Origin of the sequence: Sporosarcina limicola, from assembly GCF_014873855.1 — a bacterium.
Taxonomy (GTDB): domain Bacteria; phylum Bacillota; class Bacilli; order Bacillales_A; family Planococcaceae; genus Sporosarcina; species Sporosarcina limicola.
In genome coordinates this window covers 1-115,343 of the sequence record NZ_JADBEL010000004.1, presented here as the reverse complement: position 1 = coordinate 115,343, position 115,343 = coordinate 1, and the positions used below count along the sequence as shown (strand labels likewise).

The following is a 115,343-nucleotide window of genomic DNA, read 5'->3' as shown; positions in this document are numbered from 1 at the left end:
CATAAGCCACTTCTCCCCTTGATTCATTAATAGGTTTACCCATTTCGCTGGTCATTACTTGAGCCAATTCTTCCAGGTTTTCTACTATAAGTTGGTGTAAGCGCTTTAAATACCCCGCTCTTTCATAAGCAGTCGTTTGTGACCATGTTTGGAAAGCAATATATGCAGCATTGATAGCCTCATGTGCTTCTGCTTCTCCACCAATGGGAACAGTCCCAACAATTTGGCCATTCGCCGGATTCACAACCTCCAACTTATCGAGGTCTTGCCCAACCCATTCACCATTTATATACATTAAATATTCAGTCATTTTTATTTTCCTCCTACTTCAATTGTCGTTCGAAATCACTACATTATTCATCCTTAAGAATGCGATCAATTTCTCTTTGCATATGGTTATCTGAATTGCTCTTTCCGTACTTACCAATCGAATATTTATATAATACAACACCCAGAATCGACCAAACGATTATAATAGCCCATTCATGAGGCCAAATAAGCGCGGACGGCATACCCGGTAAATACAAAATACAAATTCCGATAGACATAATAATTGCGAGCCAGCCTATTAATGTGCCACCTTTAAGATGAAATGGCCTCTTCATATCAGGACTCTTTTTACGCAGTATAACAAATGAGATTGCTACCATTAACCAAGCAACAACCAACGCAAGTCCACCCGCGTCAACTAACCATACAAGTGCCGGCCTGCCAAATAACGGTGCCAATGTAGTCAACACTGCGATTAACAGAATCGCTTTATGGGGTGTCTTGTACTTTGGATGTAACTCTCCCAAAGATTTAGGAAGCATACCTGCTTTAGCAAGTGCGTAAATTGCACGACTTCCTCCGACATAAAAACCAATCCAACTTGACAATATGCCACCTATTCCACCTAAGACAAGGATATTCGCCATCATACGACTGCCACCGAAAGCTTTGCCCATCGCATCAGCTGTTACTAAGTTAGATCCGGCTATTTCCGATGGCGTCAAGACGAGCGACACACCGATGATAATGGCAACATACCATGAAATCGCCAAAACGACAGAAAATATTAATAATTGTCCTATTCTTTTCCGTGGAAGATTAATCTCTTCCGCTGCTTGTGGAATCACGTTAAATCCTACAAACATAAATGGCGTCATGATTAACACAATCATTACTCCCGCTGCTCCTTTTTCAAATAGCGGCTTCATATTTTCGACATTTCCTGTTATAGAACTGCCCGTCACCAGTAAAACACCTGCGATGACAATTATTAATGTAAGAATTGTCATAATGACACTCGTGAACTTAATGCCATGGTAATTTATCCAAGCAATCAGAATAGAACCCACTACACCGACAGCTACCCAAGTTAAGTTAACATCCCAACCTGCAATCGTATATAAATACCCTACACTATAATTCGGTATTAAATATTCAAAAACGGTTGGAAGTGCAACGGCTTCAAAAGCTACTACAGATACGTACCCAAGAACAATTGCCCAAGTGGTTATAAATGATGGCACTCTTCCCATTGCCTTATAAGAATAAAACATTTCTCCCCCTGCTAGCGGAAGAGCTGCAGCTAATTCCGAGTAAGTAAGTCCTACAAGGATAACGAGAATACCACCAATTGCAAACGCTAAAATCGCTCCAAGTGAACCTGCTTCTGTTATCCAAAAGCCAGCTGTAACCACCCATCCCCACCCAATCATTGCTCCAAAAGCAAGAGCGAGGACATCCTTATTCCCTAAAACTTTCAGTAATTTTTGATCTTCCACTTTTCACCCTCCATTAAAAGTTCTTTAGACAGATCTTTGACTAGGAATCATCCAATAATTTTCTTCCTAGTCAAATCTCTGCCCTACCTATTTAATCTATTTTTTATCGATTTAGTTCCTTCTGAACAGCTGCTACCGAATCATGCAATTTTTCAATAACCGTGTTGATTTGTTCCTGATTAATAATCAACGGCGGTGCAAAACAAATAATATCCGTACTTTCATACGTAACAGCACGGCAGATAACCCCCCGCTCATGCAACGCTGCGATAACCCTTGGCGCTACTTTTAGGTCAGATGCAAATCGTTTGTTTGTATCAGGATCGGCAACGAGTTCAAATGCGCCAAGAAGACCGACAGCACGGACATTTCCAACAATATTCAGCTCATTTTTAATCTGTTTGAAACCTTTTAATAGTTCTTCACCCATCTTGCAAGCGTTTTCAACTAACCCCTGCTTTTCAATAATCTCAATATTTTTCAATGCCACAGCGGCTGCCACTGGATGCCCACTATATGTAAAGCCATGAAACAATGTCCCCATTGACTTATCCTTCATCACATCATGGATTTTATCCGAAACGAGAACGCCACCGAGTGGAATATAACCGCTTGTCACACCTTTCGCAAAGCTCATCATATCGGGCTGAACATCCCAGTTTTCCATACCAAACATTTTCCCTGTTCGCCCAAAGCCCGTAATGACTTCATCCGCTATAAAAACAATTCCATATTCATCACAGAGTTTTCGTACTTCTTTAAAGTAGTCATTTGGTGGAATTAAAACCCCACCTGCTCCTTGAATAGGTTCTGCTATAAACGCTGCTATTGTCTCGGGTCCTTCTGCTTCTATCACTTCCCGAATTGAATCGATTGATGTCTTTGTTCCTTCCCAGTAAGGCGTTTCAGCATGAACAAATCCCGACTCCATATGACCGGCCATATCCCAAAACTCTGGAATTCCAGTTGCGCTCGTTGAAGCTGCGGCTACACCATGATAACCACGTTTAAGGGATACAATTTTATTGCGCTCAGGTTTCCCCTGGATTTTCCAGTAATGACGTACTAATTTAAACGCCGAATCATTTGACTCCGAACCGCCAGATGTGAAAAATACCGCATTTAACTTTGATGGCGCGAGATCAGCAATCTTTTTTGCTAGGAGAATGGCCGGTTCATGGCTAAATGTTGAGAACGTTGAACTGAAGGCCAACTTCTCCATTTGTTCTTTTGCTACTTCCGCCAACTCCTTATTCCCGTGCCCGATATTCACATTCCATAAAGAGGACATTGCGTCAATGTAGACATCCCCTTTTTTATCTGTTAAATAGATGCCTTCACCCTTTTCAATAATTAATTTTGCACCGTTTGCTTGTTGATCTTTAATAGATGATGTCGGGTGAATAAAGTGCTTTTTGTCCAATTCGATTAGTTTTTCCACATCGTTTCCTCCTCGTTTGATTAGTACGTAGAATCAAAATATGTATGAAATACCTTTTGAAAACTCGTACATTACTTAATTACGAACTAGCTAAAGTTTCATAATAACTCTAGTATCCGACAAATAAAGCTGAACGATTGACTATCTTTCAAATGATAAAATAGTTTCTTTATACACTAAAAAAGAGCCCATTATATCGACAAAAGGATTAATAAATAAACCTTGTCTATATAACTGGCTCTTATCTAATGTTAGCTCTATCTTATCAATAAAGTCTGCTAGATTTGGCAGTTAATTCAGTAACTATATTTATAAATATACCCATATCTTTTGTTATTGTCAATGGGTTTCTGAAATTTCTTAATATGCATACTATAGTCGCTCAAACAAATCGAAATTGTATGAGGGACTATCCCAATCAAATACGGCTCGGCGTATTTGCGCCCGGATTTTGAATTGAGCTTGCTCAGTTCACTCCTTTCAAAATCCGTGGCATCCGCCGGAGGCTTTAACTTTATTCAGCAGGGGTTTGAACCCCCCACTGAATTGTCTACACTCTTTGCAAACTCTCACCACTTATTGAAGTGGTAAAATTCTGCCGAATGAAGTTAAAAAACCTTAACTCCAGTGAGGAACCATTCTTTCTTCAAGCATTTCCCGATATTGTCCCGTAGAAATCGGTAAAATTTCATTCTTTTCATAATCGAAGACGACACCATATTTTCTAATCAAATCAAGTTTGTCAATCTCTCCCGATGAATACATACTTGCAACTTTTTCAATATCTTCCCGTAGCCACGCCTTACGATTAGACCGGATATACTCTCGTGCTAATACTGTCGCTTGTTCATCAAGTTCAAAAAGATCTAAATCCCGATCAATTTCAGAAATCACAACACCATAGTCTTTTTTCGCTCGTTCAATTGAAACGTATTCGTCAATAACATCCTCCAACACCGCATTCGGGTTTCGTTTTAGTGGATCACCAAGGCCACCACCACCCGCCGAAGGTCTCATAAATGAGTCACCACTCTTAACTTTGACATTAGAGAAAATGGCTCCTAAAAACTCTCTACTATCTTTTTCTGGATTTAACCAAGCACCATGTGGGGAGGAGGGCAACCCACCAGAAATTCCCCAAGTAATAGATCTTGAACGATCACAGCAATAAGACATAACCGTATCGGCAACTGCCGTTAAAACTCCACCTTTTTCAACACCACATCCGCCACGGAATTCACCAGGACCGCCAGAATCCATCATAATTTCGTGTTTGGTAGTTACAACAGGAGATAACCTTTCTTGCCCCTCACAAGATTGAATACTCAAACCGACACCAAACACCGGTGATAAAGCGTTTGCACCGTCTCGATTATTTCTACCTCCATGACCGCCCGCCATCCAGTCATACCACATAAAATACTTTTGTTCTTCCTTTCTTGTATCCCAACCGCCTACTAGTAAGTACTCCAAGTTAAATGAACAGGCTAGTGCTCGTTCTGGGAGAATCGAAGACCATAATTCAAAACAAGCATTCATGATTTTCTCATAGGCTCCCGAACAGAAGCCTGTAACAGCAATTGGACAAGGAGCATTGACAACTGAATTCTCCGGTAATTCGACATGGACAACCCGGTAAAACCCTGAGTTTAGTGGGATTTCCGGAAAAAATGTCTTTGTACCGGCATAGGCGGCGGATAACGAAGCACCATATCCCGCATTTAAAAAGCACCCTATATAGGAGTGTGAACCGCTTAAATCATAAAATACCTCATCATCTTTAATTGTCATTTTCACATTGATTGGGATCAATCCATCCCCAACTTCTGGATCCATATCAATGTAGTCTGTCGATTCCCATGTTCCATCGGGTAAATTTTTCACATTAGCCCTTGTTACACGTTCTACATAATCTTGCACTTCATCAAAAGCGATTAAAACTGTTTCAACCCCATATTTTTTAATCAAAGCAAGAAGTTGTCGTTCCCCTACTTTCGTTGCCTCCACTTGCGACCGTAGATCTCCTAATCGTTCTTCAGGTACACGCATATTGGATACAAGGAGATTTGCTACATCTTTTAAGTAAACGCCTTTGCTATAAATTCGTACTGGAGGAATTCTCATTCCTTCTCCATAATGGTCCTTCGCTTTTATATCAAAAGATCCTGGTACTGAACCACCCATATCTGCCCAATGACCATTTACTTGCATATAGGCAATTATTTCACCCCTGTGAAATACAGGAAGAACAACTCTTGTATCACTAAAATGAGTCCCTCCCCTATAAGGGTCATTGACTAAAAACACATCTCCAGGATGGATATCTCCTTCAAAATCTTCAATGACTGCCTTTGCTGTTAAATGAAGGGTTCCGACATGAACGGAAATATCCTGCGTTCCTTGGGCAATTGTATTTCCTTGTGCATCACAAAGTGCGGAACTGAAATCACGATTATAAATTACAAAAGAATAACAGGTTCTTAACACTTGTTCCGACATTTGGTCAACTAAGTTCACATATGCGTTTCTTAACACTTCAAAAGTTACTGGATCTAATTTACTCTGAAATAATTCTTGTGTAGTAGTCATCTCTATTCTCCTTTTTACTTACTATAATGAATAATGATATTTCTGTAGTCGTCCGCTTTTGCTGTGAAATGAGGAGGTATTACAATCGTTGAATCCAACTGAGAAATAATTGCGGGTCCCTCTATCTCCACCTCCGTAGGGATATCCTCTCTTTGGTAGACAGGTGTATTTACAAAACCACCTGACTCTTCAAAGTAAACAGGCCGCGCTTCCTTAAATGCCAAGTCTACTGTTCCAGGTATAATTTTCTTTGGAAGTTGAGGTTTCTCTACCGTACCGATTGCAGCAACTCGTAATCCGTATATCTCTACACTTTGATCTTTATTAGAAAAAGCGAATTCACGTTCATGTTCCTGATGGAATTGTTCAAGCGCACCTTCAATTGAATCGAGTGTTCGCCCAAGTGTAATAGCCAACGAACGCCATTGACCCGCATATCTCATATCAATATAACGAATAAAGTTCATAGCACTTTCATCAATTTTTTCTTCTTCTAACAGTGCTTTCGCTTCTTTCTCCATTTCAGCAAACTCGGCCTCTAATGCATCAATTGAAACACTCTTTGCATCTACCAAATATGTTTTTGTGATATCATGTTGAACGTCAACCATCAAGCAGCCCATCGCAGCTGCTACCCCGGAATGCGGTGGAATAATAACTGTTGGAATGTCCATTTCTTTTGCCAAATAAGCCCCATGAAGACCACCAGCACCGCCAAATGCAACAAGCGCAAAATCACGTGGATCATAGCCCCGACGCACTGATATTAAGCGAAGCGCATCACACATATTTGCATTTGCAACTTTTAAAATTGAGTTCGCTGCTTCTGCTACATCTAGATTAAATGGATCTCCTATGTAGTCATACACCGCTTTTAATGAAGCTTCCTTATCTAATATCATTTGACCGCCAAGCAACTTTGTATCCAATCTTCCAAGAACTATATTTGCATCGGTATTCGTTGGTTCTACACCACCGAGTCCATAACAAGCTGGACCTGGCTCAGCCCCAGCACTATGTGGCCCATTCCGTAGAGACCCTCCCTCGTCAATCCAAGAGATGCTCCCTCCTCCGGCTCCAATTGTTAGTATTTCTATACTTGGAAATCCGATTGGATAGCCATATTCAATATACCAATCTTTCGTTATCCTTAATTCATTCTCATACATTAATGAGATATCAGTACTCGTTCCACCCATATCAAAACCAATTGCATTTTCATGTCCACATAAATTTGCAATGTATTTACTTGCAATTGCACCTGCTGCAATCCCAGAACTGGCCATGCGAGCAGAATAACGTGGAACTGTTTCCGAAGTCATTACTCCTCCTCCAGAATGAAGAACTAAAATATCCCCCTCATAACCTAAACCTTTCATCTCCACCTCAAGCTTTTGAATATAATGACTTACCGTTGGACCGAGGACGGCATTTACAATTGTTGTACTCATTCTTTCATGTTCAAAAATTTCAGGTAAAATATCACTTGATGCACAAATAAAAACGTCTCCCAATTCTTCTTGAAGAATTTCTTTTACCCTTGCTTCGTTTTCCCCGTTGTTATAAGCATTTATAAAACAAATCGCAACAGATTCAACACCGCGCCTCTTTAACTTAGCACCTAAAGCTCGTACTTCTTCCTCATTGATTTCCTCTAATATATTTCCTGCATAGTCCATTCTTTCTGTTACTTCGAATCGGTTACGTCGCTTAATATAAGGTGGTGCCACGTCATTATACGCATCCCATAAGTCTAATCTTGTTCCATCACGAATCTCAGTTACATCTCGAAATCCTTTTGTTGTTACAAGCGCAGTGTTAGGTAACTTCCGCTCAATCAATGCATTCGTTCCAACTGTAGTACCATGTGAAAACTGTAGAATATCCTTTCCTGATAACCCTGTACTTTTAACTGCTGCTAGTATTCCTTTTTCGGGTTCTGATGGTGTAGATGATACTTTTGTAATAAACATTTTTTTATTCTTTTCATCGAAAACAAACACATCTGTAAATGTTCCTCCAACATCAACTGCGAAACGATAATCTGTCAATCCATTCCTCTCCCTTTATCTCTTTTTTGCAAACGCTTTCAAACCAACCGAAAAATAGCCAGTTAAGCCCCTCAATAATACATTGAGTAACTTAACTGGCCCCGATCTACTTTTTTATTCAGCAGATTCAACAGTTAATTAACAACTTGCCCTTGAATGCTTCGCGGTGTACAAGTAGTGTCTAACTACCTTTTTAACGAAGTCATTATTGATAATAATTACTATATAACAAGTTTTATTGTAAGTCAATTCTTTAATTTCTAATTATTGAACTTAATGGAAATAGTAAATGTTTTGATGGTTCCTTTAGCATTTACGCAATATACTCATCATGCGTAATATCACTAGCTTCCTTCTTAATGTAATACTTACCTTTCGTCATTATCGCGAGAATAATCGCTAAGACAAAAGCAATTCCGGCCGCCATAAATGCAGCAAAAGCTTGTAAGAATTCACCCATATAACCGAATGCGGCAATAGATCCTATTAAACTAGCTACAATTAACGAAATAGTTCCAACTGGATTCCACGCATACAAGTATTCCTTCCTATGTTCAAAATATCGAGGACCAATCTTAAGTAACTTCTTTATTACGCATGCATCTGTAACTAAGATTGCCGCCCATGACAGAAGGAAAACACCTTGGAATGTTAGCAAACTACTAAGATGATCTAATACCCCGCCTAGCATTAAGAAAATTGCAGCAATTGAAGTAAAGGCAACCCAAAATTTTCGTCCAGGTTTAAACGTAAAGACGTTTTCAAAGAATGTTGCAAGTGATAAAGAACCACTATACAAATTAGTGATATTGATCCTTAGTTGGGTTAGGATTGTGAATGCAGCTCCACCTATCCCTAAAAGCTGCACATAGTAGATTCCCGGGTTTTGTTCACCTATGCGGACACCAAACCATATACCTATAGCACCCATTAGAAGGAAAGCTACAAATTGCGGGAGGAATCCTACAGCAAACACACCTATTTTAAACTCTTCTTTTTTAATAAATCTTGCGTAGTCTGATACAAGAAGTGCCAAAATCCCAACTAGTCCATTCATGATTCCGATACATGCAATCAAGCCTACTCCGCCCACTTTAGTTCCTTCTGGTAGGTATGTCCACACATTTCCAGTAAAGAATGGCGTTATTTTCAGTGCTGCTATAACTCCAGAAATAAATAATATAACAAAAATTGGCATTGACCATTTTTGCAGTTTGTCCAATTGCTTTATTCCAAACCAATTAAGCGGAATAACGATTAATCCAAAGAAGACCATTAAAGCCCAAACTGGTATGACTTTAATATATTCATGGACTGCAAATGCCATAATCGCACCCTCAATCGCAGAATACATAATAAAGTTTAACGCATAGATTAATGATGTAATGGAAGCTCCAATATAGCCAAACCCTCCACCCCGTGCCATTAAGTTTACATTCATACCTGTTTTCGCTGCGAAATAGGCAATTCCTATTCCTAGAGCGCCTCCTAAGATTGTCGCATAGATAACGGCAAGTAATGCATTCATCGCACCAAAGTTAAGTGCCATTAGGCTTCCCATTTGCATAAATAACATTGCCGTTGCGACGCCTAGTGCGACATTGGTAAGGCTAACCCAACTCATACTTCTTCCTTTTAACGGAACCTTTTCTAATGCAAAATCATCTTTCGTTTCCTCTTCTTTAATAGGCTGATTTACTATTTTTGTCATATCATCATCTCCTATTCCCCTTTTCCTGAAAGAGTATTCTAAATTGCGAGTCTACTGTTTTTAAAAAAATATGAAATTACATGACTACTAACTTCAAACTAGAATTATATCCCTCCCCTATGATTTCTAATTATGAAAGCGTCTTCATTTAACGTAAAAATAACCAGCTAAGTCATCCAATTGTACATAAGTACAATGAATAGCTTAACTGGTCATGATCCACTTTTATTTCGCAGATTCTACAGTTATTTATTAGTCGACACATTCAATGCTTCGCGGTAAATAAGCAGTGCTTAACTACTTTTAATGCGGAGTCATTATTCACATTTCCTATTCTATAACAATTATAGTTATAAGTCAATTCTTTATTTTCTAACTATAGCCACACTTTTGTACTTTTATGTGGTTAGTATATGCACTTATATAAGTTGAATTTAAGTTTTACACTTTTGTTGATTCTACATATGCTTGTTTGACGCGTTTGTTTCAACTATTCAAGTATAAATGGGCCGTTGATATTTCGTTCAACTTATATAGTCAAATAACGATTTGATATATCCAGTTGATCCTTCGTCAATTCAGATTTTATTAATCAGATCAACGAGCGTCTTTGTACTTTCATGAATGCTCTCTGTTGAACGCTGAATCGTTTCAGCTTGGTCAGTTTGGTCGCCAATCATCTTATTGACCGTACCAATTTGAGTGAGCATTAAGTCAATTGCATTAGTCACTTTGTCAATTGTTGCTTCAATTTCATCCACTGCTTTTGAACTACTGATAGCGAGTGAACGCACCTCTTCAGCGACTACATTAAACCCCTTTCCAAGATCTCCTGCTCGAGCAGCCTCGATGGCAGCGTTTAACCCCAGCAAATTAGTCTGGTTTGCGATGTCTTTTATGAGACTGGTCACGTTTTTTGTATCTTGCGCATGAGTGTTCATTTTATCAGCAATCGCAACGGTTTCTTTGTATGTATCTGCCATGTCCTGAATCCGTTCAGTGAAAGAGCGAACGGATGTCGTTAATTGCTCAGCTGAATGTGAAAATTCGGTCGTATATTCAGAAATATCTGCCTCCAATTCTTTTTTAGCTTTTTGTTTCGTAATATCACGAATAGTACCTGCGACCCGGATTGGCTTCCCTAAAGAATCTCTTAACGTTTCCCCATTCGAATGATACCAGCAATAGTGTCCGTCTCTATGCTTTAAACGATATTGAATGTCGTACGGTGTCTGACCTAAACGATCGATGACATGATTTTTCAAAACACTAAAAACAATGCTCTTATCATCAGGATGAATAAGATCGCTCCAACTACTTAACAGGTTCGGAAAGTCTCTCTCGTTTTGGAAACCCAGCATTTTACGAACTTGTGGTGACCACCAGAACTGGTTTTGTTCATTCAGTGGTTCATCAGTTAAAATAATCATTTCCCATGGAGCTTCCACCGTTTCAATATTTTTGCTAAGAGCGGCATTAATGAGTTCAAATCGCGTTAAAACATCATCAAGGGCTAGGCGCTCCAGTTTCGCTTTATGAATATCGATATTAGCGCCAACAACTCGGATTGGTGTACCATCTGCCTCTCGAACTGTTAAAGCAATTGCACGATGCCAGCGATATTCCCCATTTTTGTTTTTCAACCGATGCTCCACGTCATAAGGTGTTCGGTCAGTTTTGTCCAACATATGTTGTTCAAATGATTTAATAGCGAGATCCTTATCTTCTGGATGCAAAAGTACAACCCAGCTGTCGAGTGTATTCGGAAAGTCATGAACACCTTCAAAACCAAGGATACTTCTAAACTGATTGGACCAGATAAACGTATTATGTGGATTCACAGGATCCCTTGAGTCAATAAACATATCCCATAATCCAATCCTTGCCTCTTTATTTAATAATTCAATACTAATTGCAACGTTCATTGATTTTACACTCACCAAATCTAATAGCTTGTTCATTTGTCGGGCAATTGGCTGCAACTCAGATTCGATTGAATCGACAGAAAAACGAGCAGATAAATCCCCGTTTTCCACTTTCCCTTCTACCTGCTCCCCCATATAAAGGAACTTTTCTGTGTCTAACCTTTGCGATTGTTGTTTAAATAACGATTTCATCTCATAATCCTCCTTTGATTCGTCAGGTCTTAAGTACTCTACCTTCTGGTCGGAAGTGCAAAAAACGGAGATTTCTTAATAATACAGCACAACATTATTTCTTGGCAGACACTCAAAACCGCATAAAGTTTATCTGTCTAACGCCATACAGTCACTCCTTCAAACCTTATAGAAGATTTGAAGAAGTGACTGATGTTTTAACCAATAAACCTGTCGTTAGCAGTTTTTACAACCTGATTTACAGGTTTTCACAGGTTTCTGTTCTTCCCAACTAGGAAGCATTTTATTCAATAATCTATCTTCTCGGTAACCTAATACATACTCAGCCTGCATAATTGTATGAATTTCACGTGTTCCTTCATATATAACAGGTGCTTTGGAATTTCGTAAATAACGCTCAACAGGGTAATCATTGGAATAACCGTATGCACCATGGATTTGAACAGCGTCATCTGCTGCCTTATTGGCAAAATCACAGGCCTGCCATTTTGCAAGTGATGTTTCACGCGTATTACGTTTTCCTTTATTTTTCAATTCTCCTGCACGATAGACGAGTAAGCTACTCATCTGCAAGCCTGCTTCCATATTCGCTATCATTTGTTGAACAAGTTGATGATTGCCTATGGATTTTCCAAATGTTTCTCGTTCATTACAATAACTAACACTCGCTTCAATACACGCCATAATTTGCCCCACTGCTCCTGCCGCCACAGTGAAACGGCCATTGTCTAGCGCAGCCATTGCAATTTTGAATCCTTCGCCTTCTTCACCAAGTAAGTTTTCTTTAGGAACCTTTACGTTTTCGAAGAATAGTTCTCCCGTATTTCCTGCGCGAATTCCCATTTTTCCTGTTATCGCTTTTGAAGAAAAACCTTCCCAAGATCGTTCTACAATGAATGCAGAAATCCCTTTATGCTTTTTTGACTTATCATCTGTGTAGGCAAATACTAAGAAATTATCTGCAACATCACATAAGGAAATCCATGTCTTTTGACCATTTAAAATATAATGATCACCCTCTTTTACTGCTGTAGATTGCATCGCAGCAACATCCGACCCTGCTCCAGGCTCAGTTAAACCAAAAGCACCAATTTTTTCACCCTTTGCTTGCGGAACTAAATACTTTTGTTTCTGTTCCTCTGTTCCCCATTGCAACAACGTCATGCTATTTAAACCGATGTGTACGGAGACCGCTGTTCGGAAAGCTGTGTCTCCACGCTCTAATTCTTCACAAACAATCGCTAACGAATTATAATCCATGCCACTTCCACCGTAATCTTCCGGAATACAAACTCCCATTATTCCGAGCTCAGCAAGCTTTGGCATAATCGCTGGATCATATTTCCCTTCACGATCCCACGCTCCGATATGAGGCATGATTTCTTTATCCACAAATCCTCTTACTGTGCTACGCAACATATCTTGCTCCTCTGAAAATGAAAAATTCATTATTCTATCTCCCTTTTAAACTACTTATTTTTATACAGACCCAGTCGATCCATTATTTCATCATGATGCTCCCCAGGATCAGGTGGATGGTAGTTAATTTTTATCGGCGTCCGTGATAGCTTCAAAGGACTACCAATCATCCGAATAGTCCCTGCTGTCGGGTGCTCCCGTGTAATGAACATGTCACGTGATTGCAGCTGCACATCTTTTATAACTTCTTCCAAATTTTGAATAGGGCCACTAGGGATATTATTATTTCGGCACATTCCTTGCCAATAGGCTGTAGATTTAGTTAGGAAAACCAGTTGAAGCAAAGGAATCAATTCTTCTCGATGTTGCACACGTTTCGGATTTGTCTTAAAACGTTCATCCATTGCCAAATTGGGCGTACTAAGTACATGACATAATGCTTTAAACTGATTATCATTTCCAACGGCAATAACCATTTCGCCATCCTTTGTTTGGAATGTTTGGTAGGGAACAATGTTTGCATGTGCGTTTCCAAGAGCTGTCGGAATTTCTTCGGACATCAAATAGTTACTACCAACATTTACTAATGAACTCACAGCAGAATCATAGAGTGAAATATCCAGCTTCTGACCTACTCCCGACCGCACTCTTTCAAGCAAAGCAGCTTGAATTCCAATGCATGCGTATAAACCTGTCAAAACATCTACAATTGCAACTCCAAATTTTTGTGGGCCCGATTCTTTGGTTCCTGTGATGCTCATGAGTCCGCTCATCGCTTGGATCACAAAGTCATAACCCGGCATATAACGATTTGGGCCCGTTTCTCCAAATCCCGTAATCGAACAATAAACAATTCGGGGATTTAGCTCGAAAAGAGTGTCATACCCTAAACCAAAACGCTCCATTGTTCCCGTTTTGAAGTTATGAACAATAACATCACTCTCACTTACCAGCGTCTTTATGATTCCAATACCTTCATCGGTTTTTAAATCTGCAAAAATCGCTTTTTTATTACGGTTTGCACTCAAATAATAAGCGCTTACATCGTTATGAAATGGCGGACCCCATTTACGGGTTTCATCACTTCCGCCAGGTGCTTCAACTTTAATCACTTCCGCACCCAGGTCACCTAAAATCATCGTACAATATGGACCTGCAAGAACTCGTGATAAGTCAAGGATCTTTATCGTATCCAGTGCCCCACTCACACGCTCACTCCTTTCACTGAAATTAAAAAGCCAATTCAAAAAGACTACAGTTTTGCTGTAAGTCAAATTGAACTGGCTTTTTATCTGCGATTAGAAATCTCGGAAAAGATTTTCTACAGATTAGGCAGTGTCGGCTTTAATGCCAATCATGTGAAACTAATGTTTCGTCATGATTCATTATTCAAAATGTTATCACATTATGACGAACTTGTAAACATAGAAAGATAACCTTTGAAACCATTTGATGGCGTTTCATATTCAATTCGAAGGGATTAATGTAAATCAGAGCATTCTGTTTACTGTTCTATTCATTTCTAAAATCATAGGATTGGATTCAAGTTTACTTTAAAAAGCTGTTGAAACTACTCAAAAGCTGTGATAAGGTGGAAATTGTATCCAATATGGATTGAGGTGAATATTTTGACTCTTGAAAAAAAACGCATTAAGCAAGCTAAATCTACAATTGTTCATTATGTAACTGAAAATCTTAGACGTGCCATTCTTGATGGAACGCTACAAAAAGGGGAGCGACTCATCCAAGAAGAATGGGCGGATCGCCTTGAAGTGAGTCGGATGCCAATACGCGAAGCGCTCACCCAGCTTGAACTTGAGGGCTTGGTCGAAATGGTGCCGAATAGAGGAGCGATTGTAACCCCCATTACACGTGATGACATTGAGGAGATTTTCCATGTACGAGCCCTTTTAGAAGGTTTGGTCGTGGAAAAATCACTTCCGTTTTTAACAGAAGAAGATAAAGAGCAGCTTAAAGAAATTTTAGTTCAAATGGAGAATCTTGAAATATCAGATGAAACAAACGAAGTGTACATCGCTTTGAACGCAGCATTTCATGAGCTACTTGGGCAAGGTTGTCAATGGCCACGTGCACATAAAATGGTTAACACACTGGGCATTTCTCCAATCGCACCTAACCTACTAAAGCCTTATTACCGTGAAACACAAGAAGAACACAGGCGGATTTATGAAGCCGTTCTACGCGGAGATCCTGCCGAACTACGTTCAATCGTTGAATACCATATTTTACACACGAAAAATAACTTGATTTACATCATGGAGCAATTGAACACAGAACGCTCAAAATAAAAAGGAGGTAATGCACATATGTATGATTTTGTAATCGTCGGAGGAGGAATTGTAGGTTTATCAACAGGGATGGCACTTTATAACCGCTATCCCGATGCCAAAATAGTCGTGATTGAAAAAGAAGACACACTTGCTTCTCACCAAACAGGCCATAACAGCGGTGTCATTCATTCTGGGATTTACTATAAACCCGGTAGTTATAAAGCACGTTTTGCAAAACAAGGAAGTCAATCGATGGTCCGATTTTGTGAAGAACATGCTATCGAGCATGATATTTGTGGAAAAGTTATTGTTGCAACGAAGCAGGAGGAACTCCCACTTCTTGATGATCTATATGAGAGAGGGCTTCAAAATGAATTGGCCATCGAAAGGATTTCTGCTGACGAATTAAAAGAAATCGAGCCTCACGTAAATGGGCTTGGAGCAATTCGCGTAGCCGCAGCTGGAATTGTGAATTATCGGCAAGTGAGTGAGAAGTTTGCTGATATTATCCGTGAAAATGGTGGTGAAATTAGACTAGGTACAAAAGTTAATAAGATGGACGAACGTCAAGATGGCGTAACAATCGAAACAAGTAAAGGTTCAATTGAAGCACAAGTCGTTATTAACTGCGCCGGCCTCCATAGTGATCGTGTTGCTTTCTCTGCTGGCTATAAAACGGATATGAAAATTGTTCCGTTTCGCGGGGAGTACTTTAAGTTGAAACCGGAAAAAAGACATCTTGTTAAACACCTGATTTATCCGGTGCCGAATCCTGATTTTCCATTTCTAGGTGTTCATTTCACACGAATGATTGACGGAGAAGTGGATGCAGGCCCAAATGCTGTTCTAAGTTTTAAGCGTGAAGGTTATAAAAAAACTGATTTTAGTGCAAGGGATTTGGCAGAAGTCTTGACTTATAAAGGATTTTGGAAGCTCGCTGGGAAGTTCGCAAAAGAAGGAATGAGCGAGTATTCACGCTCATTTAGTAAAAGACTTTTTACGAAGAGTCTACAAGAGCTAATCCCGGAGATTCAACAAGATGATCTTATTCCAGCACCTGCTGGTGTACGTGCACAAGCGATTCGAGATGATGGCAATATGGTCGATGATTTCCAAATTATCGTTGGAAAAAGGACCATTCATGTTTGCAATGCCCCATCTCCTGCCGCCACTGCTTCTATTGAAATTGGAAAAGAAATAGTTCGTCGGGTTCCAGTACAATCTCACTTAATTGAAGTAACACCTTAAAAACTTAATTGGAGGGAAAAACCATGATGTTCAATGGCAAAACAATTTTTCTAGCTGGACATGCTCGTCTTCCACAAGGAATGGCAGCAAAAAGTGTTTTTAATACACTTTCTATTACAGCAGTTGTCGATACAAAATACGGTGTCATCATAGATGCTTCCTGTACACTTGTGACAGATCACGGTCGTGAATTTATCAAACAAGTATTAACAGGCTATAGTTTAAAAGATGGAATAGACGAACCAACTGCCGCAATTAAAAAATATTACCAAGGTAAAGCAACAAATGCACTTGTTGCCGCATTGAAAGATTTAAGCCTTCATTATAATCAAATTAATGAAGATGACCAAAAGAAAAAAGATTAATCTAATTAGTTGACGTATTCAGTTCACCGTGATATCTTTGAAATTAGTAAAATAGATATTCACCTTTGGAAAACACCTTTTCAAAATCGTGAATAATGCATATAACAGTACAATTAGGAAATGAATAGATGACTGCATAATTTGCTGAGACTTTATACCCGTAAAGCCAGAATGCGAATACACGCCAGTTGCACTTGTACACCTCGTTTTTAAGGAGGTTACTTTGCAATTGGCTTTTTGTATTTATCTTCATTCCCTAAACCACAAACTATAGGAGGATTTTTTTATGAGTATCGCAGAAAAGACAGCACAACAATTGGTTCAAAAAAATGAATTGTATGAGGTAACTGTACACCCACAGTCGGATCGCCTGTACCATGTAAAAATTTCAAAAACAGCGATTCAAGGGTTCTTGAACACAGTGAAAGAAAAAAATGTTTCTGTCGAAAGTTTGGAATACACTCCTTATCATCGTCTTATCGTTTCATCACTTCTTTTAGATCAACTTGGTGAGGATTTTAGTGAACTCATTAGAAGCATCATTCATAATCGTGAAACGGGTGGATTTACACTTGGCTTAGAAGGCGTAACGAAGGATACTGATGATTATGTGATTTTTGCAACGGCAATTACTCATCTTCTTGGTATGCCAAACCACGACTCTATGTCAGGTAAATACTACGCTCGCTTCTCGGTAAAAGACACGGATTCAAGCGATTCTTATCTTCGTCAAGCGTACCGACTATTTACACTCCACACGGACGGTACATTTGTAGATGAGCCAACAGATTGGCTTCTTATGATGAAAATGATTGAAGAAAATGCAGTGGGTGGCGAATCACGTTTGTTACATCTAGACGACTGGAATGAGTTAGATAAGTTTGCTAATACGCCACTCGCTGACCATAAATTCACGTATAAAGCACCCCAAAGTAAAAATGTTTCTCAAGAAGTTGCACGTAAAACATTCTTCAAAGTCAATGACAAACCATGTATCTGTTATATTGATCAATTCGCTTATCCGGATACAATTGAACAGGCACATTATTTAAGTGACTTATCAACATCGATGGAGAATGATTCAAGCGTGATTGAATTGGGACTCCCTGTAGGAGATCTCGTTGTTCTAAACAATTTGTTCTGGTTACATGGCCGAGCAGCTTTTGAAAAAAATCCTAACTTGAATCGTGAATTAATGCGTCAACGTGGTCACTTTGTTGAATAATATGTGACAATCAAAAAACAGATTGGACAGCCCAAGTAGGTTGTCTAATCTGTTTTTTTAAAGGAAAAAAATTTTAGCGTGCAGTAGGAAACACATTCCGCATGGCTTCGGAAAACTCTTCAAAAAACCCTTCTACTGGTTTCCCTTCATTAATTTTCGTGCCATATTCCGTCATCCTTTTCACGAATTCAGGATTCACCGACACATAGACGTTCTTGATAACCGCGTTCGTAGATCTTACTTTTTCTGCAATCTTGTCCTCTAAGTCCTTCGCTACTTTTTCATTTTTATTATCCTTTAAAACGGCTGCAACATATGCGTTTTCATCTGTAACGATAACGGTTGCACTGTCTACTTCTTTTAATTCAGTAATACGGGTCGCAGCCTCATCAGCTACTTCCAGCTTAGACTGATTGGTAGTCGTTAAATCAGACTTATTACTTTCATTCGGGACTGTGCTCTTGTCCACAACTTCAGGTGTTGTTGTTGTACCCACATTTGTCTCTGGGGTCGTCGTTGCGTTATCAACTTTCTTCGCTCCCATTCCACATCCCATTAATAACACTGCAACAAGAAAGATCATTGTAAACATCTGTATTTTTTTCATTGCTATTCCTCCTTCATTTGCATTCAAATATAGACTTGCCAAAAAAAGTTTTTTTATGTATCACATTTTTACTTAATCAAAATAAAAATGCTTTAGTTGGAATTCAACTTTGGAAAATACTACTTGCATTCATAGTATTGACATGATAATATTGGATAAATTAATCTTTTCAAACAATTGAATAGTTTTATTCTTATCGTGAGAGACGGAGGGATTGGCCCTATGATGTCTCAGCAACCAGCCTATATTTTAGGTATGGTGCTAATTCCAATAGACGGGGACGTCTTGAAGATAAGAAGATTGACTTCAAAACTTATTGAGGGCCCTCTTCTTATAGCGGGTCCTCTTTTTATTTCATAACGAAAGGATGATAACGATGACAAAGAGGCGTTTAGCAACAATGTTAGTGCAATTAGGAAATCGTGGTGATTCAAGTACAGGTGCTGTCAATCCACCCATTTATTTATCGACGGCCTTTAAACACGATGGAATTGGCAAGTCCACCGGCTATGATTATATACGAACAAAAAATCCAACTCGATCCATTTTGGAAGAAGGAATTATGAATTTGGAAAGTGGAGATGCAGGGTACGCATGTAGTTCCGGGATGGCCGCCATTCAGTTGGTCCTCTCTCTGTTCCGCTCAGGGGATGCGTTAATCGTTCCGGAGGACATTTACGGCGGAACATACCGGTTACTTGACTATTATTCCGATTTTTATTCCATTCATACAACGTACACAGATTTCACGAATGTCAATGGCGTTGAGAAGTTGATAACCGAGAAAACACGTGCGATTTTCATTGAAACGCCAACGAATCCGTTGATGCAGCTGATTGACATCGGACAGTATGCAGAACTGGCACGCAAGCATAATTTGCTACTCGTCGTAGATAACACCTTTTTAACGCCGTTTTTCCAAAGGCCAATCGAACAGGGTGCAAACATCGTTCTTCATAGTGCGACGAAATATATTGGAGGCCATAATGATGTGCTTGCTGGACTCGTCGTTGCGAAAGGCAAAGAACTTTGCGAACAATTGGAGAAAAACCATAACGCAATTGGTGCGGTCCTCTCCCCTTCTGATTCGTGGTTAGTGATTAGAGGATTGAAGACACTTCACTTGCGGATGCAACAACATGATGCAAATGCAAAAATAATCGCAGCGTATTTGGAAGAGGAATCTATGGTGACGGACGTTCTTTATGCAGGACAAGGCGGTATGCTATCGTTTCGACTTAAGGAAAGTGAGTGGGTTGGACCATTTCTAGAAAATCTTCAACTCATTACGTTTGCTGAAAGTCTCGGAGGGGTTGAAAGTTTCATAACCTATCCTGCGACACAGACACATGCGGATATTCCATTGGAAGCACGGATACGACGCGGTGTTTGCGACCGACTTTTGCGATTTTCCGTCGGGGTGGAACAGGTAGAAGATTTGATTGCAGACTTGGATCAAGTATTTGCAGCATTGGAAAGTGAGGTCTACCAGCCATGAGCTTGTACAAAGATCGATTGGAAACAAAAATCATCCATGCATCAACCCTTGAAAATTTCGAACAGAAAACAGGTGCAGTTAATGTCCCAATCTATTTATCCTCAACATTTCACCAGGAAAGCTTCGATCAGTTCGGACCGTATGATTATAGTCGTTCAGGAAATCCGACAAGGCATGCATTGGAACTAACGATTGCCGAATTAGAAGGTGGCGCAAGGGGGCTAGCGTTCGCTTCTGGAATTGCGGCCATCTCTTCTGCTTTCATGCTCCTTTCAGCCGGTGATCATATTGTTGTGACCGAAGATGTATACGGCGGGACATACCGATTCATCACACAAGTCTTGACGAAATTCGGTATCGAGCATACATTTGTCAACCTTGCGAATTTAGAGGAAACAGTCCGAGCAATCCAACCGAATACGAAAGTGATTTACATCGAAACACCATCGAATCCACGTTTAGGCATTGCGGATATTAGAGAAATCGTCAAAATTGCACAAGCCAATGATTGCTTAACATTTCTTGATAACACGTTCATGACACCCCTTTATCAGCGCCCAATTGAACTAGGTGTCGACATTGTCCTTCATAGTGCGACTAAATTTTTATCGGGACATAGCGACATCATCGCTGGAATCGCGGTAACGAAAGATGAAGAACTTGGTAATCGATTGGCTTTCATCCAGAATTCATTCGGAGCCATTTTAGGCGCGCAGGATTCCTATTCGCTCATCCAAGGCATCAAAACGTTAGGCGTCCGTTTAACACAATCATCCGAATCCGCACAGAAAATCGCCTCCTATTTGGATGTCCATCCGTTAGTTGAACAGGTGTTTTATCCTGGATTAGTCAGTCATCCTGGCCATTCGATTCATGCTGCGCAGTCAACAGGAGCTGGGGCTGTCCTTTCGTTCCGATTGCCGAATAGGGAAACAGCAAAAACTTTTGTCGAAAACCTACGAATACCCGTTTTTGCTGTAAGTCTCGGAGGCGTGGAATCCATCCTTTCACACCCTGCACAAATGTCCCATGCGGCTATGCCAAAGGTTGAACGCGAAAAGCGCGGAATCACAGACGGACTGTTGCGGTTTTCGGTTGGGCTTGAGCATGTCGATGATCTGCTAGCAGATTTTGCCCAAGCTTTACGGGTGTGTGAATTAGGGGTTATACGAGCCGAAAGGAGGTAAATGAAAACCTCCAAAATACCGATAACCCCTTATGTACCAAATTTTTTAGCGAACGGAAATTGCGAGTTAGAATGGTGTGAATAACCCGTTGTCTCCACTATTCCTCCACGATGTCGCTGTAGAAGATTGGGCTGTCATGGAAAAATAATTTCGCCTTCACTACCGCTCACATCGAAAAATCCAACCTTGTGTTTCTGGGCTACTGTTCGCATCGTTGTGTAGGCTTCCTCGGCAACCGACCAGGCAAAAGCAGCATAAATAACCGCCGTACCCAGCCCATAATCCGTTAAGCGGTTATCGGTTCCCGCCTCCTCCATGGCATCTATCGTGTCATCATCGATATTACCATTCATATTGGGAAACGACTCTGTCAACTCGTTATAAAAGTTCTGCAAAGCTGGGGAACAAACCCTAGCATCGTTGTAGCCATGCCCTTCCTTCCACTCCACTTGCTTCTCGTACCATGTCATAAATGCCTCTTTTTCCTGTGGCGCCTGGCTCGTCTCAAAAGTCATCAAATCATAACTCATGTTAACTCCTCCCATTTTTTCAACTCGTTCGCTATTTCTTGCGCGGCTTGCCCGAGCTCCAGCATATCTTCCACAGGCACAAACTCTGCCAAATCATAGGCAAACGGGTCTTCGGCAAATTGTTCAAGTACCCTGCAAAGAAGAGCCAGATCTTGCTTCGTCGCCTGGATGACAATCCGCTTCTCGCTCCTCACATCATCCAAGTCTTGCAAATCAACAAAACCGCAGTTTAGGCTCTCAAGTACAATCGCTGCTAAGTCAATGACAGCTGCACTTGCAATATCCATCTCTGCATGAACAAGACTTCCATTAATAGTCATCTCAAATCCCATAGCAGCATCTTGTTTCAAATTACCTTCTTGAAAAATGGTATCCAGACCAAGATCTCGATAAACTTCATCCAAAGAGATTATAGACTTCGGCAGTTCTTCAAAGTAATCTACCAATAATAACGAATCGTCTGTCCCGCCAACCAAATTTCCCCACCACTTCTCAATGTGCACGGTGCTGCCACCTCACGCGATTAAGCGTTGTTCTATTTTCATAATCAGCTGCTCCAGATGCACCCTCCATGCCTCCCAGCTCGGAGAATCGCGCCACAGCTCCACGATTTCTCTTCCACCATCCTCATCCGGCACTTCATCCCGAATATCCGTCAGATAACGCAAGATCAAGCGCAAGGACGCTTCATCGGCTGCGAATGAACGGATAGTTAGAAGAGATTTTTTCTCATCTTCATGACCGTAATCCAGCTTCCCCGTTTCCTGAAATCAGCTAGTTGCCAAATTCACATAGGTATTGTCAAACTGTTTCTGGAGCAAATCGTTAAGGTCGATTAGAAATTCAAGAAAGACGGATGCCTTTTCAAAAATGCATCAACATCCTCAACACTTCCATGGAATAGAAATTCCCAATCTTGCTGTTCCACTTGTTTCATCGCGCTCACCTCGTCGATGTTCTCGTTTAGCATTTTGCCCTATCAAATCCGATTCATTTCTACTCTTCAAAATGGTTGAACCGTGCTGATCTGTTCCAAAATCAACTTATCAAAACTACCCGCCAATTCCTCAAAAGGATCATCCCCGGCACAGTCATGGAGCAAAATCAACAACTGTCCTGTCCCCAAATCTTCCACAACCGTGCTGCCATCTCCCATGCCGCCAACAGGGAAAAGGCGGCGGGGAGCTAGCTCGTACGCCCGCTCATACTCCTTGTAGTTTTCCACAAAAGAGGGATAGGCCCAGTCCAAATCACGGATCGAATCAATCCATGGATCGAGAAAATGGCAGGAGCCAAAATGGAGGAGGAGCCAACGATAGCTTGGGGGCAGCCGGCAATCGTATTTTTCCTCAAAAGCAAGGATGGCTTCCTCCGATTCCGGTGTTCGGTCTGTCTGGGCATAGGCTTCTGTCAACAGCTCCAGATTGTCTAGTAATTTATTGTCCACCATTTCGCCCCTTCCGATTTTACCCAAGTCTCCTTATGTCTGTTGATGGAACAGGCACAGTGTACGGCAATCCGTACAAATCTCGATATATAACGTACCTTCAGAGCCATCCATCAATGCGTTCCATGGAAGCGCTGCGAGAAATTTCATGGTTTTATCGCAGTCCGGGCATGTCGCGAATTCCGCGTCCTGCACCCAATCCGGCAAGCCGCCGATTGTGATGACCTCATCACCACCGCTGGCATAATGCAATGGGACTACTTCGGCACTAAGTGTGAGCTGATTCCTGCTCATCTCCAAGAGTTCTGCCTCCGAACAATAATTTTCCGTTAAGGGTGGCTCATAAGGAATGATCTTACTACGGCCATTTTCGTGATAGCACACGAACGTCTCTTCAGTGAATTTGATGCAATTCGGGCAGATGGGAATGGCCAGCACTCCATCAACCTTCAGAAAAGAAAATCGCTCATCAAGACCGTCCAGCCGCAGGACATCGACCAACTGACAACCGCAATGTGGACAGTGTTGCTCCAATAATTGACCCGCTTTCACTGCCTGATCGACGCTATCTCCTGACAACATTGTGTAGCATCTCTCGAAGCTCAATGATCTGCGATTTCCCCGCTCATCGAAATGCCAGCCACCATAATGGGCATAGACAGACGGATTCACATACAGCTTGCTGCGCCAAGGTAACGGATTTTTCTCCAGCTTCAGGAATGCTTCCTGAACAACTTCATCGCCTTGCAGGGCGAGGCAGAGTAGCAAATGACCTGCTTCTTCACATGTAGGATCAAAAAGACGCGCGAGCAGCTGATCCCGTACCTCGTGCGAAGCATTCCGATAGAGCGTGGCTGGATAGAAGATCCCCTTGTCGAACGCCGCTTGTGCAATTCGCGCAGTGTTGATATCGTGATAGCCGAGCAACGCATTGAAGTCTTGATAGACTTGATCCCACTCACCGATCGTTTCAATATTCGAGATGATCGATTCGACCATTTTCTCCACTTCTTCTCTGCTCATAGCCTGGTAGGCTTCCCGTTGATTCTTAATTCGACAGCGATAACAGATTCCGTTTAAACCAACAGATTTCCCGCATTCTAGGCATTGCTTCAGCATCTTTTTTCTCAACTTACTTACCTCCATTCTAAATAGTTGATATATGCATTTTTTCTATTGCATCTTTATTGTATTAGACATGATTAATTGAAAAAAATCTTCAAGACTATTTGCTATTTTTTCTACCTCTTCGAATTCAGGCTCAGATCCTTGTACAATAGCACCTATATCATTCGTTAAATCTATTGCATAGAATGAATATCCATCATCAACTGACATAACTATGGGTAGATATTTATCCCACCATGAAGTTATTTCTGATTTCCAATCCTCATCATTCTCTGCTGCTTCTAAGCTTAGCACTTCAAATTCATTCCATTTAAATGCAGTATCCGAGTTATTATTATACTCATCCTCACATATAAACCATGTTTTCTCACTAGGCGTTATGCATTCTTTAACCCTTTTTATAAATTCTAGATAACCTTCTGGAATTTCTTTATACCTTGATGCTATACTATCATTTAAATTTAATCCATATTCGAATTTATCAGCTATATACCATCCATTATCTTTAGTCCAACTAATGAATTCGCTACATTTATTATTCATACTTCCTCCTACCGGTTGAACACCCTTATGCTGGACACTGCACCTCTTAACCAAATGTTCTCATAGAATTTCCCGAAGCTACTTGAGTAGCTTGTTCTTCAGATCCTCGGCCGTGTCCGTCTTCCAATAGCTTATATTTAATTTCTTGTCCTGAACCAAATGTCCAACCTGCTCAAAAAGTGTTGCTCTTTTCTGGGCTGGCCAATGGGTAAATGACTGCAAATCACTGGACACATTCCAAATAGAGGTTGCATTTTCCTTTTGGGACCATTTTTTCATAAGAATCGATTCAACGTCCTCATAACCTATCCGATACAAAATACCAACATATGTCGCGCCAATTCCATCATCTAGAATCGCTCTTTTCAGAAAATACGATTGAACCTTTTGGCAGCAAATTTTATTATTTAGCGGAAGCAGGTCACCTAGCACATCATCAAATTCTCCAGTTACTTGTCCAACATAATAGCTCGTTTTAATAAGACCGCTTAGCTTTTTCTTCTCCGGATCAGCTGCCAAAAGTTCTATCCAGCGCACATCCAAATCCTCAAATAGCAGCGGGGTAAGTGAAAAATATGTATCATCCCTAATCATATGACCCCAGCCAAACCTAAACGTATGCCGGCTTGGCTTAGTATCAAACTTCACCGTACCTAGCACGTTCAAAATAAAACACTGCGCCACCGGGTCTTTGTAATACGGTGAAAAGGCCTCGAAAACATCGCCAGCAGGCTTGGTTAGAAGCGCAGAGGCAAAGACAGGAGACAGCCAGGCTCCCCCATATTGTTCAAATAGCTTGCAAGCAAGCGCTTGAAGCCTAATATCTCCATCCATCAAAATAGAGCCAGCCAAAATCATAGGAAAGGCTTGCTCTAAAGTCACACCATTCAACGTATCGCTTATATTAAATGAAGCAGTATCTCTGTGAGTTAACTCTAGTACCTCGCTGTCGCGCTTAAATGTTGAAACCTTCTGGATATGCTCTGCTGCAAGCTCATACACCTCGCGCATCTTCTCACTCGCTTTTCCCGGCATCATGCCAAGTAAGGCAAGCAGTGTTTCATGCTCTTCCCAGCTGATCTTGCTGCCAGGCTTCTTTTCCATAAACGTATGCAAAAAAGCTCGCAATCGATCAGCAAGCAGATCCGACACTGTATTCGAGAATGTGTGGTTTAATATTTTTTCACATTTTTGAGGTGACTTTAATAGCTTTTCCCAATAAGCTGTAGCCGGTTCATAATCAATCTTAGCCAGTGCCTTCTGGGCGGCAAGCTTACTCTTCCCGCGCTCTGTACTAGCCAGATGCAACAGCTCAGGCGCCTCGGTAGCTCCGAGCTCCGAGATAGCCTTCTCTCTGCTACTCCCTTTGGGCGGCAATGCATCGAAAACTAGCTGATTATAATCTGTCATGACTGCGTTCCTCCTCATCCTGACTATTTCTATTATAGTAACATGACAAATTTTGCGAATATATAGTTCTGACTTCCTTTAAAACAAACCCTACATGCCCGACTTCTTCTACCAAATGCTGATCATGTCGGCAACTACGATGTGAGTTCTGTCGTCAAGGAGGCCACTCTTGGCATGGACCAATGTCTGCACTTGCCGAGATGACTTGATAGGGTATAGAAGAAAGGATGTTAGAAATGCAAAATGATACTCAAACTCGTCCTCCTGCTGGTTCTGTTAGAGATGCTGGTCGATATCCCATCGACCGGACAGGTCCTCACAGTCACACTCTTTTCATTCAGCCTGGTGTTGGCAGTCTCCATTGGACCGTCGCATCAGATTGCTTAGGATCATTCCGGCGATGTTTAATCGGGATACGAATTTGTTCAAATCCAGATCAAGCGTATTTGTACTTATGATGAAGAGAGCAACAAGCAGAACGGTAATAACAACCGATTTGAGCTTATCAGTGGTCCGTGAGTTGGCACTTCACAAGTTCTTGTTGTAATTTGCAAACTCTTTCTCAATTAAATCTTCGAAACTTTTTGTAAGAAGTTTTATTTTGTTTTGTTCATGGGCATAATAATATATTTTTGTTAGATCATTAGATTCAGAAGTATCCCATAAAACCAAGTCCCCATCAGCTTCTTTCCAAAACTCACCAAGAACATAATATTTTTTATCCAAAAACTCAAGAGGATATATATTTTCAAATTCGATTCTAATACCTTCTATAGAGATTGCTGACACTGTTTGAAAAAATTCCGCAATATCTTTTGGCATTTTTATACCAGAGGTGGTTTCAAATTCTTCGACTTTATCATTGTTTAATCCAACGTGAATGAAATCACTTTCATCAAAATTGCATTTCAATGAATTTGAAAACTTGGGATATCGATTAAAAATTTCAGGAAATTCAGCTTTTATTTTTTTTAACTGCCGTTTCTCCATTTCTCTGTTTACTTTAATGGATTCTTTCAGTTCTTTCTCATAGTTTTCCTGATAAATATTTTCTTTCACATAAAGGATGTTGCTGTCATTCAAATATTTAATTGCTCCTTTTTGACTGCCCAAAATAGGTACCCATCGGAACCCATGCATACGAGGTTTAAGCCTCAGATATTCACCTTGATTTAAATATGACTCCAACTGCTTGTTATGATTATTCCACCAATCGCTCCATTCTTCTGGAGAAGTCCTACAAGACACCAAGTTTATCATTTGTTCAATTAATTCTTCTTTTATCATTGACATTCGTCCTCTCCTACATAACTTGAAATAGTTATTACCGATTATGAGGTTTTCTAAGTTGATTTCAATTTGTAATTCGGTATGCTCATTAATAGCGATTAGGATTTTATCTTTAATTTCTAAGTTTTTTATAGGGTTACTTCATTCATTCAGTAATCGCGCACTGCATCGAACCAGCGTTGAGCCATCTCCTCTGTTATAGGCTGGCCAATCAGGTGATCAGACTGGCTGAGTTGCCATACCGCTTCATCAAGGTCTTCTCGTTCGGTGGTTTCGATACCTTTGAGGGTATTGAAGCGCACCTTGAAAGCGATAATGGCTGCCTCGGCATCGGCAAAGCTGCGGGCCAGGGCCAATGTTGCCTGTGCAATGTTGTAAGCTTCGTTAGCCAGCTTGGCCAGACACGTTTAGGCCAGGACGAGAACGGGCGGCCAAACTCGGTCGTCCACCACTCAGGCTTTCGCAATTGGTTCACTGAAGCATGGCCGGTCCACGCTCGTGTTTTAGCGCGTGTTTTCATTTGCTGCTTTAGGCGCTTGCCCGAGAACTCTTCCACATTGTAGGCGATAAATCTGTCAAGCAACGGCCATGAGTTCAAGGGCGGCAAGTCCCCCAGATCAGGCATGAAGCGCAGCTCCAGATTCGTTAACCGGGCATGACGAGCCAGCAAGTCCAAGTCGCAGAAGTTCCCCCGCAAACTCAGCGAGTTAAGGTTTGGGAACCGGTTCAGACACTCCAGCGAGATGGGCTGTCCTAGCGGCGCGTTCTGTAGCGTCAGGCTCGTCACTTGGTACAATTCACCCAAGTCGGGCAGCAAGAAAGAAGGTTCATTCTTGCGTTTGCTAGTGCGCGGCGCTAGTGTCAGAGAAGATGGTAGATCGCCAGTGGCCGAGAAGCGTGATACATCGCCGGAGTGGCAAAGGCATCGAATACGGTCCAATCGATGAACGCATCAAGCGCAACATGAAGGTCTGCCTTCTTCCCCAATTGCGACGGGCCAATGGAGAGACTGCCCACACCGGGCTGAATGATAAGAGTGTGACTGCGAGGACCTGTCAGGTCGATGAGATAACGACCAGCTTCTCTAACAGAACCAGCAAGAGGAGATGCTTGATTATTATTTGGCATTTCTATCATCCTTTCTTCTAAACCATATCAAGTCATTTCGGTAAGTGCAGACATTGCTACGCCCAATTGCTCGCACCGTTCCTTTGGTAAACCACCGAGAGGCGGTCTATCTAAGATCAAGATTGCTAAACCAAAATGTTACGGCTTCATCATCCAAGCCATATTTACCTTCCCACCACGCCAACGGATAACCCATTTCTTTCTTATAAAAGTGACTTGGCAGCTCTTGATCCAATTCATAGGTTTCGCGAATTCGTTTGTTAACGCTTGAATTCAAAATGTCGCTGATGCCTAGAATGCGCAATACAATTTGTCTATACGCCTTATTTCCCATTAAAAACGACTTTGTTACTTTTTCCAATTCCGATGGTTGCGTTTCGTCAGGTACATTTTGAATCGCTTTCAGCGTATTCGCCAGTATGGCGGTTTCGGTTTCAGAAATAGATATCCTTTCAGTATTGGAGAAGTCGAGTAAATCAACATAAGCGTACACCGGGTCTTGATGAGACATAATGCCTGACCGGAACAACCTGTCGAAAACCCTTTTATTATAGTTAATGACTACTTGGCTCGGGTTCAAATGTTTGTTCTTTTCTTCATGGCTCAAATAAGTATCGACAGAATTGTCATCGATTGATAAATAATAGGAATAGCTCCCAAGGACTGAGATATAGGCCGGATTCTGCGTGGCGATCCCTTTTATAAAAGCGTTACTCACTTGTTCCTTTTCCAGTCCGTTTATGAGGGCCACGATCCTATCAAAAAGTTTTTGCGCGGTTATTTCCTCATTCGGCCTTAATAATCCTTTTGCTCTGCCATATTCGAATTCGGCATCCGGGATTTTATTGTCACCGCCGCTGGAAGCAACCCAGCCAAATAATTCGTCATCATAATCCCAAATCGAATTAAAAAGAATATTCAAAGCTTTAAAATCCAAGCTTAAACCATCGGCCAGTTTTTTGATTTTGTTTTGTGCTCGTTTAGACGCGTTTCTTTCCCAGAATGTTTTCATCGCTTTATGAATTCCACCTTTTTTTGTCCGTCTCATTTTTTCTCCAATACGGACAGCACTCTTTGTTCGGATCAAAAATCACAGTTACTTTATTTTAGCTAATTCAGTAATGTATTCAGTAATCGTTTGCTCAATTTCATTTTTACGTTCATTTAAATTTGGATACAGTCCGGTTTCGGTATTGCCAATCATGCCAAGAAGTGCATTAAATCTCCACTCATTTGCGCTTTTAATATCATTGTCTTGTGAATTTCTTTCGATATTTTCTTTTCTAATTACACTTTCATAAGTAAACCTTTCACGGCGGTTTGCTTCTCTAGTTTTTGTATCCTCTGGTGTACCAATTTTAGTGGGCGTTAGCAAATGGTTATTAATTATTTCAATTATTTTCTGTGCCTCGTCAAGTTTATTCTGTTCTTTTAAAAGTCGAATTTCCAGTCCCAACATAGCATGAATGAAGTCCTAAACATTGTAATTTTGGTCAAAAACTAAATCATGAGTAAATGAAATGCATTTTAAAGATAGCTCAGGCTCACCATGCACATAAAGCCAATAAGCAAGATGACTAAGATTTTGGATATCTGCACCGCTTTTAAAAGAGCATTTTTTCATCAATTTTTTACATAAGCTTACAACCTTTTTCTTAGGGCATTGATCCATTATTTGTTCAAAAATTTGCGTATCCATCTTTATTTTCCTTCCAGTAAATAAAATTTCTTCATCACCGTTATACGTCTTTTTATCCGTTTTTGAGAAATATTTAAATCACTTTCTCAATTAATTTTTCACATTTCTCATAAAATTCACTTGTATTATCTTCGAACTCTTTTCCCATTCGAAATTGATTAGCAGTATAGTTGCCCCGTATGAATATATTTGCTTATCTAAAAGCATTAAGCCATCTTACTTAGTTCAGCTTCATATTGCTTCCTGTCGAACACAATAGGTTTTATTTTATCATAATTCCAATATCCACCTGCTGAATCAACACTTCTAAGAGGTTGCTCAAACTCACTCCAGATGACTTTATCATCCTCAATAGTTATCTTGACATTAAAATCCCAACAACCTGGACTTCCACAAACACATTCTAATATAGAGACTTTATCATCATGGAGATACCATTTGTCTGGTTCGTCAAGGAAATGTCTAGATGGAAAAAACACTACACTTTGTGGAAGCCCTCTATATTCTCCTGCTATTTTAGGTTCATATTGCAGTTCAATTTCCCTAAGCATTTCAACTAATCGTTTCTCATTTATGTAAATATCAACAAACTCTGCTTCGTCGTCTTTTTTTATTACTAACTTGATTTTGTCCAAGCAAGATGACCTCCTATAATGCATAAAATCGCAATATCTTAGTAAACCAAATTGATATACATATACATCAAAGTCCTAGTGTAGTTTGTTTAAGCTTAGCTCATTGTAATTTTTACATATCCGCTTGAGTTCATCTCGCACTTCCATTAAGGCAAAGCCTAACAAGTTTTGACCCTTCCATTCAAAAGGGTTATTAACTGCCTTATCATCAGAAGACATGCCAATACCCCATATCTGATCATGTGGACTTGCTTCTACTAAAATTAAATTCTCTGTTTGTAATAGAAATTGCATAAGTATTGGGTTCTGTAGAAACTTGGCATAGTTGCCATTTAAAACAGTGGAATATCGTTTTTCCTCCCAAACAGCCTCATTAAAGTTGTTTACTTTCCTGCCTAACTCCTTGATTTCTTTAGGATTATCGCTTTTCAAAATCCTCTCGAGCATTTCTTCATCATCAAAAATCATTGCTTTTTCTGCCATCATATATTGCTCCATACAGCAATAACTATTGATCTCAACTTCGAATCCTTCTTTCCACCACTGACTTAAGCAAGATTCTGTAATACGACCGTTATTACTCGGTTGGTGTCCCCAAAAGAATACATATTCTAATTTTTCACCATGATTGACTTTTTCACGTAGCCAATTAATTGAATAAGCGGGCTTTCCTTCAACATTCCAAAGGAGGCCTCCTTCATTATCATAAATATCTTCATCAAGATGGTCTTCTTCGTACCAACCAAGCCAACCTTTAGGGGGAGGAAACATTTGGCGAAAGTTATTCTGTTCTCCAATGTTTAGTTCAGAAAACCAATTTCCAAATTCAATTATATAACTCTCGCCATATCCCATTCTCCAACCAATGCTGTACCTTCCTATGTTTGGATACATAAGCCATGGTGGTGCTATCCGTTTATGAATATCAAGTGATTTGTTCAAGTCTCTCACACACCTTATATACTAATTATTAAAATACGTAAACAGTTACTTGTTGAGGACTAATAAGTTATTTAATTCAGTAAGGCTTCTACTTCTAATCGGTACATTTTGACAAATTGCTTTAACGGTAAAGTGGTCATTCCCGGCAAGCTCGTGCTCCTAACTAACTATCCTGAATGACTAGCTTTCCGGTCGTTAGATCCTCATTAACAAATGCAAAAATCGTCGGCGAGGCTCCCACCAACAAGCAGAAAGGCTTGAAATTGGCATGCAATTGTAGCAGCAAACCCCAGTTGCTGTCATCTGGCCAACCATCGCCTTGGAAAAAGTAGGGCACACCGCCAATTTTATCGCCGTCAACTTCAGCGTTATATGCTTTCCGCTCATCCTCAGTGAGAAGGAGGTAGGCTTCGGAATCGAGAAATGCAGGGTCTTGGGCTTCTTGCAACTGAGGGATGCCTTCATAAGATTCGCCATTGTTATCCCACAGCGTTGGTCCGTTAACCAATGGGGCTGTATCTATCAGAAGCTCACCTCCGGGCTGGATAATGATCGCATTTTCACCGCCATCGGGATCGATGATATCAGGATCAAAGAAGCCTTCCTCCATATTTTTCGCATGCGTAACAAAGAGATAGGCCATCAGAGGAACAGGAACGTTTGGAGTGGGGAATAATTGCTGATCTAGCTCAATCTGACCGATAAACATCATCGGGCGCTTGTCCCACCCGCTGCTAAGCGGCCATTGCGGTTCTGTTAGCCATACTGGCTGTCCTCCGATTTTCGTTATGGGAGTCCGAATCGGTTCACTGACGCGGGTAAAACTATCGATCTTGTATTTCTTCATTATTATCGCATCCTTTCGTTCTGGCACAACATTATTATAATGGATCCACACTATTATTGATGTGTTGTACCTTGATATTTCCAGTCAATCTAATACAGCTCGTGAAAATAGTTCTTTCATTAATGAGTCATCTTCACATGCTTCCTTAAAGGCGATTGCAAAACTAAGTATGGCTTCTTTATTGTCTGTATAAGTAACGAACGTATCGGCTTCCGGGTCAAATCGTATGATATCAACTAAGTGAGGCATTTTTTCTTCAAGAAACACGGCTGCTAATGAACCCCAATCATAGCCATTGCCTTCACATCCTTCTTCGGCTCGGGTTTGAAAAATTTCATGCTTATATTTGCCAACACCTAAAATCATTGATATGCTTCCATTATTATGCGCAACTAGCCCAAATGGGTTTATTTTTTCTTCAATTTCTAACAAATGGGGGTCATTCCCAATCCTCATCGCCTTTTCAACGTTCACTATATGGATGGTTTTATTTCCTGCTCTAGCAGCGGCGTTGCGGCTCATTTCTAAAAACATCCTACCATCTGAATCTTCAGGATCTAGTGCTACAGCTTGTTCAAAAGCAACTATCGCTTCCTTATACTGTTCAAGGTAATAATAAGCATATCCTATTCGGAAATGCCAAAGAGGGTCGTGCTCGCCTTGCTCTTGCACAGATAAAAAATATTGGATAGCTTCATTATAGTTTTCTTGATTATTCAATGCTCTTGCCAAAAGGCAAACTAAGTCATAGTCCCTTTCTGCCTCGGGTATTTCCATAATTTTGTTAATGATTTTCGCATGCTGGCTCTTGTTATGCCAAAGAGTGAGCTGTTTCAATAAATCCTTATCCATCTTTGTATCATCTCCTCTTACTTTAATCAAAAAATGATTGCCATATATTAGAATAACCCATATGATTTAAAAGGTTCAATCAATTGCGATTATATGAGAAATGAAACGAGGGATAAACTTATGAGTGAAGAGTGGATACATGCTATGCATGGTGTGCCTTGGACGCCTAAAAAAATGAAAGCAGCTGTTGAAAAACTAAGGCGACGAGCTACGATCAGTTTTGCTTTTGATTCAGATAAATTGGCGGATTTAGTAAAATTAGATGAAATGGTCCTATCCCATCGTCCTGATCTTATTTTGCACATATGGAGTTACAGAAATAAAGGGGATTATTCAGTTGAAATGCTAGACATCTTAGCTGGATTGAAAAACGTAACTGCCTTGCATCTAAGCATGAAAAAAAAGCAAGATTTAAATAAACTTCAGGCCCTAAAAAACATGGAGTTTTTGAAAATTGATTCTGACCAAACACTTTCTATCGATTTTATAAGTAGTTTTCAAAAACTTCAGCACTTGCAATTAAGTGGAAAATTCGATAATTTGTCTCCCATAGCAAACTGTAAAAATCTTAGCAGCATAATCCTTCAGTGTACAGTTGAGCAATTGAACTTTGTCAAAGAGATCCCCATAGAATATCTCCTTATCGATAACTGTAACGTGAATTGTGATCTGGATGTACTCAACGTTCGAACCTTGAAGATGTTAGAGCTATCATCCATTGCAAAGCTAGAGGATGTTTCCTTCTTGAGTAGATTCGAGAATTTGGAGTTTTTGAGTTTGTCTTTATCCAGAGTGGAGAAGCTATGTGATTTTTCTGCTATGGATAACTTGAAACAATTAGAACTGGAAAACATGAAATCACTGATAGAGATAGATGTCTTAAAAACTGCAACAAAACTGGAAATTTTAGAGTTGAAGGAAATAAATACGAAGATCAAGGCGGAAGCGTTTGACTTTTTATCAGACATGCCTAAGCTGAAACAGTTGGATTTTCAATTTATTGATTTTAATAAGAAACGCATTGAAACCATACGAAAAAAACTGGTTGATTCAGGTAAACAGGACATTTTAATTGATTGTATTCCTAAGGAAAAAAGACAAAGAAAGATGAATTCGATTCATCTTTCTCGTATATTGATGTAGTTTGTATTATAATTCCCCATAGCTTTCGAACTGTGAAACCAAGAACTTCTCTAGGACCTCTTCATGCAGAAACTGTCCTTTGCGCTTCGTATATTTCTTTATCTGATTTCATGTATTTGAGCATCGGTATGGTCAATTGCTCTCGAATCGGGTAAGTTGTTTCTTGTAACTCATTCGGCGATCTTATCCTTTCGTTATGAGAGACCTAGGATACCATACAATCGTCTGATTGGGTTATTTTTCTGTGCAAATATTTTTCGACAAAAACTTTTCACTGTCCAGTGTTATTCAAAATCTTTTACAATCATGGAAAATTAGTTATTCCTCGTCATGCAAGCTTGTCGTTTGCACAATTCGCTCGCTTATTATTACTGGATGAGCTTCTGCGTTTTTGATCTGGCAGCTTCCGGAAAATCAACAGGCGTACCACCAAACCAAAGTTTAGCGCTTTCGGTTGCCCAATCCATATATTAAGTAGACTCTAATTACTTAAATATTTTATAAATTTAGAGAGTTCTTGTTCTTGATTGGCACCAAAACAATCTTTGTTTTGATACTTAAACGATTTTACTATATCACCTAAATGCAATATGATTTTCTTCTTGTCTTGTGCTACCAACTTATTAGTAATCGCTGAAAAAGGTATATAATCGACTTTTCCTTCCTCATATCTCTTAATTGATCGTGTGAAAGGATTCGATGTAGAAGGGATAAAAAACATTCCGCTGTCATTGTAAGCAACTACCCAAATATGCTCTGGGTCAATTGTGTCCTCAAGCAAGTTAATGACATCCAAATTAGCACTTTGCATATTTGGAAGCTGTTCACGCACATAATTTTTCATAACATCCTGAGCCACACTGGCAGAACGCCCCCCCTTTTTGTTCAGAAACACCATCACAATCACTCCAACTATTATTACTACTGCTGGTATAGCCAATAATTTAATATCCATAGTAAATTTCCCCTTTTTTATAATTTTTGTCGCAATGAGTATTTTAACCAAGGACTGTCAGCATCCTTTAGCAACTCTTTTGCAATTTCCATAATACCGTGCAGCGTCGTATGAGACCCGCTCCACATAGATCTCCCAATAATATAACCATCTGCAAACTCTTTCCAGTTCAAATAGGTATTCTGACATTCTCTATGGGCTTTATTAATATAACTCCAAGCTTCTTCTTCTGAAACATATGCCAAATCATAGCAGCAACGTGTAATCAAAACCAGTCGTCCCATATCCCAGCCAACAATAGATTTTGTGCTCAAGTCTTCTCTTTTGTTAATATGCTTATTTTTAACTAGATCTTCGATTGTATGATTTAGATGATTCATATATTTGTATGTATTTACCTTTTCGTCTTCTTCCAAAATCGCCTCATCAACGGCTATGGATAGACCTGAAACAAGTTGTTTGATGGCCTCAAAGTAGATTCTATGCCCCCTGCTACTCAGCCAATTCAAAGTCATTAATGCAGTATCTCTGTCAACAATGCCGTAGTAATCTTTCACACTTCGACTAATTTCATTTTTGTCAGACCCAGTTTGCAAACTATCACAAAAATACATCGTCTGTTCTGAATTGATTGCTCCAACATACAAAGCAGCATACTGTTCTACGGTTAAAATAGCGGCATTGGGGTTCTTTCGATACTTTTTCTTGCTCAGTGCACCTGCTAATTTTTTAAAAAAACCCAAGTTTTCATCCTCATTTCGTTCATAAAATATAAATACTCTCACATAAATTATATACTGGTCAGTGAAAAGTTTTTGTCGAAAAATCTTTGCACAGAAAAACAACCCAATCAGACGATTGTATGGTTCCTAGGTCTCTCATAACGAAAGGATAAGATCGCCAGTGGCTCCAGGTGATCCGCCGGACGGCCCCTCTACTGCTTGTGCAGGATTGCGTCGTGCTGGTCGGTGATGGGATGAAGTAAGCCAAGGAAGGACGTCGGATGCCGGGAGTCAAGAAGCTCCATCAGGAGTGCGAAAACGTCTCTAAGGGTGAATACATTTTCGACCATTTGTTTGGCGCCATCGGCATTTTGGCCGGCCCCCCACAAAAGTGGTTCTGCTTGCCCTTGTTCCTGAATCTGCAGGATAACGTCAAAACCATCTTGGGGTGGAAATTCGGTATGCTCCTTCTTCGAATCCCTCGGCTTCCCGACTTTGAAAAATTTCTTTTTTATAAGTACCAACATTCAACTCTTCGATCATTTGAAAATATGAATGCATCTGATCCAAGTTATACTTAAATTCATTTTTCAGCAATGTACTCATTAGCATAATATTTCCCCAACAAACTACCAATCACGTTCACGAATGGCTTCTTCTGTATCTATTTCGATACCAAAAAAAGCTAAAATATCTTCAACAGTTTGTGCAATTGATTCTCTCGCAACTGTTTCAATTTCGCTGTCATTTTCGTCAAACTCTACTGCAAGATCATTGATTGCATGGATGGCGAAATCAAGCTTTGATTGAATTTCTTCGACATCTTGATTTCCTTGTTCCAAAAATTCAACAACTTTAACTAGTTCAGCTTTGACTTTATCCACAAGAAAATTAGGGTAGTATCCATCAATGTACATATCTTTTAAATATTCAAATGACGCACTATCATTATCTCGCACGCTTAGCACAAAGGGAACTTCACTTGCTTCGTTATCCGTAGTTTGTTCGTTCAAAACTTTCAATGCGGCAGATTGCTTAAGTTTCTTATTATTTCGTTCGACTTTACCTCGGCTCCAATCTAATAATGTCAAAGTATCTCTATCTTCTGGATCTAGCTTATCTGTAATTTCAAATTCTCTTAATGCTTCCTCATATTGTTCAAGATAATAGTAGGAGTAGCCCACGCGAAAATGCCAAAGTGGGTCATTCTCACCTAGTTTTGAAATAGCCAAAAGCTGTTGAAGTGCTTCATCGTAACGTTCCAAATTATTCAAAGCTCTTGCCAATAAACTGACCGTATCATAATCTCTGTCTAATTGGGGAATTTCCATAATTCTATCTACTATTTTTTCATGTTCATCTTCTTGATGCCAAATAATAAGTTGCGCGAAAGTGTCTTTTTCCATCACTCTGCCTCTTTTCGTTTGTAAGATTTACCACCTATTATCTAAATTTATCTTAAATCAACTATCATCATTATAATATCATCATTTTGCATATTAAGGATAAATTTTACGATATTCCTCATCGTCTTTCGTTTTAGTCCAGATACCATATTTCCATCTAATTTCACCATTTTTCAATTTTGTTACTACATCTTCTTCATATTTTTCATAGTTGAAGGATTCATCCATATCGATACGAATATCTAAAGTGTGATGTTCATCACACAACAAATCACTAAGGTCGTCTACTCTATCTACAAGTATGACTTTATAAGTAACCGTGTCACCTTCAGCAATAAAACGACCTTTTTTGTTTTCGTAAGGTAAACGAATGCCAAAAACATTTTCCATCTTACAAACAAGTTTTTCGAATAAATCATCTTCCAACAAAACTATGCTTAATATTTTTATCACAACGCTAAACCTACTTCCATTACTCTTAGATTCTTGATCTTAACTTTCATGGCTTATAGTCAGTATGTTATAGTTCGCATCCAAATAGACAACAACCAACTGATCCGTATACTCTGGGTCAAAAGTAAAATCCATAATGAATATCTGTTTTTTTAGCTCTTTTTCAAAGTTACTTCCCAACCAACCTTCGCCCAAGCTGCTTCCCAAGCTTTTTAGCATAAGTAGGTCAACCATCTCCAGTTCACTTAATGTTCCAGGTTGCTCCATCCCAAACATTACTTTTAAGCTTTCATCATCCATTTCTAAAAGATGAAAAGCAAAGAAATCATGAAGCAACTTATGACTAGGGTCTTTTGTATTTTGAATAATATCTCTTAGATGCGCCCGAGCCTTGTTTACCAACTCATCCATGTGATCTAGTGCATGGGAAACACGAGCGATAGCGCTCTCATTTTGTGTAATTTTTTCCGACACATTAAAATAAAATGGAATCTGGTTACCAGGCATTAGGTTATCTATCCAAATAGATTCGCCGGGTGTGTACTCTAGACTAGGAAATTTCCTGCTTGGTATTTGTTTCATCATTTAGTTGGCTCCTTTAATCTTTCTGTTCAATTAGGGGTCCCACCAGCAAAACGCGGATTAATAACGTTAAGGGGGAATATGGAGAAAGTAAAACGATAAAACATTATCAGGACTTTATGGAAGTCATTTTAATTTGGGTGAGGTTTTCTAAGTTGATTTCAATTTGTAATTCGGTATGCTCATTAATAGCGATTAGGATATTATCTTTGATTTCTAAGTCTTTTATAGGGTTTGAATTCTCAAAAAATATTCCCCATACCAAACGGTTTTCAGCATCCGTACAAGCAATAAATCCTTCATTTCCCATTTGACCATCACCGCCATGGATTTTCCCATCTTGATATTCAATACTGACCCATTCATCAACGATCGTCCAATATTCAACATTATACTTTGCTATGCTTTCAATGGTTGTGTCACACAAGGGAGAGCAAAAAGATTTACTTTCTTTTGTGTTGGGGTTATATGTGCTGTAACAATTTAAAATTGTTACAGTGCCGTTTGGAAAGATGATGCAATTAATGCCGGGCAGTTCATGCTTTTCAAGATTCCAATGTTCTGCAATACTATTATTCACAATAAATCCTCCTTTATATCCTATCTGGTTACTATGAAAGTCTCATCTATTTCTTTCGTTCTTCCACGTGGTCTCTGGAGTCCCTTCGATTAACGTGGCTTCAGGTTGTGATGCGAACGGCCCCACTCCTTTACGTCAATGGGATGGCAGTACTCTATAGGCGATGGATAACCCTTGACATTTTTTAGCCCACTCGTTTTGTATAGGATGGTGAGAGTGTACTAGTGTATCAATCGATGGTTTATTATGGGCAGGTTCACGATTGACTTGTGGTCTTAATTAGGCATGTTCGTCAATATCTTCTGTTTTATATCCTACTGGCCTTTTCGGCTTTCCGTATTTCTTAGATAGACCAAATACATCAATCCAAATATTCGGATCATGCACATACCCATATAACGCTATTCCACCGTCTATTCCTAAAGGACCCTTCTGTGTGTTTATCCCCTCATAAGGTGCATAGTAGTGGAAACGGTTGTAATTGTTTCTATTTTCTTAAGCTATTACATTATTTAAAAACAAGCTGACATTGATAATTTCCACGACAGCTTGTTTTCCTATTATAATCTTATTAAATTATGCTTCGTCATCATCTTCATCTTCGTCAAGTTTATTCAAAAATTCATTAAAATCCTCAGCTAAAAAAACTATGCAGTCTTTCGTAACTTCACCAAGATCTAACCACACTATATAAATTTGGCCAGTTTCTATATCGATACAAAATTTATTTCCTCCTGCATCACTAGCAAATGGAAGAAGCTTCTCCGGCATTATTTTTCTATTTCTGTAATCTACGTATCGATCTTCGATTGTAATGCCTATTTCGTTTACATACCTAAATGGTAAAAATGTTTGAACATTGGTCTCAATATCCGCCTCTTCTGAATAAAAATAGGTTCGATTAGGGACCCCTCCATTATATTGCAAATAATGCTCGACAAGTTGCAACGGTAACTTCAAACCTAGTTGAACTTCAATTTTACGAATGTCTTCTATTGTTAATTTTTTTGACGTCATTGAAAACATAAATAATCTCCTCCGAAAAGAAATACTCGCCCTTTTTTAACACAAATTCACATTGATGAAAACGAAAAATAAAACAAGTTAAATGTTACTAAAAGAGCTTGTTCAATACGGTAAATGTTCTCATAGAATTGCTCGAAATTTGCCAATTTCCTAGTACCCGTTCATTTCCTCATTTCAATCAGTAATCACGCACTGCATCGAACCACCGTTGCGCCATCTCCTCTGTTATAGGCTGGCCAATCAGGTGATCAGACTGGCTGAGTTGCCCCTTTGGAAGCTTCAGGCTCAGACGCTCGGACTGGTCCAACTTGATATGCAAGCCTTGCAAATTGGACTGTCTGGCGTCCGCCACCGTGTCTTCAGACAGGATCGGAGCCCACGTCATCTCTTCTATGGGACGTTTCTGCGCCCAGTCAAAAAAGCCTGCGTCACTGCCTGCATAGTGCAGAAATCGCGGCCAGGGCGAGCCCGCTGGAGTGGCAAAGGCATCGAATACGGTCCAATCGATGATCGCATCAGTCGCAACGTGAAGGTCTGCTTTCTTCCCCAATTGCGACGGTCCAATGGATAGACTGCCCACACCGGGCTGAATGACAAGAGTGTGACTGCGAGGACCTATCAGGTCGATAGGATAACGACCAAATTCTCTAACAGAACCAGCAGGAGGACGAGCTTGAGTATCATTTGGCATTTCTATCATCCTTTCTTCTATACCCTATCAAGTCATTTCGGCAAGTGCAGACATTGGTCCATGCTATGTCGCCAATCTCTGCAATAAAGCCAGCTACTATGTCGCTGCCGATTTCAGGTTCTGTATTCTACCCATACCCCAAATAATCGTCAACCTTTGAGAAATACGTGCTAGTCTGTGCCCATAATTAAAATAGCGACAATCATGTTCGAGAAAATAAAATCTTAGACTGTCGCTGTTTTATTGCAGTATAGTTCTCTGTTCGTTCAATGATCATTTTAAATATATACCTACAGGTCAAATATAGGCGGATTAATTCGATCAAAGTCTCTATGTACAAGTGCAAATTTATCGTCTGAACCCCACAACGGTTTAGAAAATGAAATAACCTCATTCTCTCCTCGAGGGGTAGACTCGACGGAAACTTCCACTTTAATTTCATGAAGTATCACATCGGAATTTTTGTCGAAATAACTATCTTTTGCTAACTCGTGATCCTCATCTACATCATAATAAAGGGATGAAGTAGTTCCTCTAATATGTAGCAAATTAAATTGATCAATATTCCAAATAAATTTTTCAACAATATTTTCACATGGGTGGATAAAGTATAACCAGCCTTCACCACTTGGTAGGAAAACAACTAATATGTCTTCCATGGCACCTGGAGCATATAAATCATCAACTGACCACAATCCGGTTATTCTTTTTTCTAGAGTCATTTTAATCCCTCACTTATCGGTTCGCTATTCATAATATCCCGTTGAAAATACATTCCTAGACTGAGACTGCCGCAACTTTATTGAACAATCGTTTCCCGTTAGCTTAGTTTTCGTTAATAAGTGATCATACTTTTATTTTGTTAATATCCATTTTTCTGGGTTCGGAGGTTTTGGTATCTGAACAATAGCTCGGTCAGCGCGAAACCAAGCAGTATGTTGAGTTCCATTTAATTCATACGTTATCTGATAATGATCACCGAAATCTTTAGCCCTTGAAGGCTTATTAAAAGGAGTCTGATTTGAACGGACTTTTTGAATAGTAACTATCGTCCCTTCAATTGATTGGATTTTATCTTTTATTTCACTTTTATTCATCTTCCCCTGATGTTTTCGGATTTGTATAGCAAATCTAACTCCAATAAAAATAATTATTATAAATAGAAAAATGGCGATTTTTCCGTATGTAGGAACCATCTAAAAACTCCTTATCTCAACTTACTTTATAATACAAACGTAAATCCATTTTGTAAGTTCCATATAATGTCTCTAATTATTAGCGATTGAGCAATAACTGCACTATGGAGCGACAAGAAGAACTTCAGGAGCTACCGATAAATCTATACGTTAGGAGAGGTCGAATGAATCCAGTTATCTGTCTAGATATTTCTAAAGAAGAAATCCATGGCCAGCTTTTTTAGATCGTGGAAAATCATTCAAAGGGACATTTCAATTCGAACATACGCGAGAAGGACTCTTGAAGTTGCTTCAAGTTATTCAAGACGTCGAGCATACTTTTGGACATCTTCCTGCTCTTATTCTCGAAATTACTTTGCTAGAAATGTTCACAAGCTATTAGCTGGTATATCTCAATAGGCCGCCGTTTTGAACACTTATAGAAAGAATAATATACTTTGAGTTTGATCGATTCCCAACTCATTTAACAAATACTATTTGCGTTTCTTGCGAAGCTGGCGCAGCGCTTGCCTGGCATTGTAGGAAACGAGATCGTCTTCGTGATCGAGCAGTTGTTCGATCCGTTCTTCCGTTTCGGGGACTCCAAATCGCGCCAGACTATAGAGCATGTTGATGAGCTGAAAAGGGCTCTCCTCCGTACGGCTTGCGTTAAGTGCGATGTCCACGAGTTCTTCATCACGGCCGATGCGCCATAACGCAAGCGCAATGTCAACCTTCATTTCCCCTTCGGCTCCGGGAAGAAGCTCGTACAAAATGTCTTTCGCCTTGTGCGATCGCAAATAGCCGAGCGCTATGACCGGCCAGTTGTCACGCAGGCTTACGATGCGGAGAAGCTCTTCTTCCGCTGCCTGACGTTCTTCCGCCGTCATGCGGTCGAACAATTCGAGCGGCGGCCCGTCTTTTCGCTTCTCCCATGTCGGGTCATCCAAGAAATAAATGACAAACTTCTGATATGCTTTCATCGCTATCCTCCTTGCTACGGATTTCTCCTCCCAAATTTGCGTGATAAAGATCAATTTCAGCGCTAGTGGTATTAATCGAGAAAATTGTAGTTAATAATCGGTTCAATATTTTCTACAGGCTCTTCACTTCTACGGAGTGTATACAAAGGAATTATTTCATTTCCAAGATTGCCAGAATAAGTACATAGCGATAAAACAATTTTTTCACCGTCACCCTCTATACAAATTGTAGGCCATTCTTTTTCAAGACACTCCGGCCATGTAAGCAATTCATTCCCTGGAATTACAGATAATTTTTTGGTCTTATTTTTAATTTTGTAAGTTCCACTGACAATACATTCATCGAATATAATTGAATTATTCATTGCATGAATATAATAGTGCCATGGCTTTATCCCCCAAGTGATTATCAATAACCCCTCTTCAAAACATTTATCAACCAGATCAGTTGTTGTAAATAAATCCACAAGATTGACTGCCCCGTCACCAACCTCACTTCTTATAAATTCACTAAATAAATCAAGATCAACCATAAAAAAGCCTAGGTTTCCCAAACTACCGTAAACAGAGGTGCTACTAAGTTTACTGTTTTTTTTCAAATCAATAGAGTCTTTGAAAATCAGTATATACACAGTAATTGTTTCAATTTTTTGTTCGTAGTCTGTTAAAATGGGTGGTGCTTCCACTGATAAAAAATCTGGCTGAGATATCTCTTTTCGAAAAACTTGAATATTTACATGATACTCCCCAGACAATTCTATGTTTTCTCTTTGGTAAAGATTTTTTTCGCGTAATACACCATCGATAATAGCTGTTTGAATGGTTTTATTCTCACTATCCGTAAAATTATTCTTATGTGAATAATATATAATATCATTTTCTGAAAATGATACGCTCTTATACTCCGCTTCTGCTATTTTTTCACCTAACACAGCAGAATCCAACAATAGTTGTTTATCACCCCTTACTTCTTCAACAATAAGTTTAAATCTACAAATTTCATACTCACTCTGTTGTTCACTAAAAGGTATTCTAAGTTTGAAATATCTAGTTTTCAAATATGCATTTTTTATTTGGTTGGAACAATAATCTTGTTCCAACCAAATAGCTGTATTTAACATTAGTCTCACCTCATACAATTAATTGAGTGCCCTTGTTGAGACGCCCATTTCTTCGTTTCTTCACAAGCTTGAGCAGGTGTAACATTTTTCTTTATCAATTCCCCTTTTGTACCATTTGAATTAATGATATGCAGATCCTCAGTGAATTTCTGGATAGCAGGGTTATTATAGTGATTTTGTAAACCATCCAACCATTGCTGATTCGTCAAACCTGATTTGTATCAGTAAGTCAACTAATTTTGTTCGGATCAAAAATCGCGGAGTTGGTCGGTATACTCCCACAGCGAATGTTCATCAATTTCGATCTGAATCGCCTGAAGTTCCTTAACAAGCCCGGATATAAGCGGAGTTACGGCACCCAAAATCTCCTCTCGTTCCTCGGTATAAATAAACACCTTGCGCTTGTCTAGTTTGTTGAACCCTTCGAAGCGTGATACCACGCCCTTCCCGCTCGTGCTTGATATAAACATCATGCTGCAAACTTCCTTCAAACGTCATTCGATCCATGTCCTTAGGAACAATCAGCTCATGGATGTTTTGCGGCTTCATTGTGAATTCTGTGATGAGTGTGTGCTGCAAATCAATCCGTTCCACGGCTGTCTGGAGTTCCAGCTCCAGCTTGTAGATAAAATCATGCGTTCTTACATAGTTCTCTAGTGCAGAGCTCCAATCGAAAACAGTCAAGGTTGTCAGACAAGGCAGACGGTCCAATTCCGTGTAGTTGGTTAGGTTCGGGATTCGGTCCAGAGAAAGCGATTGGGTGCCCCATCGCACCATGACTCCGGCAATTTCCACCTGTTGGCTGCTATCTGCCTTGCCGGCAGCTTTGAAGTTATGTCGTTTGTCCTCCGGAATGCGCTCCCACTGCAGCTGACGATACATCTTGGGATTCCAGTCTCCGTAGCTTCTCGGCTGCTCTTCCACAAGGACCTCAAAATTTCCAATATAGGTATACTCCGGAGGAATCGGACCCGCACTAATTTTATGATCCAGATGATCACTCCAAAAATAAAAATTGATCACAAGCGGATTTGCCTGTTTCAGCTGATCAATGGAAGGAAGCTCCCTCCCGGTCCAATGCAGCATCAATGCAGCATAGCTGTCTTTTCCGTCCGGTTTGTCTGCTGGCACAATATGTGTAATCTGACATGCGATATAAGCGTTCAATTGCGGATTCCAGAATCCGAATACGTCACCTGGTTGTATCGACATATGTTACTCCTTTCAGTGTTCGAATGCGGTCAATGGCAAGCTGAAGCCACCGTGCAGCGGTTTCGTTCTATTTATTTTGAACAGTTACTTTATTTTAGTTAATTCAGTAATGTATTCCGTAATCTTTTGCTCAATTTCATCTTTACGTTCATTTAAATTTGGATACAGTCCGGTTTCGGTATTGCCAATCATGCCAAGCAGTGCAATAAATCTCCACTCATTTGCTCTTTTAATATCATTGTCTTGTAAATCTCTTTCGATATTTTCATTTCTAATTACACTTTCATAAGTAAACCGTTCACGACGTTTTGCTTCTCTTGTTTTTGTACCCTCTGGTGTATCGATTTTAGTGGGCGTTAGCAAATATTTATTAATTATTTCAATTATTTTCTGTGCCTCGTCAAGTTTATTCTGTTCTTTTAAAAGTCGAATTTCCAGTCCCCACATAGCATGAATAAAGTCCCAAACATTATACATTATAATTTTGTTCAAAAACTACATCATGTGTAAATGAAATGCATTTTAAAGATAGCTGTTGCTCACCATGCACATAAAGCCAATAAGCAAAATGACTAAGATTTTGGATATCTGCACCGCTTTTAAAAGAGCATTTTTTTAAATAAGCTTACAACCTTTTTCTTAGGGCATTGCTCCATTATTTGTTCAAAAATTTGCGTGTCTATTTTTATTTTCCTCCCAGTATATATAATTTCTTCATCACCACTGTACATCATTTTATGAGATTATTAGGGGAATACCAGCGTCGTTGTATAAGCTTCAAACAGGCCCCTATTCAAAGGATAAGACCAACTTATAACAGCTCATCTGCGATCATTTTCGCCTTTTCCGCAAGCTCCCTCATATCATCGGTCGGAACAAGTTCGGCTAAATCGTAGGACAACGGATTACGGGAAAACTTGTTCAATTCATCCCGAAGCAGGTTTCTTTTTTCTTCAGAGGCATCAATATAAAGTTTGCACGGCTGCCTAGCCTCATCCAAATCATGCAAATCGACATAGCCTGATTTAAGGCACTCCAACACAATGGCTGAAAGATCGATTAAAACACCGCAGGCAATATCAAGTTCTACCCGAAACATGCCGTTAGCACTTCTCCTATCAAATCCAATATTTCCTCCGTTTTTCAAGTCTCCCTCGGAAAGTAGAACATCGAAACCCAAGTCTTTTAAAATCTGATTGAGCGTCACATCCGTTAAGTCCAATCGTTCCAAATAGTCTATTAATGCTAACGAATCATCGGAACCGCCAATTAAATCTCCCCACCATTTGCTTATGTACATGTTCTTCCCCACTTTCTTTTAGGATTTCGTTTAGATGATATTTAGCTTGGCCGTAAGCATCCGAGCTGTTACTCTTTTTATTGTATTTTGTTTTTCCATAAAGGATTATCAGTTACTACAAACTTATTAAATAATGAATCGAATTTCTCACCTTCGAGAGACGAAACATGAACATATGGCTTGGACTCCATTGATTCATATAATGTTTCCACTGGTTTTGAAATTCCGCACATGGATAACATTGAAAAAACTTTATTTTTAACAGACTCAATTTCAGGGATATCCTTTAAAATTTCATCTTCTAAAAACGGTTGAGATTTTAGCATCTCAGATAATTGTCCGTTTCCTGAAAACTTCAATAAGTCTCTCCAATAAGGACAAGTAATCATTATACCAAGAAATTTCTCGATGTTTTTCCCAACTTTCCCTGCCTGTCCCTCGGAACTGATAAAGATAACTGGTAAATCTTCTACATCACCATCTCCGTACAAAGCGAATACACCACCAGAAGCATCTTGTGCTATGATAGTCACTTTGACATCGACTTCAAAAAAATTATCATTTGTATTTGAATTAGCTTCAACAATTTCAAAATCATAGTATTGTGAAAGAATACCTATTAGTTCAGTGTTTGAAACCATTTTATGATACATACTTTTACTTCCCAAAATATGAAACCTCCAATGTATAATACTTATAAAATCCCATTTTTTTAAACCCTTCAAACAAAATAACAATAAATTCTTCGAAAGACACTTCTTGTTTATTGTTAATTGACAAATCATCATCATGCCATATTTCAACAATAGACCAGTTATATGTTGTCAAAATGAACATAAATCTTCAATCATTTTAGTGCTTATTTCTGAATCCGTTCCCCAGTTCAAAATTTTTGCTGTTTGTTGAATTCTTTTCAAGGAATCGATAGCGCAATGCTTTAGCCCAGGATCAATTACCCCAGTTATTTTTATCTGACCAAAAGCGACAGCATAAGTGACCATATCACTTTGGATCATATTCATCTCGTCAGTCTCTACTACTCTTTTTACATCATCTTCTAACAAGCTGCTTACGGGAACATATTTCATTCCCCATACCTTTTCAATTATAAATTTAGGAAACTCAACAAAATTCAATTGACTTTTCTTTCGCAGATTTTCAGTTAATTCCGCCAATGTATCCGAGCCTTCATCACTGCCGAAAGGCGCTTCTTCCTCGCCGCAGTCATAATAAAAATCGTCTGCAAAATGTTTAACAAAATTAGGATGGGATGTCTTGGTATGGAGCCCTATTTCCTCATCATCAAAGTATAAATGGTTGATAAAATCAAAATTACTATCAGCCTGATAGCCTTTCTTTAACTTTTGTTTCATTAGTTTTTCAGCTTGTTTGGTACATTCTTCTTCAGAGTCAAATTCTTTGATCTCATATTTTCCGGCGGCGCCTGTCTTTCCATAATTCACAACAAAGTCACAGCCACTATAATCTATCCACCAAAATTTACTGGATTTTTCGTCATGAAAGGTGAATGATTGTTTCACTCTAACTCCCCCTAAATAATACGTTTCAGATCCCAAGACAGCTCTGCCTAACCGTATATTGATCCACACGGTAAGAATCTGTTATTTTTTCAAGAGCTTTGTTGAATGTAAAGTAATCTAGTGAATTGCTTCTTAAGTATGTTCTAGTAAGCATGGGAAATTTCACATAACAGACGACAATTGTTAAAAGAAAATAAACCATTAGACTAAGAAAATATAGTATTAGTCTAGGAAAATAAAGTTATAGAATGAGAAAATATAGTATTATACTGGGAATGGGCATTAATCTATCAGGCAGGATAATACAAATGATGAATAGAATAGTTACTATTTAAAAGGTCAATCTTACAGATACCTTTGAAAGAGACCCGATTCTCGTAATAAGTTAATTGGGTTTCTTTCATCTATGTGGTTTTTTTTGTTTGAGAAACTTTACTGCATTTTCTAATCTTAATACAGATACATCAATTTCAAAACACATTCGTAAGGTAGTATTAATTGAAGAATATGAGATGTGCTTTGGGTTGTTATGCTCTTTGATTTTTATATGGAAGAAGAGTACATAACTTAGGTTCTACAACTATTGGACGATATCAAACATGAAGGATATTATGTTCAAATGGCTGTAATATAGGAAATTGTTGTAAGAAGAAAATAAAGTTTTAGACTGCCGCTTATTATTGAGCTATAGTTCTTCGTTAGAGCTTAATGTTGTCTAATAAAGATCAATTTCCCAGTCTTCAAATTCTGGTTCAACCTTATAACTATTGTCAACATAACTTCTAATATACTGTGCTGCTCTCATTTCTGCATATTTGGCATTACAAACTATCCCTACTTCATCCATCTCGATTACATTTGCAAATATGGCATATGCTTGTTCTAGTGCACTTGGTTCTTCAAAAATACAAGAATAATCAATACCCTCAAGAAGTGGTAATCCCACTGTACCGTTTGCTATCCAATATGAAAATGTTCTAAGTGCTCCACTAAAGGAATTACTTAACTTTTGTATAGTCGCCGCCTCCAAATAGTAAAAGCTTCATGATCAATATCGTATTATATAAATGCATGAAGAGTTACAAATTCCATTTGATAAAGAAAGTTCTGAATCAATCTATAGACCTACGGGAAAATGCTAAGACTTGTACATGTTCGTCAAACCGGGCCAGATCTGACACGAAGCACCACAGGAAGGGCATCTCACTTGCCCGGCCAAATACGGAATGTGGCGCATGAGCCTGCTTTCGCCAATGTTGGAGCTAAGTTGCTGCAATACGGCCAATTCATTGTCCTTGATCGCCTGGGACGGCGTAATCGAGATAGATTCCTGCTCAGCATGAAATACAGGATCGCTCCGATAAGCCAGTAGCTTGTCGTCTTCAGGGGAAGGCCAAATATAGATATCTTCGCCGCAGGACAGACAAGAGGCCACATATTCGTCACCTTCACTGAACGTGATTAGAACTTCAGCCGCTTCCCTCCAGCCTCGGTACGCTGCATCGGCCGCGATGACGTACCTTTTCTCTCCGTTGTCTTTGCCGACTTCAGCCGCAAAACGCATCATATCTGAGCTATAACCGGCCAGTTCTGCGATAGCGGTCATATAGCTGTTGTAGATATCCATACACACAACCATACCGGCTCGATCCATTAGTGGCTGTAGTTCAACTGGCAACTCATAACCGGCCCCGCTGCTTTCACTCCGATTGGCTTCGAACAGGCCACAAGTCACGAAAATATCCAGCTTGACCTCCAGACTCTGCGATCGACGGGCAATCTCGGCCAGGTAAGGGACTGCGGCCAGTGTGCTTGAATAAATGGTATTTTGATGAAACAACTGCTCCCAATACAATTCAACTGTTACAGCTTCCTCATACTGCTTCTGCAACTGTTTGATCAGCTGCGGTACATTCTCAGCAGAGCCGTAGGGACCATCCATTTTGCCCCATACAAGACTGGCCAAATCCAGCATGTATCCACCTCGTTTTATGTTTATGTAGAAAATGTTGGTACTTACGTAAAGTTCAATTTTGAAAATTTGGTATGTAATGCTTATTTTGTCTGATGAACATTATCCTTTAATTGTACTTTCAACTATTCTAATGTTTTTAAATTTCATAGCTTCAAGTTTTTCTTTTGCTAGCTGTGTACACATCAACCAGTTGTGTTCATAGTCTTTTTCCGCCCTTATTGCTGTAGAGAAATCGGTATTAACAGGTTGAGGGTTACAAACATCAACATACGTGTCAGAATAAATATAAACAATGTCAACTTCTTTTTCTGGCAACCATTTTGCTCTCTTAATACGGGGTTTACCGTTATTTAATGTATGTTCCAACGGATTCTCTATCCATTGTATCTCATTCACTTTAAGTCCTGAAAAAGTTTTAACCAGTTGCTCCGCAATGGAGCGGTGCGTGAACATTCCTTCTTGTAGAGATGCGTTTACACCATGTGTTTCTATGAAATCTCCAACTTTTGAACCTATGACACCATATAAGCTTTCGTTAGACCACATAGCTTCAATTGGTTCATTTTCTTTAGGTTTGGATGGCATATCCTTACCTTTCCATGTTGTCGCAATATTAACATACCCATAATCATCATCTATAAATGACTCCGCATTAATTACCCAACCAGTGACCGACATTTTTCCACCTCATATCATGATCAATTTCGTATTATATAAATGCATTAAGAGTTACAAATTCCAGTCGATAAAGAAAGCTCTGAATCAATCTATAGACCTACGGGAAAAAGCTAAGACTTGTACATCGTACTTCTCAGTTTTCGGCTATGGGCTGCCGCCTCATCGATGAGTTCATTACTTTGATAGAACTCTGCCAAATTTCTCCTGATATTGCTCTTGCTTCAACAAAAATCTCTCCACGGCATGATGCAATTCCTTCATCCTGCTTCCCCTCTTCCTCCACCATCAACCAACCGCAGCAAGGTCGCATGCAACGCGTCAAATCGCTGTTCATCTTCCGCTGAGAACATCAGCAGATATCCGTCACGGTTGTTCATGACCACAATCACCTCGCCCGCTTGACCATAAAACTGCACGCCCGTATACAAGCCCGAATCCGCTTGCTTGGATGAAAACATCATCTTAATCCCTTCTACAACCTGTTCATCGATTTGCCAGTATTCCTCATTGCAAAACTCCATCGAAATCACTGCTTGAAAATAGGCCATGGCATGTAGGAACTCCGTAAGAGACTCGCTTGTCTGATACCACTTCTCCTTCCTGTAGTTCTCATACACAGGGGGATTGGACGCTGCCAAGTCCTCCCGGCGTATGCCCCAAACGCAAGTACCCTGATTTTCCAAATAGAAAATCAAATAGTCGTCATTCTCATATTGATGAAAATCTTTCGGCTTAATCAAGAAATCCTGGGAACCATTCAATTGCGGATGTGCACCCAATTCCAGATAGTAATCCTTCAACACTTCGGGTATACTCCCATATCGACTGATCCACGATTGCAATTCCTTCACGTCGAAACCACAGGATTCCGTGATGTGAAACAAGTTGCGGATTGCTGCAAAATCGGTCATTGGCTCCACTTCTCCTTGTAAGCGCCCAATATCGGCGTTCATGATCTATATTCATAAACCGCTCTCTCAAACGCTGATCGTTATCAAACAAAAGAGAAAGGATAATGCTCAGGCAAATCCGGATGCAACATCCTAAGACATGATCCCAACTGTCCGGGCAGGTCGCTTTCTTCAAAATCTTTTATCTGATCGATCCACTCTTCGTATTGATGAATCAAGTCAGCTAACTGCAAAAACTGCCAAAAATCGATGAATAGCGCTGTCACTTTCGGCTGAGTCAGGCTATGGTCAAAAAAAGAAAGGCTCCCATCCATTCTGTTCATCAGCCAAGCATCACCTTGGCCGTTAGCAGCAATCTGTACATAGTTGTTTTTCAAATGCTCATCTTCGCAATACAGATTGTCGCCTTTATCATCTTCAAACACCATTTCAGCAGCAAGCTCTTGACCTGCCAGCATCTGCAGCACATCCACAAGCCGGATAATATCCAGCGGTACTGTGGACAGTTTATTGCACATATGGCGAGACAGCGGTACCTGCACATTGGCAAAGGGCGCCAGAATTTCTTGTACGTTGCGAATTTGAAGCACTGGCTTATCGGTATCCATATAATTCCTCCATGACCATGATCAAACCCTCATCTAATACTCGTAAAGTTTGTAGCGATGGTTCTGTCACACATATTCCCTCCCACTCGTACCCTATTGAATAAATCCCACCAATAATACCACATCTTATTATTTTTCAGATAATTGACATATTGTCCCGCTGAATCAATGGATTCCAGTACATAGTGACAGAACATAAAATGCTACTTGGCCAGATAGCTCAGGAAATATTTTTCCCATCCATAGCCATTCGGTTCATGGCCCATCGCTTCAAGCTTAGTCTTCAACTTGCTACATGCAAATTACGAAAATAATCACCCATTGGTCTTTTCCTCCTTAGTCCAACTCCGCACGGGAAAACAAATCACGTATCAAGGTATCATCCTCACAAGCGGCCTTAAAACCTAGAGCAAACCTTTCCAGCGCTTCGCCGTCCGTTGAGTAAGCACAGAACATACTCGCCTCGGGATCAAATTGGATCTGAACTGCCAACTCCGGCATGATTTCCTCGATGAAAACAGCGGCCAAAGAACCCCAGTCATAGCCGTTTCCTTCAAATCCCTCGTCAGCACGTTCCGCAAAAATCTTATTTTTATAGCTCCCCACATTCAATATCAGCGACACCGAATCCGCATGATCCACCCATACGAAGGGTAAAAGGGGTTCTGCATCCGGAGATGGAAAATACTTTTGTGAGGATGTGATGACAGGGTCAGGTGTGTCCTCCTTTTTCATCTGGCTTGCAAGGCTTTTCTTGGACATCTGCACGAAGTTGTTGGCCTGCTTGTCCGCTGGATTCAGTTGATATGCTATCTCGAATTGTTGCAGAGCTTCCCAAGCTCTTCCAGAATAATAATAGGCGTACCCTAAACGAAAATGCCACAGGGAATCTTCCTTCCCCTGATCCTGCACGGATAATAGCAACCTGATAGCCTTATCATAGTCGTCTATATTGTTATAGGCGCGTATCAGATGACCCGTGAGTTCATAGTCTATATCGGTGTCTGGCAATGCCACAATCTCGTCTATAATCTTTTGATGATCCCCCTGTTCAAACCATCTGTTTAATTCTTTCAACTGTTCTTTTTTCATGGACAGGTATCCCCTTTCATACTATGCTGAATATCACATGTTGTTTTGCTGCCAATGTCTTTTCGTAAAAAGCAAGAAGAGCGCTGAATTCTCCCTTAAGCTCATGCCAAAGCGCTTCTTTGCAATTCTCCTCCCAAATGCGTGGATAAATTTCATTTCCGCGAAAGGCGGCTAAATCAAAGCTCAGCTCTAGCACATCAAAGTCCACTTGCTTCATCGCCTGGATTATATCGGCCAACTCATCCTGTTCGGTGCAAGCAAAAAATCCGTCATCCTCCCCAACATCAAACACATGAACACCTACCACGGATTCGCTAAGCCGGTCGCCTTCAATCGGCTCGCTTGCCGAAACGCCAGTAAGCAAGAAATGCAGGCCGTCCCACAGCTTGTCTATCTCATAGCTCGCTGTCTCCGCCTCAATCAGCTCCTCCAGCGTATCCATTAGAGCTTCGCTGTCCATCTTCATCATTTGCTCCAATGTATCCTCGCTTACCATCACGTATTGCCCGCGCATCCCCATATGCTTCTCCTCCTGCCTTCCCTAATACTTATCACTTCCGGTTCGCTGCTGCCCAGACAGCCGCGAAACCATCCGCGCACTCGCCCTTCTCTTTTTGCTGCCGTTTTTGCAGATTGTCCAGGCTGCCCCAGATCAGTTTCACCAGATGGCGGGCATGATGAGGAGCTAGTGGCACCATAATCCCGGCGAGAGCTTGCAGATTCGCTGCGGTTTCGAAATTTGCGCGATATTTGCTGAATTTGCCGTCATGGCTGCTAAGCAGACAAGCCGCCATTGTCGGCAGCGTCGTTTCGTCAATCCCATACTGCATAATGAATGCCCCGGCAAAAGCAGACGAAACGGACTGATGCTCGTCATCTACGCGCTCCATATAGGCCTCCACGAGCGAAAAATAACGTCGATTCGATAGTCCCAGTCCAAATACGGCATACGTGCCGGGCATGCAGTTTTTCTCGCCCTCTGTATCTTCATACCATTCATACTCCATCATCGCCAGCCGCGCGTAAGTCTCTAACTTCGGATGCAACTCCTCATACTGCAAAGCATTAGCAAAGAAACGATGGGTTTGCGATTTCGCCAGACCGGGAACAGATACTATGTTTTTGGCTTGCGATTTCAGCCTAATCTGATAGCTTCGGAAGAACCCTTTCTCCAGCAGGCGACAAATAAAATCTAGACCCTTCGCATAACTGTCCGAGCATTCTTCCTTGATTCGAATGGTGATAATCGAGAAAACGTCATGAGCCTGACATTCGATCTGTTCATCCTTGTAACGGATATCTTCTGCAGGAAGCGTTCCGCTGCCCTCCTTGATCACCTTAACCGCTTGCCTACTGCCTAGTTCCTTCAGCCTTTCCAGCAGATCAAGTCCATTTTGTCGACAGTAGTTGGGTTCGTATTTAATAATCAAAATGGCCGTTTGCAGAACCAGTTCCATTTGCTGCGGCTCCATTGCGGTTAAGTCGATACCCTCTTTTATTGTATGTTCAGCTTGCCCCCATCTGGTCTCGACACTATGGAAGTAAATCGGCAAAAACACACTTTCAGCCCACAAACGAAATGCACGAATATAATTGGAACGATGCTCATCCAGCTTTGATTTATTCCCTTTGTTCCGTTCCATCACCAATTCATAGACACGCATAATAAAAGCAGTATCTATATCCTGAAACAGCTGCGGATCGACCAAATGTCGAGAGAGAAAGAAGCTCTCCAGCGGATCGGTCGGATAAGACTGGCCTTCCAGTTTATCCTCGATATAGGCATGAATGCGCTGCAACAGCAGCTCGCGCTTGCGCTCGTTCACATCGTTCAGTATGGGAAGTGTTTCGGAGCCACCGACTTTGATGCTTGCTTGAAATCGATAACTCACCAAGACGCTGTTCTCATAGGTTTGCAGCTTTTGTCTGATTCCCTTTTCCAACAACGGCATCAACGCATTCTCTATTTCCTGATGGGTCAGCGGATTTTCCAGACGAGTCCCCTTGTGCTGATAGTCAGGTGAACCTTTAATCCAAGAATACAATTTGATTATCCCATCCCTGTACTCGATATGTAAAAAGTCATGAATGCCGATTTGCAGCGAAGTTCGCCCAGTAATTTCGTTTACGTCTTTTTCCTTTTTCCGTTCGATCTGTTGAAACCATTCATCCACTGCACCAAGGATTTCTTCCGATAACGTATTGATCAGGGTGTGCTGTGTCATCTTGCGTTTCACCTCATTTGATTAATAAAAACAAAGACCGACAACAAGGTTTTCTGAAAGTACTGACCCTACTCAACCATTTAGTCGTCTAATAATCTGTTTCTTTTTTTGTCCGGATAGCTCTCCATTTGATATATTTACCATAAGGAGAATATCTCGCTCGCAAATTTGTGTAAAGAAAAGATCAGCATGTAACTCTTCCAACACTTGAATGCACATCTCTACCATCTTATTTCTAAACTGACTAACTTTACCGTTGCTGGTAAGCAGGGTTACATGCTTCACCATCGTCTCGCACACAACATTAAAATGCTCTGCATGTTCTCCTTCATATTTCCACTCTGTTGTTTCATACTTGTAAAATCCCTGTTCCTTGGGATCTTTCTCGACAACCTGTTTTAAAAAATCTTTTGTGTTCATTGCAGGACATACCATAGTTGCGTTAGCATCCAAATACAGCCCAAAAGCAATAATTTCTTCTTGTTCATAGAGATTAACCATACTAGCAAAGGTTGTTCGAGTAGCAGATTTTATCTGTTTTTTGATTTCATCATAATCAAAAGGCTTAGATGTTGGTGTTCGATTTAACTTATCCAAGAATTCCTTAAAACTATTAGCTAACACTGTTTTTTCATACCCGACTTGATATATGTGTTTTACAAAAGTGATCCTTGGCTCATCTTTTGCAGTACATTGTGAGTAATCAAATACAAAACGTTCTGTACGTGCTGCATCTAGATTTTCACCAAAATAGATTCCGATATCCGGCAAATTGACAAGTCCAGGATAATCTTTTCGTTCTTTTTCACTCTCCAATTCACAAATGGAACTGATATAGGAGCAAATGAAAAGTTGTTTAACATTTTGATTCTCATCATAAGTAGGAAAACAGTTCCTTTTCAAGAGACCTCCATTTTGAGTGTTCTGTAACAGCGATATATAGGATTGTGGTAATTTATACTGAAGATTCTTCTCATATTGCAACTTTTCTTCTTCTGTAAAAATCGGTCTTCTAAAATCTTCTTTCCTTTCATTCCATAATCTCTTAAAATCAAGGTCTATATCTTTCACTCCTACACCTCCATTCTAGCTAAAAAATTACCAATCTCTCTCCCTAATGGCCGTCTCGCTATCGATATCCACCTTAAACGCATGCAGGATTGCTTCTACGGTCGTCCCGATGGAATCCCGTGCCACAGTTTCGATCTCGCTGTCATGCTCATCGAATTCTTCCTGCAAATCGTTGATGGCGATTGTCATCTCATCCAGTTTGCCTTGTATCACTTCGTCCGAATGTGACCCACTTTCCAAAAAATTCACCACTATAAGGATCTGCTCTTTCACCTTATCCACTAAGAAAACAGGATAGTAGCTGTCGTTATACATGTCTTTTAAATAGTTAAAATTAGCATCCAATTTCATTACATTACCACCTTTCAGTGTTTGATTGTTTTAATCTTTTTTTATCAGCTAGTTGCCAAATTCACATAAGTATTGTCAAACCGTCTCTGGCGCAAATCGTTACGGTCGATTAGAAATTCAAGAAAGCCAGCATCCCACCAGCACATACCCGCAGCATCAAGTGAGGAGAGTGAGAACAACAATCGCCAGTTCTGAGCCGCTTCACGATGCTCCGATTCTCGTGCCTTAAACACTTGCAAGAGTGGAATTAGCTCGTTTTCAATATGTTCGGCATATTGATTCTGCCCACCAGCCAACGCTTCTCTTGCCTTCTCATGCAGTTCCTCCTCGGTTCTATGGGTTTGATAGAGCAAAGCCTTCATCCCATTCCTGCATAGATAGGCATGCAGAGACGTATCGCCAGACCAGGACTGCAAACCTCCCCAAAGCGAATCACTCTGATCACATACCTCCAAATACAGCTCCTCATATTTATCCATTAACTCTTCTGTCTCTTCCTCCAAATCTGCAAGGGACAGATGTGGGGCAAACGTGGCCCGATGAGCAACAAACTCCCGCTCATCCCCATATACCTCTTCCTTATCTGTTGGAGGCTCGGCCAATATCAACTGCTGCAGGTCACCATCATAGTAAATGACGCGATGATCCACATTGTAGGCTGGCTCGTCTGCTCCTAGAAAAAAATACAGCATGCCTGTGGCAGGCAAATCATCTGCAGTCGTAAAGGGCAACTCTCCTAGATTGATTTGGGCCAGGAACGTATACCATTCTCCATCCTCCGTACAAGGCCAAGCAATAGACGGTGGGAGATCCGGACGACCCGCTACCCGGCTGTTGCCTGTTTGGCTGTAATCTTCTTCCCCGACCAACTCCAGCCTCATCGCCACTTCTGCATGCTGATGCAGCAGCGCCGCTACTTGCTCATCTTCCTCGCCATGATATTTGCTAAGTAAATCTATAATAGCTTGCTTTCTCCAGCTTTCTCTCATGTTGGCACACTCCTTGTATTTCTCCTTCAAGGGAAATCTAGTTCTGGTGTAATTTTTTGAAAGATCTTCTCTACCTCGGCAATATGGCTGCGCTCAAGTTCCTGCCATTGAACATGCGACATGAGCACAAACACATGAGTATCCGACCAATAGGAATCCCGAAACAACCGAATCTCAAACTGCTTTTGAATGATATCCGCAATGCCTCGAATCGTAATGTAACGATCGTTAGGCGAAAACGTCAGTGGAATCGAATAGATCTCACCTGCGTATGACAGGGTCAGTCCTTCAGCCATCTCTTCCACGATCACTTCTCCAGGCAAAAATTCGCCAAATAATCGAACGACCTCACAATCTACTTCTCGCCAATCCACAGTCACCCCGTACACCCAGGAAAACAGATTAGCTCGTACCGACGACAACTCCTCTTCCCTGGCTGCCTGCAAGAAGTCCGTCCGATCATCGTCACTGAACACACCCGGATGCCTTTTCAAAAATGCATCAACATCCTCAACACTTCCGTGGAGTAGAAATTCCCAATCTTGCTGTTCCACTTGTTTCATCGCGCTCACCTCGTCGATGTTCTCGTTTAGCATTTTGCCCTATCAAATCCGAATCATTTCTACTATTCAAAATGGTTGAACCGTGCTGTGCCATATGATTCTGACTCATCCCAAAGCCTCCTTACGTCTGTTGATGGAACAGGCACAGCGTGCGGCAATCCGTACAAATCTCGATATATAACGTACCTTCAGAGCCATCCATCAATGCGTTCCATGGAAGCGCTGCGAGAAATTTCATGGTTTGATCGCAGTCCGAGCATGTCGCGAATTCCGCGTCCTGCACCCAATCCGGCAAGCCGCCGATCGTGATGACCTCATCACCACCGCTAGCATAATGCATCGGGACTGCTTCGGCACTAAGTGTGAGCTGATTCCCGTTCATCTCCAAGAGATCTGCCTCCGAACAATAATTTTCCATTTCTAAGGATGCCTCATATGGAATGATCTCACTACGGCCAGTTTCGTCATAGCGCACGAACGTCTCTTCTATAAATGTGATACAATTCGGGCAGATGGAAATGGTCAGCACTCCATCGACTTCCAGATAAGAAAATCGCTCATCAAGGCCGTCCAGCCGCAGGACATCGATCATCTGACAACCGCAATGCGGACAGTGCTGCTTCAATAATTGGCCAGCTTTCGCAGCCTGATCGACACCGTCTCCCGGCAGCATCGCTCGAAATACAATGAGCTGCGATTCCCTCGATCATCGAAATGCCAGCCACCATAGTGGGCATAGATGGATGGATTCACATGCAGCTTGCTGCGCCAGGCCAGCGGATTTCTCTCCAGCTTCAGGAATGCTTCCTGAACGACTTCATCGCCTTGCAGGGCGAGGCAGAGCAGCAAATGATTTGCTTCATCACATGCAGGATCAAAAAGACGCGTGAGCAGCTGATCCCGTACCTCGGGTAAAGCATTCCAATAGAGCTTAGGTGGATAGAAGATCCCCTTGTCGAACGCTGCTTGTGCAATTCGCGCAGTGTTGATGTCGTGATAGCCAAGCAACCCATTGAAGTCTTGATAGACTTGATCCCACTCCCCGATCGTTTCAATATTCGAGATGATCGATTCGACCATTTTCTCCACTTCTTCACTGCTCATAGCTTGGCAGGCTTCTCTATGATTCTTTATTCGACAGCAATCACAGATTCCTTTAAAACCAATAGATTTTCCGCATTCTTGGCATTGATTCGGCATCTGTTTTCTCAACTTACTCACCTCTACTTTTTTGTCCTCACGCTAATAATGCCATCCGTATTCAGGGTGAATCCGATAAAAGGTTGGGGGAAGATCATACTGTACGGCAGCGCAAGGTTTGTTTGAGAAGGCTTCTCAGAGGAAGTTAAGAACTGATAGGCATTCTTGTATGTATCGATCACTTGCATGACGGTATGCTCAGGATATCCGTAGGTTCGCAGATGGAAAGCGCTCCGCTTCTGAACACAACTATTCAGAAGTTCTTTGAACTCACCTGGTGCAAGGATAAAATTGATTTTCCAAAATCCTGTTTTGATCATTCCCACGCGATTACTCTCTTCCGTTTACAAGATATCTTTATTATAAGACTATTGTATAAAAATAGAAAGGGAAGGTCAATCCAACAAAAAAACCAAAAAAGCAGGCAGGGGTCATCGGGTACCCTACCAACTTGTGATGGGTCTCTGAATCTATTCCCAATATTTCAACAATGGTTCAGCAAACATATAAAATTCGAATGAGTCCGGTTCTTTCCCGATTGAGAGCCCAGTTCCGTAAAGACATAGTGGGCTTTCCTTTCCATGCTGTCGCTATGCTTGAGAAAGTACGCGGTTCTCTCTTTCATACATTTCCTTGATCTGCCGACTATACCATGTCTTTTAAAAGAACGATTTATAGTTAAATTTAGGTAATTACTTAGGTACCTGCATCTAATAAATAGTAGCAGATACGATAGCAATATATTTCATAATTTCTTAATTGTGTAACTCGTTCTTCAAAAGATTTCATTAACCTTTTCTCACCTTCATTTAAAAAAATATTCAGAAAGCAGTGCGGAATACGGGGGTGTGATGCAATGCCCTAATTCATGATAATGTAAAAAATACATCACCTCAAAGTTTTTGTAAAACTCCGGGTACTAACGTATTTTATCCGCCGATAAATTTGTTCACTACTTTCGATTTACCCAACTTCCCGCAGACGTTCCACCACGCTTTCGCGGGAAACAAGCCTGTATAATAAAAGGGGTATTATTCCGCAAAGAAAAAAGACAACGCATGTGTACAGCAGCAATGGAACTATCGGATAGGTGAATGTACCAAATCCCAGATTTTCTCGTATCACATGAAAAGCTAGATAGTTGATACCACTACCGACTGTTAGCGTAAACGTAAAGGTGATTAAGGCGTACCATAAGCCTTCGAAGGTAATAAGCCTCTTTATTTGCTTCTTGGTTGCGCCGATAGCAGCGAACACAGCTAACTCCTGCTTTCTTGACAGGACGCTTACAATCATGGTATTCATAAAGTTTAAGATTCCAACGCTACTCAGAATAATGGTAATAACCACAGCAAGATAGGAAAAGGAGCGTTTTAAGTCATCAAATGCTTTGGCTTGTTCAATCTTTGAGGTTCGAGAAATGCTGTGATCACTGCTTGTAATTAGGGTAATGGCATCCAAAACGTCCTGCTCTTCCCCTATTTTCGCATTGACCTTGACGGAGTAAAGCACAGCATCGGGATGATAGTTGTTGATGACATGGTTTGATACAATCAGCCATGGAGCGGCGCCGCTGTTCATCGAATCCCGCGCAAAGGTCATTTGACCGCCGACCGTTACCTCAAAGGTTTTTTCACTGTCAATCACCGTAAACGGAATTTTTGCTCCTATCGGAATCCCGCTTCCGTTAATGTCTGTCACCAGTGAAATTTGTCCTTTGGAAAAAGCCTCAATATCAATTGGAGTTTCGGCTGTACGATTGTATTCCTCCACCTTTTTATCATCAATGCCAATCAGTAGCCCCCAAAAGTTAGTTCTCGGGTCTTCCTCATAAAGTGTCTTGTCGCGTAATTCCTCGCCCATGCTTCCTTTAAATTCATTGGCAATTCGCAGCCATTCGCTATAAATAGGATCCGAATAATGTTGGTAAATCGAAACAACCGTTGTCTTTTCCATCTCACGAATGCCATCCACAGCAGAAATCTGCGCCATGAGTTCAGGCGTAAAGTGCTGCTCCTCTGTCGGTGAAAAGCTGGCTCGTGTCACGTGATTGTACATGGCAATGTCATATTTGACCTCCGCATTGATGTATTCCTCTACGCTGAAGGATTTCAAAAAAGTCATGAGCGTCAAAAGTGTAGATGTTCCTAAAAAGAGGGTTAGTACGACGATAAACACTCTTTTTTTATTGCGGAGTATATTTTTCAGAGCCATGTAGGGTATCTTTGCATTTTTTCGCCCCTTGGAGATTTGCTTTGTGTTTTTCAGCGCGGTGAATTTTGATGCTTCAATAGGGGATGTTTTCCCCGCTTTTTGCGCAGGCGCCCTGTAGCTCATAAACATCGTCAGCAAGGAAAAAATAGCCGAAATAAGCAGCACCCATGAGTTCACCTGCGTATTCATAGACTCGGCTCCTGCAAACGATGATAAAGCTAGCGGTACTACATAGAACGACAGCACCCATCCTAGCAGAATCCCCACAGGCAGGGCAAAGAGTGCTGTCCGAAAAGCATTGCGGTATACAATGTTTTTAATCTGCTTATAGGTCATGCCAAGCGTTTTCAGCAGTCCATAAAAACGCACATCCCGTGTAATGGAAATGTAGGCGACGTTGTAGATAATCAGGTATCCGTCAAACATGAAAAACAAAACAACCAGTGCCGCAATGAAAAAATTCTTGACGCTCATATTCAGCTTGCCGTCATAGGACGGAATCAAATGCTGATTCTCTCCTATGACAACAGAAGTCTGCACCTGCTCCATCTTATCCTGATAACCGCTGATATCCTTGAAGAAAAATCCGACAAGGTCTGGAGTGTTCTGCGGATATTCCTCAAGTAGTGCTTCTGAAAAAAAGGCTACCCTCTTGTTTTCGGTACTGATGTTTGCCGTATCCTCATAAAAACCGGACAAGGTAAATGATAGCGTTTGAACTTCCGCTCCGCCGCCCATTTTTATATCATTTATGCCAACGGACAATGGTATGCCCATGCCAACCTGCGGTGTGGAAATTCCCAGCCTATTCAGTAGCCACGTGGACATCATAACTTCATTGTTTTCGGTAGGGTAAGCACCTTGCATATTGTCTACCAATGACAGGCTGAATTGTTCCCAATTTGTTGCACTTATCATATTTACATCGATACCCGCTTGCCCTTGATTACCAATAAGCGATCCCAACTTATATTGGATGTTGAGTTCGGGCTGCAAAATGTCCATGCCTCGCAAAAGGTCAATCTGTTTCTGTGTAGGGCGGCTTAGAACGGCATTTGCTGTTGTTCCATTTTCTTTCAGCTCTTGGTGTGTCGATAATTTCGAGTAGTTATAAAATATGCTACATGCCGCCGTAATCAAAACTGTGGTAAGGATAATCGCACAGGCTAAAACGATGTTTCGGGTTCTGTTTGCCCGGTAGTATCTTTGGGATACTTTTTTAATAATGGCTTGATTGTTATTCCTCATATCGCCTACCGCCCTTCTGCGGCGACAATCTTGCCGTCTTCGATGCGAATAACCCGGTCAGCAAGCTGGGCGATCTGCTCATCGTGGGTAATCATCATTATGGTTTGGTGAAACCTTGTAGATGTCATTTTGAGGATGCCCAAAACGTCCTGACTGGTTTTGCTGTCCAAATTTCCAGTTGGCTCGTCCGCAAGAAGAATGGACGGTTTCGTAGCAAGAGCACGGGCAATCGCGACACGCTGCTGTTGTCCGCCGGAAAGATTATTCGGGAGATTAATTTGCTTATCTGAAAGCCCCAAGGTTTCGATGATGCTTTCCACAAAGCTTTCATCTACGGTATTTCCATCTAATTCAATCGGTAAAACAATATTCTCATAGACATTCAGAATGGGAACAAGATTGTAATTCTGAAATACAAAGCCGACATTTCTGCGCCGAAAAATGGTAAGTTGTTCATCCGTCATTTTTGAAATATCCTTACCGCCGACAATTATTTTACCGTCTGTTGGCATATCCAAACCGCCTAGCATATGCAAAAGGGTGCTTTTACCCGATCCTGATGTACCAACAACAGCGATAAATTCCCCTTCCTTTATTTCCAAATCAACACCATCCAACGCCTTGACGGTGTTGGGGTCTTTACCATAGTATTTTTTCAAGCCTTCTGTTTTCAAAACTGCCATAAAATATACCCCCTTGTCTTGATACTTTTAGTATAGGGCCCGTTTCTTACAGAGTTCTAACAAACTGCAAGTTATTTCTTACAGTTTTGCAAGAACATTGAGAAAGTCGTATGTTGCCCTGGCTTAGAATCCACAAGGATATAGCCGCCCTGTTTTTGAAATATCAGCGATGCCAAGTAAAGCCCTAATCCGGCTCCGTCTACACCCTTGGTATTCTGCCCCCTGTAAAACCGCTTGAAAATGGAGTTCCATTCAGCGAAAGGAATGCCTATGCCATAATCGGTCACGATGATTTTTGTATAAATGGGCAGGGATTCCACGGATATGTTGATTTCACTATCGGATGGGGAATACTTTACAGCGTTTTCGAGGAGATTGGTCATTGCTTCACATGTCCACTTTCGGTCATGCAGCAAGAGAACATCTTCAAAATAAGCTGATTTAATGGAGATACTTTTTTTTACCGCCGCCCCGTATACGCTGCTGATGCTGTCGGTAATGGTCTGCTTGATAGCTGCCGGAACAGGCAATAGTTCAATGGCTCCAACCTCCAGCCTTGACACTTTCACTAGGCTATCCATCATCCATTGTAGCTTTTCTGTCCCCACTTTAATGCGTGACAAAAATTCCTGCTGCTCGGTTGCGGTGACATTCCCCTCCAACAGCAGGTCGGTATACATGGAAACACCCGATAACGGCGTTTTCATCTGATGGGACATATCAGAAATAAAGCTTTGGATTGTTTCTTTTTCTTGTGTAGTCTGCGTAAAATCAGAAGTGGTCATATGGAGAATTTTATTTGCTTTATGCGTTAGCTTGGAAAGTCGGCTATCAGACGTCGATTCCAAAGAAATCCCGGCATTTTTATTTAACACGCTGTCTAAAACCTTATCAATAGAATCAAAAGCATTTTTTACATATCGGTAGGTAAAAAAGGTGGTCAAGGAACATAAAACAATGGTCATGATTAGGGTAACTGCAAGCACCATCTTTACACCCCTCCATTCCAGATGTAGCCTATTCCGTGAATTGTCTTAATAGCCTGAGGACTTTTCGGGTCGGATTCCATCTTTGCACGCAAACGGCTTATATTAACAGGCAGGGTGTTCTCATCTACGAAATTTCCTTCGTTATCCCATAAAGAGGATAATATCTGTTCCTTTGAAAGCACTCTCCCGGCATTTGTCATTAAAAAAGAAAGCAGCTTATATTCCGTAACGCTGATATGGATTTCTTCATTCTCACAGAAAAACTTGCAAAGGTCTGTGTCCAACTTGTATTTACCGGAACAGATGATATAACGGTTTTCGGTTTCCGTGCGGCGAAGTAATGCCTCTACTCTTGCCCGTAGGACAGATAGTGAAAATGGCTTTGTAATATAGTCGTCCGCACCTGCTAACAGGCCCGATACCTCATCCGTTTCTAAATCGCAGGCGGTCAGCATGATAATTGGAATTTTTGAATATGTCCTAATCTCTTTACACAAGTCCATCCCATTGCCATCCGGCAGCCCTAAATCCAGTATAATAAGTTGGGGGCTATGCCGCTCAAGCAGCTGTTTCCCTTCCTTGATGTTGCTTGCTGAAACAGCATGGTAGCCGTCCTTTTCAAAGGTAAACGCAATACCACGGCTTAAATTTTCATCATCTTCCAGTATTAAAATTGTATTCATAGTAAACTCCCTTCTTCTCTTTATCCGGTTTCAAACGTGGATCTTGCGGCTTTGGGGAGCCCTTGGGGATTGCCCAAGCACGGCTAAATCGAATAGCACCAGTGATGCGTTCATGTTCGCATAATTGTTGAACCCGTCTGCTTGAAATTACCCACTTTTCAGCCGACTGATGTGTTGAAATAAAATCCGCATTTACCATTTCTTTTCCATTCATTTATAAAAAAAACGTATAATCAACTTATTATAATTATATGCGCTTAAACGAATAGATTTAAGTGCAAAGTATGAACGATTTAAACAGGGCATGAGTCAAGAAGATTTAGCATTTGCATATGACGTTGATCGATCTTACATATCTATGATTGAGATTGAGATTGAGATTGAAAAAAAATGAACCATCCATTACCGAAACGTTCGAACTTTTAGAAGGGCTAAAAATCAAGTCTTCTGATTTTATTCGACCGGTTGAACTTGAAGTGCAGAAGTCAAAAAACAACCATAAATAATCAAACAGTAAGGTAACTCACCATACTTCATCGCCCCGCATGATTATATTTCACCTTCGGGCAAAGTGCCACCCAGTTCGAAATGTTTATTCGTAACCATGAAGGTGCCGAATTACTGAGATCTGATTATCTTCACTTTTTCTCAAAACTATATAAGTTGAACATATGATATACCTGTAATCTCCAGCGAAGGCGTCTACCGGGGTAGCCGAAGCGATAAGACAAAAGGAGGGATGCAGTTCAATCCCTCCCCGATAATGGTCTTCTATCGGGCTTATCGCGGGAGGTATCCCCAAGGAAGGATTGAACTACATCCTTCCCCAAGCGCCGAGCGTTGTTAGTAGGATTCTTTAGTTCAACATATATAGGAAGAAAGGTGGACCCCCGTAGAATAAGGATTTTATGTGCCAGTGTGAAAATCTACCCCTTTTTGACTGAAGCTCTCACTGACCCATTCGATTATCCCAGAAATACTACCTATACACCGGTTCGGTACACAAGTAGTATTTTTTTATTTATGGAACACGTCTGTTGATTAGCTAGTTTTTCCCAATAAAAACATAGAAAAAAGACACCCAATCTGATACGATGTAAAGCGATTAAACCAACATCGGTATTCAGGAAGGGCGTCCTCAGGGAAGGATTGAACCGCATCCTTCCTTTATGAAACAGTTTAGCACGATTTCAAAGCTTTTATCTACCCTAATTTCACCAGAAGAATTGATGGAACTTGTAGAAAAGCATAATTATGTAGACGTAGCACGAAAGTTTAAAGTAGAAGATCTTCTCGATTTCTTTGTGGCAGCTGCCCTTGAAAAATGGGCGGGTTTCCGGGACGGTACAGAGGTGATGGGCGTAAGCGCTGAAGATATTGCTGATATGTATAAAGTTCGGTGGGCCATCGAGTATTTTTTCCATCGGATTAAAGGCTACTTGAATCTACCCACTTTATTTGGCAACTTCAAAAACGCAGTATTTACGCAACTTTTTATTGCAGATAGTAGCCGTGGAATGGCTAAGTAGGGGTTGTCGATTTCCTATGTCGTTTGAGAAATTACAGCGAAAGAGATTTACCTACATTTGGTTAATCCACAGACTTGTATAATAAGGGGTTATCACCGCCTTGACCATGGTTATCACCGCCTTGACATAAAATGTATGCATTCGGACTAGCCTCATTACACAAAGCCATCAATCATTTCAAGGAAGACCTTTTGTTTCTCATTAGACTTTCTGTACGCATCACTTATAATTTCTTTAAGTAATTGCATTTTTGTCTGTTGATCCAGGATTGATTGCTTCACCTTTTCCCGCGACAACGCAAGGAATTCAACATAATCCTCATAAGATTCATCATAGATTTCTGCGAGCTCATCACGAATGACTTTGGCCAATGTCGGGCTTGCTCCGCCTGTTGCAATGCTGATGGTTAAGCCACCTCTTTTCAATGTTGCAGGTACATGGAAGGTGCTCAATTCCGGATTATCAACGACATTGACGAGTTGATGATGCCCAGCAGACAACGCAACAAACTCGTTCACTTTTTCACTGTTCGTTGCTGCGATGACAATCAATGCGGAAGCAAGATCATCTGGTTCAAACACTTTATTCTTCCAAGCAATGCGGTTATCGGTGAACAATTCTTCTATCTTCAAATGGATCACCGGGCTAATCACAGTTACACTTGCTCCAGCCTGCAACAAGCCAATCATTTTCCTGTAAGCAATCTGACCACCACCGACCACTACCACAACTTTATCCTTGATATTTAGCATAATTGGATAGTTTTCCATTTCTCCATTCACCTGCCATTATTTAATCATTGTAAAAAAGACCGCATAAATCGCGGCCTTTCCCCATCTATATCTATCAGTCATGAAAATCTAATCCCGATTGAACAGCTTTCACATGCCCAGTACGGATGACGAAATCTCCGAAATGCTCGCCTTCCTGTCTTTCCTTTGCATATTGAAGTAGAAGTGGTTTAAGTAATGCTAAAATCTCCTCTTCGCCAATATTTTCTCGGTATATTTTGTTCAGTCGGTCTCCTACAAAGCCAGCACCCAGATACATATTGTATTTCCCTGGTGCTTTCCCGATGAAACCAATTTCACCTAACGCTGGACGAGAACAACCATTCGGACATCCCGACATGCGGATGACAATCTCTTTATCACGTAATCCTGATTCATCCAACATCAACTCAATCTTATCTACTAATGAAGGTAGATAACGTTCAGCTTCAGCCATCGCTAGCCCACAAGTTGGAAAGGCTACACAAGCCATCGAACTACGCCTCAATGCCGAATAATGCTCTCCATCTGTCAACCCGTATTTCTCAATCAACTCGACAATCTTCTTCTTTTTAGTGTTCGAAATATTGCTGATAACCAAGTTCTGGTTCGGGCTAAGTCGGAAATCTCCAGTATGAATTTTGGCAATCTCTCGCAGACCCGTCATCAGTAAGTAATCATCCACATCTTGAATCCGACCGTTTTGGATAAAGAATGTGAAATGCCAGTTGCCGTTGCTCCCCTTTACCCAACCATACCGATCACCATTATGATCAAAATGATACTCACGTGCTGATTCAAGTTTCCACCCTAGTCTTTCATTGAGTTCATTGACAATCCACTCAAGTCCCCGTGCATCGATTGTATACTTGAAACGGGCATATTTTCTGACAGAACGGTTCCCGTAATCACGCTGAATTGTAATTATCTTTTCCGCAACCTCAACAACTTGATCTGTTGTACAGAAACCGATGACCCGAGCCAATTGGGGATACGTTTCTGTATCTCCATGCGTCATGCCCATGCCGCCGCCGATTGCAATATTGAACCCGACTAACTTCCCTTCTTCCAAAATGGCAATCAAACCTAGATCCTGTGAGAAAACATCAACATCATTACTAGGCGGAACGGCTACACCTATTTTAAACTTTCGTGGTAAATAGAGCGCACCGTACATCGGCTCAATTTCTTCCTCAGTTTCTTGACTATCGACCACTTTTTCTCCGTCTAGCCATATTTCATGATAAGCAGTTGTCCTTGGTGACAGATAATCGCTAAGTTTCTGAGCCCAGCCATAGACCTCCGCGTGAATATCCGATTGGTAGGGGTTCGGATTACACATCACATTGCGGTTCACATCGCCGCAAGCCGCTAGTGTATCCATCAATGATGCATTAATTTCTTGAATGCTTTTCTTCATATTCCATTTTAAAATCCCATGCATTTGAAATGCCTGCCGGGTAGTCAACTTCAATGTACCATTGCCATATTTATGGGCAAGTTGATCCATTACTAGCCATTGTGCCGGTGTCGCAACGCCTCCAGGGGCCCGAACTCGCACCATGAATTGGTATGCCGGTTCTAACTTTTGACGTTGACGTTCATTGCGTAAATCTCGATCATCTTGCAAATAGCTCCCATGGAATTTCATCAATCGATTATCATCATCAGGGATTCCTGAACTGATTGGATATTCGAGCGTCTCCTCAAGTGACCCCCGTAAATAATTGCTCTCACTCTTAATCCGCTCAACATCACTTGGTGGACCTGGTTGTGGTGGTAGAATTATTTTTTCCGTCATATAACTGGCTCCTTCCACACTCGTCTCAATAGACATCTCGTTGATAGCGTTTCTGCTGTTGCATGGCAGCCAAATAGTCAGCCGCTTCCTTAGCGTTCATGGTACCCTCTTCTTCGAGAATCGTCACCAAAGTAGCGTGAACATCTGCCGCCATCTGCTTTTCATCCCCACAAACGTAGATTACAGCACCCTCTTCCAACCATTGAAAAAAATTCTGACTCTTCTCCATCATCCGGTGCTGTACATATACTTTCTCGTCAGTATCACGCGAAAATGCGACATCCATCCGCGTCAATACACCTTCTTTGAGCCAACGCTGCCACTCAATCTGATACAGAAAGTCTGTAACATAATGCTGATCACCAAAGAACAACCATGTTTTCCCTTCAGCACCTATCTCCTCGCGTTCTTCCAAAAACGATCTGAACGGAGCGATTCCAGTACCGGGTCCAATCATTATCAATGGCGTGTTTGGATCCACTGGTAATTTAAAATTCGAGTTACGCTGAACATAAACCGGCAAGCTATTCCCGGGTTGCGCGCGTATAGCACATTCATCCGAGCAAACGCCTACTCGATTGCGACCATGCGCCTCATATCGGACGGTCCCAATCGTAAGATGCACTTCATCCGGATTCGCCTTTGAACTGCTGGCAATTGAGTAAAGCCGTGCCGGTATCTTTCGCAAAATCGTGATAAATTCACTAGCAGGGAGTTCCCATGGAGAAAAATCTCGCACCAAGTCCAACAAATCACGACCATAGAGATAATCCCTAAGTTTTTGCTCCCGTTCTGGTTCCAATAGCGCCTTCAATCCGATGTTCGCAGTTAGCTGTGCCGCTTTTTGTAACAATGGTTTTGTTAGCACAGTAATCTCGAAGTTCGAGATGAGTGCCTCTCGCAAAGACCTTGATTCACCCTGTTTATTGACCCTAATAGGTTCGTCAGGATTCCAGCCCATCTCAGCAATCAAAGCATCCACTAATCCAGCCTCATTTTCTGGATAAATGCCCAAGCTATCTCCCGGTTCAAATTGAAGACCTGATCCTTCGAGCGATAACTCAAGGTGACGCGTTTCCTTATTCGATCCTCGTCCATTTAAATTAATATTTTCTAAGATTTCTGCTTTAAATGGATTCGTTCGTGAATACTCCGGTTGTTCCAAAGCAGCAGAGTCATTGACCGCTTGCTGAACAGATGTAGAACCGACTTCCTGCAACTCATTTAATTTAAATAAAACACTTGTAAACCACTCCGCAGCTGGTTCATCATAATCCAAGTCACAATCAACGCGTGAACTTAGCTGTTTCGCACCCAATTCAAGTAATCGACCATCGATTTGTTTACCTGTTTGACAAAAAAACTCATAGGAGCTATCTCCCAAAGCTAGCACCGAAAATTGTAAATCCTCCAGTTTCGGTGCTCTTTTACTATGAAGAAATTCATAGAACGGTAGCGCAGTATCCGGAGGATCACCTTCACCGTGTGTGCTCACAATCAGTAACAAATTCCGGATTTTCTTTAGTGCATTTGGTTTGAAGTCATTCATCGATGAAAGCGTCACAAAAAAGTCTTCTGCCACTAAACTTTTCGATAAAGATTCAGCTAGCGCTTGCCCATTACCCGTCTGTGATCCATAAAGAATGGTCACCTCTTGGGTAATAACTTCCGTCACAATAGCGGAAGCTTCTTGTACAGCCACATCTCTTGTCATGATTGGAAACTCGACCCTTTGGAGTGCACTCAAATATCCGCCTAACCAGATTTGTTGAGTCTCCGTCAGGATTGGAAGAAGTTTATTAAGAAGTTCCACTTGCTCCTCATTAAAAGGACTATTCATCACCTGAAGTTGCAACGATTTCCACCTCACAAACTAGTTTTTTTGCACGTAAAAAAGTTGCTACTTATTTCAATCTGATCTTTTCATTTTTTTCAATTTGAACAACCAAATTATCTTGGACAACCAAGGTAATTGAGCCGTAATTTATCGTGCTCAGCATCGTTTTTATGTTCTCAATGGTAAGTTCCAAGTTTTGTTTACGATTTTCCACGGTCAAGATTCATCCTTTCTAGTAGAGATGCCTTAGAAACTAAATAAGAAAACCTAAAAGGTCCTGTTCCTTCATTAAGCCGCCTGCGCTTTTTCAAGCAACTCTTTCACTCGTTCTACAAGTACATCTTGAATATTTTTATGATAACCCAGATTTTCACAAAGAACGAACTGTTGGTCGCTAGATAATTCTTGTGCAATCTTTTTTTCTATGCCATTCATTAAAATCCCTGTGAACAGTAAGTATGGAATAATAAAAACTTGCTTCGTAGCAGATTGCTGTTGTTGTAGTAACGCTTCATCAAAGGAAGGGCTTGCGCCGTAAAGAAAACAAACATCCACCTTTTTAAAGGAATACTTTTCACCAAAGAGTTGTGCAATTGCAGTTAAATCACGTTTAACTGCCGGATCACTGCTCCCCCTGCCTACGAGTAACACTTGCGCATCTTCTGCAATCGGTAGTTGTTGTTCGATTACTCGATCATATAAACTATCCACGATTTTCGGATGAATCCCAAATGCCCTTCCATATGTAAATTCGACATCTGGATACATAATCTTGCCTACTTCAATTTCAAATGGAATATCTTCATTCGCATGGCCCGCTGTTAATAAAAGAATAGGAACAACCGCAATTTTAGTAGCGCCACGCTCCACACATTTTGTAATCCCTTCATCAACGCCTGGTACCGCCAACTCCAAAAAACAAATTTCTTGGATTGGCACATCGATGATTGCTTGACTGCGCTCAATAAACCGAATAGCTTCTTCGACACCCGCTTTAATGCGGCTACCATGACCAACATATAAGACTGCCTGCAAATGATCCCTCCTATTCAAATGTTAGTATGCAGATACTTCTTTAATACGTTTTTGATTCAATTCCGTTTGTTCAAACCACTGAATTTTCTCGCGTAACTTCACAACTTCTCCAACAATAATCATGCTTGGATTTTTAATTTCAGACACACTTGCAATCTCAACAATTGTGGCAAGCGTACCGGTAATCGTAAGCTGCGCATTTGTTGTTCCCCAATGAATGAGTGCGACCGGCGTGCTTTCAGGTCGGCCATGCTTCGTCAATTGTTCGCAAATATAAGACAAGTTGCCGACACCCATATAAATCGCCAGTGTATCAATCCCTACTGCAAGGCTTTCCCAGTGAATCGAGTCACTTTTACCCGCTCGCATATGGCCCGTAACAATTGCAAAACTAGAGCTAAGGTCACGGTGTGTAACAGGGATGCCTGCATAAGCAGGAGCGGCAATTCCCGAGGTAATCCCAGGAACCACCTCAAAGGAAATCCTGTGTTCAGCGAGTACCTCAGCCTCTTCAGCACCTCTCCCAAAAACGAATGGATCCCCACCTTTTAAACGAATAACGGTCTTTCCTTGCTTCGCATATTTCACTAAAAAATGGTTAATCGTCTCCTGGATCATCGCATGATAATTTGGAAGCTTCCCACAATAAATCAAGTCTGTTCCGGGTTTCGCATAGGCTAGTAGCTCTTTATTAATTAAACGATCGTACAAGATAACATCCGCTTCTTGAATGCACCTCAAACCTTTTACAGTGATTAAATCAACATCACCAGGTCCTGCCCCAACGATATATACCTTTCCCATTCGCTTTTCTCCTCCTTTCATTCGGATTAACGAAAATTCATCCTACTGAATTGGCTTCCTGTTGCTGCAACCCGGCAATCAATACATCAATCACTTCCGGACGACTAAATGTCGTGGGTAGTTGTTCTCCATTGCGAAGCATCTCCCTCACCTTCGTTCCTGACAAGATCACATGGTGACGCGCATCATGCGGACATGTTTTAGGAGTTGCCATACTATTGCATTGGTTGCAATAAAAACTATGCTCAAAAAATAATAGCGTAATCCCAAGTTCCTCAGGCGTAAAGTTGCTAAAGATTTTCTGCGCATCGTACGTGCCATAGTAATTCCCAACGCCCGCATGATCACGGCCAACAATAAAATGTGTGCAACCAAAATTCTTTCTAACCAACGCATGAAAAACTGCTTCTCTTGGTCCCGCATAACGCATGGCTGCCGTAAAAACACCTAAAAATACATGGTCTTTCGCATAATAGTTTTCAAGTAACACTTCATAGCTTTTCATGCGCACATCCGACGGGATATCATCCGATTTCGTCTCACCAACAAGTGGATTTAAAAATAAGCCATCGACAATTTCCAATGCTGTTTTTTGAATATATTCATGTGCCCTATGAACCGGGTTTCTTGTTTGAAAACCAACCACTGTTTTCCAGCCAAGCGCTTGAAATTTTTTCCGGGTTTCAACCGGGTCAAAATGATAACTTGTAAATTCATTCAGAGGTAGACGTTGAATTAGCGTGATTTTTCCTCCGATATACACATTTGGACGTTCAAACAACTTCTTCACGCCAGGATGGTCACGGTCAGTGGTTTTATAAACCAATACAGCTTCTTTCATTTTGTCTGGCGTGAAAATATCCGACACTTCAAGCACCCCGTAGACGACGCCATCTCTCACCAATTTCACTAGACTACCAACAGTTATTTTTTCCGCATTCGACTCTGTCGTTGGTAATGTAATCGGAATTGTCCATGGCTCACCCGTCGATAACCTCATCGTTGCGACGACGGAATTATAATCTATCTGTGTAAGAAATCCACTTAATGGACTATATGCGCCCGTGCCGATTAAATCCAAGTCACTACTTGCAATTTCATCTAATTCTACTGTTTCAGTAATCCCGTCAAATTGAATATCGGGATTCCACTGATTTATTAAAATTCCGCCATGCGGTTGACTCAAACTCATTTTACTTCCCCCATTCCAACTCCTATTTTGTTCATTCACTTCAGGAAATTAATTTTCATGTAGGCCACATTCCGTTTTCGTTTGATTGGCCCAGCGCCCCTCTCTCGAACCCGTTGCTGTATCACCTGGAAATGTACAGGGTACGCAGCCTATACTAGGAAAACCTTGGTCATGAAGAGGATTATAAGGCAATTGATATTTTTCGACATAATTCCAAATATCGGTCCATGTCCAATGAATTAGTGGACATATTTTGATAGATTCGAAGGTTTCGTCCTTATTAATAAAATTTGTCTGACTTCTCGATGGTGATTGCTCACGTCTAAGTCCAGATAACCAAGCGGTTGCATCGCCCAAAGCTTCTCGAAGTGGAACTACTTTTCTCATATAACAACAGCGATTCGGCTGCCTTTCCCATAATTTATCTCCATATTTTTCGGCTTGCTCCTCAACCGTTAAAGCAGGCTTTTTCATTTCGATTACAAGCTGCGGATAACGTTGCTTGACTTCATCGATTAGGGCATAGGTTTCTTGGAAATGAAGTTCTGTATCAAGAAATACCACCTTAGCAGTGGGTTTCATTTGCGAGATTAAGTCAAGCATCACAATTCCTTCAACTCCAAAGCTACAAGCATACACAAGCTCATCATTATATTCGTCATAAGCCCATCGCAACACATTTAACGCACCTTTTGACTGATCATCAATCAAAAAATCGATGTTCATCTCGACCCATGATGCGTATGTCAACTTTTCCATAACAAGTCCCCCTTCACAATCTTTTCAAAATCGACTCTAGTCTTTTTTGTCAGCCATTTAATGATTATGAATTATACTATCCATATAATACCTATGTGTCAAGTAGGTTTTAAGTTATTCTATTCCCTCTTCACATAAAAGATGACTCAAATAGGATATTTTTCAGATATAATCTTTTTCTGATAAATAGGAAGCGATGACTTTGACTGATTCTTCAATGCTTAACTGGTTGGTATCAATGATTATTTCTGGATTATTAGGTTCCTCATAAGGTGCATCAATTCCCGTAAAGTCTCTAATTTCACCCACTCTTGCTTTCTTGTAAAGTCCTTTTGGGTCACGTTGTTCACATGTTTCTAAACTAGCTTTCACATATATCTCTATAAATTCACCAGCTTCCATAAGATTGCGTACTTGTTCACGATCTTCACGATAAGGAGAGATGAACGCAGTTAATGTGAATAAACCTGCATCGACCATTAATTTTGAGACCTCACCGATTCTACGAATATTTTCCGTTCGATCCTCTTGACTAAACCCTAAATTTTTATTTAAACCATGTCTGACGTTATCTCCATCGAGCCGATAGGTGTGAATACCCTTTGTATGCAACGCCGTTTCCAACGCAACTGAAACTGTCGATTTTCCTGAGCCAGATAGTCCTGTAAACCAAAGAATAGCACTTTTGTGCCCCTTTGCTTCTTGACGATTTACTTTCGTTATCTCTGATTCATGCCAAGCAATATTTGTAGACTTCGTCATTGTTTTCTCCTCCTAAAACCACATATTATAAATAACTGTAATCGCTGTGACCATAACTAACAGACTTAACTGCGTACCAATTTTTATATAGTCAATAAATCTATAACCACCCCGCCCATAGACAATTAAATTCGTTTGGTAACCAATATAACGCGATCGAAACTTTGACTGCTTGATAGACTTGGATAGAAGTCCTGACTGATGGGAGATGACCGCTTCGATTAAATGCGTGGCACCATTTTTAAGATCATCAAGTTCTAAATTTGTCCCCGTTCTTAATTTTAATCCATTTTTAATTGTCATTTTTGAGGACAAAAAAGACATCTTTTTATTCGACCCAAATGATCGATTAGAAAGATGCCTTTAGTTGACTAATTGGCAAATATAAAATTGGGTAATGAAGTGAAACTGTTAAGTTGAAACCAATCGTACATCATCAAAAATTCATTGTCAATAATTTTTCTGAAAACTTTTTAATCCATATTTGTTTAGTTGGATTAATAACTATATATATGTATCACACGATGAATTCGCCTCGCATTTTAACCTATATTTCTTACACAACCGAACTTTCGTTGATCACGAAGAAAAAAATACTTATCATTCTAACAAACATGAACATGAAAAGGTTTCACTTTATGAACGTTCCGATTCATAAAGTGAATCTTCAATCATTAGGGGTCTTACTGCCCGTTAATGCGGGATAAATTTGCTCGAATAACAAGCACTTGTATTTATTCCACAATCATAGATACATAGCTGTAGCCATTGCGCCCACCCGTTTTCACATTGTATAGTGCTTTGTCCGCTTGTTCGATACACTTTTGCATTTCCTTACGATTAGAAACGTTTGAAGAACATGCACCCATACTCAGCGTTACATAATTCGACACTTCAGATTGAGGATGAGGGATTTTAAGATTATATACAGCCTCTTGAACTCTCTTGCAAACACTACCAATTTGCTCCATATTTTCCCCACAAATAATATAGACAAATTCTTCTCCACCCCAACGTGCAACAAACCCGGACGTATCTTTAGCAATTCCACTCAAAACGCCTGCAATATTTTCTAATACTTTGTCCCCGGGATTATGTCCGTAATAATCATTGTACTTTTTAAAATAATCGATATCCATTACGATTGAGGAGAATTTTTGCTGATTATCATTCAAATTAGACTCAAGATTATCCATGTGAATATGCAATCCTCTACGATTTGAAATCTTCGTTAATTCGTCAATAGAGGCTATAATCTCGAGGCGCTGATTGGCTTCTTTTAGACGCTGATTCAACAAATGATTAGTTTCAATTTCTTTTTTTAATCTCCTATTACTTTCGTAGTTATCACAAAAGGCTTTGTACATTACCCGAGAGACTAGCAATGTGACCGATACAAACGTGACAACATAATAAAGTTGTATGTAATAGTCAAATGAAGATGAGTCTACCATCGGGAGCCCCACAAGCAAAATGATTGTCGAAAGTGAAAAAGGAATAAAAATTTGTTTATTAGTCATCAAGAAAAAACTGGAGCAAACTAGCATATTCACCATTATTATTATCAAATGCTCATATTTTATTTGATCTACAATCGAAATGACACTACCTGATATCATCACAATTGAGATGTAAAAAATAACCATATTCTCATAATAACGAATCGTACTTGAATTTATATTTTTTTGATAGGTGCGTGGATGAAAGACAAATTGAAAATAAAGATTGACAAGAATTAATATACTATATATAACAGCGTGTAAATACATAGAGGAAATGCGTTGATGGTGCAAAATGATGCCGACAAGATTGATGACAAAAAGCCATGAAATAATAACCAAAAAAATCCTGGTTATAATATAAATTCTATTTACATTAACAAATAACCGTTCCTCACGAAAAGAATCGTCACTGTTCTGATTTGTGGTAACATTCGCTTGTATTTTTTCGATATTTTCCGCCTCCAATAAAATGCCTATGTATGGCCGATTTTACCAAAACTAAGTAGACATGTTTCAGTGACAGACATAGTAATTACTGAATACGTTGATTATATATTTATAATACACTTATATTCCTTGAAGGGGAAGAATGGTTTTCAAACATAATTCGTTCAATTTAACTGACAATAAAATAAAATTTCAATCAGTGGAGGCGACACACAAGACGTGTTAATGCAGAGATAGCGACTCAAAGTCGGGCATTTAGATTGCCTTCTTCTTATCTAACAACTTTAGTGTCAGATAAGAAGAAGGAAATACGAGATAAAACCACAATCCATCGAGCGTAAACATGGTCGTGGGATTGTGGTTTATCTGGAAAATTCGTTTGCCATTATTATTTTAAAAATCTATCTTTTCATTATTAACAGTCTCCCAAACAGAAAACATCTGCTGTTAGAAGAATCTTAGTATTTGTTTTCCTATTAACTATTATTAACTTCTTCACCAGCGTTATTAATTAATGAAATAGGTTCTCTCTTTAATTTCGCTATAAGTAAACCCATAAAAAATCCTATTATACCAGTAACAATCCATCCAGCACCATTTTCGAATAACGGGATAAATCCGAAGATATTATCGATAACATCCTTTAAAATTTTCGCATCCTTTAAAGCATCGAGAATTGCAACAAACCCAACACCAATCACTGTTCCCACATAAACCGATTTATGCCCTTTAAATAAATTATTTGTAAATATTAATACAATTAAGGCAATCGCTAAAGGATAGAGTAAGAGCAAGATTGGTGACGCCAAGGTTAGGATCGTGTTGAGGCCAAAATTTGTAATTACTAAACCTAGAACGGCAAATATAATAAGCCATTTTTTATAAGAAACAGAAGGAATAATTCTTTCAAAATACTCGGAAACAGCTGCCAAACAAGCAACATTAGTTGTAATACCTGTTAATAAAATAACAGTTCCAATGATATAGATTCCAATTTCTCCGAATAGAACGATAGCGCTTTGAGCTAATACTTCTCCACCATTACCTTTATAGCCAATTTGGTCTACACTGGAAGCCCCAATCCATGCCATTGATATTTGCAGAGCAATCAAGCCAATAATTGTAATCATGCCTGCTTTAATAAATATCTTTGAAACTTCCTTTTCAGACTTTATTCCAAACGAGCTAATAGATTTAATGAAAATCCCCCCAAATACAAAAGCTGCGAGAACATCCATTGTATAGTACCCTTGGGTAAATCCTTTTAAGAAGGCACCACTTATATAATCTCCTTGAGGTTGTCCAAAACTTCCCATCGGAGTAAAGATTGATTTGGCAATTAGTACTATTAATAATACTACAAAAATAGGCGTTATAATCTTACCTAAACGATCCACAAATTTTGTTGTATTCCATGAAAGTAAAATGGTTAGAGCTATAAATAACAGTGAGAAAATTAATAAATAAAGACTGGTATTTGACTTAGTTTGGACTAACGGATTTATGGCAATTTCATACACGACAGATGTTGTTCGCGGAATCACGTAAATAGGTCCAAGTGTCAAGAAAAGTAATATCGAGAAGACTGTTGCAAATAATGGGTGTACCCTTCCTGCAAGCTTTTCTACAGTTCCTCCCCCGCGCGTTAAAGCAATAATTGCGAGAAGAACCAATCCAACACCCGTTACTAAAAAACCTCCCATTGCAATCCATGTATTTGTTCCAGCCTGTTGACCTACCATTGGAGCAAATATGACGTTTCCTGCACCTAAAAACATCGCAAAAAGCATAAAACCAATAGCGAGTATTTGTGAAAATGATATTTTTTTCTCCATTTTTATTCCCCCTTAAGTTTCAATCCCAGAACTCACATTTTCATACAAATAGATACATTACTTCCTGTATACGATTATCCCTTCGTTCAATAATAAAAGTCATCATCCAAAGTGATTTTTTGGGTAAATGGGGATGGTTAGTTTAACCATCCCCAAACAAATGATACAGATGTTGATATGGAATTAGTATCATTATAGAACACTTATTTCTTAGAATTTTTCTTCTTACATATTATCCCTAATAAAAACGCACCAGACCCAATTCCAATTAGTGTATTTGTTTTTTTATTAAACATTTGTTTGGCAACTAAGTTAAGGTTTTGAGGACGTTCTGCCAACCGACGCATGAAATAGCCATACCAATCAATTCCGAATGGAACATATGTGCAGAAGTTATAACCCTCTTCAGCAAGTTTAAGCTGTAATTCATTTCTGAAACCATATAACATTTGAAATTCAAACTTTCCCTTCGATATATTATTTACTTCCACAAATTTTTTCACATGGTTAATGATATGATGATCATGAGTCGCAATTGATGTAAATTTCCCATACAGCAAGTGGTATTCAATCAATTGGATAAAGTTCTGATCAATCTCTTTTTTGTCTTGATGCGCCAAGTTTTCAGGCTCTTTGTAAGCACCTTTTACGATTCTCATGCGATAGTCTTTGTATTTTTTCAGATTATCATCTGCTTCATAAAAATAGGCTTGGACGACAGTTCCAATATTAGTATAGTCTTTGGATAGCTCGTCAATAATGTCAAATGAAGGTTGTAAATGGCCATAATCCTCCATGTCGAAGTTAATGAAAATAGTGTATTCGCATGCTTTAGCAACGATTTCCCTTAAATTTGCTAAACAGAAATCGTAGTCGATATCTAAACCAAGCTGTGTAGCTTTCAAGGAAATATGCGCATCCAATTTATGTTCATGGATAGCCTCAACAACCGCCAATATTTGAATTCTGGCCTCAATTGCCTCACTTTTTTCGAAAACAAACTCCCCAAGGTTGTCAATTGTTGCAGAAATACCCTTCGCATTCAACTTCTTAACGCTTTCAACCATTTCTTCAATACTCGTTCCAGCAACAACCGACTGTGCACCCAGTTTTAGTCCCCATCGTTTTGCACCGCTATTCAAAACCTTATTTTGTGAAAGTAGAATGAAAAAGTCTCTAGTTAATCCCATAGTAAATACCTCCATTTTTTAATTACAATCGATTAATTATTTCAATAAAAATCCTTCTATATATGGATCTGTTGCATCTAATGAGAATTTATGAATTCCTGTCATCCATGCTGATCCAGTAATTTTAGGTATAATCGCTTTTAAATTTTGAACCTCTGTATAATCAACCACTGTTCCTATAAATCTTGAACCAATAATACTTTCTTGAATTATTTGTTCTCCTTTCTCAAGATTTAATGTGGCGAGTTTCGCACATGTGCCTGTTCCACAAGGTGATCTGTCGATTTGTCCGTCCCCAAAAACAACAGTATTTTTATAATGATTATTCCCCACTTTTAAACTAAACTCAACAAGGTCAATCGTATTTATTTCTGGAATCTCAGGATGTTCAATAGTTAATTGCTCATTCACAGCTTTCCTAATTGCTATCCCAAATGCCGCTATCTCATCTTGTTCTTCAATCTTCAGTTCGAAATTAAATTGCTTTGCATCTACTATCGCAAAGAAGCTTCCACCGAATGCGATATCCATATTTACATCACCTATATTTTCTACTAAAACGCTTACATTCTTCTTTAGTAAAAATGCTGGCACGTTAATAAACGAAACTTCTTTAACCCTGTCATTCTCGTACACGATATGACATTCTACAACCCCGGAAGGCGTATCAAGTAATACTCTGTCCTTTTTATCAATCAAACCTTGATTAATGGCAACGGTTACAGCCGCGATTGTTCCATGACCACACATATTCAGATAGCCTCCACTATCCATAAATAACACCCCAAGATCACATTCGATATTGCAAGGCTTCGTTAAAATAGCGCCAAACATATTTAAGTGGCCTCTTGGTTCATGCATAAGCAGCTTTCGTATCGTATCCATTTCAGACTGCATATAATGTTTCTTTTGCATCATCGTATCCCCGTGGATTGTTGGGATTCCATCGATGACTATTCTGGCTGCTTCACCCATCGTATGAGCGTCAATCGTTTGAATACAATTCTCTACCATCACCATAAAGTAACTATTCCTCCAAAGTACATAATAATTGTTCCTAAACTCTATACTTGCAAGTAGCATGCCAACTTTTATAAATCAAGTTAATCCATGCATTGTAATCGCTTCTATCATTCAGTATAATATAAAGTGTTCACTAAGTTTACATTACTGTAAATACAACATTAACAATGGTTCTCACAAAGGAGGATGAATGAAATGTCAATTGAATATTCTCTTTATTATCTGAACACCTTAATTGAAACTAGCTCTGATGCAATTACGATTGTTAACGCATTAGGAGAAGTAGAGTATTGGAGTACACAAGCTGAGAAAATGTATGGTATACCGCTTGCAGCTATTAAAAAGAACAAGATAAGTAGTTTTTTTAAAAAAGAGGATCTGAAATTATTAGAGATACTAGAAACTAAAAAACCTGTTTTTAATGTCTATCACCAACCCAGAGAGGATAAGCACGTATTAATAAGTTCATCCCCCATTTTTGATGATCAGGGACATTTAATTGGAGCCATTTCGATAGATCAAGACATAACAAATGTTGTGAAATTAAACGAGAAGTTATCTTTAACCACAACAGAATTGCAGAAAATTAAGCAGCAATATAACTTACAAGAGCAAATGGGACCTTTATCTGAAATTAAAGGAAGTAGTGTGGCCATACAGACTGCAAAAGAATTAGCGCTTAAGGTTGCTAAGACGGATGCTACAGTTCTAATCCAAGGAGAAAGTGGTGTAGGTAAGGAATTGTTTGCACAAGGCGTACATGAAGCAAGTTTAAGAAAGAACCAACCTTTTATACCTATTAACTGTGGCGCAATTCCTGAAGCCCTTTTTGAAAGTGAGTTCTTTGGCTATGAAAAAGGATCTTTTACGGGGGCTAGTAAGGATGGAAAAGCCGGGAAAGTAGAAATGGCAAACGGGGGCACTTTATTTCTAGATGAAATTGGTATGTTGCCTCTTGATATGCAGGTAAAACTATTAAGAGTCTTGCAAGAGAGAGAGGTTTATCGTATTGGTGGGAACGCTTCAATAAAAGTGAATAGTCGAATCGTTGCAGCGACGAATAGCAATTTAGAAGATATGATCAAAAAGGGGCTGTTTCGCGAAGATTTATATTATCGATTAAATGTTGTGACTTTGAAAATCCCACCACTCCGAGAAAGAATTGAGGATATTCCGATTCTGGTCAATAAATTCATTCAAGAGTATTCCGCAAAATATCATAAAGAGATACCTACTCTGTTGAATAGTGCTATAGAGATGTTTACGAGCTACCAGTGGCCTGGTAACATCAGAGAATTAAGAAATATTGTAGAACGAATGATTATATTCATCGATAAATCTATTATTAATGCAGAGGATATTATGAATATATTTCCTGTTATTAATCGAAATATAGACAAAGAAGGATTAGCACAAGAGAAAGCACAATTGGAATATGATAGAATTAAGGAAGTGCTTATAGAGACATATGGAAATAAGAGTGCCGCAGCAAAAAAATTAGGGATTTCAAGGGTGAGTCTTTATAATAAAATAAAACAATATAACATTAAAGTTTAAATTAACAAGAATTCCACTATCTAAACTGGAGGGAACTGATGAAGTATAAAAAAGAACCACACTCTACTGCGCAGTCATAATGCTCGACTAACGCATGTCAAGGTGGCTCTTCCTTTAAAAAACGTAAACAATCTTAGTTAAACTTTTTTCACCTTAAATGTACCAATCATTAATAGCGCTAAGCCTAACATCAAAAACATAAACAGAACTGAGGGAATATAGTTCATGAAAAAGATTGCAAATGCCAAGGTGCAACCCGCTGCCGGGATTGGGAGACCTTGAAAACTTCCTGTAAAAGTAGTAACGTTAAAGCGTGCCAAACGGATGGCACCACATAAAACATATAGCACAGTAAAGAAGAGGCCCACCACGGAGTACTCGTAGAGCACATTGGTATAGATTAAGATAGCGGGTGCAACCCCGAATGATATGAGATCCGCCAAGGAATCCAATTGTTTACCAAAATCAGACGTTACATTAAGACTCCTAGCAACTTTACCATCATACATATCGAAAATCGCTGCTAAAAAAATCAAGACAATCGCTAGTTGGACATGCCCTTTCGTTACAAATATGAGAGCTAAAAATCCGGAACTTAAGTTTAATATTGTAAGAATATTAGCAGACTGATTTAAAATCGATTTCCTTGTATCATTAACGCGATTAGTTGAAAGCATTTATTTCCACTCCTATTTTTTTATCAATTCTTCATCAAAAGGGCTTTAGCTATTCTAATTATACTACTAAATCATATATTGGGGTTGTTTTTTTGCGGAAAATATTTTTAAAGTCATTAGTTGAATTAACGGGCCATCGAATTTCTTCGAATATATTAAAGAAATTCACCGCTTCCCGCTTGAGCAGGACTATGAATAAATCTTTTGTCAAAGTATATAAGGTAAATATTGAAGAGATGGAAAAACCTCTTCAAGAATATAGTAGTCTACAGGCTTTATTCACAAGGAAATTGAAAGAAGGCAGTCGCCCTATAGATCAATCAGCCAACGCGGTTGTCAGTCCGATAGATGGTGTGCTATCGGACTTCGGTAAAGTTTCAGAACAGGATACCTTCGTAGTGAAGGGCCAAGAATATAATATTAAAGCTATGTTTGGTAAGAAAGATACAGAAAAAGTCTTTCAAAATGGTTGGTTCTTTATTTTTTATCTATCACCTACAGATTATCATCGGATTCATAGCCCGATTGATGGATTAATCGAAGATCAATGGTCTTGTGGCGGAAAGTCATACCCGGTAAATGATTTAGGCATGAAATACGGAAACAAGCCATTATCAACCAATTACCGTCTTATCTCGTTGTTAACTGCTGAAAAAGGTAAAGTTGCCATCATAAAAGTAGGAGCTCTCAATATCAATAGCATCCACCCTACACATGAACACGCTACAATAAAACAAGGTAGTGAGATGGGATACTTTTCATTCGGCTCAACAGTCGTATTATTCATTGGGCAGGGTGATTTCAAAATTGAAGAATCACTTACGTCTGAAATGAAAATTAACTATGGCCAAAAAATCGGTTCTTTTTAACACGAACTACTAACTTATAGGACGTGGAACAAATAAATTCGTTCCACGTCCTATTAATAATCAAAAATAAAAGTCATAGTTAAGAAAGAATTAAGAAAAATCATCTATGTTATTTAAGATGTGTGAGTTAGACTTAGTACTATATTAATAATTTTTAATGAGGTGGGACGATTTGCAAATATTAAAGTTTTTAAAAGAGTATATTAAGCATCCCAGAAATACCGGCGCAGTTGCAGCAAGTACCCCACGTCTAGCTAGAGGTATGGTGAGTGGGATTGATTTTGATACCGCTACTTGTATTGTTGAAATAGGACCTGGTATGGGCTCCTTTACACGAGAAATTATGAAGAGAAAAAAGCCAAATACATTTCTCTTATTAATAGAAATTAATGAAGTTTTTTATACTATTTTAAAAAAACAGTATAAAGACAATCCAAGTGTACAAGTAGTGAATGGCTCTGCTGAAAACATTGAAAAGTATTTACTAGCATCAAATTTTAATGCGATTGATTATTGTATTTCCGGCTTACCATTTGCTTCGTTGCCCAAGGAAGTATCTACGAAGATACTAAATAGCGTTATGGAATTATTAAAGCCAAATGGTAAGTTCGTCACATTTCAATATTCCCTTGTTAAATTATCTTTTATAAAAAAACATTTTTCAGAAATATCAGTAGAAAAGGTTTGGTTTAATCTTCCGCCCGCCTATGTACTTTCTTGCAGCAATGAAATGGTTGTACAATAAGTGGATTTCAATGACTTATTACCTTATATAGAAAGTTATGGTTACATCGCATTATTTTTTTGCTTATGGTTGGGCATTGTTGGCGCGCCTATTCCAGATGAAATCGTAGTTATGAGCGGTGGATTCGTCTCATCGCTCGACATACTTCAAATTATACCTGCATTTGTAGTCACGTATTTAGGGGTTGTAAGTGGACTGTCCTTAGGGTATGTCCTTGGTAAGTTATTCGGCACCAAAATCCTCAATAAGTTAATAAGAAAGAAAAAGAATAAGTACTTCGAAGCCTCTCGAAAATTGATTTTGAAATATGGTAATCGCGCATTAATCTTCAGTTATTTCTTTCCCGTTGTAAGGCATATTGTTCCGTATATTGTAGGAATTAATGGCATGCCTTTTAAAACATATGCTCTCTATTCGTATACTGCAGGGTTCTTTTGGACATTGTTATATTTTATTCTTGGTATATTTTTTGGACAACATATGAAGGTTATCGCGGCGTTCGCAACGAAATATGGAATTGTCGCAGCTATTATCATTGTTATACTGTTAATAATTTTATACTTCTATCGAAAATGGAAGACCAAGTTATTATTAAAAGATGAATAAAAGACTAGCTCCCCTCGGATACGAAAACAGCCTCCAATACCTAATTGGAGGCTGTTTTTTGAATAGCCGTTAATACGCCTTAGGTTACCAGCCTATGAACGCACCGATGGCTTGCAAATTGTCCCCGACCAAGTTACCAGCCCAGTCGAAGAATCTCCAGGGTACCAATCCTAGAGTGGAAAAATGGCTTACAAATTACCTTAACTCAGCTTGTAAAGCAACTTTCTTTTTTGCATCTAAATACAATTCATTCACCTTATCCCAATTCACTGTATTCCACCAATTGGTTACGAATTCAGAGCGTCGGTTTTGATACTTCAAATAATATGCATGCTCCCATACGTCGATTACAAGTAAGGGCGTTTTCCCTTCCATCAAAGGCGTATCTTGGTTCGCTGTGCTTATGACCGAAAGCTCATTCCCATCCATCACTAACCAGCCGTATCCACTGCCAAATTTTGAAATTGCAGCTTGTGAAAGTTCATTTTGAAAATTATCGAACGTTCTAAAATGATGATTAATCGCTTTTTCAATATCCGCTCCGGGCTCACCGCCGCCTTTCGGACTCATTACTTCCCAAAAAAGACTGTGACTAAAATGTCCGCCACCGTGGTTTCTGACAGCTGTTTGAATTTCTTTTGGCAAAGTAGTTAAGTTACTTAGCAAGTATTCAAGCGACTTCCCCTTTAACTCATCTTGCCCATCTAAAGCCTTATTTAGATTGTTGACATACGTTCCATGGTGCTTTCCATGATGGATCTCTAATGTCCGTGCATCAATGAAAGGCTCTAATTCATCATAATCATACTGCAGTTTAGGCAATGTAAATGTAGACAAATTCCCACTCCTTTTCTTTTTCATTTAAAAAGTTTCCCTAAGGAAACTTTTTATCTATCTTTAATTTATAACAAAATGAATTAGAAGTCAACTATATAGTTTAACTAATGAATCTTACTAACAACGCTCAGCGCTTGGGAAGGATTGAACTACAATATTCCTCGGGGATGCCTTCGCTGGAGATACGGGGATATCATAAGTTCAACATATATAGTTGAAAAAATTGGGGGTCTTCACATTAGAAACTCAAAATCAAAAAATACCCCTGCGTCACAATGACATAGGGGGTTTACGCGAAGAACGATTTCTCTTTTCAATCCACAAGGCCGTAATAAGAATAATGATCAACAGTGCCAGCTGTGGAAGTATTGTTTCCCATGTCGGGTAAAAACCAATCAAGTTGACAATTGGCAAACTGTATAGTTGTGTTGTACTGAAATAATTTGTTAACTGAAGTGCGTGTATGCTGACACCTAAGATTTTGAAAGCTAAAAAATAAATCAATAGTGTCGCAATTTTAAAGAAAGGACCCACTGATATTTTTGTACTGTACCGGATAAACAAAAAGGCAACTATGATTAAAATCACAACAGCCACCGCAATACCCGAGAGAAGTTTCCCTGTACTCATCGAAGGAGCCATCCCCATATAGAAGATGATTGTTTCCGCACCTTCTCTGAAAATGGATAAGAAACTGATAAACGCCATTGAAACGATACTGCCTGTTGAAAGGGCACTCCCCAATTGTTTTTGAATATATCTATTCCACGCCTGCATATTGGATTTTTGATGTAGCCACACGCCGACACCAATCATCATCACAACTGCTATGATTCCAGTCATACCTTCAATCACTTCACGATTTGCGCCTGCTGTTGCAGTTGAAAAAAGGTTATTCATCAATAGAGCAGCTATAATACTCATAATGACTCCGGCGAAAGCACCCAACCAAATCCATTTTTGTTGGTCTGTAGCATTCGCTTTTCGTAAAAAGGCAATCAATGCCGTCACAATAAGTAACGCTTCTAACCCTTCCCGAAGCATAACAAGCGCTGCATCCCACATTGTGTAGCTCGTCTTTTTCTGTAAAAGTTCAATCGACTTCTTATATTCATTGATTTTCGTTAGTTGTTCCTCTACATTCACACCAGTAGAAGAGAGCTTTCCGGCAATAATGGGAATATCATTTTCTAGCTTCGTATATAAACCCCCATTCCTTGTCCGTACTTCACCTTCAACAGATGGCCACACTGTTAGAAATTCCTGCAATACTGGAACCGCATCGATTGGCTGTTTCTTCTTAATGGCCAACTCTGCATGTTCCAATAAATCGACTAACGTCTGCAATGAATGATCTTGACTTTCAACTTGTAATTCCTTACCCGAAACAAATTCACCGACTGCACCCGATAACGCAGCGTAGATCGTTTGGATTTGTCCGAATTCTTTCTCATCCTTCGTTAATGCAATGCGTAAAAAGCCCGTTTGTGTTTCAATTTTCCCGTAGTAAGCAATGCTTTGCTCCCGAACGATGCTTTCTTTTCGGTTCCACATCGCTAAGAACTTTTTATACTGCGCCTGTACTTCTTCTACATTCTCCGCTTCGATAGCTACTTGTAAATCCACTAAAATCGGCGTTAATGCCAACCTTAATTCATTACGCAACGCCTCTTCATCGACTGGATTCTGTTCCTTTTCAAAAGCAACAAGTGCATGCGATACGTCAGATAAAGCAGCAAGCATCAACTCTTTATCATGCTTCCCCATGTTTTTGTTCATCTGTTTCAACATTTGTGTCACATTTTTTGCCTCTACACTTTTTGACTGATCAATTTGTTTCCAGTCCTCATTCAATTGAGCAACTAGTTCCTCAACAGCTACCCAATCATCTGCCTTTGTTTTCATCATCGCGTCGCCAACGGAAATGAAAAGTTCGCGATAATCTTCCTCAGCTTGTGCAAATTGCATTGGAGATAATACATAAAGTAGTAGACAAAAAAGTAGTAGCGTTTTTTTCATCGAACCTGCTCTCCTTAGTCAAACAATTCTGCACCGAGATAGCTTCCTTTTGTCACCCCTGGAAAACAAGCAAACAATGCGCTGCCGCGATGCGTGATGTATTCATTCAATTTGTCGTTACGACCTAAACTATTTTGAATGTTGATAAACTGCTTCGGATGTTTTTGAAATGAAAGAAATAGCAAGCCCGCGTCAAATGCGCCCGTATTCGGGTTAATGCCATCTGAATAGGAGAACGAACGCCTCAACATACGATCCTTCACTTGTAAGGCTAAAAAGACATGGGATGTATCAGGAACGACTCGCCCACCACTCTCTTTACGATCGAGTTCCATATCCTCAAATTCATCCATTTTCCCCAGAGGAGCCCCGCTATCACGATGCCGCCCAAATGTTTCTTCCTGCCCACTTAGAGCCGTGCGATCCCATGTTTCCAAATGCATTTGAATGCGCCTAACGGCTAGATAGGTGCCATCTATCATCCAATTCTTAGACTCACTAGGTTGCACCCAAACGACTTCCTTCATATCCTTCGAACTTTCCACATTTACATTTCCTGTACCGTCTTTAAATGCAAATAAATTTCGTGGCGTTCGCTTTTCCTTATGTTTCATCTCATATGAATTGAATCCTGCTTGTGACCAATGCATCGTCACTTTTCCTCTCCCTGAACGAACTAAGTTGCGGATTGCATGAAAGGCAACTTGCGGATCATCCGCACATGCTTGAATACAAATATCGCCACCGACATAATGGGCGTCTAGTTGATCTTTCGGAAAGTGAGGAAGATCCTTCAACTCGGTTGGCTTCATACTTTGTAAGCCGAGCGCTTTATTTTCAAACAGACTTGGTCCAACACCAAATGTCAGTGTGAGATGGGAAGCATTGAGTCCTACCGCTTCCCCTGTATCTACTGGAGGAAGCAATGTATTTGACTTCGCTTGTTCAATCAATCGACCGTTCATCAATTCTGCGCTTTGCTTCGTCCATAGTTGAAATAATTCTTTCAACTCTTTTTTCGACTTCGCAACACAGGTAAGGGATACAAAGTAAACATGTTCAGGTCCCTTTGTTGCGATACCCGATTGATGTTTCCCGTAAAATTTGATTTTATTCTCAACGGTTTCATCATCATCTTCAAATGGATTCATACCAAAAGCCGACAATACACCTGTCATCCCTGAAGCACCGATAATGGCACCTACTGTTCCGATTCCGGTAAGTTTTAATAGTTTACGACGCGATATCTTTTTCTGAAATACCGATTTTTCTTCTTGTTCACTCATTCATCTCACTCCACAACGATTGCCATTTGGCTTAATGGTTCCCCTAAATGATCGACTGCTTCTGACAATGCTTTCGTATCTTCTTTTGTTAATACTTCATAAGATACATAGCCGCCCTTACCATCTTCATGTTTTGCCAATAAATCATTCAACGAGGCAAAACTTTCTTCCAAGGTTGTTACAAGAGCAGCATCTTTTTCTTGCAAGTTCGCTTTGAATAGCTTGAAAATCTCCTCTGCTCCTTCGACATTCGCTTTAAAGTCATATAAGTCTGTATGCGAATAGATTTCCTCTTCGCCTGTAATTTTAGATGTAGATACTTCATTTAATAAATCCACTGCCCCTACAATCATTAAATCTGGCGTAACAGTAACTGTTTCCACTTTCGCACGTAATTCTTTAACGTCTTTCATCAATTGGTCTGCAACTTCTTCATAGCCTTCTGTTTTTCCTTCGACCCAAAGACCATACTCAATTTTATGATAACCGGACCATTCTTCTTCCCCTTGGCCTTCTTCTTTAATATCGGCTAAACGTGCATCAATTCGAGGATCTAAATCGCCGAAGCTTTCCGCAATCGGTTCTGATCTTTCAAAATACATACGTGCTGGCGCATAGAGCTCTTTCGCCTTTTCAACTTCTCCAGCTTTTACTGCTTCAACAAATGCCTCTGTTGCAATTACAAACTGATCAAGTTGATCAATTGCAAATGCTTTATAAGCAGCTACTTCAGTATCTAGTGTACTAGCTTGACTAACCTCTTTCTTTATCGGCTTCTCTGTTGCAGTCGTTCCGCAACCAACTAATAATCCACTCGTTAACAATAAGACCCCTGTAACTTGCATCATTTTCTTCATTAATGACTCCCCTAACATCTAAAAGTTTTCCATCTCTATTATCAATGATAATCATTCTCAAATTTGGTGTCAATGCTATTTTCTTGAGATTCACTAATTCTGTAATATCGCGTTAACATTCCGTTCACTTTGTGGGTTTATTATTTAGCTATAAAGAAAAACAGGAGGATTACTAATGACTATTGCATGGAAAGAAATGAAGAAGAGTAAAACGAAATTCGTGATTCTAGGATCGATTATCTTCCTAGTTAGTTTTTTAACATTTATCATTTCTGGATTATCGAACGGGCTATCTCAAGATAATGCAGCGCTTATAAAGGATCTACCAGCGGGACAATTTTACATGAGCTCCGATGCGAATGAAACCTATAATCTATCTAGAATAAATGAAACTGTACAAAAAAACGAATTAAAAAAACAGAAGGACGCTACCGCTTTCTCAATTCAAATGGGTTTTGTAAACGATGCGGGAGACAAACAACATAGCGTCGCTTTCGTCACTTCGACTGATTCAAAATTATTTGAAAAGGTCGGTCAAGGTGAAGTAGTCTTAGATCGTTCGTTAGAAGAGGAAGGTATTAAAGTCGGGGATACATTGACAAACAATCAGTTTAGTGGCGAGTTTAAAGTCAAAGGCTTTGTAGATCAGAAGAAATATAGCCATGCGCCTGTTGCCTATGTCAATGTTGAAAATTACAAAGAAATTTACCGTGTCAATGAAATGCAATTGCTGTTCATTCCTGGACAAGCTAAGGCGCAAGCCATTACAGGGCTACAAAGTTTTTCCAACAAACAATTTCTCAATGCAATTCCAAGTTATAATGCCGAACAGATGTCGCTCAATATGATTGTTTGGTTTCTAGTCGTCATTAGTGGAATGTTGTTTGCGATATTCTTCTATATGATGAACGTACAAAAGATAGGTTTGTATGGAATCCTGAAAGCAATTGGGGTTAAGACAAGTTCCTTATTCGTCATGATGTGGTCACAAATGCTATTCATCACCGTGATTGCCCTTGGGCTATCTATTGCACTCAGTCAGGGCTTCACTATGATTGCCCCTAAAGGAATGCCTTTCAGCTTAACTGTTGAAACGACCCTTCAACTTTCAGTTATATTTATAATCATCGGATTTTTAGGCGCCACACTTTCAGGTCTCCAAATTAAAAAAGTCGAACCATTACAAGCGATTCAACAAGGAGAGGTTTAATATGACAATTTTCACGATTGATGAAGTCAAAAAAACATTCACCAATGGAGAAGTGGAAGAACAAGTATTAAAAGGTGTCAATCTTGCCCTCCAAGAAGGTGAAGTTACAGCGCTAGTAGGCGCTTCCGGTTCAGGTAAGAGTACAATCCTTACAATCGCCGCAGGGCTTCAACGCGCTACAGAAGGAGATATCCTCTTCGAAGGGAAAAGTCTAACCAAAATGAGCCAAGAACAAATTCGTAAAATCCGAGCAAGTGAATTCGGCTTTGTCTTTCAATCCGCTCATCTCGTTCCCTTCTTAACAGTAGAAGAACAACTACTGCTGATGCTGAATGTTTCAGAATCAAAAATGAAAAAACGTGAACAGAAAGAAGAAGTAGAGAAAATACTCAAATTGGTTGAAATGAATCATCGGAAAGATGCCTACCCCGCTTCTTTGTCAGGTGGCGAGAAGCAACGAGTAGCCATCGCCCGTGCGATTATCCATAAGCCTAAGATGTTATTTGCAGACGAACCTACTGCAAGTCTTGATTCTAAACGCTCAAAAGACGTCATGACACTTATCCGCGATTTGACAAAAACATTGAACATCACAACATTAATGGTGACCCATGATGAAGAAATGCTTCCATACGCGGATCATATTATCACAATGAGGGACGGTTTAATCGTATAGCATGAAAAATGCAGGGTAGCCAGTCGATTTATGACTGGCTGCCCTGCATTTTTCTTTAGAATATACGTAGTACAAACAACCTCAACGAACTTTCATCGAAATATACTTTGTTTCAACAAAAGCTTCAAGGCCCTCCATACCTCCTTCACGCCCAATGCCACTTTCTTTCATACCACCAAATGGCGCTTGGGCGGAAGATGGAGAACCATCATTCCAACCCACAATTCCAAAATCGAGACCTTCCGAAATTGCCGTTCCACGTGACATACTGTCCGTGAATAAATAAGCAGCAAGACCAAAGCGTGTGTTATTCGCATAGCGGATTGCTTCATCATCTTCATCAAAAACCATAATCGGTGCAACGGGACCAAATGTTTCTTCCTTCATGACGAGCATATCGTGATTCGCATTAAGTAGAACAGTTGGCTGATAGAAATACGCATCATTGTCCGTATTTCCACTTCCACCAATGAGTATTTCTGCACCTTTTTCAACTGCATCTTGAACATGCTCATCCACTTTTTCATAGCCCTCTTTATCAATAAGCGGCCCGATCATAACGTCTTTATCTAGTCCGTTCCCTACTTTTAACTTCGCAACAGCCTCTTTTAATTTCGTTGAAAACGCATCCACAATCGCACGATGGACGTAAATTCGGTTTCCACAGACGCAGGTTTGACCAGCGTTTCTGAATTTCGATGCCATGACACCTTGCACTGCCAAATCGAGATTGGCGTCGTCCAAAATGATAATTGGCGCATGTCCCCCAAGCTCTAACGACAAATTCAACATATTGTCTGCACATTGTTTCATAAGCTCTTTTCCAATTTCCGTTGATCCTGTAAATGTTAGTTTTCGTACATCCGGATGACTTGTGAAGGCGGCGCCGATTTCTCTGGCGCTTCCGGTGACTAGATTGATAACACCTTTAGGAAACCCAGCTTCTTCCGCAAGTTCATACATTCGTACAGCCGTCAATGGCGTATTTTTTGCTGGTTTTGCAACAAACGTACAGCCAACTGCTAATGCCGGCGCCATCTTGCGTGCCATCATTGCCGCCGGAAAATTCCAAGGCGTTATGGATACGACAACACCAACCGGTTGCTTATTAACTTGAATGCGTTTATCTTCATGACTTGCCGGAATGGTGCGGCCATACAAACGCTTCGCTTCTTCCGCAAACCATGAAATAAATGACGCAGAGTATTCGATTTCTCCAATTGCTTCGTGCAAGGGTTTTCCCATCTCTTTCGTAAGGATTACTGCCACTTCTTCTTTATGTTCAAGTAAAAGGTCATGCCATTTCATAAGAAGTTCGGATCGTTCGTATACTGTTTTCTTTGACCAACTTGAAAATGCTTTAGCGGCTGCATCGATTGCGGCCTTTGCCTCTTCTTTCCCACCATTCGGAACCGTTCCTACTCGTTCTCCTGTAGCTGGGTTCATAACGTCTATCAGTTTATCTCCACTATCCAACCATTTCCCGTCAATATAATGCATGCCCTTCATCTTTGTTCCTCCCCTAAGCTTGTTCTATTTGGCTTTATATGTATACCCATTACACTATGACCAAATAGGTAGCTCTTTATTCGATTTCTTCTACAACGGATCGTAGGGCTTTTACTGCTGATTGATTCGCGTTTAATGGAAGCCCACAGCCAGGTGCTAAAATAAAGGGACGATTTCGCATCGCATCGATCGCATGCAGCCCTTGGGAAGTGACCTCCTCTTTGTTATCACTAACAAATAAGGTTTCATCTACTCCCCCCATAGCAACTTTGTTTCCAATCCATTGGCTAGAATCTGCTAATGAAGTACTTCCTTCCGAACGATCAGCCCAATGAATCGCACTGATTGGATAATGTACAAAGCGTTCGGGATGTGCATCTGGTCCGCAAGTGTGAAGGATTACCGACGCTGGATTTGATGCTTCAAGCACCTGTAAATCATATGGACGAGCAAATTTGTCATACTCTTCGACCGTTAAGTAACCATCGCGGGCTAACCCCATGACCGAATAGAAAAATCCATCCGCTCCGACCTTTTGGGCTTCTTGTACATAATTCCCCAAGGTTAGAGAAATTTGTTGTAATGCCCGATGAACCTGTTCAGGGTAATTGGCCATTAATGCGGGTAACGGACTTGCGGAGCGAATCGCCGGTCGGTTTGAGGCAAGCGTTCGATTCCCGCATAAATATTCTAGAACCGTTAATGGTGAGAATAAAGTTTGCATTATCGGGATGTCTTTCCCCAAGCCTTCACGGGTCAATCGGATTGCCTCTAATTGTTCTTGCAATGGGCTACAATCCATTCCACGTTCCTTGATGTGCTCAAGATCTGCCGAATCATGGATGGTAAACGTTTTAACTTTAGGTACCATTCCCTCGTAATTGCCGAAATCATACGTATTACCCCAAATTTCCGCATAATACGTAGCACGAGGATTAATTTTGACGAAATCCCAGTCAAATTCTGTTTGAAATTCGATCATCGCCTCAGCTAGAGCTCCAGCCTCCTGTTCACGATCAATAAAATGGCGCCATGCCGAAACGGGTGGACGATCTGCTGGTTCTCCCGCAAAAACGGCCTCTAAACGTTGTTTCTTGTCCCAATTAGTCATTCAATACTCCTCCTTCAAATTTGTAGTTCGTAATGGTTAATAGGCTTTAGAAAGGGCTTGTTCTAAATCATCAATAATATCCTTAGCATCCTCTAGTCCAACAGACAACCGAATGAGTTCATCCGTTATTTTGGATTTCGCTCGTTCTTCGGCAGGGATTGCGGCATGTGTCATCGAAGCTGGATGCTGCACGAGGGTTTCTGGATCCCCTAAACTAAATGATATGAATGCCAATTTTAATGCATTGATCATTTCTTTGGCTGCGGAAAGTCCGCCTTTCACTTCAAAGGAAACGATGCCCCCCGAATGTTTCATCTGTTTTTGCGCAACTTCATATTGGGGGTGTGTCGTTAATCCTGGATAATACACTTTTTTAATTGCTGGATGTGAAGATAAAAATTCAGCTACTTCCAAAGCAGTTTGACAGTGTTTCTCCATTCGTAATCCGAGTGTTTTTAACCCCCTCAAAACCAAAAATGCATCCCAGGCGCTCAATGACTGTCCTAAATCTGCCATGAAATTTTTCCTAATATTATCAACATCTTTTTTACTTCCAACGATGATTCCAGCTAGGACGTCCCCATGTCCATTCAAATACTTCGTTGCACTATGAACAACAAGGTCTGCCCCTAACTCCAACGGTTTTTGTAAATAAGGCGTCATGAACGTACTGTCAATAATTACTTTTAACCCATGTTTATGCGCCACGATTGCTAGCTTTTCAATGTCTAGTACAGTCAGAACAGGATTGGATGGTGTTTCGATAAAAAGCACCTTTGTATTTTCACGAATCGCCTTCTCTACCTCTTGACTATTCGTACAATCGACAAAATCACTCGTAATGCCAAATCGCGGTGCCATTGTATTTAAAAATTTAAATGTATTTCCGTATATATCTTTTGTACAAATAACATGATCTCCTTGTTTCAAAAAGGCAAGCAATGCACTTGAAATCGCAGCCATCCCACTGCTAAGCCCAAGTCCTGCCTCACCTCCTTCAAGAGCAGCTACTTTTTCTTCCAAAGCCTTCAAGGTCGGATTACCATACCGCCCATAATGGACGCCCTCTTCCTTACCAGAAACAACGGCTTCTGCATGCTCAATACTTTGGAAAGCGTAGCCGACAGCTGGATATAATCCTTGTGTGATCATCCCTCCTTCTTTACTCGGTCCTTGTGCTGTATGAACAATTTCTGTGTTGACTTGCCAATTTACGTTCTTGATAGGACTCACTCCAAACCTCTAATTTATAAGTAGTTTGCTTCTATTAAATCTTAATACATGTATTAAAGAATATTTGTATACAATTAATAATATACTTTCCCAACTAGGTATTGTCAACTGATTCTTTGCATGCTTCATAAACATCCGATTTATCCAAAAATTATTCGTTCATTAGTAGTTAGATATAAAAAGAAGACATCTTTTCAGTTACGATGTAAAGTGACTAAATCAACATCGATAGACAAGAAAAGTGTCTTCTATGAAACAACATATACTTTGGAATCTTAGTGCAGATAACAGACTCACTTCCATCTCAATTATGTAGAATGAAGAAAAAATGTGTATCAAACGTTATTGCAAAAAGACGAAGGCTAGGTTTATCCCGCATCAACGGGCAGGAAAACCCCCTCTGATTGAAGTTTCACTTTATAGCTGATCTAGGTTCTTATAGCCTCGAATTACGTCTAAAGCAATTTTTTTACTTTTTATTAAATGTTCCTGCATCGCTTTTTCTGCATTTGATGCATCTCTGGCAATTATATAATCCAGGACACGTTGATGTTCTTTGGATGAATTTTTTTCGTGGAAATTTTTCGCTGGAACAAGTCTACGATAACGCATAAAATGGTCATTTAATTGATACAAGATCTTAACAGCGGTCTTATTTCCACTAATTTCATACAACATAAAATGAAATTGAGAACTAGTGTTCATAAAATCATCAAATCTTCCCGCTTGTGCCGCCTCATCGCACATACGAATATTATTGTGTAATTGTTGAATTTCCCGTTCCTCAATTTTATCTGTTGCCTGGCGGACGACAACACCCTCCAATAAAATCCGTATTAAAAACATTTCTTCCGCTTCTTTGACGGATATCGGAGCAATTTTCAATCTTCCATTCGGTTGACGAATGAGTAATTCATCTAATTCCAACCTTTGTAATGCTTCTCGTAAAGGCGTCCTACTAATTTTCAATTGGGTTGCTAATTCTTCCTCAATGACTGCTTGACCAGGGAGTAATTCTCCCTCAATAATATTCTTTTTAATTTCAAAATAGGCCACATCTTTTACTGAGACCCTTTTTGTATAGTTTTGATCAAATGTGTACAACTAAAATCACCTCTAACTATCATTTTTTTACGTACTAAAGAACATTTTATGTTTTGAATCTCTCGAAGAAATAATTTCCAATTTAAAGTCTGTGAATGCTACCAGTCAACTTTATAGGTCTATGAATAATTGGAATTAAAGTATATTTGTGTACAATTATATAGTACTTAATTTCTTTTAAATTGTCAACTATTTCCGTTTTTATTAACACAATACTAAAATCGGATAAAATTAATCTTCAATCAGTGGGGTCTTACTGCCCGCTAATGCGGGATAAAAAATTGATGCCCACTGAAATTCTTGGATGATTTTAAAATGTAATTCGAAAAAAGATGATACCAGCATAATACTGGCATCACCTACTAACTTATTGGCAATAAACAACATCTTATTCCAAACTATTTAATTTTTCATTGAAAGTTAAGCCAATTTCCACAAAATACATGACACCTAATTCCAATGCCTTCTCATCAAATACGAATAGAGGATGATGATGCGGATAACTCTCAACTTCCTTAGTATCTCTAGCTCCTAAAAACACAAAGCTGCCTGGCACAATGTTAGAGAAAGCCGAGAAATCTTCACTCCCCATATTTATCTCATCGAGAAGAAAGCTCTCTTCTCCGAACAATTGAATGATTGTTTGTTCTGCAAGTGAAGTGATCGTTTGATCATTCACAATTGAACTGTATCCATTTCGATAGTCCATACGATAAGAACAGTCATTGGCTTCCGTAAGCCCTTTTGCATATTGTTCAATCCATTTCGGAATTTGTTTGCGAACCTCTGGATTGAATGTGCGAACAGTTCCACCAAACGTAGCGAATTCTGGAATTATATTATGCGCAGTACCCCCTTGCATTTTTGTTATTGATAGTATAACGCGATCGGAGGCATCTACCTTCCTAGAAATAAATTGATTGATGCCATTAATGAGCTGCGCAACGATTGCAACTGGATCTATACATTTATGAGGTTTAGCGGCATGTCCGCCTTTCCCTTGAATGGTAACATCAAAAGTATCTCCCGCAGACGTAGTAGGTCCATAGACAACACCAAATACCCCCAGTGGCAGACGCGAAGCAAGATGTAGCCCGGTAATAGCATCGACACCCTCTAACACACCCGCAGCCACCATCTCTTGCGCGCCGCCTGGAAACATTTCTTCCGCATGTTGAAATAAGAAACGAACCTCACCGTGGATATCGTCTTTTAATCCCGATAAAACTTTTGCTGCGCCTAATAACATTGCGGTATGACCATCATGGCCACAAGCATGCATAACGCCATCGTTTTTAGAAGAAAAAGCTAAGTTGGTTTCCTCTTGAATCGGAAGCGCATCCATATCTGCTCGAAAGGCCATTACCTTACCAGGCTTTGAGCCGATTAATCGGGCCATAATGCTTGTTGCTGAGGGCCTTGATAGTTCAAGATTACCGAAAGATTGAAGCGTTTCATAAACATATTGTGCTGTCTTTACTTCTTGAAAGGATAATTCAGGATTTTCATGAAGATGCCGACGCCATTTTATTACTTGCTCCTCAACTTCTTTTACAAGTGTCTTCGTATCAATTGCCTTTTTAGTCATACCCTTCTCCCCCTAATTATTGTTTTATCCCGCATTAACGGGCAGTAAGATCCCCACTTCAAAGTTTAAGGTAACTCGAGAAGACTTAGGTGGGGGATCAACTGCTCGTAAATGCCCGAATGGTTCAACTAACAATCAGTGGGGGATAAGGAACCCCCCTCTGATTGAAGTTTCACTTTATATCCCACTCATGTACGTCATAAAACATTCCCATTGATTTAGGTTCGCCCACAATCATTTTGTCCGAAACTGGTTTAAAGGAATAAGCTGAGAAAAGTGTAATAATCGGCAGATCCACATTAAGTATTTCTTGGAGCTCATTAAAAATTATTTTTCTTTTTGCTGGATCGTCTTCACTTTTACCATCTGCAAAGAGCTGATTGATTTTCGGGTTGTCATAATCCGAATAATTTATCATTCCGCCTTTTTCATGTAAAATATTAGATGAACGATTTGGGTCAACTCTAAGTGGCATACCCATCATAAGCAAATCAAAATCGTGATTTTTCCCCTTTTGCATAAGTGTTGGGAAATCATATTTATTGATTTCAACTTTGAAACCTACCGCTTTAAGATTTTCTGCAATAATTGCAGCTGCCTGTTCGCGTATCTGATTGCCAACCGGAACGGCTAAGTTAATTGGCTTACTTAGATCCCAGTTAGCATCTTTAAGTAGTTTTTTAGACTTCTCTGGATCATATTCATATATCTCAATATCTTGATTATAGTAAGGGTGAATCGTAGTAAAACTGCTATTCACAATTTCCGCTTCGCCTTGAAGTAATGTATCTACTAGCATAGGACGATTGATGGCATGAACGATAGCAAGACGTACACTCGCATCGTCAAAAACATTCATATTGAAAAACATCGTTTGATAATCGAACGGCTTTCCTTGAATCGTTTTAATCCCTTCTATACTTCTTACTTTTTCAAAGTCCTGAACAGGGATTGCCCCAACCCCTGGATGAACCATTTGAATCTCACCCGTTTGTAACTGTGCTACAAGATTAGATGAAGGCATGATCTTAATAATTAGTTTATCAATTTTAGGTGCACCGCGGTAATAATCAGGATTTGCCTTGAACTCAACATAAGAGTCGTTTGCTAATTTTACAAGTGTAAGTGGACCACTTGTAACAGTAGGGTTCTCCATAAATGGATCTAGGTGAAGCTTGTCTGGGTCAATATCCTTTAAAACATGTTTTGGAATAATATTAATCAGATAACCTAAGTTTTCTTTTAAGATGTTTGGATCGATTGGATTTTTTGTTTTAACTGAAAATGTTTTTTCATCAATGATTTCAAACCCTGTTATACTTTCTTCACCTTCAGGGAGACGCCCATCATCGTCAAGCCCTTCAATAACACTAAGCGAAGGTAATCCTAAACTATGAACATCGGGGTTCGCCATCGTATTCAAAGTGAAAAGAATGTCCTCCGATGAAACGGGTTTGCCATCTGTCCAATTTGCTTCCGGTTCAATTGTAATTGTGAATGTTTGATTATCATCCGATTTAAATTCTTTTGCCAATTTAGGAATGAATTCTAATTCTTCATTCACATCATAAAGCGAATCGAATAATAGATTGATTACTTCTCTTGATCCGACATCCGCTGTGTTAATGGGATTGATTGAACTAATTGGATTGACTATACCGACCGAGACAATTTTTTCACCGCTAGCTGAGTTAGGTGATGCTGGTGTTTTAGATGAATCCGCATCATTCTTTGTACAAGCACTTAGGATCAGCAGTAGTGCAAGTCCAATAAGTGGGAATATTTTTATCAAATGTTTTTTCATAGATAGCCCTCCGTTTTCTAATTTGTCATTTTTGGATCTAATGCATCACGTAGACCATCGCCTACAAAGTTTATAGCAAGAACAGTTATCACTATCATGATACCCGGTGGAATCCATAGCCACGGTTGTGAAGAAATCACAGTGATGGACTGAGCATCTGTCAGCATATTTCCCCAACTTGAGATTGGTGGCTGAACGCCCATTCCTAAATAACTTAGAGAGGCTTCAATAATAATTGCTGCCGCAATCCCAAATGTGGCATGAACAAGAAGTGGCGCCATAACATTTGGTAAAATGTGACTGAATAAAATACGCGGTGTACTTATTCCTAGGACGACGGCAGATTTCACAAAATCAACTTCTTTAAGCGAAAGAACACTTCCTCTCACAAGTCGAGCCACTGATGGCCAACCAAGGACACCGAGAATTACGATAATATTGAGTAGACTGGGACCAAATATACTTACTACAACCAGAATAACCATCAATTGGGGGAAGGACATAAAAACATCTGTGATACGCATAAAAATCATATCTACCCGACCACCGAAATAGCCAGATACAGCCCCGATAATTGTGCCGATTACAGTATAAATAAGGACGGATCCAAACCCCACCATAAGAGATACGCGTGAAGCATACAGAATTCTACTAAATACATCTCGCCCAACTAAATCGGTTCCTAGCCAATATTCAGCGGAAGGTGGAGCTCCAAAAGCAGCATTAATTTGGTAAGGATCTTTTGTTGCAATAAACGGCGCAAAGATCGCCACTAGCATAATCAGAAATAAGACAATCAACCCAATAACGGCTAATTTATGGTTAAGAAACCGTTTTGCTATTATTCGGAAATAGCTTTCCTCTTTTTCAAGATTATGCAGAATTTCTTGTTTATCATGTTGATGTTGATTTGGATTCAACTCTTTCCTTTTCTTCGTTTCCACCACTGGCACAGGTACACACCACCTTTCATTAGTTATTTTTGATCCTTGGATCGGCGACTGAATAGAGGATATCCGTGGCGAAGTTAGCCACTAAAACAATAACCGCTGTTAGCAGATTAATTGCCATTAAGGTTGGATAGTCCCGCGACATGATGGATTGAATGGTTAACAGACCCATACCTGGCCACTGAAATACCTGTTCTGTAATTACTGCTCCACCAATGAGTAAAGGAATCTCTAGCCCGATAACAGTAATTATTGGAATTAACGCATTTTTTAGCGCATGTTTATTTGTTACAACAAATTCCCTTAGCCCCTTCGCTCGGGCCGTACGAAGATAATCTTGTCCAAGCACATCTAACATACTCGCTCGAACATAACGAATCTTTTTCCCTGCAATACCAGTGGCTAAAACAAATACAGGAAGGATAAGATGTTCTACTCGATCGACAAATCCCCCACCACTTCCCAGCGTCATCATGCCACCTGTAGGTAATAATTGTAATTGTACGGAGAAAATATAGATGGCTCCTAATCCAAGAAAAAAATGGGGAATTGAAATCCCTAAAAAGGAGAATCCGGTTGTTGCATAATCGAGTTTGCTGTACTGTTTTGTAGCGCTAAGAATACCGATTGGAATCGCTATCAATAGACCAAAGAAAAGTGCTAATCCCATTAAAAGCAGTGTTGGACCCATTCGCTCCAAGAGAACTTGGGTTACAGGTTCGTATGTAGAATACGAGTAACCAAGATCACCATGGAGTAAGCTATTCATCCAACGGAAATACTGAATCACCATGGGATCATTCAACCCCATCCGCTCTTTTTCTAATTCTATTTGCGCAGGAGTTGCATCGGGATTCACAAACATTTCAACTGGATTTCCTGGGGCCATGTTGATAATAATGAAATTAAAAATTGTTACACCAATCAATACAGGAATTGCAATTAATAGTCTGCGCATAATATATGATGCCATTGTCACACCTTCTTTCTATCTAGATTTACTCATAGACGTATTCCTGCATTCCACTTTTTCTCGTCATTAACGGCAAAGCATGCTACCGGATGTTTTTCGCCTTTTAGTAAAGGTTCTTCATCTCGACATATGGATTTTGCAAGCGGACAACGTGAATAAAAATTACATCCTTTTTGTAAGTTTGACGGATTTGGTACATCTCCCGAGATGATGATACGCTCTTTTGAACGAAGCTCAGGGTTCGGTATTGGATACGCACTTAATAAAGCTTTTGTATACGGATGCTGTGGATTCATGAAAATTTCTTCTGTTTTTGCAATCTCTACAATTTTCCCTAAATACATCACTGCAATTCGATCGCTAATATATTTTACAGCGCCTAATCCATGTGCGATAAACAGGAACGTTAAATTTAATTCCTTTTGTAAGTCTTTTAATAAGTTTAAGATTTGCGCTTGAATAGATACATCAAGGGCTGAAACAGGTTCATCGCAGATAATCAATTTCGGGTTTAATGAAAGCGCACGTGCAATTCCTATTCGTTGGCGTTGTCCCCCTGAAAATTCATGCGGATAACGATTTTTAAAGGCTCTTGGCAACCCCACCAATTCAAGGAGCTCATCAACACGTTTCGAAACTAGTTGAGGCTCTACAATCCGATGAACCCTTATCGGCTCTTCAAGAATATCTTTTACTCGTTTACGAGGATTTAATGAAGAATAGGGATCCTGAAATATGATTTGTAAATCACGTCGAACTTTTTTCATTTCAGAACCGGAACCGCTTAATATATCCTTATTATCAAAAAAGACATTTCCTGCTGTTGCTCGCTCTAATCCAACTAGCGTTTTACCAACAGTTGATTTTCCGCAGCCCGACTCCCCTACAAGCCCTAATGTTTCACCTGGATTTATATGAAAATCCACCCCATCAACAGCCTTTATAGAACCAACGTTTCTCGAAAACACACCTTTTTTAATGGAGTAGTGGGTCTTTAGGTTTTCTACTCTTAATAAAGGAGCTATATTTTCTACAGTGAATGCATCCACCATGGATCACTCCTTATTGTGTTTTTCTGTTTTAACTAACCAACATCTAGATTTATGGGTATCATTGATTTGGAATAAATCGGGTCTTTCCTGTTTACATTGCTCAGTTACATAAGGGCATCTTGTATGAAATCTGCACCCTTTCGGCATATTTTGCGGTGTTGGAACTGTGCCGGGAATGGAAGATAATCTTTCTTCCTCTTCATATTCAATATGTGGAATTGAAGCCATCAACCCTTGTGTATATGGATGCTTCGGATTTTTGAATAACGTGAAAACATCTGCCTCTTCAACAATTTGACCCGCGTACATGACAATGACCTTATCTGCCATTTCCGCAATAACCCCTAAATCATGTGTGATAAACATGATTGCCGTCTCCGATTCTTCCTTGAGATTCCTCATCAGCTCCAAAATTTGTGCCTGAATTGTAACATCAAGTGCAGTAGTCGGTTCATCAGCTATTAAAAGTTTTGGCTTGCACGCAAGCGCCATTGCAATAACGACTCGTTGCCGCATCCCTCCAGATAAGACATGTGGATATTCCTTCATGACTTCTTCTGCCCTTGGAATTCTAACTTTCTCCAACATCTCTATCGCATAACTTCTCGCCTCTTTTGTACTAAGCTTCATATGTAGCTTAATGCCCTCTATCATTTGATTGCCAATCGTAAAAACAGGGTTTAACGACGTCATTGGTTCTTGGAAAATCATTGAAATCTGATTCCCTCTGATTTTACGAAAATCACTTTCAGAAGTTTGTGCAAGATCCTCGTTATCGAAATAAATATTACCCTTTTTCACTCTTCCTTTTTTTCCAAGTAGTCCGATAATTGACAAGGAAGTAATGCTCTTTCCACAACCCGATTCGCCTACTATACCCAAAGTCTCACCAGCATTTAATGTGAAACTAATCTCATCCACTGCTATTATTTCGCTTTTTTCAGATTGAAAAGCTGTTTGCAGATTAACCACTTCTAATAGATGCTTCATAAATTTCACCACCCTTCTTCTAAAAAAGAAACTCACTCCCCTTCACGATGGAGTACTTTTTATGTTTCAATTTTAAATATGTACAACAGCAGATAGGTAATCGATTCTGTTTTTGCAACTATCTTTTCATGAAACGCTACCCTTTCTCTATTAAATTTAATAAATTCATAGTTATGATCAAAAATGTTTAAATAAATTCACCTTTGATTACCACCACCTTTTTAATACATGTATTAAAGAATATTTGTATACAATAAATAATATACTTTCTCGAATAGGTATTGTCAACTGATTTTTTGTATGCTTCAAAAATATCCAATTACTCTAAAAGTAACAGTTCTACTATTTTCGATTGCTATTTCCTGTGATTACATATTAAAAAGGGTACCCAGTCATTAGTTAATGACCAGGTACCCTTCTTTTGTCTATCACAATAGGCTTTATACACATTACTTAACATACTCTTTAAGAACCTTTCTCGCCTCATCGTTCACCTTATTTATATCGACATCTTCCACTTTCTCATCATTCATTTCATAATTCCGCTTCAACTGAATCACCCTTTTCACACTGGTATTTATGCGATCTTCAGTTATTTCCCCACCTTGAACAGCGATTCGAAGCGCATTGACCGCTGCTTTCACTTTCTCATAATCATGCGCAACCATTATGATATCACTTCCCGCTTTAACGGATTCCACTGCTGCCTGGCCAATATCGAAGTGCTTTGTAATGGCACGCATCGTCATGTCGTCAGTCATTACCACCCCGTCAAATCCGAGTTTATTTCTTAATAGATCCGTTATAATTGACTTTGATAATGATGACGGAAATTTGGCATCGATCTTCGGAAGCAAAATATGGGCAACCATAATGACATCTGCTCCATTTTCAATTGACTGTTTAAAAGGAATTAATTCTAAATCTTGCAGTTCATCAATGTTTTTATTCACCTGCGGAAGATCAAAATGTGAATCAACGGCTGTATCTCCATGGCCCGGGAAATGTTTGACGACAGAAATAACGTTTTGCGACTGTATTCCTTTCATCGTCTGAATACCGAGTGCGCTTACGACAACCTCATCTTTTCCGAATGAACGATTCCCAATCACTGGATTATTCGGATTACTATTGATATCTAAGACTGGGGCAAAATCCATATTGAAACCGAACGCTTTCACTTGTTCCCCTAACATCGCGCCAACTTCAAAAGAAAATTGGGGGTTATTTATTTTCCCAATGATTTTATTTGTCGGGATTTTCGCAACTTCTTTTGGCAGCCTAGAAACCTGCCCGCCTTCCTGGTCAACACCTAGAAATAGCGGGAGACGATTCGTGCTATTCGCTGACTTAATATGACTTAAAAAGGTAACGACTTGTCGCGTATCACTCATATTTTCGGCATACAAAATTAGCCCCCCAACTTTATAGTCATTGATGAGAGATTTCGTATTTGAATCGATGGCCGTTCCGTCAATTCCTGCCAACATCAGCTGTCCAATTTTTTCATTCAGGCTCATAGTTGAAACGATTTTATCGATTATTATTTGTTCTTCTGTAAATTCATCAATAGTTGTTGTTTCATGGCTAGAAATAATCAAATCCGGATTCAACAGCGTCTCCTCATTTCTAGGATTTTGAGTTTGTTCGACAACGTCGCTATTTCCAGCGTTTCGCTTACTTCGATTTTCAAAAATCAAGAGGACAATCAAAACAATGATGATTGGTACTAGTAAATAGATAGGTTTCTTAACCACTGGATGCCCCCTAACTGGCTACTCAATCTTAATTTCTTTCGTACGTCCAGCATACCAAGTATAAAACGAATCTGCCAGTTCCACCGGGACGTCCTTAATTCCTGTGTGATGTACCGGTTTGGCACGATTAATGGTTCCAATCGACGCAAGTCCAAGAAGTTGTTGAAATTTATTGCGCGTTACTTTTACTTCAATTACCTTCTCTCGCTTTGATACGAAGAGCTCTGTTTGAAGACTTCCTGTTTTAAATTGCATGAACTTACCGTTTAAAATATAGCGGGTATTCATATAATCAAGGAATCTAGAGACAATGATGAAGATGAGTAGCCCTGCAGATAGTATCCACCATGAGTGCGTATGATTAATAATAGGTGGCTTGAAATAAAGCAGTGCTGCTGTCGCAATGATCCAAATCCAGCTAGGTTTTAACAGTCGAATCCACAATGACTTTTTCGGAAGACGTTCCATCGTTTGAGTCACTTCATAGGACGGTAAAATCTCCGAAATCATTTCATACGCACGTCCAACAGGCAGAAATGGATAGAGTGAATTTGTATCCAGTGCATCCTCGCCAAGACTCCCTGCACTGATCAATTTGATTTCTGCAAGTCCAAGAAGGCGTTTCATTAGCGATTGTGTAATTTCAATCGCCTGAACTTTATCCTTTTCTATCGTGAATGCAGACTCATCGACTACACCCTTAGTTATGTAGATACGTTCATGATCAGAAGAAATTTCATATTTTCCATACTTAAGAAACGCCCTCACGATTCCGAAAGTGATAGAAGCGATAATAAGAATGACTACGAGTATCGTAATAACCCACCAGGAGTTCATGATAGAGGCTAGAAATCCTTCTGCCTTATCCTCCACATTAACAATGTCATTGATTTTAGAATAGAAAGAAGTAACCAATGGAATGAGAATTAAAAAACTAAGTGATGTGAAGGATGCTTTTAAAACATCTTTTCTAGTGGGTTTAAAATGAATCGTACGAGCCGAATCCAATTTCACTATCTTCTCATCAGTATGTGGTTGACCCATTTCATCTGAATCAGCTTGGTCGGTAGTCGCCTTATCTAGCGTCATACGTTTCACATGGATTTCAATTCTGTTTGCTTCCTTACGGGAAATCACGTCAAATTTTACAGCTGTGTCGGTACCCGTTTCAAACGTGATAGACGTGCCACCAAAAATTCGGTGAAAGAGTGTCGTCCGACGTTGTACATTGTGGATTTTAGTGAAAGGAACAGTTTGCTCAAATTTATTAAATAATCCTTTATACATATAAAAAGAAGAGCTGTCTACCTTGTATTTGCGTGTAAACCATTTCAAAATGATTGAACTAACTGTTATCCCAACGAATAGATAGAACGCAATTCTTCCATATTTAATGAACGTTGATTCCGATCCACTTTTGAGGACAAAAAGAAAGATTACAAGAAAAAAAGCGTTTTTAGCTAAACCCCAGAGATCTAACAGCATGGTAAGTGGATTATATCTTTTTAATTGAATCATTGCCCCACTTCCCTTATTTTCGCGAAATGAGCAATTCGGTCCCTTAACTCAATTGCGACTTCTTCAGGTAACGCTGGAATTCCATGGGATGACCCCATCGTTTCAATGGATAACGAATAAAGTCCATATTTTCTAAGAAGGGGTCCTTGATTTGTTGCGACAGATTGTATTTTTGTCATTGGTACTAGTTGATGCTCTTCATTAAATGCGCCAGATTTTAATTGTAAAAACTCTTCGTTCAAATCATAACGCCAATTTTTATATAACAAATAAGGCTGAATGAAGATTGACCAAATTGCGGATAATACTGTCAATCCAACGATTCCATAAAGAATCCAGCCAATCCACTCTTTCCATTCAAATAAACTATCCAAATAGAATATGACTGCAATAACGATGAACGCGATTAGATGACTGATTGTCTCACTAATCATCCATACTTTGACCGCGTCTTTCGATAACCGTTTTTCGGGTGCGGGAATTTGTGAATACATTAAACCACTCCTAAAATTTTTCTAACTTATATACGTTTAAAAAGTGAAATGGTTCCAATAAATTTTCCCTTGAACCTTCAAACGTAAAAGGGTCCAATGTATGAATTCACCTCATACGCTGAACCCCTTTTGCATTCATTTATTCAAATACGTCTTTCCATTCACTACGTTTTTCAAGCAATTGTTGTGCAAGTTCTTTTGCTCCCTCTAAGCTGTGACTAGCTGCCCAGCCGCATTGAATCTCATTACAAGCAGGAACTTCTTCTGCAACTAAAACGTCGTTCAAGGTTTTTTCCAACGCCTCCAAAATACCCGTATAATCATCATGATTAATAACTGCTAGATAAAAACCTGTTTGGCATCCCATTGGACTTAAATCCACAACATGCTCGAGATGATTGCGAACATTCTCTGCCATCAAATGTTCCAAAGAATGGAGTGCCGGCATTTCCATATGTTCTTTGTTCGGTTGCTTTAAACGGATGTCATATTTAAAAATTTTATCTCCGTTTTGACCTTCTGTAACCCCTGCTAAACGTACATATGGAGCCTTGACTTTGGTATGATCCAGGTTGAAACTTTCTACATTCATTTTCTTCACCATTTCATTTCCACTCCCATTCTTTAATTACTTTCCGTTTAAGCTATAAAACACCTTCTACAGGAATAGCCCCTCGACCCGCGCAAATTGTCAAAAAAACAACTTTACGAGAGTCAAGGGGCCTCCGGTTAACCGGTCAGCTCCATTTTAATACTTCAAGCATGCTATACCGTACATTCATCAGGGGGCTGCTTTCTTCATTTCCGTTCGTGTCCTGTCTTATCCCTGCTTCACAAGCTGTTCTTCTCTTACCTCTTTTGCCGCCTCAACCATAAGCTGTAAAGCTGCGATTGTTTCGGGTTCTTGTCTTGTTTTCAACCCACAATCCGGGTTAATCCAGAATTGATTGGCAGGAATTGTTTTTAACGCTCGATCAATATTTCCTTTGATCTCCTCTTTGCTAGGAACACGCGGACTATGAATATCATAGACGCCTAGGCCAATCTCTTTATCATACGTATTGGCTTCAAATGTCGAAATAAGATCTCCGTGACTGCGTGACGTTTCAATCGAGATTACGTCCGCATCCAATCCACTGATTGCATCAAAAATGTCCTTAAAATCAGAATAGCACATATGGGTATGAATTTGTGTGCTATTTTGTACCGAAGCAGTTGCTAATTTAAATGAATACACCGCTGCGTGTAAGTAGTCTTCCCATTTATCCCGACTAAGTGGAAGTCCTTCGCGAAGTGCTGGCTCATCTACTTGGATTACAGTAATATTATTCTTTTCCAACTCTTCAATCTCATGACGAAGAGCAAGTGCAATCTGGTTCAACACATCGAAACGAGGAATCCCATCCCGTACAAATGACCAGTTCAAAATCGTGACTGGACCTGTAAGCATTCCCTTCACTTTCTTCTCCGTCAATGATTGCGCATAGACACTTTCTTTGATTGTCATCGGCTTATCGAATGAAACATCCCCGCAAATCAACGGCGGTTTCACACAGCGTGATCCATAAGATTGCACCCAACCAAATTTTGTCACTTCAAACCCATTCAATTTTTCGCCAAAGTATTCAACCATGTCCGTGCGTTCAAATTCACCGTGAACTAACACGTCAAGTCCGATTTCTTCTTGAATTTCAATCCACTTTTTAATCTCATGCTGGATGAATTGTTCGTATTCCCCTCCGGTAATATCACCTTTCCGCCATTTTGATCGTTGCTGTCTTACTTCGGCTGTTTGTGGTAAACTACCGATTGTTGTTGTCGGGAGTAATGGCAATTGAAGTACTTCTCTTTGTTCTATAATTCGTTCGCTGAATGGTAGCGAACGATTGGCGCTTAGTTGTTCAGCACCATTTTCACTAACTGGACTTTGACGGTATTTTGAGGAGTTCAAGTTGTCTATCGACTGTTTACTTGCCTTTAGTTCAGTAGCAATTTGTTCTTCTCCGCCCTGTAATCCTTTGACCAGTGCTACTACTTCCTCTAGTTTTTCATCTGCAAACGATAACGCATCTTGGAGTATTGGATTCAACGTTTCTTCCGATCTTTTCGTTACCGGAACATGTTGCAAGGAGCATGAAGGTTGGACAATGATTCGCTCTTTATCTACATACAATTGGATTGCTTCCAGGAGACCCAACTTCTTTTCCAAATCCGCACGCCATACGTTTCGCCCGTCAATGACACCAGCGGCAAGTACTTTGTTTTCAGGGAAGCCATATTGACTCAATAACGGAAGCGTATCGCCGTGAACAAAATCGAGACCAATCGCAGCAACAGGGAAATTCACAAGTTCTTCATAGCAGTCGACTGTTTCAAAATACGTTTGTAAAATTAGTTTTATTCCTGGAACCGCTTCATTAATTGCGACATAGACCTGACGAATTAGGCTTATATCTTCTTTCGTTAAACTTTTTCCAAAGATTGGTTCATCCACTTGAACCCATTGGACGCCTGCTTCTTGAAGCTCTTGCAATACTTGAATATAAAGAGGAAGGAACTTTTTCAAAAGTATGCTAAAATCCTCTTCCGCATACCCTTTTCCTAACTTCAAAAACGTTGCAGGGCCTAGTAAAACCGGCTTACCTTCTATCCCCAATTCCTCTTTTGCTTCCTTATAAAACGCCAGGGGCCTATTTTCTTTTAGAATTGGAGTTATTTCATTCAACTCAGGAACAATATAATGATAGTTTGTGTTAAACCATTTTGTCATTTCTGAGGCAATCGCATTTTTCGATCCACGTGCTACGGCAAAATAAGTTTCTAAAGCGGATTCCTCGTCAGTAGTCAAAAAGCGTTCAGGTACTACGCCAAACATGATTGACGTATCCAACACATGATCATATAAAGAAAAGTCGCCTACAGGAATAAGATCAATTCCCTTTTCCTGCTGTTTTCTTAACCCATCCAAACGCAATGCCTTTGTTTCCGCTAGTAACTCTGCTTCCGTACTAGCACCTTTCCAAAACTTTTCTAACGCTTTCTTCCACTCACGTTTTTCACCAATTCTTGGGTACCCGATAGATGAACTTTTTACTGTTGTCATTCTTTTTTCCTCCTCAAATTATTAAACTTTTTCAACAAGCCCTAATTCATTTTCTTTCCTTCTCAGCTGAATATAATTCGCTAATTCCACACTCAAACCGTAACGGGTGAATGGTGTAATCAAATAGACACCATTGAAATGTTCAATCACCGTATCAACTAATTCTTTAGCGATGATCATTCCTTCTTGTACAGCTTGCCGTGGATCATGCGAAACAGCGGCCATTCTATTACGAATTTCATCTGTCAGTTTGATGCCAGGAACTTCATTGTGAAGAAATTCTGCATTTTTACTTGAAACTAAAGGCATGATTCCAATGAAAATGGGTGTATCCAGATGTTTTGTTGCTTCCTTAACTTCAAGTATTTTCTCTCTGCTGAATATGGGTTGTGTCATGATAAAATCTGCACCATATTGAATTTTCTTCTCCAATCGCTCAACCGCCTTTTCAATATTCCGAACATTAGGGTTAAATGCTGCCGCAACATTGAATGCTGTTCTTTGTTGGAGCGATTTCCCTGAAAAAGAAATTCCTTTATTGAACTTTTTGATCAGTTGAATTAATTCAAACGATGTTACATCAAATACAGAAGTCGCCCCTGGAAAATCACCAATCTTGGTCGGGTCACCTGTGACTGCCAATACGTCTCGCATTCCAAGTGTATGTAACCCCATTAGGTGTGATTGCAATCCGATTAAATTCCGGTCCCGACAGGTGATATGAACGATGGCAGGGATACCAATTTCTTTTTCCATGCGAAACGCCATAGCCATATTACATACACGCGGAGATGCCAGTGAATTATCTGCAAGTGTGATACGATCAACGCCAGCATCCTTCAGCGCCTTCGCTCCTTCAAAAAATATGTCCGTTTCCAAATGTCTTGGAGTGCCTAATTCAACAATAATGGATGTTTGTGTTTTGACCTTCTCGAACAACGGAAGTGAATCCGGCTGTTTGGTTTCAGTCACTACAATCTTGGTTTGTCTTTTCACCTCCTTAAACTGTAAGGGTTGAAGATTTTCAATCCCCTTTGCAAATGCACGGATATGTTCCGGAGTCGTGCCGCAACAGCCCCCCATTAACCTGATACCTTCATCTCGAAATAGTTTTCCGTATTTTTCAAAGTAACCCGGCTCCGTCTTATATAGCAATTTTCCATCTTGGTATTCTGGTAAACTGGCATTCGGGTAGGCAGCAAGAAATGCTTTTTGAGGCAGCGGAACTGTCTCAAGTGCTTTTAGCATATGATGGGGACCCAATCTACAGTTGATACCTACAACATCCGCACCCAAATCTTCTAATCGTAGCAGCGCATCCGACAAGTCCATACCATTCTGTAAGACGCCCGGCTCATGCATCGACACATTTGTAATAATCGGGATATCTGTCTCTTCACGTGCAATCGCCAAAACAGTGGTCAGTTCATCCAAATCATAATACGTTTCTAAAAGTAGCCCATCGACCCCCTCCAATAGCAAGCAATAAAGTTGTTCCCGAAAGCTCCGTTTAATCTCCTCCGTCATGCCGAAGTGTAGACCTGAGCCGTGAATTCCTCCGATGTTACCAACGACAAATGCATCTTTCTTTACCGCATTTCTAGCAATTCGGACGGCGGCACTATTAATTTTCTTCACTTGATCCTCTAATCCATATCTTGAAAGTTTGATATAGTTGGCACCGTACGTGTTCGTTTGAATCACATTGGCCCCAGCATCTCTATAGGCCTGATGTACACGTAGAACTTCTTCAGGATGGGTTAGATTCAATTCTTCAAAACTACGATCAATGCCATACGAGTATAGTAGAGTTCCAATTGCTCCATCCCCTATCAATATTCGCTCCTTTAAACTTTCCAATAAGTTCAATTTACTATTCCCCCTTTCTGCTTTTTGAAATCGAGTAGGAGGCTAATCATTATTTGATCAGCCGACCTCTCACACCACCGTACGTACCGTTCGGTATACGGCGGTTCAACCTTTTAAGTATCGA

113 protein-coding genes, 3 pseudogenes and 1 riboswitch (1 of these 117 running past the window's edge) are annotated in these 115,343 nt (G+C 39.9%); of the genes and pseudogenes, 16 read left to right on the top strand and 100 right to left on the bottom strand.

Annotated features, from left to right (window positions below):
* From H4683_RS05470 to H4683_RS05430, 9 genes are all read right to left on the bottom strand, one after another.
* On the bottom strand, positions 1 to 310 hold the start of the coding sequence (locus tag H4683_RS05470; protein WP_192597827.1) for an NAD-dependent succinate-semialdehyde dehydrogenase. 1,121 nt of this gene lie to the left of the window's left edge; 310 of the gene's 1,431 nt are visible here — the first part of the coding sequence; the start codon lies at positions 308 to 310; its stop codon lies off the left edge, out of view.
* Between the two features lie 43 nt (positions 311 to 353).
* Positions 354 to 1,769, bottom strand: coding sequence for an amino acid permease (locus H4683_RS05465; RefSeq protein ID WP_192597826.1), 1,416 nt, complete (start codon positions 1,767 to 1,769; stop codon positions 354 to 356).
* 103 nt (positions 1,770 to 1,872) lie between these two features.
* The gene (locus H4683_RS05460) at positions 1,873 to 3,210 is read right to left on the bottom strand and encodes an aminotransferase class III-fold pyridoxal phosphate-dependent enzyme (protein WP_192597825.1); all 1,338 of its coding nucleotides are present in this window, start codon (positions 3,208 to 3,210) and stop codon (positions 1,873 to 1,875) included.
* Between the two features lie 618 nt (positions 3,211 to 3,828).
* Positions 3,829 to 5,799 (bottom strand): hydantoinase B/oxoprolinase family protein, encoded by a 1,971-nt coding sequence (locus tag H4683_RS05455; RefSeq protein WP_192597824.1) that lies wholly within the window; start codon positions 5,797 to 5,799, stop codon positions 3,829 to 3,831.
* A gap of 14 nt (positions 5,800 to 5,813) precedes the next feature.
* Complete coding sequence (locus tag H4683_RS05450; protein ID WP_192597823.1) at positions 5,814 to 7,850, bottom strand: hydantoinase/oxoprolinase family protein; 2,037 nt, start codon at positions 7,848 to 7,850, stop codon at positions 5,814 to 5,816.
* Between the two features lie 313 nt (positions 7,851 to 8,163).
* Entirely contained in the window at positions 8,164 to 9,561 is a 1,398-nt protein-coding gene (locus H4683_RS05445; RefSeq protein WP_192597822.1) for a purine-cytosine permease family protein, read from the bottom strand.
* Positions 9,562 to 10,139: 578 nt separating this feature from the next.
* The gene (locus H4683_RS05440) at positions 10,140 to 11,678 is read right to left on the bottom strand and encodes a methyl-accepting chemotaxis protein (RefSeq protein WP_192597821.1); all 1,539 of its coding nucleotides are present in this window, start codon (positions 11,676 to 11,678) and stop codon (positions 10,140 to 10,142) included.
* A gap of 216 nt (positions 11,679 to 11,894) precedes the next feature.
* The gene (locus tag H4683_RS05435) at positions 11,895 to 13,127 is read right to left on the bottom strand and encodes an acyl-CoA dehydrogenase family protein (RefSeq protein ID WP_192597820.1); all 1,233 of its coding nucleotides are present in this window, start codon (positions 13,125 to 13,127) and stop codon (positions 11,895 to 11,897) included.
* A gap of 20 nt (positions 13,128 to 13,147) precedes the next feature.
* Positions 13,148 to 14,305 (bottom strand): CoA transferase, encoded by a 1,158-nt coding sequence (locus H4683_RS05430; protein WP_192597819.1) that lies wholly within the window; start codon positions 14,303 to 14,305, stop codon positions 13,148 to 13,150.
* A gap of 420 nt (positions 14,306 to 14,725) precedes the next feature.
* Here H4683_RS05430 and H4683_RS05425 point away from each other — a divergent pair, with 420 nt between their 5' ends.
* From H4683_RS05425 to glaH, 4 genes are all read left to right on the top strand, one after another.
* A complete protein-coding gene (locus H4683_RS05425) occupies positions 14,726 to 15,406 on the top strand; it encodes a GntR family transcriptional regulator (RefSeq protein WP_192597818.1) in 681 nt (226 codons plus the stop codon).
* 18 nt (positions 15,407 to 15,424) lie between these two features.
* Positions 15,425 to 16,636 (top strand): L-2-hydroxyglutarate oxidase, encoded by a 1,212-nt coding sequence (gene lhgO, locus H4683_RS05420; protein ID WP_192597817.1) that lies wholly within the window; start codon positions 15,425 to 15,427, stop codon positions 16,634 to 16,636.
* Between the two features lie 23 nt (positions 16,637 to 16,659).
* Positions 16,660 to 17,001 (top strand): DUF3870 domain-containing protein, encoded by a 342-nt coding sequence (locus H4683_RS05415; protein WP_192597816.1) that lies wholly within the window; start codon positions 16,660 to 16,662, stop codon positions 16,999 to 17,001.
* 286 nt (positions 17,002 to 17,287) lie between these two features.
* Entirely contained in the window at positions 17,288 to 18,226 is a 939-nt protein-coding gene (glaH, locus tag H4683_RS05410) for a glutarate dioxygenase GlaH (protein WP_192597815.1), read from the top strand.
* A gap of 73 nt (positions 18,227 to 18,299) precedes the next feature.
* Here the strand turns inward: glaH and H4683_RS05405 are convergent, their stop codons facing one another.
* Positions 18,300 to 18,833, bottom strand: coding sequence for a YhcN/YlaJ family sporulation lipoprotein (locus H4683_RS05405; RefSeq protein ID WP_192597814.1), 534 nt, complete (start codon positions 18,831 to 18,833; stop codon positions 18,300 to 18,302).
* A 190-nt stretch (positions 18,834 to 19,023) separates the two neighbouring features.
* Positions 19,024 to 19,131, top strand: a riboswitch (SAM riboswitch).
* Positions 19,132 to 19,209: 78 nt separating this feature from the next.
* Between H4683_RS05405 and H4683_RS05400 the strand changes: the two genes are divergently transcribed.
* Positions 19,210 to 20,331, top strand: coding sequence for a methionine biosynthesis PLP-dependent protein (locus tag H4683_RS05400; protein ID WP_192597813.1), 1,122 nt, complete (start codon positions 19,210 to 19,212; stop codon positions 20,329 to 20,331).
* Entirely contained in the window at positions 20,328 to 21,518 is a 1,191-nt protein-coding gene (metC, locus tag H4683_RS05395; protein ID WP_192597812.1) for a cystathionine beta-lyase, read from the top strand. Before H4683_RS05400 ends, metC begins: the two co-directional genes overlap by 4 nt.
* 134 nt (positions 21,519 to 21,652) lie before the next feature.
* Here metC and H4683_RS05390 read toward each other — a convergent pair whose 3' ends face one another.
* The 15 genes and pseudogenes from H4683_RS05390 to H4683_RS05320 all read right to left on the bottom strand — a co-directional run bounded on the left by H4683_RS05390 (position 21,653) and on the right by H4683_RS05320 (position 33,969).
* Complete coding sequence (locus H4683_RS05390; protein WP_192597811.1) at positions 21,653 to 22,048, bottom strand: hypothetical protein; 396 nt, start codon at positions 22,046 to 22,048, stop codon at positions 21,653 to 21,655.
* On the bottom strand, positions 22,045 to 22,551 hold the full coding sequence (locus H4683_RS05385) for an imm68 putative immunity domain-containing protein (RefSeq protein WP_192597810.1): 507 nt from the start codon (positions 22,549 to 22,551) through the stop codon (positions 22,045 to 22,047). Before H4683_RS05385 ends, H4683_RS05390 begins: the two co-directional genes overlap by 4 nt.
* Before the next feature lie 500 nt (positions 22,552 to 23,051).
* Positions 23,052 to 23,495, bottom strand: a complete 444-nt coding sequence (locus H4683_RS05380) for an SMI1/KNR4 family protein (RefSeq protein WP_338062397.1) — start codon at positions 23,493 to 23,495, stop codon at positions 23,052 to 23,054.
* Between the two features lie 33 nt (positions 23,496 to 23,528).
* Entirely contained in the window at positions 23,529 to 24,626 is a 1,098-nt protein-coding gene (locus H4683_RS05375) for a hypothetical protein (protein WP_225941898.1), read from the bottom strand.
* A 42-nt stretch (positions 24,627 to 24,668) separates the two neighbouring features.
* The gene (locus H4683_RS05370) at positions 24,669 to 25,166 is read right to left on the bottom strand and encodes an SMI1/KNR4 family protein (protein WP_192597808.1); all 498 of its coding nucleotides are present in this window, start codon (positions 25,164 to 25,166) and stop codon (positions 24,669 to 24,671) included.
* A 78-nt stretch (positions 25,167 to 25,244) separates the two neighbouring features.
* Positions 25,245 to 26,576 carry a hypothetical protein gene (locus H4683_RS05365; RefSeq protein WP_192597807.1) on the bottom strand — a complete coding sequence of 444 codons (1,332 nt, stop codon included), beginning with the start codon at positions 26,574 to 26,576 and terminating at the stop codon, positions 25,245 to 25,247.
* A 528-nt stretch (positions 26,577 to 27,104) separates the two neighbouring features.
* The gene (locus tag H4683_RS05360) at positions 27,105 to 27,863 is read right to left on the bottom strand and encodes an SMI1/KNR4 family protein (protein WP_192597806.1); all 759 of its coding nucleotides are present in this window, start codon (positions 27,861 to 27,863) and stop codon (positions 27,105 to 27,107) included.
* Positions 27,864 to 28,015: 152 nt separating this feature from the next.
* A pseudogene (locus tag H4683_RS05355) lies at positions 28,016 to 28,994 on the bottom strand (hypothetical protein).
* A gap of 106 nt (positions 28,995 to 29,100) precedes the next feature.
* Positions 29,101 to 30,006, bottom strand: a complete 906-nt coding sequence (locus tag H4683_RS05350; protein WP_192597805.1) for a hypothetical protein — start codon at positions 30,004 to 30,006, stop codon at positions 29,101 to 29,103.
* Between the two features lie 84 nt (positions 30,007 to 30,090).
* Entirely contained in the window at positions 30,091 to 30,453 is a 363-nt protein-coding gene (locus H4683_RS22335) for a hypothetical protein (RefSeq protein ID WP_192597804.1), read from the bottom strand.
* 15 nt (positions 30,454 to 30,468) lie between these two features.
* Positions 30,469 to 30,693 carry a DUF6707 family protein gene (locus H4683_RS22330; RefSeq protein ID WP_192597803.1) on the bottom strand — a complete coding sequence of 75 codons (225 nt, stop codon included), beginning with the start codon at positions 30,691 to 30,693 and terminating at the stop codon, positions 30,469 to 30,471.
* Positions 30,694 to 30,899: 206 nt separating this feature from the next.
* Positions 30,900 to 31,328 (bottom strand): hypothetical protein, encoded by a 429-nt coding sequence (locus H4683_RS05335; RefSeq protein ID WP_192597802.1) that lies wholly within the window; start codon positions 31,326 to 31,328, stop codon positions 30,900 to 30,902.
* A gap of 75 nt (positions 31,329 to 31,403) precedes the next feature.
* Positions 31,404 to 32,270 (bottom strand): NADAR family protein, encoded by an 867-nt coding sequence (locus tag H4683_RS05330; protein WP_338062396.1) that lies wholly within the window; start codon positions 32,268 to 32,270, stop codon positions 31,404 to 31,406.
* A gap of 163 nt (positions 32,271 to 32,433) precedes the next feature.
* Positions 32,434 to 33,117, bottom strand: a complete 684-nt coding sequence (locus tag H4683_RS05325) for a DUF1963 domain-containing protein (RefSeq protein ID WP_192597801.1) — start codon at positions 33,115 to 33,117, stop codon at positions 32,434 to 32,436.
* A gap of 84 nt (positions 33,118 to 33,201) precedes the next feature.
* Positions 33,202 to 33,969: an Imm51 family immunity protein gene (locus tag H4683_RS05320; RefSeq protein WP_192597800.1), complete on the bottom strand. Its 768-nt coding sequence runs from the start codon at positions 33,967 to 33,969 to the stop codon at positions 33,202 to 33,204.
* Between the two features lie 120 nt (positions 33,970 to 34,089).
* Between H4683_RS05320 and H4683_RS05315 the strand changes: the two genes are divergently transcribed.
* Positions 34,090 to 35,112 carry a leucine-rich repeat domain-containing protein gene (locus tag H4683_RS05315; RefSeq protein ID WP_192597799.1) on the top strand — a complete coding sequence of 341 codons (1,023 nt, stop codon included), beginning with the start codon at positions 34,090 to 34,092 and terminating at the stop codon, positions 35,110 to 35,112.
* Between the two features lie 481 nt (positions 35,113 to 35,593).
* On the opposite strand, the gene H4683_RS05310 is transcribed toward H4683_RS05315, so the two are convergent.
* The 40 genes and pseudogenes from H4683_RS05310 to H4683_RS05120 form a co-directional block, all read right to left on the bottom strand.
* Positions 35,594 to 36,067, bottom strand: coding sequence for a hypothetical protein (locus H4683_RS05310; protein WP_192597798.1), 474 nt, complete (start codon positions 36,065 to 36,067; stop codon positions 35,594 to 35,596).
* A 17-nt stretch (positions 36,068 to 36,084) separates the two neighbouring features.
* Positions 36,085 to 36,810 carry a DUF1266 domain-containing protein gene (locus H4683_RS05305; protein WP_192597797.1) on the bottom strand — a complete coding sequence of 242 codons (726 nt, stop codon included), beginning with the start codon at positions 36,808 to 36,810 and terminating at the stop codon, positions 36,085 to 36,087.
* A 191-nt stretch (positions 36,811 to 37,001) separates the two neighbouring features.
* Positions 37,002 to 37,313 carry a hypothetical protein gene (locus H4683_RS05300; protein ID WP_192597796.1) on the bottom strand — a complete coding sequence of 104 codons (312 nt, stop codon included), beginning with the start codon at positions 37,311 to 37,313 and terminating at the stop codon, positions 37,002 to 37,004.
* Positions 37,314 to 37,418: 105 nt separating this feature from the next.
* The gene (locus H4683_RS22590; RefSeq protein ID WP_476715134.1) at positions 37,419 to 38,195 is read right to left on the bottom strand and encodes a DUF5713 family protein; all 777 of its coding nucleotides are present in this window, start codon (positions 38,193 to 38,195) and stop codon (positions 37,419 to 37,421) included.
* A gap of 93 nt (positions 38,196 to 38,288) precedes the next feature.
* Positions 38,289 to 38,648: a hypothetical protein gene (locus H4683_RS05290; RefSeq protein ID WP_192597795.1), complete on the bottom strand. Its 360-nt coding sequence runs from the start codon at positions 38,646 to 38,648 to the stop codon at positions 38,289 to 38,291.
* Positions 38,649 to 38,687: 39 nt separating this feature from the next.
* Positions 38,688 to 39,233 (bottom strand): DUF2004 domain-containing protein, encoded by a 546-nt coding sequence (locus tag H4683_RS05285; protein WP_192597794.1) that lies wholly within the window; start codon positions 39,231 to 39,233, stop codon positions 38,688 to 38,690.
* Positions 39,234 to 39,339: 106 nt separating this feature from the next.
* On the bottom strand, positions 39,340 to 39,810 hold the full coding sequence (locus H4683_RS05280) for a hypothetical protein (protein ID WP_192597793.1): 471 nt from the start codon (positions 39,808 to 39,810) through the stop codon (positions 39,340 to 39,342).
* Positions 39,811 to 40,386: 576 nt separating this feature from the next.
* The gene (locus H4683_RS05275) at positions 40,387 to 40,836 is read right to left on the bottom strand and encodes an SMI1/KNR4 family protein (protein ID WP_192597792.1); all 450 of its coding nucleotides are present in this window, start codon (positions 40,834 to 40,836) and stop codon (positions 40,387 to 40,389) included.
* A 259-nt stretch (positions 40,837 to 41,095) separates the two neighbouring features.
* A pseudogene (locus H4683_RS05270) lies at positions 41,096 to 41,527 on the bottom strand (hypothetical protein); the annotation flags it as partial.
* Positions 41,528 to 41,817: 290 nt separating this feature from the next.
* A complete protein-coding gene (locus tag H4683_RS05265) occupies positions 41,818 to 42,249 on the bottom strand; it encodes a hypothetical protein (protein ID WP_192597791.1) in 432 nt (143 codons plus the stop codon).
* A 132-nt stretch (positions 42,250 to 42,381) separates the two neighbouring features.
* A complete protein-coding gene (locus tag H4683_RS05260) occupies positions 42,382 to 42,723 on the bottom strand; it encodes a hypothetical protein (RefSeq protein WP_068585442.1) in 342 nt (113 codons plus the stop codon).
* Between the two features lie 473 nt (positions 42,724 to 43,196).
* Positions 43,197 to 43,685, bottom strand: coding sequence for a HEAT repeat domain-containing protein (locus H4683_RS05255; RefSeq protein ID WP_192597790.1), 489 nt, complete (start codon positions 43,683 to 43,685; stop codon positions 43,197 to 43,199).
* A gap of 71 nt (positions 43,686 to 43,756) precedes the next feature.
* Positions 43,757 to 44,806 carry a hypothetical protein gene (locus H4683_RS05250; RefSeq protein WP_192597789.1) on the bottom strand — a complete coding sequence of 350 codons (1,050 nt, stop codon included), beginning with the start codon at positions 44,804 to 44,806 and terminating at the stop codon, positions 43,757 to 43,759.
* A 324-nt stretch (positions 44,807 to 45,130) separates the two neighbouring features.
* The gene (locus H4683_RS05245; RefSeq protein WP_192597788.1) at positions 45,131 to 46,018 is read right to left on the bottom strand and encodes a hypothetical protein; all 888 of its coding nucleotides are present in this window, start codon (positions 46,016 to 46,018) and stop codon (positions 45,131 to 45,133) included.
* An 84-nt stretch (positions 46,019 to 46,102) separates the two neighbouring features.
* Entirely contained in the window at positions 46,103 to 46,510 is a 408-nt protein-coding gene (locus tag H4683_RS05240; RefSeq protein WP_192597787.1) for a DUF6707 family protein, read from the bottom strand.
* Positions 46,488 to 46,604 carry a hypothetical protein gene (locus tag H4683_RS22325; RefSeq protein ID WP_420826543.1) on the bottom strand — a complete coding sequence of 39 codons (117 nt, stop codon included), beginning with the start codon at positions 46,602 to 46,604 and terminating at the stop codon, positions 46,488 to 46,490. The genes H4683_RS05240 and H4683_RS22325 overlap by 23 nt, the downstream gene beginning before the upstream one ends.
* Positions 46,605 to 46,829: 225 nt before the next feature.
* The gene (locus H4683_RS05235) at positions 46,830 to 47,318 is read right to left on the bottom strand and encodes an imm68 putative immunity domain-containing protein (RefSeq protein WP_192597786.1); all 489 of its coding nucleotides are present in this window, start codon (positions 47,316 to 47,318) and stop codon (positions 46,830 to 46,832) included.
* A 77-nt stretch (positions 47,319 to 47,395) separates the two neighbouring features.
* Positions 47,396 to 47,986, bottom strand: a complete 591-nt coding sequence (locus H4683_RS05230; protein ID WP_192597785.1) for a hypothetical protein — start codon at positions 47,984 to 47,986, stop codon at positions 47,396 to 47,398.
* Between the two features lie 156 nt (positions 47,987 to 48,142).
* On the bottom strand, positions 48,143 to 48,859 hold the full coding sequence (locus tag H4683_RS05225) for a WGR domain-containing protein (protein ID WP_192597784.1): 717 nt from the start codon (positions 48,857 to 48,859) through the stop codon (positions 48,143 to 48,145).
* A 715-nt stretch (positions 48,860 to 49,574) separates the two neighbouring features.
* Positions 49,575 to 49,889, bottom strand: a complete 315-nt coding sequence (locus H4683_RS05220; protein ID WP_225941896.1) for a DUF7677 family protein — start codon at positions 49,887 to 49,889, stop codon at positions 49,575 to 49,577.
* A 108-nt stretch (positions 49,890 to 49,997) separates the two neighbouring features.
* Positions 49,998 to 50,834, bottom strand: a complete 837-nt coding sequence (locus H4683_RS05215) for a hypothetical protein (RefSeq protein WP_192597783.1) — start codon at positions 50,832 to 50,834, stop codon at positions 49,998 to 50,000.
* Positions 50,835 to 50,933: 99 nt separating this feature from the next.
* The gene (locus H4683_RS05210) at positions 50,934 to 51,512 is read right to left on the bottom strand and encodes a hypothetical protein (protein WP_192597782.1); all 579 of its coding nucleotides are present in this window, start codon (positions 51,510 to 51,512) and stop codon (positions 50,934 to 50,936) included.
* A gap of 257 nt (positions 51,513 to 51,769) precedes the next feature.
* Positions 51,770 to 52,423 (bottom strand): hypothetical protein, encoded by a 654-nt coding sequence (locus H4683_RS05205; protein ID WP_192597781.1) that lies wholly within the window; start codon positions 52,421 to 52,423, stop codon positions 51,770 to 51,772.
* A gap of 83 nt (positions 52,424 to 52,506) precedes the next feature.
* Positions 52,507 to 53,031: a hypothetical protein gene (locus tag H4683_RS05200; RefSeq protein WP_192597780.1), complete on the bottom strand. Its 525-nt coding sequence runs from the start codon at positions 53,029 to 53,031 to the stop codon at positions 52,507 to 52,509.
* A 336-nt stretch (positions 53,032 to 53,367) separates the two neighbouring features.
* On the bottom strand, positions 53,368 to 54,123 hold the full coding sequence (locus H4683_RS05195) for an immunity 51 family protein (RefSeq protein WP_192597779.1): 756 nt from the start codon (positions 54,121 to 54,123) through the stop codon (positions 53,368 to 53,370).
* 16 nt (positions 54,124 to 54,139) lie between these two features.
* Positions 54,140 to 54,643, bottom strand: a complete 504-nt coding sequence (locus H4683_RS05190; protein WP_192597778.1) for a YfbM family protein — start codon at positions 54,641 to 54,643, stop codon at positions 54,140 to 54,142.
* 31 nt (positions 54,644 to 54,674) lie between these two features.
* The gene (locus H4683_RS05185) at positions 54,675 to 56,348 is read right to left on the bottom strand and encodes a DUF6138 family protein (protein WP_225941895.1); all 1,674 of its coding nucleotides are present in this window, start codon (positions 56,346 to 56,348) and stop codon (positions 54,675 to 54,677) included.
* Between the two features lie 72 nt (positions 56,349 to 56,420).
* A complete protein-coding gene (locus tag H4683_RS22100) occupies positions 56,421 to 57,419 on the bottom strand; it encodes a DUF4303 domain-containing protein (RefSeq protein ID WP_192597777.1) in 999 nt (332 codons plus the stop codon).
* 27 nt (positions 57,420 to 57,446) lie between these two features.
* Positions 57,447 to 57,770 (bottom strand): DUF5713 family protein, encoded by a 324-nt coding sequence (locus H4683_RS05175; protein WP_192597776.1) that lies wholly within the window; start codon positions 57,768 to 57,770, stop codon positions 57,447 to 57,449.
* Between the two features lie 44 nt (positions 57,771 to 57,814).
* The gene (locus H4683_RS05170; RefSeq protein ID WP_192597775.1) at positions 57,815 to 58,759 is read right to left on the bottom strand and encodes a YwqG family protein; all 945 of its coding nucleotides are present in this window, start codon (positions 58,757 to 58,759) and stop codon (positions 57,815 to 57,817) included.
* 26 nt (positions 58,760 to 58,785) lie between these two features.
* A complete protein-coding gene (locus H4683_RS05165; RefSeq protein WP_192597774.1) occupies positions 58,786 to 59,322 on the bottom strand; it encodes a hypothetical protein in 537 nt (178 codons plus the stop codon).
* Positions 59,270 to 59,431, bottom strand: coding sequence for a hypothetical protein (locus H4683_RS05160; protein ID WP_192597773.1), 162 nt, complete (start codon positions 59,429 to 59,431; stop codon positions 59,270 to 59,272). Before H4683_RS05160 ends, H4683_RS05165 begins: the two co-directional genes overlap by 53 nt.
* 12 nt (positions 59,432 to 59,443) lie before the next feature.
* The gene (locus tag H4683_RS05155) at positions 59,444 to 59,947 is read right to left on the bottom strand and encodes a hypothetical protein (protein ID WP_192597772.1); all 504 of its coding nucleotides are present in this window, start codon (positions 59,945 to 59,947) and stop codon (positions 59,444 to 59,446) included.
* Positions 59,944 to 60,426 (bottom strand): hypothetical protein, encoded by a 483-nt coding sequence (locus H4683_RS05150; protein WP_192597771.1) that lies wholly within the window; start codon positions 60,424 to 60,426, stop codon positions 59,944 to 59,946. Before H4683_RS05150 ends, H4683_RS05155 begins: the two co-directional genes overlap by 4 nt.
* Before the next feature lie 119 nt (positions 60,427 to 60,545).
* Positions 60,546 to 60,848, bottom strand: a complete 303-nt coding sequence (locus tag H4683_RS05145; protein WP_192597770.1) for a hypothetical protein — start codon at positions 60,846 to 60,848, stop codon at positions 60,546 to 60,548.
* Positions 60,849 to 61,485: 637 nt separating this feature from the next.
* Complete coding sequence (locus H4683_RS05140) at positions 61,486 to 63,984, bottom strand: ABC transporter permease (RefSeq protein ID WP_192597769.1); 2,499 nt, start codon at positions 63,982 to 63,984, stop codon at positions 61,486 to 61,488.
* A 5-nt stretch (positions 63,985 to 63,989) separates the two neighbouring features.
* Positions 63,990 to 64,667, bottom strand: coding sequence for an ABC transporter ATP-binding protein (locus H4683_RS05135; RefSeq protein ID WP_192597768.1), 678 nt, complete (start codon positions 64,665 to 64,667; stop codon positions 63,990 to 63,992).
* A 71-nt stretch (positions 64,668 to 64,738) separates the two neighbouring features.
* Entirely contained in the window at positions 64,739 to 65,656 is a 918-nt protein-coding gene (locus H4683_RS05130) for a sensor histidine kinase (protein WP_192597767.1), read from the bottom strand.
* Between the two features lie 2 nt (positions 65,657 to 65,658).
* Positions 65,659 to 66,339 carry a response regulator transcription factor gene (locus tag H4683_RS05125; RefSeq protein ID WP_192597766.1) on the bottom strand — a complete coding sequence of 227 codons (681 nt, stop codon included), beginning with the start codon at positions 66,337 to 66,339 and terminating at the stop codon, positions 65,659 to 65,661.
* Entirely contained in the window at positions 66,311 to 66,553 is a 243-nt protein-coding gene (locus H4683_RS05120) for a DNA-binding protein (protein WP_225941894.1), read from the bottom strand. The genes H4683_RS05125 and H4683_RS05120 overlap by 29 nt, the downstream gene beginning before the upstream one ends.
* A 90-nt stretch (positions 66,554 to 66,643) precedes the next feature.
* Between H4683_RS05120 and H4683_RS22320 the strand changes: the two genes are divergently transcribed.
* The 3 genes and pseudogenes from H4683_RS22320 to H4683_RS22315 form a co-directional block, all read left to right on the top strand.
* Complete coding sequence (locus H4683_RS22320) at positions 66,644 to 66,733, top strand: hypothetical protein (protein ID WP_192597765.1); 90 nt, start codon at positions 66,644 to 66,646, stop codon at positions 66,731 to 66,733.
* Positions 66,714 to 66,845: a hypothetical protein gene (locus H4683_RS21865; RefSeq protein ID WP_275403060.1), complete on the top strand. Its 132-nt coding sequence runs from the start codon at positions 66,714 to 66,716 to the stop codon at positions 66,843 to 66,845. The genes H4683_RS22320 and H4683_RS21865 overlap by 20 nt, the downstream gene beginning before the upstream one ends.
* Before the next feature lie 663 nt (positions 66,846 to 67,508).
* Positions 67,509 to 67,841 (top strand): annotated as a pseudogene (locus H4683_RS22315) (transposase); the annotation flags it as partial.
* Positions 67,842 to 68,023: 182 nt separating this feature from the next.
* Here H4683_RS22315 and H4683_RS05105 read toward each other — a convergent pair.
* From H4683_RS05105 to H4683_RS05040, 14 genes are all read right to left on the bottom strand, one after another.
* Positions 68,024 to 68,638: an NAD(P)-binding protein gene (locus H4683_RS05105; protein WP_192597763.1), complete on the bottom strand. Its 615-nt coding sequence runs from the start codon at positions 68,636 to 68,638 to the stop codon at positions 68,024 to 68,026.
* 76 nt (positions 68,639 to 68,714) lie between these two features.
* Complete coding sequence (gene cysI / locus H4683_RS05100; RefSeq protein WP_192597762.1) at positions 68,715 to 70,439, bottom strand: assimilatory sulfite reductase (NADPH) hemoprotein subunit; 1,725 nt, start codon at positions 70,437 to 70,439, stop codon at positions 68,715 to 68,717.
* 25 nt (positions 70,440 to 70,464) lie between these two features.
* Positions 70,465 to 72,294, bottom strand: a complete 1,830-nt coding sequence (locus tag H4683_RS05095; RefSeq protein ID WP_192597761.1) for an assimilatory sulfite reductase (NADPH) flavoprotein subunit — start codon at positions 72,292 to 72,294, stop codon at positions 70,465 to 70,467.
* 49 nt (positions 72,295 to 72,343) lie between these two features.
* Entirely contained in the window at positions 72,344 to 72,457 is a 114-nt protein-coding gene (locus H4683_RS05090; RefSeq protein ID WP_420826542.1) for a YezD family protein, read from the bottom strand.
* 107 nt (positions 72,458 to 72,564) lie between these two features.
* On the bottom strand, positions 72,565 to 73,311 hold the full coding sequence (locus tag H4683_RS05085) for a sirohydrochlorin chelatase (protein WP_192597759.1): 747 nt from the start codon (positions 73,309 to 73,311) through the stop codon (positions 72,565 to 72,567).
* A gap of 21 nt (positions 73,312 to 73,332) precedes the next feature.
* Complete coding sequence (cobA, locus tag H4683_RS05080; RefSeq protein WP_192597758.1) at positions 73,333 to 74,115, bottom strand: uroporphyrinogen-III C-methyltransferase; 783 nt, start codon at positions 74,113 to 74,115, stop codon at positions 73,333 to 73,335.
* Between the two features lie 37 nt (positions 74,116 to 74,152).
* On the bottom strand, positions 74,153 to 75,307 hold the full coding sequence (sat, locus tag H4683_RS05075) for a sulfate adenylyltransferase (RefSeq protein WP_192597757.1): 1,155 nt from the start codon (positions 75,305 to 75,307) through the stop codon (positions 74,153 to 74,155).
* A 48-nt stretch (positions 75,308 to 75,355) separates the two neighbouring features.
* Positions 75,356 to 76,066 carry a phosphoadenylyl-sulfate reductase gene (locus tag H4683_RS05070; RefSeq protein WP_192597756.1) on the bottom strand — a complete coding sequence of 237 codons (711 nt, stop codon included), beginning with the start codon at positions 76,064 to 76,066 and terminating at the stop codon, positions 75,356 to 75,358.
* Between the two features lie 162 nt (positions 76,067 to 76,228).
* The gene (gene cysC, locus H4683_RS05065; RefSeq protein WP_192597755.1) at positions 76,229 to 76,828 is read right to left on the bottom strand and encodes an adenylyl-sulfate kinase; all 600 of its coding nucleotides are present in this window, start codon (positions 76,826 to 76,828) and stop codon (positions 76,229 to 76,231) included.
* A 12-nt stretch (positions 76,829 to 76,840) separates the two neighbouring features.
* Positions 76,841 to 77,152 (bottom strand): hypothetical protein, encoded by a 312-nt coding sequence (locus H4683_RS05060; protein WP_192597968.1) that lies wholly within the window; start codon positions 77,150 to 77,152, stop codon positions 76,841 to 76,843.
* A 410-nt stretch (positions 77,153 to 77,562) separates the two neighbouring features.
* Positions 77,563 to 78,282 carry a GGDEF domain-containing protein gene (locus H4683_RS05055; RefSeq protein WP_192597754.1) on the bottom strand — a complete coding sequence of 240 codons (720 nt, stop codon included), beginning with the start codon at positions 78,280 to 78,282 and terminating at the stop codon, positions 77,563 to 77,565.
* Positions 78,283 to 79,253: 971 nt separating this feature from the next.
* Positions 79,254 to 80,612, bottom strand: coding sequence for a branched-chain amino acid transport system II carrier protein (gene brnQ / locus H4683_RS05050; RefSeq protein WP_192597753.1), 1,359 nt, complete (start codon positions 80,610 to 80,612; stop codon positions 79,254 to 79,256).
* A gap of 203 nt (positions 80,613 to 80,815) precedes the next feature.
* Positions 80,816 to 81,802, bottom strand: coding sequence for a proline dehydrogenase family protein (locus tag H4683_RS05045; RefSeq protein WP_192597752.1), 987 nt, complete (start codon positions 81,800 to 81,802; stop codon positions 80,816 to 80,818).
* A gap of 36 nt (positions 81,803 to 81,838) precedes the next feature.
* The gene (locus H4683_RS05040; protein WP_192597751.1) at positions 81,839 to 82,822 is read right to left on the bottom strand and encodes a proline racemase family protein; all 984 of its coding nucleotides are present in this window, start codon (positions 82,820 to 82,822) and stop codon (positions 81,839 to 81,841) included.
* 198 nt (positions 82,823 to 83,020) lie between these two features.
* On the opposite strand from H4683_RS05040, the gene H4683_RS05035 reads away from it, so the two are divergent.
* On the top strand, positions 83,021 to 84,382 hold the full coding sequence (locus H4683_RS05035) for a sigma-54 interaction domain-containing protein (protein ID WP_420826541.1): 1,362 nt from the start codon (positions 83,021 to 83,023) through the stop codon (positions 84,380 to 84,382).
* A 137-nt stretch (positions 84,383 to 84,519) separates the two neighbouring features.
* Here H4683_RS05035 and pssA read toward each other — a convergent pair whose 3' ends face one another.
* Positions 84,520 to 85,059 (bottom strand): CDP-diacylglycerol--serine O-phosphatidyltransferase, encoded by a 540-nt coding sequence (gene pssA / locus H4683_RS05030; protein WP_192597749.1) that lies wholly within the window; start codon positions 85,057 to 85,059, stop codon positions 84,520 to 84,522.
* A 92-nt stretch (positions 85,060 to 85,151) separates the two neighbouring features.
* Here pssA and H4683_RS05025 point away from each other — a divergent pair, with 92 nt between their 5' ends.
* The 3 genes from H4683_RS05025 to H4683_RS05015 all read left to right on the top strand — a co-directional run bounded on the left by H4683_RS05025 (position 85,152) and on the right by H4683_RS05015 (position 87,279).
* Positions 85,152 to 85,928: a phosphatidylserine decarboxylase gene (locus tag H4683_RS05025; RefSeq protein ID WP_225941893.1), complete on the top strand. Its 777-nt coding sequence runs from the start codon at positions 85,152 to 85,154 to the stop codon at positions 85,926 to 85,928.
* 172 nt (positions 85,929 to 86,100) lie between these two features.
* Entirely contained in the window at positions 86,101 to 86,673 is a 573-nt protein-coding gene (locus H4683_RS05020) for a class I SAM-dependent methyltransferase (RefSeq protein WP_192597748.1), read from the top strand.
* Entirely contained in the window at positions 86,674 to 87,279 is a 606-nt protein-coding gene (locus tag H4683_RS05015; protein WP_192597747.1) for a VTT domain-containing protein, read from the top strand.
* Between the two features lie 195 nt (positions 87,280 to 87,474).
* Here the strand turns inward: H4683_RS05015 and H4683_RS05010 are convergent, their stop codons facing one another.
* The 4 genes from H4683_RS05010 to efeO form a co-directional block, all read right to left on the bottom strand.
* Positions 87,475 to 88,116 (bottom strand): superoxide dismutase, encoded by a 642-nt coding sequence (locus H4683_RS05010; protein ID WP_192597746.1) that lies wholly within the window; start codon positions 88,114 to 88,116, stop codon positions 87,475 to 87,477.
* Between the two features lie 270 nt (positions 88,117 to 88,386).
* On the bottom strand, positions 88,387 to 90,135 hold the full coding sequence (locus H4683_RS05005) for an FTR1 family iron permease (RefSeq protein ID WP_192597745.1): 1,749 nt from the start codon (positions 90,133 to 90,135) through the stop codon (positions 88,387 to 88,389).
* A gap of 14 nt (positions 90,136 to 90,149) precedes the next feature.
* Entirely contained in the window at positions 90,150 to 91,421 is a 1,272-nt protein-coding gene (gene efeB, locus H4683_RS05000) for an iron uptake transporter deferrochelatase/peroxidase subunit (protein ID WP_192597744.1), read from the bottom strand.
* A gap of 5 nt (positions 91,422 to 91,426) precedes the next feature.
* Entirely contained in the window at positions 91,427 to 92,278 is an 852-nt protein-coding gene (efeO, locus tag H4683_RS04995; RefSeq protein ID WP_225941892.1) for an iron uptake system protein EfeO, read from the bottom strand.
* A 175-nt stretch (positions 92,279 to 92,453) separates the two neighbouring features.
* Here efeO and H4683_RS04990 point away from each other — a divergent pair, with 175 nt between their 5' ends.
* Positions 92,454 to 93,488 carry an ABC transporter permease gene (locus H4683_RS04990; protein ID WP_192597743.1) on the top strand — a complete coding sequence of 345 codons (1,035 nt, stop codon included), beginning with the start codon at positions 92,454 to 92,456 and terminating at the stop codon, positions 93,486 to 93,488.
* A gap of 1 nt (position 93,489) precedes the next feature.
* Complete coding sequence (locus H4683_RS04985; protein ID WP_192597742.1) at positions 93,490 to 94,164, top strand: ABC transporter ATP-binding protein; 675 nt, start codon at positions 93,490 to 93,492, stop codon at positions 94,162 to 94,164.
* 81 nt (positions 94,165 to 94,245) lie between these two features.
* On the opposite strand, the gene H4683_RS04980 is transcribed toward H4683_RS04985, so the two are convergent.
* The 16 genes from H4683_RS04980 to H4683_RS04905 all read right to left on the bottom strand — a co-directional run bounded on the left by H4683_RS04980 (position 94,246) and on the right by H4683_RS04905 (position 115,219).
* A complete protein-coding gene (locus H4683_RS04980) occupies positions 94,246 to 95,673 on the bottom strand; it encodes an NAD-dependent succinate-semialdehyde dehydrogenase (protein ID WP_192597741.1) in 1,428 nt (475 codons plus the stop codon).
* Between the two features lie 76 nt (positions 95,674 to 95,749).
* Positions 95,750 to 96,784 (bottom strand): uroporphyrinogen decarboxylase family protein, encoded by a 1,035-nt coding sequence (locus tag H4683_RS04975; RefSeq protein WP_192597740.1) that lies wholly within the window; start codon positions 96,782 to 96,784, stop codon positions 95,750 to 95,752.
* A 36-nt stretch (positions 96,785 to 96,820) separates the two neighbouring features.
* Positions 96,821 to 98,008: an aminotransferase class I/II-fold pyridoxal phosphate-dependent enzyme gene (locus H4683_RS04970; protein WP_192597951.1), complete on the bottom strand. Its 1,188-nt coding sequence runs from the start codon at positions 98,006 to 98,008 to the stop codon at positions 96,821 to 96,823.
* 426 nt (positions 98,009 to 98,434) lie between these two features.
* Complete coding sequence (locus H4683_RS04965) at positions 98,435 to 99,121, bottom strand: GntR family transcriptional regulator (RefSeq protein WP_192597739.1); 687 nt, start codon at positions 99,119 to 99,121, stop codon at positions 98,435 to 98,437.
* A 388-nt stretch (positions 99,122 to 99,509) separates the two neighbouring features.
* A complete protein-coding gene (locus H4683_RS04960; RefSeq protein ID WP_192597738.1) occupies positions 99,510 to 100,709 on the bottom strand; it encodes a M20 metallopeptidase family protein in 1,200 nt (399 codons plus the stop codon).
* A gap of 172 nt (positions 100,710 to 100,881) precedes the next feature.
* The gene (locus H4683_RS04955) at positions 100,882 to 102,513 is read right to left on the bottom strand and encodes an ABC transporter substrate-binding protein (RefSeq protein ID WP_192597737.1); all 1,632 of its coding nucleotides are present in this window, start codon (positions 102,511 to 102,513) and stop codon (positions 100,882 to 100,884) included.
* A gap of 17 nt (positions 102,514 to 102,530) precedes the next feature.
* A complete protein-coding gene (gene opp4C / locus H4683_RS04950) occupies positions 102,531 to 103,397 on the bottom strand; it encodes an oligopeptide ABC transporter permease (RefSeq protein ID WP_338062404.1) in 867 nt (288 codons plus the stop codon).
* An 88-nt stretch (positions 103,398 to 103,485) separates the two neighbouring features.
* Positions 103,486 to 104,436 (bottom strand): ABC transporter permease, encoded by a 951-nt coding sequence (locus H4683_RS04945; RefSeq protein WP_192597736.1) that lies wholly within the window; start codon positions 104,434 to 104,436, stop codon positions 103,486 to 103,488.
* A gap of 29 nt (positions 104,437 to 104,465) precedes the next feature.
* Complete coding sequence (locus H4683_RS04940) at positions 104,466 to 105,485, bottom strand: ABC transporter ATP-binding protein (RefSeq protein ID WP_338062395.1); 1,020 nt, start codon at positions 105,483 to 105,485, stop codon at positions 104,466 to 104,468.
* Positions 105,486 to 105,491: 6 nt separating this feature from the next.
* The gene (locus H4683_RS04935; protein ID WP_192597734.1) at positions 105,492 to 106,478 is read right to left on the bottom strand and encodes an ABC transporter ATP-binding protein; all 987 of its coding nucleotides are present in this window, start codon (positions 106,476 to 106,478) and stop codon (positions 105,492 to 105,494) included.
* A 449-nt stretch (positions 106,479 to 106,927) separates the two neighbouring features.
* Positions 106,928 to 108,235 carry a beta-N-acetylhexosaminidase gene (gene nagZ, locus H4683_RS04930; protein ID WP_338062394.1) on the bottom strand — a complete coding sequence of 436 codons (1,308 nt, stop codon included), beginning with the start codon at positions 108,233 to 108,235 and terminating at the stop codon, positions 106,928 to 106,930.
* 18 nt (positions 108,236 to 108,253) lie between these two features.
* The gene (locus H4683_RS04925) at positions 108,254 to 109,753 is read right to left on the bottom strand and encodes a PH domain-containing protein (protein WP_192597733.1); all 1,500 of its coding nucleotides are present in this window, start codon (positions 109,751 to 109,753) and stop codon (positions 108,254 to 108,256) included.
* On the bottom strand, positions 109,750 to 110,247 hold the full coding sequence (locus H4683_RS04920; protein ID WP_192597732.1) for a PH domain-containing protein: 498 nt from the start codon (positions 110,245 to 110,247) through the stop codon (positions 109,750 to 109,752). The genes H4683_RS04925 and H4683_RS04920 overlap by 4 nt, the downstream gene beginning before the upstream one ends.
* Positions 110,248 to 110,386: 139 nt before the next feature.
* Positions 110,387 to 110,848: an S-ribosylhomocysteine lyase gene (locus H4683_RS04915; RefSeq protein ID WP_338062403.1), complete on the bottom strand. Its 462-nt coding sequence runs from the start codon at positions 110,846 to 110,848 to the stop codon at positions 110,387 to 110,389.
* 219 nt (positions 110,849 to 111,067) lie between these two features.
* Positions 111,068 to 113,350 carry a 5-methyltetrahydropteroyltriglutamate--homocysteine S-methyltransferase gene (gene metE / locus H4683_RS04910; protein WP_192597730.1) on the bottom strand — a complete coding sequence of 761 codons (2,283 nt, stop codon included), beginning with the start codon at positions 113,348 to 113,350 and terminating at the stop codon, positions 111,068 to 111,070.
* Positions 113,351 to 113,371: 21 nt separating this feature from the next.
* Positions 113,372 to 115,219, bottom strand: a complete 1,848-nt coding sequence (locus H4683_RS04905; protein WP_192597729.1) for a bifunctional homocysteine S-methyltransferase/methylenetetrahydrofolate reductase — start codon at positions 115,217 to 115,219, stop codon at positions 113,372 to 113,374.
* Positions 115,220 to 115,343 lie beyond the last annotated feature (124 nt).

Excerpts from the sequence above, each read along its gene's own strand:
- pssA (WP_192597749.1), bottom strand. The coding sequence starts at position 85,059 with ATGCTTTCAACTAATCGCGTTAATGATACAAGGAAATCGATTTTAAAT.
- H4683_RS04980 (WP_192597741.1), bottom strand. The coding sequence starts at position 95,673 with ATGAAGGGCATGCATTATATTGACGGGAAATGGTTGGATAGTGGAGAT.
- H4683_RS05440 (WP_192597821.1), bottom strand. The coding sequence starts at position 11,678 with ATGAAATCGTTATTTAAACAACAATCGCAAAGGTTAGACACAGAAAAG.
- H4683_RS05315 (WP_192597799.1), top strand. The coding sequence starts at position 34,090 with ATGAGTGAAGAGTGGATACATGCTATGCATGGTGTGCCTTGGACGCCT.
- H4683_RS05445 (WP_192597822.1), bottom strand. The coding sequence starts at position 9,561 with ATGACAAAAATAGTAAATCAGCCTATTAAAGAAGAGGAAACGAAAGAT.
- H4683_RS05400 (WP_192597813.1), top strand. The coding sequence starts at position 19,210 with ATGACAAAGAGGCGTTTAGCAACAATGTTAGTGCAATTAGGAAATCGT.
- H4683_RS05370 (WP_192597808.1), bottom strand. The coding sequence starts at position 25,166 with ATGAATAATAAATGTAGCGAATTCATTAGTTGGACTAAAGATAATGGA.
- H4683_RS05205 (WP_192597781.1), bottom strand. The coding sequence starts at position 52,423 with ATGACCGATTTTGCAGCAATCCGCAACTTGTTTCACATCACGGAATCC.
- H4683_RS05130 (WP_192597767.1), bottom strand. The coding sequence starts at position 65,656 with ATGGTGCTTGCAGTTACCCTAATCATGACCATTGTTTTATGTTCCTTG.
- H4683_RS05265 (WP_192597791.1), bottom strand. The coding sequence starts at position 42,249 with ATGACTCTAGAAAAAAGAATAACCGGATTGTGGTCAGTTGATGATTTA.
- cysC (WP_192597755.1), bottom strand. The coding sequence starts at position 76,828 with ATGACGAAGTCTACAAATATTGCTTGGCATGAATCAGAGATAACGAAA.
- H4683_RS22590 (WP_476715134.1), bottom strand. The coding sequence starts at position 38,195 with ATGGAAAAAGACACTTTCGCGCAACTTATTATTTGGCATCAAGAAGAT.
- H4683_RS22335 (WP_192597804.1), bottom strand. The coding sequence starts at position 30,453 with ATGTTGGGACTGGAAATTCGACTTTTAAAAGAACAGAATAAACTTGAC.
- H4683_RS05160 (WP_192597773.1), bottom strand. The coding sequence starts at position 59,431 with ATGAGTCAGAATCATATGGCACAGCACGGTTCAACCATTTTGAATAGT.
- H4683_RS05250 (WP_192597789.1), bottom strand. The coding sequence starts at position 44,806 with ATGTTAAATACAGCTATTTGGTTGGAACAAGATTATTGTTCCAACCAA.
- cobA (WP_192597758.1), bottom strand. The coding sequence starts at position 74,115 with ATGGGAAAGGTATATATCGTTGGGGCAGGACCTGGTGATGTTGATTTA.
- H4683_RS05165 (WP_192597774.1), bottom strand. The coding sequence starts at position 59,322 with ATGAAACAAGTGGAACAGCAAGATTGGGAATTTCTACTCCACGGAAGT.
- H4683_RS05405 (WP_192597814.1), bottom strand. The coding sequence starts at position 18,833 with ATGAAAAAAATACAGATGTTTACAATGATCTTTCTTGTTGCAGTGTTA.
- H4683_RS05060 (WP_192597968.1), bottom strand. The coding sequence starts at position 77,152 with ATGTCTTTTTTGTCCTCAAAAATGACAATTAAAAATGGATTAAAATTA.
- H4683_RS05035 (WP_420826541.1), top strand. The coding sequence starts at position 83,021 with ATGTCAATTGAATATTCTCTTTATTATCTGAACACCTTAATTGAAACT.
- H4683_RS04985 (WP_192597742.1), top strand. The coding sequence starts at position 93,490 with ATGACAATTTTCACGATTGATGAAGTCAAAAAAACATTCACCAATGGA.
- metE (WP_192597730.1), bottom strand. The coding sequence starts at position 113,350 with ATGACAACAGTAAAAAGTTCATCTATCGGGTACCCAAGAATTGGTGAA.
- H4683_RS05365 (WP_192597807.1), bottom strand. The coding sequence starts at position 26,576 with ATGACAGATTATAATCAGCTAGTTTTCGATGCATTGCCGCCCAAAGGG.
- sat (WP_192597757.1), bottom strand. The coding sequence starts at position 75,307 with ATGAGTTTGAGTCAACCGCATGGCGGAATTTTAATAAATCAGTGGAAT.
- H4683_RS05455 (WP_192597824.1), bottom strand. The coding sequence starts at position 5,799 with ATGACTACTACACAAGAATTATTTCAGAGTAAATTAGATCCAGTAACT.
- H4683_RS05285 (WP_192597794.1), bottom strand. The coding sequence starts at position 39,233 with ATGATGAAACAAATACCAAGCAGGAAATTTCCTAGTCTAGAGTACACA.
- H4683_RS05125 (WP_192597766.1), bottom strand. The coding sequence starts at position 66,339 with ATGAATACAATTTTAATACTGGAAGATGATGAAAATTTAAGCCGTGGT.
- H4683_RS05195 (WP_192597779.1), bottom strand. The coding sequence starts at position 54,123 with ATGAAAAAAGAACAGTTGAAAGAATTAAACAGATGGTTTGAACAGGGG.
- cysI (WP_192597762.1), bottom strand. The coding sequence starts at position 70,439 with ATGACGGAAAAAATAATTCTACCACCACAACCAGGTCCACCAAGTGAT.
- brnQ (WP_192597753.1), bottom strand. The coding sequence starts at position 80,612 with ATGGAGAAAAAAATATCATTTTCACAAATACTCGCTATTGGTTTTATG.
- H4683_RS05275 (WP_192597792.1), bottom strand. The coding sequence starts at position 40,836 with ATGTTTTCAATGACGTCAAAAAAATTAACAATAGAAGACATTCGTAAA.
- H4683_RS22330 (WP_192597803.1), bottom strand. The coding sequence starts at position 30,693 with ATGGATACGCAAATTTTTGAACAAATAATGGATCAATGCCCTAAGAAA.
- efeB (WP_192597744.1), bottom strand. The coding sequence starts at position 91,421 with ATGAGTGAACAAGAAGAAAAATCGGTATTTCAGAAAAAGATATCGCGT.
- H4683_RS05040 (WP_192597751.1), bottom strand. The coding sequence starts at position 82,822 with ATGGTGATGGTAGAGAATTGTATTCAAACGATTGACGCTCATACGATG.
- lhgO (WP_192597817.1), top strand. The coding sequence starts at position 15,425 with ATGTATGATTTTGTAATCGTCGGAGGAGGAATTGTAGGTTTATCAACA.
- H4683_RS04955 (WP_192597737.1), bottom strand. The coding sequence starts at position 102,513 with ATGAAAAAACATTTGATAAAAATATTCCCACTTATTGGACTTGCACTA.
- H4683_RS05200 (WP_192597780.1), bottom strand. The coding sequence starts at position 53,031 with ATGGATACCGATAAGCCAGTGCTTCAAATTCGCAACGTACAAGAAATT.
- H4683_RS05140 (WP_192597769.1), bottom strand. The coding sequence starts at position 63,984 with ATGAGGAATAACAATCAAGCCATTATTAAAAAAGTATCCCAAAGATAC.
- H4683_RS04925 (WP_192597733.1), bottom strand. The coding sequence starts at position 109,753 with ATGATTCAATTAAAAAGATATAATCCACTTACCATGCTGTTAGATCTC.
- H4683_RS05255 (WP_192597790.1), bottom strand. The coding sequence starts at position 43,685 with ATGAAAGCATATCAGAAGTTTGTCATTTATTTCTTGGATGACCCGACA.
- H4683_RS05045 (WP_192597752.1), bottom strand. The coding sequence starts at position 81,802 with ATGGGATTAACTAGAGACTTTTTCATTCTACTTTCACAAAATAAGGTT.
- H4683_RS04990 (WP_192597743.1), top strand. The coding sequence starts at position 92,454 with ATGACTATTGCATGGAAAGAAATGAAGAAGAGTAAAACGAAATTCGTG.
- H4683_RS05070 (WP_192597756.1), bottom strand. The coding sequence starts at position 76,066 with ATGGAAAAGTTGACATACGCATCATGGGTCGAGATGAACATCGATTTT.
- H4683_RS05245 (WP_192597788.1), bottom strand. The coding sequence starts at position 46,018 with ATGTCGATACAACCAGGTGACGTATTCGGATTCTGGAATCCGCAATTG.
- H4683_RS04975 (WP_192597740.1), bottom strand. The coding sequence starts at position 96,784 with ATGACTAATTGGGACAAGAAACAACGTTTAGAGGCCGTTTTTGCGGGA.
- H4683_RS05390 (WP_192597811.1), bottom strand. The coding sequence starts at position 22,048 with ATGAGTTATGATTTGATGACTTTTGAGACGAGCCAGGCGCCACAGGAA.
- H4683_RS05190 (WP_192597778.1), bottom strand. The coding sequence starts at position 54,643 with ATGGGGATGCGCGGGCAATACGTGATGGTAAGCGAGGATACATTGGAG.
- H4683_RS05055 (WP_192597754.1), bottom strand. The coding sequence starts at position 78,282 with ATGGTAGACTCATCTTCATTTGACTATTACATACAACTTTATTATGTT.
- H4683_RS05260 (WP_068585442.1), bottom strand. The coding sequence starts at position 42,723 with ATGGTTCCTACATACGGAAAAATCGCCATTTTTCTATTTATAATAATT.
- H4683_RS05175 (WP_192597776.1), bottom strand. The coding sequence starts at position 57,770 with ATGAAATTGGATGCTAATTTTAACTATTTAAAAGACATGTATAACGAC.
- efeO (WP_225941892.1), bottom strand. The coding sequence starts at position 92,278 with ATGAAGAAAATGATGCAAGTTACAGGGGTCTTATTGTTAACGAGTGGA.
- H4683_RS05120 (WP_225941894.1), bottom strand. The coding sequence starts at position 66,553 with ATGAATGGAAAAGAAATGGTAAATGCGGATTTTATTTCAACACATCAG.
- H4683_RS05150 (WP_192597771.1), bottom strand. The coding sequence starts at position 60,426 with ATGAGCAGTGAAGAAGTGGAGAAAATGGTCGAATCGATCATCTCGAAT.
- H4683_RS05415 (WP_192597816.1), top strand. The coding sequence starts at position 16,660 with ATGATGTTCAATGGCAAAACAATTTTTCTAGCTGGACATGCTCGTCTT.
- H4683_RS05235 (WP_192597786.1), bottom strand. The coding sequence starts at position 47,318 with ATGTACATAAGCAAATGGTGGGGAGATTTAATTGGCGGTTCCGATGAT.
- H4683_RS05215 (WP_192597783.1), bottom strand. The coding sequence starts at position 50,834 with ATGCTGGATTTGGCCAGTCTTGTATGGGGCAAAATGGATGGTCCCTAC.
- H4683_RS22320 (WP_192597765.1), top strand. The coding sequence starts at position 66,644 with ATGAGTCAAGAAGATTTAGCATTTGCATATGACGTTGATCGATCTTAC.
- H4683_RS05105 (WP_192597763.1), bottom strand. The coding sequence starts at position 68,638 with ATGGAAAACTATCCAATTATGCTAAATATCAAGGATAAAGTTGTGGTA.
- H4683_RS05135 (WP_192597768.1), bottom strand. The coding sequence starts at position 64,667 with ATGGCAGTTTTGAAAACAGAAGGCTTGAAAAAATACTATGGTAAAGAC.
- H4683_RS04960 (WP_192597738.1), bottom strand. The coding sequence starts at position 100,709 with ATGACTAAAAAGGCAATTGATACGAAGACACTTGTAAAAGAAGTTGAG.
- H4683_RS04920 (WP_192597732.1), bottom strand. The coding sequence starts at position 110,247 with ATGTATTCACAAATTCCCGCACCCGAAAAACGGTTATCGAAAGACGCG.
- H4683_RS05310 (WP_192597798.1), bottom strand. The coding sequence starts at position 36,067 with ATGGATATTAAATTATTGGCTATACCAGCAGTAGTAATAATAGTTGGA.
- H4683_RS05435 (WP_192597820.1), bottom strand. The coding sequence starts at position 13,127 with ATGAATTTTTCATTTTCAGAGGAGCAAGATATGTTGCGTAGCACAGTA.
- H4683_RS04935 (WP_192597734.1), bottom strand. The coding sequence starts at position 106,478 with ATGAAGCATCTATTAGAAGTGGTTAATCTGCAAACAGCTTTTCAATCT.
- H4683_RS05325 (WP_192597801.1), bottom strand. The coding sequence starts at position 33,117 with ATGAAGAAATACAAGATCGATAGTTTTACCCGCGTCAGTGAACCGATT.
- glaH (WP_192597815.1), top strand. The coding sequence starts at position 17,288 with ATGAGTATCGCAGAAAAGACAGCACAACAATTGGTTCAAAAAAATGAA.
- H4683_RS05320 (WP_192597800.1), bottom strand. The coding sequence starts at position 33,969 with ATGGATAAGGATTTATTGAAACAGCTCACTCTTTGGCATAACAAGAGC.
- H4683_RS05210 (WP_192597782.1), bottom strand. The coding sequence starts at position 51,512 with ATGTCGGTCACTGGTTGGGTAATTAATGCGGAGTCATTTATAGATGAT.
- metC (WP_192597812.1), top strand. The coding sequence starts at position 20,328 with ATGAGCTTGTACAAAGATCGATTGGAAACAAAAATCATCCATGCATCA.
- H4683_RS05005 (WP_192597745.1), bottom strand. The coding sequence starts at position 90,135 with ATGAAAAAAACGCTACTACTTTTTTGTCTACTACTTTATGTATTATCT.
- H4683_RS05350 (WP_192597805.1), bottom strand. The coding sequence starts at position 30,006 with ATGAAAACATTCTGGGAAAGAAACGCGTCTAAACGAGCACAAAACAAA.
- H4683_RS05170 (WP_192597775.1), bottom strand. The coding sequence starts at position 58,759 with ATGAGAGAAAGCTGGAGAAAGCAAGCTATTATAGATTTACTTAGCAAA.
- H4683_RS04945 (WP_192597736.1), bottom strand. The coding sequence starts at position 104,436 with ATGGCATCATATATTATGCGCAGACTATTAATTGCAATTCCTGTATTG.
- H4683_RS05185 (WP_225941895.1), bottom strand. The coding sequence starts at position 56,348 with ATGACACAGCACACCCTGATCAATACGTTATCGGAAGAAATCCTTGGT.
- H4683_RS05360 (WP_192597806.1), bottom strand. The coding sequence starts at position 27,863 with ATGATAAAAGAAGAATTAATTGAACAAATGATAAACTTGGTGTCTTGT.